The organism is Achromobacter kerstersii, from assembly GCF_902859595.1.
In the GTDB taxonomy this organism is placed as follows: domain Bacteria; phylum Pseudomonadota; class Gammaproteobacteria; order Burkholderiales; family Burkholderiaceae_B; genus Achromobacter; species Achromobacter kerstersii.
The window spans coordinates 112,689-226,667 of the sequence record NZ_CADIJQ010000009.1 but is presented as its reverse complement, the minus strand read 5'-3'; the positions used below and the strand labels follow the sequence as shown (position 1 = coordinate 226,667).

Annotated in this window: 104 protein-coding genes, 1 tRNA gene and 2 pseudogenes (2 of these 107 running past the window's edge); 47 read left to right on the top strand and 60 right to left on the bottom strand. The window is 64.1% G+C overall.

Annotation, left to right across the window (positions count from 1 at the left end):
• Positions 1–673, bottom strand: partial view of a transporter substrate-binding domain-containing protein gene (locus HV765_RS23905; protein ID WP_254600705.1) — the 5' portion only. The gene continues 176 nt to the left of window position 1, outside the view; only the first 673 of its 849 coding nucleotides appear in the window; its start codon is at positions 671–673; its stop codon lies beyond the left edge, outside the window.
• A 197-nt stretch (positions 674–870) separates the two neighbouring features.
• Here HV765_RS23905 and HV765_RS23900 point away from each other — a divergent pair, with 197 nt between their 5' ends.
• The gene (locus HV765_RS23900; RefSeq protein ID WP_175171200.1) at positions 871–1,908 is read left to right on the top strand and encodes an Ldh family oxidoreductase; all 1,038 of its coding nucleotides are present in this window, start codon (positions 871–873) and stop codon (positions 1,906–1,908) included.
• Between the two features lie 97 nt (positions 1,909–2,005).
• Here HV765_RS23900 and HV765_RS23895 read toward each other — a convergent pair whose 3' ends face one another.
• The gene (locus HV765_RS23895) at positions 2,006–2,941 is read right to left on the bottom strand and encodes a dihydrodipicolinate synthase family protein (protein ID WP_175171199.1); all 936 of its coding nucleotides are present in this window, start codon (positions 2,939–2,941) and stop codon (positions 2,006–2,008) included.
• An 85-nt stretch (positions 2,942–3,026) separates the two neighbouring features.
• A complete protein-coding gene (locus HV765_RS23890; RefSeq protein ID WP_054427807.1) occupies positions 3,027–3,812 on the bottom strand; it encodes an SDR family oxidoreductase in 786 nt (261 codons plus the stop codon).
• A 177-nt stretch (positions 3,813–3,989) separates the two neighbouring features.
• On the opposite strand from HV765_RS23890, the gene HV765_RS23885 reads away from it, so the two are divergent.
• The gene (locus HV765_RS23885; RefSeq protein ID WP_175171198.1) at positions 3,990–4,913 is read left to right on the top strand and encodes a LysR substrate-binding domain-containing protein; all 924 of its coding nucleotides are present in this window, start codon (positions 3,990–3,992) and stop codon (positions 4,911–4,913) included.
• On the opposite strand, the gene HV765_RS23880 is transcribed toward HV765_RS23885, so the two are convergent.
• Positions 4,903–6,303 carry an aminotransferase-like domain-containing protein gene (locus HV765_RS23880; protein ID WP_175171197.1) on the bottom strand — a complete coding sequence of 467 codons (1,401 nt, stop codon included), beginning with the start codon at positions 6,301–6,303 and terminating at the stop codon, positions 4,903–4,905. The genes HV765_RS23885 and HV765_RS23880 overlap by 11 nt on opposite strands.
• A gap of 100 nt (positions 6,304–6,403) precedes the next feature.
• Here HV765_RS23880 and HV765_RS31935 point away from each other — a divergent pair.
• Positions 6,404–6,510, top strand: a pseudogene (locus HV765_RS31935) (cytochrome o ubiquinol oxidase subunit III); the annotation flags it as partial.
• Between the two features lie 22 nt (positions 6,511–6,532).
• On the opposite strand, the gene paoC reads toward HV765_RS31935, so the two are convergent.
• Genes paoC through HV765_RS23860 form a run of 4 tightly spaced genes read right to left on the bottom strand, consistent with a single transcriptional unit; the run spans position 6,533 to position 11,375 of the window.
• Positions 6,533–8,743, bottom strand: coding sequence for an aldehyde oxidoreductase molybdenum-binding subunit PaoC (paoC, locus tag HV765_RS23875; protein WP_175171196.1), 2,211 nt, complete (start codon positions 8,741–8,743; stop codon positions 6,533–6,535).
• A 4-nt stretch (positions 8,744–8,747) separates the two neighbouring features.
• Positions 8,748–9,698 carry an FAD binding domain-containing protein gene (locus HV765_RS23870; protein ID WP_054427811.1) on the bottom strand — a complete coding sequence of 317 codons (951 nt, stop codon included), beginning with the start codon at positions 9,696–9,698 and terminating at the stop codon, positions 8,748–8,750.
• On the bottom strand, positions 9,695–10,336 hold the full coding sequence (gene paoA / locus HV765_RS23865) for an aldehyde dehydrogenase iron-sulfur subunit PaoA (RefSeq protein ID WP_175171195.1): 642 nt from the start codon (positions 10,334–10,336) through the stop codon (positions 9,695–9,697). The genes HV765_RS23870 and paoA overlap by 4 nt, the downstream gene beginning before the upstream one ends.
• Before the next feature lie 10 nt (positions 10,337–10,346).
• The gene (locus HV765_RS23860; protein ID WP_175171194.1) at positions 10,347–11,375 is read right to left on the bottom strand and encodes an XdhC family protein; all 1,029 of its coding nucleotides are present in this window, start codon (positions 11,373–11,375) and stop codon (positions 10,347–10,349) included.
• 179 nt (positions 11,376–11,554) lie between these two features.
• Between HV765_RS23860 and HV765_RS23855 the strand changes: the two genes are divergently transcribed.
• The 4 genes from HV765_RS23855 (at position 11,555) to HV765_RS23840 (ending at position 15,656) form a co-directional block, all read left to right on the top strand.
• Positions 11,555–12,220, top strand: a complete 666-nt coding sequence (locus tag HV765_RS23855) for a nucleotidyltransferase family protein (protein WP_254600704.1) — start codon at positions 11,555–11,557, stop codon at positions 12,218–12,220.
• 142 nt (positions 12,221–12,362) lie between these two features.
• On the top strand, positions 12,363–13,319 hold the full coding sequence (locus HV765_RS23850) for a glycosyltransferase family 9 protein (RefSeq protein WP_175171193.1): 957 nt from the start codon (positions 12,363–12,365) through the stop codon (positions 13,317–13,319).
• Entirely contained in the window at positions 13,294–14,430 is a 1,137-nt protein-coding gene (locus HV765_RS23845) for a glycosyltransferase family 4 protein (protein ID WP_175171192.1), read from the top strand. The genes HV765_RS23850 and HV765_RS23845 overlap by 26 nt, the downstream gene beginning before the upstream one ends.
• A gap of 446 nt (positions 14,431–14,876) precedes the next feature.
• A complete protein-coding gene (locus HV765_RS23840; protein WP_175171191.1) occupies positions 14,877–15,656 on the top strand; it encodes a hypothetical protein in 780 nt (259 codons plus the stop codon).
• Between the two features lie 112 nt (positions 15,657–15,768).
• On the opposite strand, the gene HV765_RS23835 is transcribed toward HV765_RS23840, so the two are convergent.
• From HV765_RS23835 to HV765_RS23825, 3 genes are all read right to left on the bottom strand, one after another.
• Positions 15,769–17,250: a metal-dependent hydrolase family protein gene (locus HV765_RS23835; protein WP_254600703.1), complete on the bottom strand. Its 1,482-nt coding sequence runs from the start codon at positions 17,248–17,250 to the stop codon at positions 15,769–15,771.
• A gap of 19 nt (positions 17,251–17,269) precedes the next feature.
• A complete protein-coding gene (locus HV765_RS23830; protein ID WP_175171190.1) occupies positions 17,270–17,548 on the bottom strand; it encodes a hypothetical protein in 279 nt (92 codons plus the stop codon).
• A 95-nt stretch (positions 17,549–17,643) separates the two neighbouring features.
• Positions 17,644–18,105 carry a hypothetical protein gene (locus tag HV765_RS23825; RefSeq protein ID WP_054427818.1) on the bottom strand — a complete coding sequence of 154 codons (462 nt, stop codon included), beginning with the start codon at positions 18,103–18,105 and terminating at the stop codon, positions 17,644–17,646.
• Positions 18,106–18,287: 182 nt separating this feature from the next.
• On the opposite strand from HV765_RS23825, the gene HV765_RS23820 reads away from it, so the two are divergent.
• Both HV765_RS23820 and HV765_RS23815 read left to right on the top strand, forming a co-directional pair.
• Positions 18,288–18,470, top strand: coding sequence for a type II toxin-antitoxin system HicA family toxin (locus HV765_RS23820; RefSeq protein WP_175171189.1), 183 nt, complete (start codon positions 18,288–18,290; stop codon positions 18,468–18,470).
• 23 nt (positions 18,471–18,493) lie between these two features.
• Positions 18,494–18,883, top strand: a complete 390-nt coding sequence (locus HV765_RS23815; protein WP_054427819.1) for a type II toxin-antitoxin system HicB family antitoxin — start codon at positions 18,494–18,496, stop codon at positions 18,881–18,883.
• A 49-nt stretch (positions 18,884–18,932) separates the two neighbouring features.
• Here HV765_RS23815 and HV765_RS23810 read toward each other — a convergent pair whose 3' ends face one another.
• Positions 18,933–19,604 (bottom strand): hypothetical protein, encoded by a 672-nt coding sequence (locus HV765_RS23810; protein WP_175171188.1) that lies wholly within the window; start codon positions 19,602–19,604, stop codon positions 18,933–18,935.
• 2 nt (positions 19,605–19,606) lie between these two features.
• On the bottom strand, positions 19,607–20,638 hold the full coding sequence (locus HV765_RS23805) for a TRAP transporter substrate-binding protein (RefSeq protein ID WP_175171187.1): 1,032 nt from the start codon (positions 20,636–20,638) through the stop codon (positions 19,607–19,609).
• 175 nt (positions 20,639–20,813) lie between these two features.
• Here HV765_RS23805 and HV765_RS23800 point away from each other — a divergent pair, with 175 nt between their 5' ends.
• A complete protein-coding gene (locus tag HV765_RS23800; RefSeq protein ID WP_054427822.1) occupies positions 20,814–21,632 on the top strand; it encodes an IclR family transcriptional regulator in 819 nt (272 codons plus the stop codon).
• A 109-nt stretch (positions 21,633–21,741) separates the two neighbouring features.
• Here the strand turns inward: HV765_RS23800 and HV765_RS23795 are convergent, their stop codons facing one another.
• Complete coding sequence (locus tag HV765_RS23795; protein ID WP_175171186.1) at positions 21,742–22,563, bottom strand: IclR family transcriptional regulator; 822 nt, start codon at positions 22,561–22,563, stop codon at positions 21,742–21,744.
• Between the two features lie 130 nt (positions 22,564–22,693).
• Between HV765_RS23795 and HV765_RS23790 the strand changes: the two genes are divergently transcribed.
• From HV765_RS23790 to HV765_RS23750, 9 genes are all read left to right on the top strand, one after another.
• Positions 22,694–23,701, top strand: coding sequence for a TRAP transporter substrate-binding protein (locus tag HV765_RS23790; protein ID WP_175171185.1), 1,008 nt, complete (start codon positions 22,694–22,696; stop codon positions 23,699–23,701).
• Between the two features lie 19 nt (positions 23,702–23,720).
• Positions 23,721–24,164 (top strand): type II 3-dehydroquinate dehydratase, encoded by a 444-nt coding sequence (locus HV765_RS23785; protein ID WP_054427825.1) that lies wholly within the window; start codon positions 23,721–23,723, stop codon positions 24,162–24,164.
• 49 nt (positions 24,165–24,213) lie between these two features.
• A complete protein-coding gene (locus tag HV765_RS23780) occupies positions 24,214–24,780 on the top strand; it encodes a TRAP transporter small permease (RefSeq protein ID WP_420840149.1) in 567 nt (188 codons plus the stop codon).
• Positions 24,777–26,057 carry a TRAP transporter large permease subunit gene (locus HV765_RS23775; protein ID WP_175171183.1) on the top strand — a complete coding sequence of 427 codons (1,281 nt, stop codon included), beginning with the start codon at positions 24,777–24,779 and terminating at the stop codon, positions 26,055–26,057. Before HV765_RS23780 ends, HV765_RS23775 begins: the two co-directional genes overlap by 4 nt.
• A 195-nt stretch (positions 26,058–26,252) precedes the next feature.
• Positions 26,253–26,954 carry a protocatechuate 3,4-dioxygenase subunit beta gene (gene pcaH / locus HV765_RS23770; protein ID WP_054427828.1) on the top strand — a complete coding sequence of 234 codons (702 nt, stop codon included), beginning with the start codon at positions 26,253–26,255 and terminating at the stop codon, positions 26,952–26,954.
• 3 nt (positions 26,955–26,957) lie between these two features.
• Complete coding sequence (gene pcaG / locus HV765_RS23765) at positions 26,958–27,536, top strand: protocatechuate 3,4-dioxygenase subunit alpha (RefSeq protein ID WP_175171182.1); 579 nt, start codon at positions 26,958–26,960, stop codon at positions 27,534–27,536.
• Positions 27,537–27,885: 349 nt separating this feature from the next.
• Positions 27,886–28,179 carry a type II toxin-antitoxin system RelE/ParE family toxin gene (locus tag HV765_RS23760; RefSeq protein ID WP_175171181.1) on the top strand — a complete coding sequence of 98 codons (294 nt, stop codon included), beginning with the start codon at positions 27,886–27,888 and terminating at the stop codon, positions 28,177–28,179.
• An 85-nt stretch (positions 28,180–28,264) separates the two neighbouring features.
• Positions 28,265–28,609, top strand: coding sequence for an addiction module antidote protein (locus HV765_RS23755; protein WP_175171180.1), 345 nt, complete (start codon positions 28,265–28,267; stop codon positions 28,607–28,609).
• An 80-nt stretch (positions 28,610–28,689) separates the two neighbouring features.
• Entirely contained in the window at positions 28,690–29,124 is a 435-nt protein-coding gene (locus HV765_RS23750) for an SRPBCC family protein (RefSeq protein WP_175171179.1), read from the top strand.
• 53 nt (positions 29,125–29,177) lie between these two features.
• Here the strand turns inward: HV765_RS23750 and HV765_RS23745 are convergent, their stop codons facing one another.
• From HV765_RS23745 to HV765_RS23735, 3 genes are all read right to left on the bottom strand, one after another.
• Positions 29,178–31,658 (bottom strand): TonB-dependent siderophore receptor, encoded by a 2,481-nt coding sequence (locus tag HV765_RS23745; protein WP_175171178.1) that lies wholly within the window; start codon positions 31,656–31,658, stop codon positions 29,178–29,180.
• Positions 31,659–31,776: 118 nt separating this feature from the next.
• Positions 31,777–32,781: a FecR domain-containing protein gene (locus HV765_RS23740; protein ID WP_175171177.1), complete on the bottom strand. Its 1,005-nt coding sequence runs from the start codon at positions 32,779–32,781 to the stop codon at positions 31,777–31,779.
• Positions 32,774–33,265 (bottom strand): sigma-70 family RNA polymerase sigma factor, encoded by a 492-nt coding sequence (locus HV765_RS23735; protein WP_054427835.1) that lies wholly within the window; start codon positions 33,263–33,265, stop codon positions 32,774–32,776. The genes HV765_RS23740 and HV765_RS23735 overlap by 8 nt, the downstream gene beginning before the upstream one ends.
• 100 nt (positions 33,266–33,365) lie before the next feature.
• On the opposite strand from HV765_RS23735, the gene HV765_RS23730 reads away from it, so the two are divergent.
• Entirely contained in the window at positions 33,366–33,557 is a 192-nt protein-coding gene (locus tag HV765_RS23730) for a hypothetical protein (protein WP_175171176.1), read from the top strand.
• Between the two features lie 305 nt (positions 33,558–33,862).
• Here HV765_RS23730 and HV765_RS23725 read toward each other — a convergent pair whose 3' ends face one another.
• The 8 genes from HV765_RS23725 to HV765_RS23690 form a co-directional block, all read right to left on the bottom strand.
• Positions 33,863–34,222: a hypothetical protein gene (locus tag HV765_RS23725; RefSeq protein WP_175171175.1), complete on the bottom strand. Its 360-nt coding sequence runs from the start codon at positions 34,220–34,222 to the stop codon at positions 33,863–33,865.
• A gap of 1,230 nt (positions 34,223–35,452) precedes the next feature.
• Positions 35,453–35,529 (bottom strand) — tRNA-Arg (locus HV765_RS23720).
• Between the two features lie 133 nt (positions 35,530–35,662).
• Positions 35,663–36,247 carry a helix-turn-helix domain-containing protein gene (locus tag HV765_RS23715; RefSeq protein ID WP_054427836.1) on the bottom strand — a complete coding sequence of 195 codons (585 nt, stop codon included), beginning with the start codon at positions 36,245–36,247 and terminating at the stop codon, positions 35,663–35,665.
• Between the two features lie 13 nt (positions 36,248–36,260).
• Positions 36,261–37,553, bottom strand: coding sequence for an NAD(P)/FAD-dependent oxidoreductase (locus HV765_RS23710; protein ID WP_175171174.1), 1,293 nt, complete (start codon positions 37,551–37,553; stop codon positions 36,261–36,263).
• A 16-nt stretch (positions 37,554–37,569) separates the two neighbouring features.
• Positions 37,570–38,259 carry an amino acid ABC transporter permease gene (locus HV765_RS23705; protein WP_175171173.1) on the bottom strand — a complete coding sequence of 230 codons (690 nt, stop codon included), beginning with the start codon at positions 38,257–38,259 and terminating at the stop codon, positions 37,570–37,572.
• 2 nt (positions 38,260–38,261) lie between these two features.
• The gene (locus HV765_RS23700; protein ID WP_054427839.1) at positions 38,262–38,954 is read right to left on the bottom strand and encodes an amino acid ABC transporter permease; all 693 of its coding nucleotides are present in this window, start codon (positions 38,952–38,954) and stop codon (positions 38,262–38,264) included.
• A gap of 46 nt (positions 38,955–39,000) precedes the next feature.
• Entirely contained in the window at positions 39,001–39,792 is a 792-nt protein-coding gene (locus HV765_RS23695) for an ABC transporter substrate-binding protein (protein ID WP_054427840.1), read from the bottom strand.
• Positions 39,793–39,897: 105 nt separating this feature from the next.
• Positions 39,898–40,647 carry an amino acid ABC transporter ATP-binding protein gene (locus HV765_RS23690; protein ID WP_054427841.1) on the bottom strand — a complete coding sequence of 250 codons (750 nt, stop codon included), beginning with the start codon at positions 40,645–40,647 and terminating at the stop codon, positions 39,898–39,900.
• Between the two features lie 163 nt (positions 40,648–40,810).
• Between HV765_RS23690 and amaB the strand changes: the two genes are divergently transcribed.
• The 8 genes from amaB to cynS all read left to right on the top strand — a co-directional run bounded on the left by amaB (position 40,811) and on the right by cynS (position 49,929).
• The gene (gene amaB, locus HV765_RS23685; protein ID WP_175171172.1) at positions 40,811–42,313 is read left to right on the top strand and encodes an L-piperidine-6-carboxylate dehydrogenase; all 1,503 of its coding nucleotides are present in this window, start codon (positions 40,811–40,813) and stop codon (positions 42,311–42,313) included.
• A 266-nt stretch (positions 42,314–42,579) separates the two neighbouring features.
• Positions 42,580–43,872 (top strand): phospholipase A, encoded by a 1,293-nt coding sequence (locus HV765_RS23680; RefSeq protein WP_175171171.1) that lies wholly within the window; start codon positions 42,580–42,582, stop codon positions 43,870–43,872.
• A gap of 576 nt (positions 43,873–44,448) precedes the next feature.
• Positions 44,449–45,585 (top strand): sensor histidine kinase, encoded by a 1,137-nt coding sequence (locus HV765_RS23675; protein WP_175171170.1) that lies wholly within the window; start codon positions 44,449–44,451, stop codon positions 45,583–45,585.
• Positions 45,586–45,699: 114 nt separating this feature from the next.
• Complete coding sequence (locus tag HV765_RS23670) at positions 45,700–46,338, top strand: response regulator (RefSeq protein WP_175171169.1); 639 nt, start codon at positions 45,700–45,702, stop codon at positions 46,336–46,338.
• A 136-nt stretch (positions 46,339–46,474) separates the two neighbouring features.
• The gene (locus tag HV765_RS23665; RefSeq protein WP_175171168.1) at positions 46,475–47,833 is read left to right on the top strand and encodes a CmpA/NrtA family ABC transporter substrate-binding protein; all 1,359 of its coding nucleotides are present in this window, start codon (positions 46,475–46,477) and stop codon (positions 47,831–47,833) included.
• Positions 47,833–48,675 carry a nitrate ABC transporter permease gene (gene ntrB / locus HV765_RS23660; RefSeq protein ID WP_054427847.1) on the top strand — a complete coding sequence of 281 codons (843 nt, stop codon included), beginning with the start codon at positions 47,833–47,835 and terminating at the stop codon, positions 48,673–48,675. Before HV765_RS23665 ends, ntrB begins: the two co-directional genes overlap by 1 nt.
• 4 nt (positions 48,676–48,679) lie before the next feature.
• The gene (locus HV765_RS23655) at positions 48,680–49,474 is read left to right on the top strand and encodes an ABC transporter ATP-binding protein (RefSeq protein ID WP_054427848.1); all 795 of its coding nucleotides are present in this window, start codon (positions 48,680–48,682) and stop codon (positions 49,472–49,474) included.
• Between the two features lie 11 nt (positions 49,475–49,485).
• Entirely contained in the window at positions 49,486–49,929 is a 444-nt protein-coding gene (cynS, locus tag HV765_RS23650) for a cyanase (protein WP_054427874.1), read from the top strand.
• On the opposite strand, the gene pdxK is transcribed toward cynS, so the two are convergent.
• The 15 genes from pdxK to HV765_RS23575 form a co-directional block, all read right to left on the bottom strand.
• On the bottom strand, positions 49,930–50,793 hold the full coding sequence (pdxK, locus tag HV765_RS23645) for a pyridoxine/pyridoxal/pyridoxamine kinase (protein ID WP_175171167.1): 864 nt from the start codon (positions 50,791–50,793) through the stop codon (positions 49,930–49,932).
• Between the two features lie 58 nt (positions 50,794–50,851).
• Complete coding sequence (locus HV765_RS23640; RefSeq protein ID WP_054427850.1) at positions 50,852–51,361, bottom strand: RES family NAD+ phosphorylase; 510 nt, start codon at positions 51,359–51,361, stop codon at positions 50,852–50,854.
• Complete coding sequence (locus HV765_RS23635; protein ID WP_175171166.1) at positions 51,358–51,795, bottom strand: MbcA/ParS/Xre antitoxin family protein; 438 nt, start codon at positions 51,793–51,795, stop codon at positions 51,358–51,360. The genes HV765_RS23640 and HV765_RS23635 overlap by 4 nt, the downstream gene beginning before the upstream one ends.
• Positions 51,796–51,931: 136 nt before the next feature.
• Positions 51,932–53,023 (bottom strand): peptidylprolyl isomerase, encoded by a 1,092-nt coding sequence (locus HV765_RS23630; protein WP_175171165.1) that lies wholly within the window; start codon positions 53,021–53,023, stop codon positions 51,932–51,934.
• An 18-nt stretch (positions 53,024–53,041) separates the two neighbouring features.
• Positions 53,042–53,563 carry a YbjN domain-containing protein gene (locus tag HV765_RS23625; protein ID WP_254600715.1) on the bottom strand — a complete coding sequence of 174 codons (522 nt, stop codon included), beginning with the start codon at positions 53,561–53,563 and terminating at the stop codon, positions 53,042–53,044.
• Between the two features lie 85 nt (positions 53,564–53,648).
• A complete protein-coding gene (locus tag HV765_RS23620; RefSeq protein ID WP_175171164.1) occupies positions 53,649–54,341 on the bottom strand; it encodes a DNA repair protein in 693 nt (230 codons plus the stop codon).
• 4 nt (positions 54,342–54,345) lie between these two features.
• Complete coding sequence (locus HV765_RS23615; protein ID WP_054427854.1) at positions 54,346–56,040, bottom strand: putative porin; 1,695 nt, start codon at positions 56,038–56,040, stop codon at positions 54,346–54,348.
• A gap of 36 nt (positions 56,041–56,076) precedes the next feature.
• Positions 56,077–56,790 (bottom strand): TonB C-terminal domain-containing protein, encoded by a 714-nt coding sequence (locus HV765_RS23610; RefSeq protein WP_054427855.1) that lies wholly within the window; start codon positions 56,788–56,790, stop codon positions 56,077–56,079.
• Between the two features lie 17 nt (positions 56,791–56,807).
• Complete coding sequence (locus HV765_RS23605) at positions 56,808–57,227, bottom strand: ExbD/TolR family protein (protein WP_006222018.1); 420 nt, start codon at positions 57,225–57,227, stop codon at positions 56,808–56,810.
• A gap of 9 nt (positions 57,228–57,236) precedes the next feature.
• Positions 57,237–59,168, bottom strand: a complete 1,932-nt coding sequence (locus tag HV765_RS23600; RefSeq protein ID WP_175171163.1) for a DUF2341 domain-containing protein — start codon at positions 59,166–59,168, stop codon at positions 57,237–57,239.
• A 39-nt stretch (positions 59,169–59,207) separates the two neighbouring features.
• Positions 59,208–60,824: a ShlB/FhaC/HecB family hemolysin secretion/activation protein gene (locus HV765_RS23595; protein ID WP_054427857.1), complete on the bottom strand. Its 1,617-nt coding sequence runs from the start codon at positions 60,822–60,824 to the stop codon at positions 59,208–59,210.
• Positions 60,825–61,222: 398 nt separating this feature from the next.
• Complete coding sequence (locus tag HV765_RS23590) at positions 61,223–74,011, bottom strand: filamentous haemagglutinin family protein (protein WP_175171162.1); 12,789 nt, start codon at positions 74,009–74,011, stop codon at positions 61,223–61,225.
• A gap of 112 nt (positions 74,012–74,123) precedes the next feature.
• Positions 74,124–75,062: a FecR family protein gene (locus HV765_RS23585; RefSeq protein WP_254600700.1), complete on the bottom strand. Its 939-nt coding sequence runs from the start codon at positions 75,060–75,062 to the stop codon at positions 74,124–74,126.
• 8 nt (positions 75,063–75,070) lie between these two features.
• Positions 75,071–75,595 carry an RNA polymerase sigma factor gene (locus tag HV765_RS23580; RefSeq protein ID WP_175171160.1) on the bottom strand — a complete coding sequence of 175 codons (525 nt, stop codon included), beginning with the start codon at positions 75,593–75,595 and terminating at the stop codon, positions 75,071–75,073.
• The gene (locus HV765_RS23575) at positions 75,585–76,265 is read right to left on the bottom strand and encodes an STN domain-containing protein (protein WP_254600699.1); all 681 of its coding nucleotides are present in this window, start codon (positions 76,263–76,265) and stop codon (positions 75,585–75,587) included. The genes HV765_RS23580 and HV765_RS23575 overlap by 11 nt, the downstream gene beginning before the upstream one ends.
• A 228-nt stretch (positions 76,266–76,493) precedes the next feature.
• On the opposite strand from HV765_RS23575, the gene HV765_RS23570 reads away from it, so the two are divergent.
• On the top strand, positions 76,494–76,859 hold the full coding sequence (locus HV765_RS23570) for a hypothetical protein (RefSeq protein WP_175171159.1): 366 nt from the start codon (positions 76,494–76,496) through the stop codon (positions 76,857–76,859).
• Positions 76,860–76,881: 22 nt separating this feature from the next.
• Here HV765_RS23570 and HV765_RS23565 read toward each other — a convergent pair whose 3' ends face one another.
• The 5 genes from HV765_RS23565 to HV765_RS23545 form a co-directional block, all read right to left on the bottom strand.
• The gene (locus HV765_RS23565; RefSeq protein WP_054427862.1) at positions 76,882–77,247 is read right to left on the bottom strand and encodes a cupin domain-containing protein; all 366 of its coding nucleotides are present in this window, start codon (positions 77,245–77,247) and stop codon (positions 76,882–76,884) included.
• Between the two features lie 51 nt (positions 77,248–77,298).
• Positions 77,299–77,853, bottom strand: coding sequence for a helix-turn-helix domain-containing protein (locus tag HV765_RS23560; RefSeq protein WP_054427863.1), 555 nt, complete (start codon positions 77,851–77,853; stop codon positions 77,299–77,301).
• A gap of 157 nt (positions 77,854–78,010) precedes the next feature.
• On the bottom strand, positions 78,011–78,793 hold the full coding sequence (locus HV765_RS23555; protein WP_054427877.1) for an aldolase: 783 nt from the start codon (positions 78,791–78,793) through the stop codon (positions 78,011–78,013).
• Between the two features lie 10 nt (positions 78,794–78,803).
• Positions 78,804–79,445, bottom strand: coding sequence for a glutathione S-transferase family protein (locus HV765_RS23550; protein ID WP_175171158.1), 642 nt, complete (start codon positions 79,443–79,445; stop codon positions 78,804–78,806).
• A 4-nt stretch (positions 79,446–79,449) separates the two neighbouring features.
• Positions 79,450–80,421: a Bug family tripartite tricarboxylate transporter substrate binding protein gene (locus tag HV765_RS23545; protein ID WP_175171157.1), complete on the bottom strand. Its 972-nt coding sequence runs from the start codon at positions 80,419–80,421 to the stop codon at positions 79,450–79,452.
• 457 nt (positions 80,422–80,878) lie between these two features.
• Between HV765_RS23545 and HV765_RS23540 the strand changes: the two genes are divergently transcribed.
• From HV765_RS23540 to HV765_RS23525, 5 genes and pseudogenes are all read left to right on the top strand, one after another.
• On the top strand, positions 80,879–81,055 hold the full coding sequence (locus tag HV765_RS23540; protein WP_175171054.1) for a hypothetical protein: 177 nt from the start codon (positions 80,879–80,881) through the stop codon (positions 81,053–81,055).
• Between the two features lie 378 nt (positions 81,056–81,433).
• Positions 81,434–81,688, top strand: a pseudogene (locus HV765_RS31930) (YSC84-related protein); the annotation flags it as partial.
• Between the two features lie 196 nt (positions 81,689–81,884).
• Positions 81,885–82,439 (top strand): lipid IV(A) palmitoyltransferase PagP, encoded by a 555-nt coding sequence (pagP, locus tag HV765_RS23535; protein WP_254600714.1) that lies wholly within the window; start codon positions 81,885–81,887, stop codon positions 82,437–82,439.
• A 258-nt stretch (positions 82,440–82,697) separates the two neighbouring features.
• The gene (locus tag HV765_RS23530) at positions 82,698–83,732 is read left to right on the top strand and encodes a glycosyltransferase family 2 protein (RefSeq protein ID WP_175171155.1); all 1,035 of its coding nucleotides are present in this window, start codon (positions 82,698–82,700) and stop codon (positions 83,730–83,732) included.
• Entirely contained in the window at positions 83,716–85,161 is a 1,446-nt protein-coding gene (locus HV765_RS23525) for an ArnT family glycosyltransferase (protein WP_175171154.1), read from the top strand. The genes HV765_RS23530 and HV765_RS23525 overlap by 17 nt, the downstream gene beginning before the upstream one ends.
• Here HV765_RS23525 and HV765_RS23520 read toward each other — a convergent pair.
• Positions 85,097–86,359, bottom strand: a complete 1,263-nt coding sequence (locus HV765_RS23520) for an FAD-dependent monooxygenase (RefSeq protein ID WP_254600698.1) — start codon at positions 86,357–86,359, stop codon at positions 85,097–85,099. The two genes, HV765_RS23525 and HV765_RS23520, sit on opposite strands and share 65 nt — an antisense overlap.
• Positions 86,360–86,499: 140 nt before the next feature.
• Between HV765_RS23520 and HV765_RS23515 the strand changes: the two genes are divergently transcribed.
• The 3 genes from HV765_RS23515 to HV765_RS23505 all read left to right on the top strand — a co-directional run bounded on the left by HV765_RS23515 (position 86,500) and on the right by HV765_RS23505 (position 90,039).
• A complete protein-coding gene (locus tag HV765_RS23515) occupies positions 86,500–87,438 on the top strand; it encodes a LysR family transcriptional regulator (protein ID WP_175171153.1) in 939 nt (312 codons plus the stop codon).
• A gap of 283 nt (positions 87,439–87,721) precedes the next feature.
• The gene (locus HV765_RS23510) at positions 87,722–88,633 is read left to right on the top strand and encodes a Bug family tripartite tricarboxylate transporter substrate binding protein (protein ID WP_254600697.1); all 912 of its coding nucleotides are present in this window, start codon (positions 87,722–87,724) and stop codon (positions 88,631–88,633) included.
• Positions 88,630–90,039, top strand: coding sequence for an amidase (locus tag HV765_RS23505; RefSeq protein ID WP_175171152.1), 1,410 nt, complete (start codon positions 88,630–88,632; stop codon positions 90,037–90,039). The genes HV765_RS23510 and HV765_RS23505 overlap by 4 nt, the downstream gene beginning before the upstream one ends.
• A 67-nt stretch (positions 90,040–90,106) precedes the next feature.
• On the opposite strand, the gene HV765_RS23500 is transcribed toward HV765_RS23505, so the two are convergent.
• The gene (locus HV765_RS23500; protein WP_254600696.1) at positions 90,107–90,982 is read right to left on the bottom strand and encodes an alpha/beta fold hydrolase; all 876 of its coding nucleotides are present in this window, start codon (positions 90,980–90,982) and stop codon (positions 90,107–90,109) included.
• Positions 90,983–91,104: 122 nt separating this feature from the next.
• On the opposite strand from HV765_RS23500, the gene HV765_RS23495 reads away from it, so the two are divergent.
• Entirely contained in the window at positions 91,105–91,989 is an 885-nt protein-coding gene (locus tag HV765_RS23495) for a LysR family transcriptional regulator (RefSeq protein WP_175171151.1), read from the top strand.
• Between the two features lie 11 nt (positions 91,990–92,000).
• On the opposite strand, the gene HV765_RS23490 is transcribed toward HV765_RS23495, so the two are convergent.
• The 4 genes from HV765_RS23490 to HV765_RS23475 all read right to left on the bottom strand — a co-directional run bounded on the left by HV765_RS23490 (position 92,001) and on the right by HV765_RS23475 (position 96,939).
• Positions 92,001–93,401, bottom strand: a complete 1,401-nt coding sequence (locus tag HV765_RS23490; protein ID WP_175171150.1) for an MmgE/PrpD family protein — start codon at positions 93,399–93,401, stop codon at positions 92,001–92,003.
• A gap of 12 nt (positions 93,402–93,413) precedes the next feature.
• On the bottom strand, positions 93,414–94,421 hold the full coding sequence (locus HV765_RS23485) for a Bug family tripartite tricarboxylate transporter substrate binding protein (protein ID WP_175171149.1): 1,008 nt from the start codon (positions 94,419–94,421) through the stop codon (positions 93,414–93,416).
• A gap of 170 nt (positions 94,422–94,591) precedes the next feature.
• Complete coding sequence (locus HV765_RS23480; RefSeq protein WP_175171148.1) at positions 94,592–95,926, bottom strand: MmgE/PrpD family protein; 1,335 nt, start codon at positions 95,924–95,926, stop codon at positions 94,592–94,594.
• 149 nt (positions 95,927–96,075) lie between these two features.
• Positions 96,076–96,939, bottom strand: a complete 864-nt coding sequence (locus HV765_RS23475) for a LysR substrate-binding domain-containing protein (RefSeq protein ID WP_175171147.1) — start codon at positions 96,937–96,939, stop codon at positions 96,076–96,078.
• Between the two features lie 169 nt (positions 96,940–97,108).
• On the opposite strand from HV765_RS23475, the gene HV765_RS23470 reads away from it, so the two are divergent.
• From HV765_RS23470 to HV765_RS23440, 7 genes are read left to right on the top strand one after another with little or no spacing between them, the layout of a single operon-like run.
• Entirely contained in the window at positions 97,109–98,080 is a 972-nt protein-coding gene (locus HV765_RS23470) for a tripartite tricarboxylate transporter substrate binding protein (RefSeq protein WP_175171146.1), read from the top strand.
• Positions 98,081–98,093: 13 nt separating this feature from the next.
• Positions 98,094–98,663, top strand: a complete 570-nt coding sequence (locus HV765_RS23465; protein WP_175171145.1) for a carboxymuconolactone decarboxylase family protein — start codon at positions 98,094–98,096, stop codon at positions 98,661–98,663.
• Between the two features lie 33 nt (positions 98,664–98,696).
• Positions 98,697–99,497: an SDR family NAD(P)-dependent oxidoreductase gene (locus HV765_RS23460; protein WP_175171144.1), complete on the top strand. Its 801-nt coding sequence runs from the start codon at positions 98,697–98,699 to the stop codon at positions 99,495–99,497.
• Between the two features lie 51 nt (positions 99,498–99,548).
• The gene (locus HV765_RS23455) at positions 99,549–100,553 is read left to right on the top strand and encodes a Bug family tripartite tricarboxylate transporter substrate binding protein (RefSeq protein WP_175171143.1); all 1,005 of its coding nucleotides are present in this window, start codon (positions 99,549–99,551) and stop codon (positions 100,551–100,553) included.
• Between the two features lie 13 nt (positions 100,554–100,566).
• Complete coding sequence (locus HV765_RS23450; RefSeq protein WP_175171142.1) at positions 100,567–101,376, top strand: amidohydrolase family protein; 810 nt, start codon at positions 100,567–100,569, stop codon at positions 101,374–101,376.
• Between the two features lie 29 nt (positions 101,377–101,405).
• Complete coding sequence (locus HV765_RS23445) at positions 101,406–102,344, top strand: SMP-30/gluconolactonase/LRE family protein (RefSeq protein WP_175171141.1); 939 nt, start codon at positions 101,406–101,408, stop codon at positions 102,342–102,344.
• Between the two features lie 28 nt (positions 102,345–102,372).
• The gene (locus HV765_RS23440) at positions 102,373–103,341 is read left to right on the top strand and encodes a Bug family tripartite tricarboxylate transporter substrate binding protein (RefSeq protein ID WP_175171140.1); all 969 of its coding nucleotides are present in this window, start codon (positions 102,373–102,375) and stop codon (positions 103,339–103,341) included.
• Positions 103,342–103,414: 73 nt separating this feature from the next.
• Here HV765_RS23440 and HV765_RS23435 read toward each other — a convergent pair whose 3' ends face one another.
• The 3 genes from HV765_RS23435 to HV765_RS23425 form a co-directional block, all read right to left on the bottom strand.
• Entirely contained in the window at positions 103,415–104,407 is a 993-nt protein-coding gene (locus HV765_RS23435) for a Bug family tripartite tricarboxylate transporter substrate binding protein (protein ID WP_175171139.1), read from the bottom strand.
• Between the two features lie 103 nt (positions 104,408–104,510).
• Entirely contained in the window at positions 104,511–106,613 is a 2,103-nt protein-coding gene (locus HV765_RS23430; RefSeq protein WP_175171138.1) for an acetate--CoA ligase family protein, read from the bottom strand.
• Positions 106,610–107,416, bottom strand: coding sequence for an enoyl-CoA hydratase/isomerase family protein (locus HV765_RS23425; protein WP_175171137.1), 807 nt, complete (start codon positions 107,414–107,416; stop codon positions 106,610–106,612). The genes HV765_RS23430 and HV765_RS23425 overlap by 4 nt, the downstream gene beginning before the upstream one ends.
• A gap of 126 nt (positions 107,417–107,542) precedes the next feature.
• Here HV765_RS23425 and HV765_RS23420 point away from each other — a divergent pair, with 126 nt between their 5' ends.
• On the top strand, positions 107,543–108,364 hold the full coding sequence (locus tag HV765_RS23420) for an IclR family transcriptional regulator (RefSeq protein ID WP_175171136.1): 822 nt from the start codon (positions 107,543–107,545) through the stop codon (positions 108,362–108,364).
• A 70-nt stretch (positions 108,365–108,434) separates the two neighbouring features.
• Here HV765_RS23420 and HV765_RS23415 read toward each other — a convergent pair whose 3' ends face one another.
• The 5 genes from HV765_RS23415 to HV765_RS23395 form a co-directional block, all read right to left on the bottom strand.
• Positions 108,435–108,941: a CinA family protein gene (locus HV765_RS23415; RefSeq protein WP_175171135.1), complete on the bottom strand. Its 507-nt coding sequence runs from the start codon at positions 108,939–108,941 to the stop codon at positions 108,435–108,437.
• A gap of 68 nt (positions 108,942–109,009) precedes the next feature.
• Positions 109,010–109,843, bottom strand: a complete 834-nt coding sequence (galU, locus tag HV765_RS23410) for a UTP--glucose-1-phosphate uridylyltransferase GalU (protein ID WP_175171134.1) — start codon at positions 109,841–109,843, stop codon at positions 109,010–109,012.
• Positions 109,844–109,962: 119 nt separating this feature from the next.
• Positions 109,963–110,403: a GNAT family N-acetyltransferase gene (locus HV765_RS23405; protein WP_175171133.1), complete on the bottom strand. Its 441-nt coding sequence runs from the start codon at positions 110,401–110,403 to the stop codon at positions 109,963–109,965.
• 42 nt (positions 110,404–110,445) lie between these two features.
• Positions 110,446–111,666 (bottom strand): MFS transporter, encoded by a 1,221-nt coding sequence (locus HV765_RS23400; RefSeq protein WP_175171132.1) that lies wholly within the window; start codon positions 111,664–111,666, stop codon positions 110,446–110,448.
• Complete coding sequence (locus tag HV765_RS23395) at positions 111,663–112,775, bottom strand: alpha/beta hydrolase (RefSeq protein WP_175171131.1); 1,113 nt, start codon at positions 112,773–112,775, stop codon at positions 111,663–111,665. The genes HV765_RS23400 and HV765_RS23395 overlap by 4 nt, the downstream gene beginning before the upstream one ends.
• A gap of 142 nt (positions 112,776–112,917) precedes the next feature.
• Between HV765_RS23395 and HV765_RS23390 the strand changes: the two genes are divergently transcribed.
• Positions 112,918–113,820: a LysR family transcriptional regulator gene (locus tag HV765_RS23390; protein ID WP_175171130.1), complete on the top strand. Its 903-nt coding sequence runs from the start codon at positions 112,918–112,920 to the stop codon at positions 113,818–113,820.
• 24 nt (positions 113,821–113,844) lie between these two features.
• On the opposite strand, the gene HV765_RS23385 is transcribed toward HV765_RS23390, so the two are convergent.
• On the bottom strand, positions 113,845–113,979 hold the 3' portion of the coding sequence (locus HV765_RS23385) for a hypothetical protein (protein WP_175171129.1). It continues 21 nt past the right edge of the window; only the last 135 of its 156 coding nucleotides appear in the window; the start codon falls outside the window, past its right edge; its stop codon occupies positions 113,845–113,847.

Sequence of the window (113,979 nt, the reverse complement as noted above, 5' to 3'; positions counted from 1 at the left end):
GGGTGGCGCCCTTGGTCACGAACGACGGAAACTGTCCGCTGCGTATCAACGCGTCTGCGGTATTGGAGCTGGCCACCAAGCCATCGATCTTCTTTTGATTAAGCGCCAGATAGGTCTCGGCTTCGGAACCATACGTGATGAACTTTCCGCGGGCGTCGTTCCAGGCGTCGAACGACGTACGCAATTGCAGCGCTTGCGTGGTGCCGGTGACGCCGCCGATCGTGCGGCCCTTGAAGTCTTCGTAGCGATTGATCCCCGCGTCCTTGCGCGTCAGCACGACGTTCTGAAGGCTGAGATAAGGCTGCGAGAACGCCACGCTCAATGCACGCTGCGGCGTGATCGAGGTGGACGCAATCAGGACGTCGATGCGGTTCGACACCAGCGCGGGAATGCGCTCGGCCGACGGCGTTTCAATGATCTCGGCCTTGACGCCCAGCGCGCGAGCCATGTCCTTGCAATACGCAACGTCGTAGCCCTCGGGCTCGTTCTTGGGCGTGCGAAAACCGGCGGGCGGAAAGTCGAGCTGCACGCCGCACTTGAGGGTGTTGGCGGCCAGCACCTTTTCAAGCGTGGGGGAGCTTTGCGCGTGGGCGGCCGAAGCCAGGACAACACCCGTCAACACGGCGCAAGGCGCCAACATCGCGGCAGCGCGTGCCAAAAAACGGTAGGTCATATCGATTCCTGTGTAGATCAAACGCGGCGGTTATCCGGGGCTTGGGCATTGCCAGGGGCAATGTGGACCAACCCATCAAATTAAGTCACCATTGTTCTTTGGAATCGGGATTCAAGAATGACAATGTCGTTAACACGCCAGGCCCGCTGACAGCCGTCGCGCGGGTTGGGCCCTGCAACGCCACACTGGGAGGCGCCGTGAACACGGATCACATCCATCTTTCGATAGACCAGATCTACGAACTGTCGTTTGACGTACTGACACACAACGGTTTCTCGGCGGCTCACGCCGCAGCCATCGCAAAGACCATCACTGCCGGGCAGCGTGACGATTGCCAGTCACATGGCTTGTACCGTTTGCTGGTGTGCGTGCGCACGTTGAAAACGGGCTTGGTGGACGCGGCCGCCCTGCCCTTGATTACCCATCCCACTCCCGCCGTCGTACAAGTGGACGCGCAACGCGCGTACTCGCTGCTGGCGTTTCAGGAAGGCCTGCCGCATCTGGTTGAAAAGGCCAAAAGCAATGGCGTGGCCGTGCTGGCGATTAATAACTGCTTTCATTTTTCGGCGTTGTGGCCGGAAGTTGAAGCCATCGCCCAACACGGTCTGGCCGGGCTCGCCATGACGCCCAGCCACAGCTGGGTAGCGCCCGCTGGCGGCACGCGCCCCGTCTTCGGCACCAACCCGTTTGCCTTCGCCTGGCCACGTCCGGGCGGCTACCCCTACGTGTTCGATTTCGCGACCAGCATGGTGGCGCGCGGCGAGATCGAACTGCATCGCCGCAGCGGCCGCGCCATCCCCGAAGGCTGGGCCATCGACCGCGACGGGCGCCCCACCACCGATGCCGCAGCCGGCCTGGACGGCGCGATGCTGACCTTCGGCTCGTACAAGGGGTCTGCGCTGTCGACCATGATCGAACTGCTTGCCGGCCCGCTGATTGGCGACTGGACCAGCCTGCAATCCCAGGCGTTCGACAACGGCGCAGGCGGCACGCCCCTGCATGGCGAACTGGTGATTGCGCTAGACCCGGACATCCTGGGCCGCGGCCAACGGGCCATCAACGCCAGCAGCGCCGAAGCGATGCTGGACGCCATCAGCGGCCAAGGCGCCCGCTTGCCGTCCGAGCGGCGTTTCAAAGCCCGCGCGGTCAGCGAACGGGAAGGCGTCTGGGTCGGCCGCGCGCTTTACGACGATGTGATGGCCCTGAGCACGCCGTCATCCTCTCGCCGTACTTGAAGCCATCACCGCGGGCAACGGCGCATGCCGCACGCGCTGCCCCGGCGCGTCACGCTGGGACAGGCCGTAGATCAGGCTGCGCCGCGCGCCCGCAGCCTTACACCAGGTTCTTCGCGCGCGGATCGTGCTTGCCCAAGCGGGTCAGCAGATGATCCACCTCAGCCTTCGCCGCCGGCGTCAACGCACCGCCCGGACGGCGTTGCGCCGCACTGGACAAGATGCCTCGGCGCATCATCACGTACTTGCGCACAGCCAAGCCCACGCCCGGTTGCTGCTCATAGCGCAACAGCGGCAAGTGCGCGTCGAACAAGTCGTGTGCGGCTTCTGTTTTGCCCTCGCCCACCCATTTGACGAAGTCGCACAGCATGTCGGGGAAGCAATACCCGGTGTTGGCGCCATCTGCGCCGCGCGCCATTTCGTAGTCCAGGAACAGGCCGTTGTTGCCGCACAGGATCGAGATGTGACGCATGGCGCCTTCGGCTTCGAAGCGGCGCAGCGCCGAGATCTTTTCCAGGCCGGGCCAGTCTTCGTGCTTGAGCATCACGCACGAGGCCAAGTCTGTGACGATGCGGCGGATCACCGACGGCGCCATCTGCACCGAGAACGTCAGCGGATAGTCTTGCAGCACGAACGGCACGTCATCGCCAATGGCCTCGACCGCCTGGTGGTAATACGTGACGATCTGGTCATCCGTGCGCAAAGTGTTGGGCGGCGCGATCATCACGCCAGCGGCGCCCCGGTCCATCACTTCACGCGTCAGCGAGCGCATGGACGCAAAGCCCGGCGCCGACACGCCCACCACGATGGGCATGCCGCCGGCCTTGCCGATCACCTGCGAGGCGATGTCCAGCGATTCCTTGAAATCCAGCTTGGGCGCTTCGCCCAATTGGCCCAGCACCGTCAGGCCGGTCGCGCCGCACGCTTGGTAGAAATCCATCATGCGGTCGATGGACGCGTGGTCCACCGCGCCGTCGTCAAAGAACGGCGTGGGCGCAATGGGAAACACGCCCTTGGCGTCAGCAGTCAGTTTCATCTTCAACATCCTTCAATGTCGCTGCCAAGTTCGGCAACGGTTGCGTTCAGATCAATGGCGTTGCAGCAATTGGCCGCAGTGGCGTTCAGATACTGGCGATCAGGCCGCCGTCCACGCGGATCGTCGATCCGGTGATGTAGCTGGCGCGCGTGCTGGCCAGAAACGCCACCGCGTCGCCATATTCCTTGGGGTCGCCATAGCGTCCCACCGGAATCGTGCCGGTGCTTTCGCGGCTGACGTCTTCCACGCTGCGCCCTTCGCGCTTGGCGCGCGCTTCGTCCAGGAACGTGATGCGGGCGGTGGCGATGCGGCCCGGCAGCACGATGTTTGACGTGATGCCGTCCTTGCCGACTTCGCGCGCCAGCGTTTTGGACCAGCCCACCAGCGACATGCGCAGCGCGTTTGAAATACCCAGGTTGGCGATCGGCGCAATCACGCCCGACGACGTGCTGGTGATGATGCGGCCCCACTGCCGTTCACGCATGCCGGGCAGCACGCGGTCAGTCAGTTTGATGACGGACAGCACCATGCCTTCGAAGTGCTCGCGCCACAGATCGGCCGTCTGGCCCGAGGACGGTGTGGGCGGCGGGCCGCCCGTGTTGTTGACCAGAATATCGACCGCGCCCACGTTGGCTTCAATCCACGCGACCTGGCTGTCGATGGCGTCAAGCGCCCGCAGATCCCACTGCAGGGCCACCGCCGTCAGGCCGTCGGCGCGGAGCTTGTCCGCCGTGGCCGTGGCGGCATCGAGGTTCAGGTCGGCCACCACCACCTTGGCGCCCTCCTGCGCCAGCGACGCCGCAATCGCGCTGCCCAGCCCGCCGCCACCGCCCAACACCAGCGCCGTCTTGTTCTTGATACCCAGATCCATCGTTGTCTCCTGAAGTCAGACCTTATTTTCCGTCAGGCGACGGGGCGTGAAAAACGGAAAAACCTCATGCAGATCATTCATTTTATGAATGACCTTTGACCGAAGACGATTGATTCATCTCAATATATTCCAGCGTGCCGCGGTATATTGATGCCCCACCATTCATGTATTTACAGAATGAATCCGCGCCGCCTGACCCCGTCCATGTCGCTGCTGCTGGCCTTTGAGGCCAGCGCGCGCCACCTCAGCTTCACCCGCGCAGCGACCGAGCTCGCGCTGACGCAAAGCGCCGTCAGCCGGCAGGTGCAAGCGCTGGAGGATCTGCTGGAAGTGGCGCTGTTCCGGCGCGAGAAGCGGCGCATTCTGCTGACCGAAGCCGGCATGCGGTATCAGAAGGAACTGGAGGCCGCGCTACAGCGCATTCGCAGCGCGTCGCTGCAAGCGATCTCGCACCGTACCGGCCGCGGCGACATTCATCTGGCCGCGCTGCCCACCTTTACCGCCAAGTGGCTGATGCCCCGACTGAACCGGTTCTACGCGCGCCACCCGGGCATACTCGTCCACCTGCATTCGCGCGTGACGCGGTTCGATCTGGATCTGGCTGGTATTGATGCCGTGATCGCCGTGGGTGACGGCGATTGGCCGGGTCTGACGCCGTATCGCTTGATGGATGAATACGTCATTCCGGTCATCAGCCCGGAGCTGGCGGTCAGCCATCCGACGCGTCAACCGTCGGACCTGGCGCAACACAGCCTGCTGCAAGTGGCCGCCCGCCCGGCAGTGTGGCAGCGCTGGTTTGAAGCGCACAAGCTGCCCGTACGTTCGATGCGCTGGGGCGCGCAGTTTGAGCTGACCACCCATTTGATTCAGGCGGTGGCCTCGGGTATTGGCATCGGCTTGCTGCCGACCTTCCTGGTGGAAGACGAGCTGCGGCAAGGCGTGCTGGCGCCTGCGCTGGATGAGGCATTCAGTACCGGCGCGGGCTACTACTTTTTGGCGCCGCCAGAGAAATTGGCGACCTCTCCCGTTGCCGCATTTCGCGACTGGCTGCTGGAAGAAAGCGGCCAGGCGGGTAACGGTATGGCCTGCGCTACACGATAGGATCACGCTGAAACTCAGGGCGGCGGCGCATCAGTCGCGCCAGCTTTTCCAGCGCATCCGCAAGCGCCTGCCGGTCTTTCACGCCGCCCAGTGAAATACGGATGGCATTCTGCGCCGCGTTCCCCATCACTGCCGTGCCCACCTGAAACGCGTCCGACGACGCCACGCTCAAGCCTTCGTCACGCGCCACGCGCGCCAGATCTGCCGCCATCCACTGCGACGGCAGCGGCTGCCACAGATGAATCCCCACCGGGGCCGAACCAAACGGGCCGGGCAACAGCTTGCGCGCCACGCGCTGGCGCGCCTGCGCTTCGGCCCGCACCCCGTTCAGCACGGTCTGCGCGGTGCCGCTCACGATCCATTGCGTGGTCAGCGCGCCCATTAACGGCGTGGCCATCAGCGCGAAGGAACGCATGGCGGCCATCACGCGCGTGCGGCTGTCTTGATCCGGGCTCAGCACGAAGGCGGTGCGCAGACCCGGCGTCAGGCACTTGGCTAGCGTGGCGATGTGAAACACCGACGCAGGCGCGAGGCTGGCCAAGGGCGGCGGCGCGTCGTCCAGGAACAGCCGATACGGATCGTCTTCAATAATGCGTGCGCCGCAAGCGGATGCCGATCGCACCAGATCACGCCGGCGGCGCGCGCTCATCGTGTGCGTGGTCGGATTCTGCAACGTGGGATTCAGATAGACCAGCCGGCTGCCGCTTTCGCGGCAGGCGCGTTCCAGGCCGGCGGGCGTCATGCCGTCGTCGTCGACCTCGGCGGCCAGCACGTGGCGGCCCAGATGTTGCGCAGCGTTGAGCAGGCCGGGGTACACCAGCGGCTCGGCAATGATGCTGTCGCCGGGTTGGCTCAGCGCCAGGATCAGCGCGGCCAGCGCCGCTTGCGCGCCGGGGCAGACCAGCACCAGTTCGGGGTCAATGGGACCCAACGCCTGCGCCAGCCATTGGGCGCCTGCGGCGCGGCCATCGGGGCCGCCGCCCGCCAGGTGATACGCCATCATCACGTTGACGTCGTGGCGGTCCATCACCTTGGCCAGCCCGCGTTGCACCAGCTCTTGCAAGTCGCATCCCAGCGGCACGGGCGGCATGTTCATGCCCAGGTCGATCAGTTGAGTGGACTGCGCGGCGGGCCGGGCGATGAAGGTGCCCAGCGCGCCGCGCGGGTCCAGCAGCCGGCGCTGCCCGGCTTCGGCATAAGCGCGCGTGACGGTGGTCAGATCCACCCCCAGCCGCTGCGCCAGCCCACGTTGCGGGGGCAGGCGGTCGCCGGGATGGAGTTGGTTTTCAGCGACGGCGCGCTCAATGAAATCTGCAATCTGGCGGTAGCGCGGGCCACCGCCACGGATCAGATGTTGCGGCCAAATTGCATACAAATCTTCGTCTTGCATGTGTTTTAGGTGCGCCGGAATGTCGCAATGTATGGATGATACTGCACCCCTTCTACACCATGGGCGGCGACGCCAACGTGAACGCCTTCTTCGGCGTCATGACGGCATCGTCACGCGCCGCCTGTCCTGCCCCCTATGTTCCGGCACTTCCCGGATCTGGTCTGGATCTGCGTCTTCACCTTTGTCTACCTGCGAGAGTTCGTATGAGCACGGCCACCCATCCTTCCCCTCACGCCCGATCCGTTATCGCCGGCAAGCCTGCAAGCAGCTTGTCCAGCGTAATCGGATAGTCCCGCACGCGTACCCCGGTGGCGTTGTAGACCGCGTTGGCAATCGCCGCACCCACGCCGCAAAGACCCAGTTCGCCCACGCCCTTGGCTTTCATCGGCGACGACGTCGGGTCGGTTTCGTCCAGGAACACCACCTCTTGCGATGGAATGTCGGCATGCACCGGCACTTCGTACCCCGCCAGATCGTGGTTGACGAAGAAGCCCACCCGATGGTCCACGGCCAGTTCCTCCATCAGCGCCGACCCCACGCCCATCGTCATTGCGCCAATCACCTGGCTGCGCGCCGTTTTGGGGTTCAGAATGCGGCCCGATGCGCACACGGCCAGCATGCGGCGGATACGCGTTTCGCCCGTGTCGGCGTCGACCGCCACTTCCACGAAGTGCGCGCCGAACGTGGACTGCTGGAATTTCTTGTCCAGGTCGCCAAACTCCACGCCGCCTTCCACCACCAGCTCGCCGTCGCTAGCCGCTTGCCGCAGCAGCGCCGTCCGGCCGCCGGCCTCGGTCACCGACCCGTCGGCAAACGTCGCGCCTTCCGATTTGAAACCCAGCTTGTCCAGCACCGCCGTGCGCAGCTTTTGGCAAGCCGCGTACACGCCGGCCGTGGCGCTGTTCGCGCCCCACTGCCCGCCCGAACCGGCCGACACCGGGAACGACGAATCCCCCAGCCGCACCACGACTTTCGCCAGCGGCACGCCCAGCATCTCGGCGGCGGTCTGCGCAATGATGGTGTAGCTGCCCGTGCCGATGTCGGTCATGTCGGTTTCAACGATGACCTGGCCCGCGGCATCCAGCCGTACCCGCGCGGCGGAATCCATCACCAGGTTGTTGCGAAATGCCGCCGCTACGCCCATGCCCACCAGCCATCGGCCTTCGCGCCGTGTCCCCGGCTGCGTGTTGCGCGCCGTCCAGCCAAAGCGCTCGGCGCCTGAAAGCAGGCACTCGATCAAGCTGCGTTGAGAGAACGGCCGATCAGGTTTTTCCGGGTCCACCTGCGTGTCGTTGCGGACGCGAAATTCGATGGGGTCCAGCTTCAGGGCCTCGGCCATTTCATCGATGGCGATTTCCAGCGCCATCAAACCCGGGGCCTCCCCCGGCGCACGCATCGCGTTGCCTTCGGGCAAGTCCAGCTCCATCAGATTCAATGCGGTCAGCCGGTTGGCGCCGGCATACAGCAAGCGCGTCTGCTGCACGGCTTCTTCAGGCTTGCCGCCGGGCAAATCGCCCGACCAGCTTTCATGCCCGATGGCGGTGATCTTGCCGTCTGGCGTCGTGCCAATGCGGATGCGTTGAATGGTCGCCGGACGGTGCGTGGTGTTGTTGGCGATCAGCGGGCGTTGCAGCGCCACCTTCACCGCGCGCTTGGCCGCGCGCGCGCCCAGCGCCGCCAGCAAGGCATCCGATCGCACAAACAACTTGCCGCCAAAGCCGCCGCCGATGTAGGGAGAAATCAATCGCACTTTGTCCTTGGAGATTCCCAAGGTCTTGGCGACGTCGCTGCGCCCCCAATCTATCATCTGGTTCGACGTCCACAACGTCAGCGCATCGCCTTGCCACATGGCGGTGGACGCATGCGGTTCCATCATCGCGTGGGTGTGGTCGGGCGTGGTGTAGGTGTGGTCGATCTTCACGGCGGCTTGCGCGAACGCGCCTTCGAAGTCGCCGACGCGATCCGCCTGCGGTGGCTTGCCGGCTTTGTCTGCGGCGTCTTTTTCCGCCGCCAGATCGAATGCCCCCCGCGCACGCTCGTACTGCACGCGAATCAAGCGGCTGGCGGCGCGCGCCTGCTCCAGCGTGTCGGCCACCACCAACGCAATGGCTTGGTGATAGTGTTCAACGTCGGGGCCGCCCAGCAAGGTGGCGGTGTTCATCTTGCCCTTGCCGAGCTTGCCCGCGTTTTGCGCGGTGACCACGGCCAGCACGCCGGGCGCGCGCCGCGCGGCCTCGATGTCCATGCTGCTGATGCGGCCCTTGGCAATGGCGGAACCCAGCACGTAGCCCACGGCGGCGTCAGGCGCCGTGTCGTGGTGTTCATACGCGTAATGCGCCGTGCCGGTCGTTTTCAGCGGGCCGTCAATGCGGTCAACGCCATGGCCCACGATCTTCAATTGATCGATGGGATTTTGGGTAGCGGGAGTATCGAATTTCATCGCGTCAGGCCCTCGCTTGCGCCAGCACTGCACTCAGGGTTCGCGCCGCCAAGGTCAGCTTGAAGGCGTTGTCGTCTGTGGGGCGCGCGTCGGCCAGCAGCCGGTCGGCCACCGCTTTCGCGCCTTGCGGCACGGCGGCATCCGCCGCGTCCATGCGCCACGGCTGCGGCGCAACGCCGCCCATCGCCACGCGCCCGCTGCCGTCCGCCTGCACAATCGCGCCCACCGACACCAGCGCAAACGCAAAAGAGGCGCGGTCGCGCACCTTGCGGTAGACGTGCGTGCCGCCTGCGGGCTTGGGCAAGGTGACGGCCGTGATGAGTTCGCCCGCGTCCAGCGCGGTGTCGATGTGCGGCGTGTTCCCCGGCAAACGGTAGAAGTCTGCAATCGGGATCACACGCGCCGCGCCGTCCGGGCGCACGGTTTCAACCTGGGCATCCAACAGCCGCATGGCCACCGCCATGTCGCTGGGATGCGTGGCGATACAGGCATCGCTTGCGCCAATCACGGCCAGTTGCCGCGTCACGCCGCCAATGGCCGAACAGCCGCTGCCCGGCGCGCGCTTGTTGCACGGCATGTTGGTGTCGTAGAAGTACGGGCAGCGCGTGCGTTGCAGCAAGTTGCCCGCGGTGGTGGCGCGGTTGCGAATCTGCCCGGACGCGCCCGCCAGAATCGCGCGTGACAGCACGGCGTAGTCGCGGCGGATGCGTGTGTCCGCCGCCAGATCCGTATTGCGCACCAGGCTGCCGACGCGCAAACCGCCTTCGGGCGTCTCGGTGATCTGGTCCAGGCCCAGGCCGTTCACGTCAATCAGGTGCGCGGGCGTTTCCACTTCCAGCTTCATCAGGTCCAGCAGGTTGGTGCCGCCCGCGATGAAGCGCGCGCCACGCATCTGCGCCGCGCTGGCCGCAGCTTCGGCGGGCGTGCGGGGGCGCTCATAGGTAAAGGGCTTCATGATTTGCCCCCCGCCACGTCGACGATGGCGTCAACGATGTTTGAATACGCGCCGCAGCGGCAGATGTTGCCGCTCATGCGCTCGCGGATCTCGTCTGCGCTGAGCAGCGGGCGTTCGGTCAGGCTGGCGCTGACGTGGCTGGGCACGCCTTGGGACATTTCGTCCAGCATGCCGACGGCGGAGCATATCTGCCCCGGCGTACAGTAGCCGCATTGGTAGCCGTCGTGCTTCACAAACGCCGCTTGCAAGGGATGCAGCGCGCGGGGTGAGCCCAGGCCTTCGATGGTGGTGATCTCGGCGCCTTCGTGCATCACCGCCAAGGTCAGACAGGAATTGACCCGCCTGCCGTCCAGCATCACCGTACAGGCGCCGCATTGGCCGTGATCACAGCCTTTCTTGGTGCCGGTCAGGTGCAGATGCTCGCGCAAGGCGTCAAGCAGCGTGGTGCGCATGTCCAGCGATAATTCGCGCGCGGTGCCGTTGACGCGCAAGTTCACGGTGGACGACATGGGCAGCGTGCCGGCCTGGGCCGCCTGCTGCGCGTGGGCGATTGATGGCGTGGCCATTGCGGTGGCGGACACGGCGCCTGCCTTCAGCAGATTGCGCCGGGTGATCTTGAGTGCGAGCGAATTTTCCAAGGCAGCCCCTTCATGAATTTGCAAAAGCCAGCAAGCCGCATTCCTGCAACGCTGGCGAGGTGGCAGGCGCGCCATCCAAACTGCGGATCTGCGCCGTTTGCCGGATGCGTTCCGCCGTCAGCTCCGCCAGGATCGACACCGCGATTTCCGGCGGCGTGCGGCTGCCGATGTCCAGGCCCACCGGCCCGTGCAAGCGTTGGACGGTCTCGTCCGAAAAACCAAAATGTTCGACCAGCCGTTTGCGCCGGTGCGCATTGGTGCGCCGGGAACCCAGCGCGCCCACAAAGAATGCGGGCGACGGCAGCGCTTCAAGCAGCGCCATGTCGTCCAGCTTCGGGTCGTGCGCCAGCACGATGATGGCGGTGCGGATGTCGGGCGCCAGGGCGGTGACCGCGTCGTCGGGCATGGCCGTCACCAGCTGAGTACCCGGCACGTTCCACGACGCCGCGTATTCGTCGCGCGGGTCGCAGACGATGACGTCAAACTCCAGCGCCACCGCCATGGGAGCCACATACCGGGCGATATCGCCCGCCCCCACCAACAGCAGGCGCCACTGCGGCCCGTGGAGTGTCGTCAGCGATGCGCCGTCCCAACGAAAGCGGCCGCCCCGCTCCGCATGCGCCAACGTCGCGGCGCCATCTTTCAACGTGACGGTGCGGCTCACGAGTTCGCCGCGGCGCAAGCGCGTATCCAGCTGCTGCAACGCCGCCATGTCAGGGGCCGGCTCAATCAGCAGTTCCAGGATGCCGCCGCAAGGCAGGCCAAAATTCAGCGCCTCGTCGCGCGTGGCGCCATACGTCAACGCGTAAGGATGCGCGGCCCACAACGCGCCGCGCCGCATCTTGTCGATCAGGTCATCTTCAATACAGCCGCCCGAGACAGAGCCGGCGATTCGGCCGTCGTCGCGCACGGCCAGCCAGGAACCCGGCGGGCGTGGCGATGCGCCCCAGGTGGCGGCAACGGTGGCCAGTACAACGCGATGCCCCTGGCGATGCCAATCGCGGATGGCGGACAGCACTTGTAAATCCAGACTCTGCATGACGGCGCCCCCCAGATAGTCGAACGAGTCTAACAACCGGCCCCTTTCGGGAAAAAGGGGCAAAATCTGCATACACCGTTGAAACTGACTCATCAATGCCAGCCTTGCTGGCCCCTTACCCTTAGCCTGTCGCGTCTTATCGGCAAACTGCCATCGGCAAGACGCCATCGGCAAGAATCATGCCCAATCCTCTGACCATTACCGAATCGTCATCAATGCCCGCCACGGCGTGCGTGGGCTTGCTGCTGGCCGCGGGCCATGGCCGGCGCTTTGCCGCGATGGCGCCCGGGCAGGACAAATTACTGGCGCCGCTCACACCACTCAGGCCGGGCTGGTCCGTGGCGCAGGCCGCCACCACCGCGCTTTGCGCCGCCACCGGCCGGACCATCGCCGTGACCCGTGCAGACCAGGCCGCGCTGCGCACCCTGCTGGCATCAGCGGGGTGCGAGGTGCTTGTCGTCGGCCCCGATGCCAACGGCATGGGCGACAGCCTGGCGGCCGCCGCGCGCCACTTGCTGAACACGGCGGCGCCGGGCGAACAAACTTGCCTGATCGCCTTGGCAGACATGCCCTGGTTGCGTCACGACACCTGCCAGCACGTGGCTGCGGCGGCGCTGGAACATGCCATCGTCGTGCCCACGTGGCAAGGCCGGCGGGGCCACCCGGTGGCATTCAGCCGCGCGCTCTGGCCGGAACTCGCCACGCTGTCCGGCGACACGGGCGCGCGATCGCTGTTGGCCCGGCATCCGGTTACGGAACTGGCGGTGGACGACGCCGGCGTGCTGGCCGACGTCGACACGCCGCAGGACTTGCACCCTTCCATCGAAGGCCGGTCCCGGCCCTGACCGGGAAATTGTGTAAATCTATAAAGCGACGGCGCACCCTTCTTCACACTTCTTAAATGGATTGAAGAAGGTTGCCACGCCCCTCCCGATACATTGCCCGCCAGCGGTCGCGTGACCGCAGCGCCATGCACGGGAGGAAGCGGTGTCGGAAGTCGTCGTCTATATCAGAAGCCAGCCGCAGTGGGGCGACCAGATCGTCGCGCTGCCCACGCTGTACCAGCTGAAAACGTGGTGGGCGTCTGAACGAATCCGCGTGGTGGCGCGCGACGACGTGGGCAGCTTTTACCGGGCCGTGCCCTGGGTTGATGAGTTTGTGCGCGTTGCCTCATTCGGCGACACCGTGCGCAGCCTGACGCCGAATACACAGATGTGCGTCAGCCTGCATCACAGCAGCGAACGCGTCGGCATGGCCACCCTGCTGCGGCCGCCGGCCATTCGGCTGGGGTTTCGCAATGCGCGCTTGAGCGACCTGATCTGGACGCACTGCCACCGCAAGACCACTGCCGAATACATCGGCCTGGCCAACCTGCGCCTGCTGGCCACCTACCGGCCCTTTGACGCCGAAGACGCCACGCGGCGCTGTTTTCAAACGCTGGCCGGCCCGCATCTGCGCTCGTCGCCCAGCGCCGACGTCGTCATGATTCCCGGCGGCGGCGCGGGGGCGTTCAAACGCTGGGGGCTGATGAATTACCTGCGGCTGGCTGACCGGCTCACGCCCTTGCTGGGCGCAGACGCCCGCTTCCTGTTCGTGCTGGGGCCGCAAGAAGCCGCCGAACGCGAAGCGCTTGAAGCCATGCGCCGCCCGGACTTCGCCATCGCCTATTGCCGCACCCTTTCCGAACTCAGCGCCATCATGCTGCGCGCACGGCTGGTAGTGGCTAACGATTGCGGGCCTTCGCACATTGCGCAAGGCGCCTGTGTGCCCTACGTGGGCATCTTCAACGAACCCAATCCGGAATGGTTCTGGGACCGGCCCTACTCGGCGGCCGTCGTTCCCCCCCATCCTAAAGACGGCATTGACGCCATCACGCCCGACGACGTGCTGCACGCCTGCCAAAACGTACTGGATCATCATGCGCATTCTTCATACGCTGGCTGAACACAGCCTGGGCGGACTGGAATTTCGAACGCTTGAGCAGGCCAGCTGGCTGCAACGCACAGGCTACGGCGTGGCGATCGCGGCGCCTGCCGCCAGCGCCGTCAACCATGAAGCCCGGCGGCGCAATCTGGACGTGGTGGACATCGACTTCAGCCCCGCCTACGCGCCCGGTACGGTCTTGGCGCTGAGGCGCGCCGTCAAAGCGCTGAACATCAGCGTCATCGACAGCCACAGCCGCGCCGACGGCAAGACCGCGGCGCTATGCCGCGACCTGTGCACGGTCGTGCGGACGCGCCACTTCGCCAAGCCGATGCGCACCTCGCCGCGCCGCAGGCTGGAATGGAAGATCGGCTGTGACCACGTCATCGCGACCAGTCTGACCGGCAGGCACGAGCTGCTGGCAGCGCGGTTCGCGCCAGAAGAACGCATCAGTGTGGTGGGGGAATGGGCCGCGGATGCCTTTTTTCAAACGGGCGGCACACCCGGCCCGCGCGTAAAAGCCCGGCGCGAACTGGGGCTGCCCGCGCACGATGCCGCCTGCGTCATCGCCACGATTGGCATGTTGCGCCCGGACAAACGGCAGGCCGACCTGCTGCGCGTCGTGCAGCGGTTGCGCGCGCAGGGCGTGCCCGCGGTGGCGCTGGTCATCGGCATGCCCACGCCCGCCACCCAGCCCTATGCCTATGAGCTTTACCAATTGGCCGTGGAGCTAGGCATCTCGGAACACACCGTGTTCGCCGGGCACCGGACCGATATCGCCCAGATCATCCACGCCGCCGATGTGGTGCTTGTGCCATCGGCCACTGAAGCCTGGTCGCGTATCGTGCCCGAAGCCTTCGCCTCGGGCCTGCCCGTGGTCGCAAGCAATGTGGGAGGACTGCCCGAGATCATCTCGCCCGGTCAAACCGGGTGGCTGGCCGCGCCTGGCAATGTCCGGGAATTCGCCGACTGCATCATGCAGATCCGCGCACAACCGGCTGACGCGCAAGCCGTGACCGCCCGCGCGCGCGCCTATGCGGAGCAGCACTTTCGGCTGTCAGCCAAAATGATCAGCACCTTGGATGCCTATAAAAAGGCGATGGGCGCGCCGGTCAGCCTCGAATTCCGGTAACCGCGCGAAGGCGGTTGACGCTGGTTTGCCGTGCGCCGATGCATCCCGCACCCTGCGGCAATTCCCATTGGATAAATACGTCTTTTCGCATCAGCACGATTATCTTCGTGCTGGCTGGCGACGCCAAACATATTATTTGCTCCATTATTGTCGGTGACGGCCAAGCCGCAAGCAAAGACGCTATAGACACTACCACTGCATTGTTCAGCATCCGGATTCGCTATCTATACGGAGCGCGCAGTGTAGTGAGGGTTATGCCAAACCCACGCTAGGAAAGGCAAACAAAGAAAACAGAAAGTATCTAACACATTAACTATATTTCGATTTATTCCGCAATAAATAATTTTGCTTATCGAACCAGTCCTATATCCAGGGCCGGTGGTGGCTACTACATTCGGCACTGAACTTTCGCCGGCTTACCGGCGCCCGACTTTATTCCAAACTGAATGCCACTGAACCGCACCCTTAATGGACACGCCGCCCCAGACTTCGAACCGAGTGCGTTGGGCCTCTCTGGCCGCGTCAGCGCTGATTTGCCTGGAGCCCAAGGGGCAACGGGCCATCCTGAACGCCACCCGAGCGCTGGCGAACTCTCCCGAAAGTGCCAGCCTGCCACACGCAGGCGGTATCTCTCGGCGCATCTTGACGGTGTCCCACTTATGGAACGTGCATTATCAATGGGACAAAAATGGAATATTGATCAAGCACCTGGAGCCGTCGCCCCCACTAATCAAACCGCGCCCGCCCATCCCCGTGAATCTGCCCCGCTAACGTCACGCGTAGACGGTGAGCCCGCTTATGTGCTCTTGCATTACGACGAGTATCTGGAACTGCTGCAAGCCAAACTGCCGGGCAACGCCGCAACGGATTCGATTACCGCCCCGTTGATTCGAGCGCCGCTCGCATGGGCGCAAAGTGACTTGCTAACGGCCGCCGCCAAACAGGATGCAAACCTGGCGCATTTGGCCAGTGAAGATGCGCACGTTCCCGATGACGGCACCATCCCACAGGACGTGCTGGAAAAAGTCATCCAGAACCGTTGGCCCTTGCCGCGCGCATGGCGCGAATACTTGAAACTGTCCAAGCAGGAAGTTGCCGCGCGCGCCGATATCTCAGACCGGCGTTACGGCGAACTGGAGGACAGCTTCGTCAGGCTCAGCAAACGGCGCAAGGCCATGATTGCAGACGGCCTGGCGCTGCAAGCGGCGCAATTGCTGGCGGAATAGAACGCGGCAGCGGGCAGCGGGCGGCCCGGCGATCACGGCAGCGGTTGGCCCGGCGATCACTGCAGCGGTTAGCCCGGCGATCACGGCAGCTGGCAGCGCGTAGCCCGGCGTTTTAACCGGACAGCGAGTTCTTGTAGATCTTGCCGTCCTTCATGATCACCCGCAGGTTCTTCTCCGGGTCGCCCAGGAAATCCAGATTGCGGGCCGGGTCGCCGTCGGCCACCAGCAGATCAGCAAACGCGCCGGGAACAATGCGCCCGAGCACATGCGGATAGGGATTGCGCGCGCCAGACAAGCCCAGCAGTTCGCCGTTGGCGCCCGTGGCCTGGGCAAGCGCCGTCAGCGGGTCATAGAAGCGCACCATCTTCGCCAACTGCCTGCCCTGGCTGGGCGTGTTCTTGGCGTTGAACAGAATGTCCGTACCCCATCCCGTCTTGACGCCGTACTTTTGCGCCAAGGCATAGGCGTTGACCGTGCCTTCGGAGACCAAGCGCTGGCTTTCGCGCCGCTCTGCGTCGGGGTAGGTATTGGCGTCTTCGTCCATCAAGAAGGGCTGCAAGCTCCACCACACGCCTTCGTCGCGCATCATCCGCGCGCTGGCCTCGTCCGCCAGCTGGCCGTGCTCGATGCTTTTCACGCCGGCCTTGATGGTGCGCTGGATGCCTCGGGGCGTGTAGACGTGCGCCATCACATAGGTGTTCCAATCTGCCGCCGCATCCACCGCTGCACGCACTTCGACTTCCGAGAACTGCGTGCTGTCCAAGGGGTCGTAAAGCGACGCCACGCCGCCGCCTGCCATGATCTTGACCTGCGACGCGCCCAGCATCAGCTGCTCGCGCACGCGGCGCAGCACCTGGTCCGCGCCATCGGCAATCATCGCCACGCCGCGCTGCTCCACCAGATTGTGCGGCGTGTCGGAGCCGCGCGGCACCTCGCTGCGCAAGCGAAAATCGCCATGCCCGGCCGTCTGCGAAATCATTGCCCCGCTGGGGTAGATGCGCGGGCCGGGCACCATGCCTTCATCAATGGCGCGCTTTAACGCAAACGCCGGCCCGCCCGCATCGCGTATGGAGGTGAAGCCGCGCAGCAGCGTGCGCTCGGCCTCTTGGGCCGCCGCAATATAGAGATACCCAAGGTCGGCCGTCATGGCCGTGGTCTGTGCAATGGCGGCCAGCATCGTGTGCCAATGCACATCGATCAGCCCGGGCATCACCAGCTTGCCTTGGCAATCCATCACCTGCGCGCCTTCCACGGTTTCACCGGCAGCGGGCAATGCAGTGATCACGTTGCCCTGGATCAGCACCTGCACCCCGTCCTGCACCGGCTTGCCTGAGCCGTCGAACAGCCGCAGATTGGTCAGCAGCAGGGGGCGGTCAGACGTGGCGGGACGCCGCACACGTTCGTCTGCCGCACGCAACGACGTAAACGGAATCAGCGTCGCGGCGATGCCGCCCAGAAACAGCCGGCGCGACATGTCGGCCATGACGCGTTGATAAATCAGCGTGCAGGCCACGCTGCCACACTGGCAGACACGATTCCGGCGGGAGAGATAACCCTGCGACGTGTCGCGGCGGGACATTGCGGGCACGCCCATAGCTAACTCCTGATTGCGCTTATTTGGCGAACGCGCGGCGCAGCCGCTCCAATTCAGCGGTGTTCAGCCGTTTGGCTTCTTGCTCCGCATAATTGCGTTCCCCCGCATCATACGAGCCTTCGTAGATGCACCGGCTACGCAGCCATTTGCAGTTGTCGCTGACCACCCGTTCCGAGGCGGCGGCGGAGCTGGAGTTTGACGCGGCACCAGACGCGCCGGGCTTCACCGACGAACAGCCGGCAATCAGCGCAGCGAACAACAGCGCCACCCCGTAGCGGCTTAGCGTTTGAACAGACATTTTCTTTAGGCCTTACATCGCAAAGACACGGTTGTAGCAAGCGGCGCGTCAAATTGGCGTTCAACACGGGGCCTCGCGGCCACCCGAGATTCGGCTTAGTCTTCCTCGGCGCCAGACAGGTCGGTGAAGTCCACCACCTTGCCGTCCTGAATGTTCACCATGATGCCGTAGGGTTCGCAGATGGGAAACACGCCGTCTGCGAAAAGAATCGACCATTCGTCTGCGCTATGAAAAATGACTTCCGGCCCCTCCACGACGGGCACGCCCGCCGGAAGCGCGAAGGATTCGTCCGCACCCAGGGCCTCGGGGTCGGATCGGAAAACGCTTTCCAGATAGGCGTTGGCTTGCGCAATCCAGCCGCCCAGATCCGCCATGATGCGTTCAAACGCCGCCAGGCCGGCTTCATTGTCTTGCGAATCCGCCAGCACCTGCACGGACACATAGACCTTGCCATCGTTGATATCGGAGGCGGTGTCGTAGTTGCCCTGAAGATAGCGCAGGCCGTCTTCGCTGGTATTGAGGGTCAGGGCGGACAAGGGGGAATCGGGGGCGGTCATGGCGTGTCCTTGAAAAAGCGGAGTCAGGGTTCATTGTGCGCGAAGTGCGGGGCAATGGGGATGACAATAAAGGTGCAGGCTGAATGCGCCCTCATGGGATGGCCATGGGAATCCGTCTGAGATATGTCGATGATGGCGGCTAGATCATTGTGTATTATTGTGTAGCCCATAACATTGGGCTGATGAACAGCACCGATATCATCAAACGACTGAAAGCGGATGGCTGGTATCACGTGCACAGCGTCGGATCGCACCACCAGTTCAAGCATCCAACCAAGCGTGGCAAGGTCACCGTGCCCCACCCTCGCCGGGATCTACCCACGCCGACCGCGCACAGCATCCTCAAGCAGGCCGGCTTGCGGTAGGCGCGATCCGCCAGGAGAACCACATGCTTTACCCCATCTACGTCCACAAGGAAAAGGGCAGCGCCTACGGCGCGTCTTTTCCTGACTTCCCAGGTTGCTACGCGGCAGCCGCCACGCTACAACGCCTACCGTCAGCGGCCCAAGAAGCCGTGGAGGCCCATTTCTTCGGTGAAACCGAACCCATTTCGCCGCCCACCGCCCCTGATGTCTGGATGAAGACAAAAGCGTTCAAAGGCGGATTCTGGATGCTGGTCGAGATCGACTTGTCGAAAGTCAATGCCAAGGCAGTTCGGCTCAATATCAGCCTGCCCGAGAATCTGGTGCACAGGATCGATGCCGTGGCGAGAGCCCGGAAACTATCGCGGTCTGCATTTCTTGCGCTGGCGGCGGAACATGAGATGGAAGCGGCGTAGTCCTGCGCAACAAAGGTAGCGGCCCGCGCAACTGACTCGCCCCTGCCCCCTACCCCGCCTCCAACGTATGCGACAAACAATAAACCTCTGACCAGGCCGCCTCGGCGCCGTAGTCGCGCAACTCAGGCGCATTCAGCACATCGCCGTCACACGCCGCCACCGCATTGATTTCGTAGCCGTTGATGATGTAGATCCAGTCGGCCGCTTGATCCTTGCCGCCGCGTATCTGCTGCTCGGTCGTGGCGGCGATGGGTGGGGTTTGTGTCATCAGCAGGTGGGCGCCTGAGATGCCGGGTTGCAGGGACACGGACGCTGCATGCGCCTTCAGATACGCACGCAATTCGTCTTGCGCGCCCGGCTGCGGCGACAGGCGGAGGGTGAGTGCGTAACGGGCCAGGCCGCCGCCAGCGCTTTCCAGCACCCGGCACTGGCTGCGGATCATGTTGCGATGCTGCGGCATCAGGGTCGTGGACCACGGCGTCGGACGATTGAGCCGGTTTAGGTAGGCGGGAGAGCTCAACGTTTCGTAGGCATCCAGCTCGTACAGAACGAAGAACCCTTCCCCTCCCCGCGCGCTCACCCATCGCGACCCCCGCAAGAAGCCCGGCACATTCATCCGCTCAGGAAAGTGTTCATGGGAATGCCAGTCTTCGAACTCAGCGCGCCAAGCGGGCGAAATGTCCCACCACATGGCGATGGCGGCTTCTCCAAGCAGCGCCATGATCAGCGCTTGGCCCGCAGCGTGGAGAGTTCGGTGGCCGTCTGCTGCATGACTTCGGGGCCGATCTCTGCCGCAAACTTATCGACCACGGGCTTCACGGCGTCGCGCAGCTGGGTGACCTGATCCGGGGTCAAGCCATTGACCTGCATCAGCTTCTTCAGGTCGTCGATGGCCACGGCTTCCTTGGCTTGCGAGATCTTGCGTTCCTGCGCCTTGGCTTCCGCGGCCGCATCCAGAATGATCTGGCGCTCAGTTTGTGTCATGCCGTCCCACGTCTTCTTGCTCATCAGAAACGGCATGCCCGTGTAGATATGACGCGTGAGCGACAGGTACTTCTGCACCTCGGCAAACTTGGCAGACTGGATGACGCCCACGGGATTGTCCTGCCCATCAATCGCCTTGGATTCCAGCGCGCCATAGACTTCGCCAAAGGTCATCGGGACAGGATTGGCACCCAAGGTTTTGAACATCTCGATATACACCGGCGCGGCAATCACGCGAATTTTCAGGCCCTGAAAATCCTGCACCGTTGAAATGGGCCGCTTGCTGTTGGTCATGTTGCGAAAGCCCAAGTCCCAGATACCCAGGCCAATCAGACCGTGATCCGCCAACCCGCCCAAAAGGCGCTGGCCGACCGGCCCATCAGACACCGCATAGGCTTCCTGCGCATCGTTGAACAGAAACGGCAGGTCGAACACCATGAAGCGCTTGTCGATGCCGGCCAACAAGCCCGTCGCCATGGACGTGAAATCCAGCGTGCCGCCACGCACCGCCGAAAGGTTCTGCGGGTCTCCGCCCAACACCGCGTTGGCGTAGATCGACACCTTCATCTTGCCGCCGCTTTTCTCGGCAACAAGATCCGCGAATTTCTGCGCGCCCTGGCCTAGCGGATGATCCTGCGCCAGGCTGAAGGCGAACTTCAAGGTGCGCGTCTTGACGTCCTGCGCGGCCGCGGAGGCCATCAGCGCCAGGCTCGCCAACAGGGATGCGGCTGCCATTACGGCAACGCGCGTGGGCGATTGCTTCGTCTTCATCTCCAACCCCTTATTCCATTTGGTGGTGGCAAGTGGTCCGCATCCATCGACAGCCGCAGCAGACCTTATCGTTGAATATTCGGCTGCGAGCATAGGGCATAATTTTGAATGCCGTTCAAAAATTGAGTGAATTCAAAATTTGAATAATCGGCGTGACGATCTTCAGGAGAAGGCGATGAGCGGGGCAATTGAAAAGACGCTGGCGCTACTTGAATACCTGGCGGACCACCCCGACGGCGTGGCGCTTGCCAACATCGCCGACGACTTGAATCAGCTACGCAGCGGATGCCATCGCACGCTGCACGAGTTGATGAAATACGGCTATGTGCGGCAGACGCCCGTGCGCGGCGAATACGCGCTGACCACCAAACTGGCTTCCATGGGCTTGAGCTTTCTAAGCCGCTCGGGCGTGGTCGACATCGCGCAACCCGTCATCGACCGCTTCGCCTTGGCCACCGGTGAACTGGTTCGGCTGGCCATCGTTGACGGCAAGCGGCTGACCTTGGTGGCCAAGGCTCAGGGCGCAAAATCCGGCCTGCTTTACGACCCCGACATGGGCATCGATCTGCGTCTGTCTTGCAGCGCGGCGGGCCATGCCTGGCTGATGACCTTGCCCGAGGACCAAGCCATTGCGTATGTCACCGAACAAGGGCTGGGCAAGCCGCGCGACTTCGGGCCGAATGCGCCGACGTCAATACGTGCGCTGCTGGCCAGCCTGGACGGCCACCGCCGGCGCGGGTACAGCATCCTGCAAGACGTGTATGCCGCCGGCATGAGCGCGATGGCCGCGCCCGTACGCCGCCCTGGCTACGCAAGCACCGGCATCCTGGTGGTGGCCGGGCCATCGCAGCGGTTGACGTTGAAGGCAATGGAGAAGTTTGGGCCCGCCTTGCTGCGCGCAGCAAGCGAGCTTGCGCAAGCGGGGGACGCGTCGCCGTTGCTGCGATCAGCACGCGTGGGAACGTGGGGCAATGGCCCGGCTGACCCCGGCTGACCCCCGCTGACCCCGTCTGACCCCGTCTGACCCCGTCTGACCCCGCCCGACCCCGGCTGACAATGGCGAATGCCGAATGGCGACGCGGGCGGCGCCCCCGCGCCATTACTCACTTAGCCGTCTCGTCCCCGGCATTGCGGCCCTGCATCGGAAAGCGCGTGCGGAACATGGGCGAGGCCAAGCTGGCCAGCGCCAGTTCCTCGGCCGCGGCCAACAAGTCCGGGCCCAGCTCCAGCATGCGCGCTTCGGTCAAACGCATCGCGGGCCCGGCAATACTCAACACGCCGATGGCGTCTTCGCCCTTGCGCTGCACGGGCGCAGCCATGGCGGTCATGCCCGGCGCGAACACTTCATTGATCATTGCGTAGCCGCGCTTGCGGCCAGCGTGCAGGATCTTGGTCAGAGCGGTGATGGTCGTCGGCGCATTGGGGCCATATTCCTCGGGCGTGCCGAAGCCCTGCCGCGAGACCAGATCCAATGCGCGCTCATCAGACATCGTCAGCATCCAGGCGTGCCCGGATGCGCTGCACGACAGCCGCGCGTCCGAGCCCATCTCGGGGTCATAGCGCAGGCCGTGCCGCGCGCCTTGGGCCTTGGCCACCCAGGTCAGCCGTTCGTTGTCGACGATCGCCAGGCGCACGAGTTCGCCTGAGGTTTCCGCCAGACGATCCACCAGCGGCTGCGCGATATCGACGATGCCGGTGGCGGCCAGGTAGCTCAGGCCAATCGACGCCACGCGAGCCGTCAGTGCGTAGTCGCCGTGGTCACGCATCTGCCGCACGTAGCCGCAACGGCACAGGTCGGTCAACAGACGATGCGCGGCGCTTTGCGGAATCTCGAGCTGTTGAGCCAGGGACGCAAGCGGAACACCTTCCGGCCTGGAAGAGAGGTGCTCCATGACGGCGAGGGCGCGTTCGAGGATTCCGGCCATGACATCTCAACAAGTAGTGGGGTGATGGATGATAACCCTAGGTGGAAAACTATTCCACTCGGAATTAAATTCCACTACCGAGTCTTGCAAGACATCGAGAACATTCCAAAAAAACCGGAAGGAGACAACCATGAAGACCAGCATTTTCCGCTTGGCTTTGGTAGGCGCCCTGTGCTCGGCCGCCATGACGGCCACCGCGCAGGACATCCAGGAACGCACGATCCGCTTCGGCCACCTGAACAACACCGACCACCCCGTGAGCGCGGGCGTGCAGAAGTTTGCCGAGCTGGTGTCCGCCAAGAGCGGCGGCAAGATGAAGGTCAAGGAATTCCCGGCGTCGCAGCTGGGCAATGAAATGCAGCAGCAGTCGGGCTTGCAAGGCGGCGTGCAGGAAATGTCGGCGCCCGCATCAACGTCGCTGGCCGGCATCGTCAAGGAATTCGGCTTGATCGACCTGCCCTTCTCGGTCACCGATTTCGGTCAGGCGGACGCGCTGCTGGACGGCCCGCTGGGCAAAGCGCTGATCGCCAAGCTGCCCGAAAAAGGCCTGGTTGCGCTGGGCTTCTGGGACCTGGGCTTTCGCAACGTCACCAACTCCAAGCACCCCATCACCAAGCCGGAAGACCTGGCGGGCTTGAAGATTCGCGTCATTCCCAATCCGGTGTTCCTGGATACGTTCAAGGCGTTCAAGGCCAACCCGGTGCCCATGCCGTTCGCGGAACTGTACGGCGCGCTGGAATCGAAAGCGGTGGACGGCCAGGAGAATCCGTACTCGGTGATCCTGTCGAACAAGTTCTACGAAGTGCAGAAATACGTCAGCGCGACCAACCATGTGTACGCCGCGAACATCGTGCTGGTCAGCAAGAAACTCTGGGACAAGCTCTCGCCCGCCGAGCAGCGCATCATGAACGAAGCCGCGGATGAAGCGCGCGGCTACCAGCGCAAGGTCAGCCGCGACGCCGCGCAGAAGGCGGTGGCCGAATTGCAGGCCAAGGGCATCCAATACAACACGATCGAGCCGGGTGAAAAAGTCCGCATGCAGCAGGTGGTCAAGCCCGTCATCGAACACTTCACGGGCAGCTACGACCCCGCCATCGTCAAGCTCTACAACGACGAACTCGCACGCATCCGCAAGTAAACGCACCGGCGTATCCATCATGAAGATTCTTGTTCTGCACGGCCCGAACCTCAACCTGTTCGGCCGCCGCGAGCCGCACATCTATGGCACCACCACGCTGGCGGAAATCAACCAGCGGCTGGCCGCGCTGGCCGGCGAACTGGGCGTTGAGCTTGCTACGGTGCAATCCAACCACGAAGGCGCGTTGATCGATTTTCTGCACGAGAACATCGACACCGCGCAAGGCGCGCTCGTGAACCCGGCCGGGCTGACTCAGCATGGCGTGCCGCTGCACGACGCCATCAAGGCCATGCCCTTTCCCACGCTGGAAGTGCATATGTCGAACATCGCGGCGCGCGAAGCGTGGCGGGCGCATTCGATCATCTCGCCTGCCGTGCGTGGCACCGTGCAAGGGCTGGGGCCGCACTCCTACCTGACGGCGCTGCGCGGGCTGGTCGATATCGTCCGGGAAGCGCAAGCATGACGCGGCCGCACCTTCATCCGATTCTTCAAGGGGCCGCGCCATGGTCTACATAGACAGATTCATTGGAGGTATCTGCCGCGTGCTGGAACTGGCCATCGCGCTGCTGCTGGCGGCGATGGTAGTGCTGGTGTTCGGCAACGTGGTCGCGCGCTATGGCTTCAATTCGGGCATCACGCTGTCGGAAGAAATCTCGCGCTGGATGTTCATCTGGCTGACCTTCCTGGGCGCCGTCATCGCGCTCAAGGAACGCGGGCATCTGGGCATGGACATGGTGGTGGCCAAGCTGCCCACGGCGGGCAAGAAAATATGCCTGGTCGTGGGGCAGGTCATCATGCTGTACATCGTGGGCCTGATGTTCAAGGGCAGCTGGGAACAGGCCGTGATCAACGCGGATGTCAGCGCGCCGGTCAGCGGCTTGCCGATGGCGATTGTCTACGCGTCAGGCTTGGTGTTCTCGGCCTTGGCCGGGCTGATCATCGCGCTGGACCTCTACCGCGTGCTCGCCGGCAAGCTGCATGAGCAGGACCTGATCATGGTGCAGGAGTCTGAAGAAGCGGTGCAGCTCAAGCAGATTCTTGACGACGCCCAACAAGGCGCGCCGGGGAGAAGCGCATGACCATCGCCGTCTTCATTGGATCGCTGTTGGGGGTGATGGCGCTGGGCGTGCCGATCGCGTTTGCACTGCTGGCAAGCGGCGTGGCGTTGATGTGGCACCTGGACATTTTCGATTCGCAGATCCTGGCGCAGAACGTCATCGGCGGCGCCGACAGTTTTCCGCTGCTGGCCGTGCCGTTCTTCATGCTGGCCGGCGAAATCATGAACGTCGGCGGCTTGTCGCGCCGCATCGTAGACCTGGCGTTGGCGCTGGTGGGCCACGTCAAAGGCGGGCTGGGCTACGTGACCATCATGGCGGGCTGCCTGCTGTCCGCATTGTCTGGTTCCGCCGTGGCGGATGCCGCCGCCCTCACCGCGCTGCTGCTGCCCATGATGGTCGCGGCCGGCCACAAAAAATCGACGGCGGGCGGGCTGATTGCGGCCACCGGCGTGATCGGCCCGGTGATTCCGCCCAGCATCGGTTTGGTTATTTTTGGTGTGGCGGCCAATGTGTCCATCTCGAAGCTGTTCATGGCGGCCATCGTGCCCGGCCTGATGATCGGCGGCGCCTTGTGGCTGACGTGGGCATGGCTTGTCCGCCGCGAAAAAGTCGTGCCGCCGCCGCGCAAATCCGCACAGGACATTGCCATCGCCTTCCGCAAAGCGCTGTGGGCGCTGATGCTGCCGGTCATCATCCTGGTGGGCCTGCGCATGGGCGTGTTCACGCCGACGGAAGCCGCCGTGGTGGCCGCCGCCTACGCCTTGTTCGTGTCTACGGTGGTCTACCGCGAGCTGAAACTCAGTCAGCTGTACGCCGTGTTCGTGTCGGCGGCCAAGACCAGCGCCATCGTCATGTTCCTGATTGCCGCGGCGATGGTCAGCGCATGGCTCATCACCGTAGCCGACCTGCCCGCCAAAGTGGTGGAAATGTTGCAGCCGTTCATGGGCAACAAGATCCTGCTGATGGCCGCCATCATGGTGCTGGTCATGGTCGTGGGCACCGCCATGGACATGACGCCCACCATCCTGATCCTGACGCCCGTGCTGATGCCGCTGGTGCGCGCGGCCGGGATCGACCCGGTGTACTTCGGCGTGCTGTTCATCATCAACAACTCGATCGGCCTGGTCACGCCGCCCGTCGGCACCGTCCTGAACGTGGTGGCGGGCGTGGGGAGGATGAAGATGGACGACGTCACGCGCGGCGTGATCCCGTTCATGGTGGCGGAATTCCTGATCATGTTCCTGATGGTGGCCTTCCCTGCCCTGGTGATCGTTCCCGCCCGCTGGTTCGGCGGCTGACGCCCGGCGCGTTTGCCTATTCGCCTATTCGCCTATCCGCCTACGCCCGTTCGCCCGTTCGCCTGTTCGCCCGCTCGCCCGTTCGCCCGTTCGCCTGTTCGTCCGTTCGCCCGTTCGCCTATTCGACTGTTCGCCTATTTGCGCCGCCAGGGCCAGTGATCTGCCCCGGCGGCACTTCCAAGGAGATTCGCTGCAATGTCTCAACTTGCTCAATACCGGCGCCCGTTCTGGGATACGCAGCCGGGATACCGTTTCGATCCCTATGGTTCCACGCAACTGCGGTCACCCAACGAACCGCTGATCGTCGTGCCGCAAACCTTGTCGGAAATCACCGGCCCGGCGTTCGGCGGCGCGTTCGTCAAACAAGGCGACAACGATCTCACGCGCATCGCCAGCGCAGACGCCATCGGTGAACGCATCATCGTGTCCGGCCGCGTGCTGGACGAGAACGGCCGGCCCGTGCCCGATGCGCTGATCGAAATCTGGCAGGCCAACGCCGCCGGCCGATACCTGCATAAACGCGACCAGCACGACGCGCCGTTGGACCCGAACTTCAGCGGCGAAGGCCGCACCGTCACCGACGCGCAGGGCCGCTATCAGTTCAAGACAATCAAGCCGGGCGCGTATCCCTGGGGCAACCACTACAACGGATGGCGGCCGCAGCACATCCATTTTTCCTTATTCGGCCGCGCCTACGCCACGCGCCTGGTCACGCAGATGTACTTCCCGGGTGACCCGCTGCTGGAGTTTGATCCCATCTTCCAATGCGTCCCGGACGTCAAGGCGCGCAACCGTCTCGTCGCCACGCTCGACTGGGAAACCACCGTGCCCGAATACGCGCTGGGCTATCGCTTCGACATCGTGCTGCGCGGCCGCAACGCCACCCCCATGGAGTAACGCATGCTCTACCCCACCACCTCGCAAACCGTTGGCCCTTATCTGCATATCGGCTTGTCCGGCCTGAACTGTGCGGACCTGTCCGCCGGCCTGCCCGACCAGGGCGCCCCCAAGGTCGTGATTGAAGGCCGCGTCATCGATGGGCAGGGCAACCCGGTACCCGACGGCATGATCGAAATCTGGCAAGCCGATGCCCGGGGCGTGTACCGGCATTCGGATGATCCGGGCTATGCCGGAGCCGATGACGCGCGCTCGGCGTTTACTGGCTTTGGCCGTTTGCCGACGGAAGCCGACGGCTCATTTCGCTTCACCACGATCAAACCCGGTCGCGTGGCTGGCCCGGGTGGCTCGTTGCAAGCGCCGCATTTAGTCGTGTCGTTGTTCATGCGCGGGTTGCTGAAGCATTTGTCGACGCGCATGTATTTTCCGGACGAAGCGCAGGCGAATGAGGAGGACTGGATACTGCAGCAGGTGCCTGCGGCCCGGCGTGCGACGTTGGTGGCGCAGCGGGTGGAGAACGGCGAGCTGCGGTGGGAGGTCGTGCTTCAAGGGAAGGGGGAAACGGTGTTTTTTGATATTTGAGGGTGCGTGTAAGCGGCGTGGCTCGGCGCAGTAGAGCAACTGTGGCGCCGCGACGCTCAAAAAACGAAGCCACCTCTTGGTGGCTTTTTTAAATCCGACCCGCCTACTGCTTAATCGGCATCAACCTACGGCGAGGGATCTATAACGCCGGACTGTATGCGGCCAATGCTTTTTTCAGGTCTGAATGCGGGCGCTTGCCGGTTGATGTCGTAGACCGAGATCCGCGACCGAGAACAGCCAGCGGTACCGTATCCTAAAGGATACTTTTATGTTGACATTCGTATCCTTGCGGCTACAATTATCTTTCCAGTTTTAGAAAGGAGGAAGCCTGCAATGATCGGCAAGAGACATGAAAGAACTAGAGAGCACCAAAGACTATGACGAGTTCGAAGCAGACCTGAAAGATCTGCGGGCTCGCGCGCGAATCCAGGCACGTATTCAGCGGTTGCGACACGGCAACCCGGGTGACCACCGAAACCTAGAAAAAGGGGTCTCGGAATTACGGATTGATGTCGGACAAGGGTACAGGGTGTATTACACACAGCGACGTGACGGAACGCTGATCATCCTCTTAGCGGGGGGCGGCAAGTCCAGTCAACAAGCTGATATTGCTAGAGCCTACAGGCTGGCTTCCAACCTTTAGTTCATTTCTTTAAAGAACGTCAAAGCGTGTTTGCACTTTCAGCAAACACGCTGTCATATCAGCTCCCTCGGATAGGAGCAAACCCATGAAAAAGCTACAGACAAAAAAATACGACATCGCGGAACGGCTTCGTACGGCCGAAGAGATGGCGCTTTATCTGGATGCATGCATCGAAGAGAGTGAAGGTGATGCCGCGTTTATTGCAAAGGCGCTGGGAGACATTGCGCGCGCACAGGGTATGACGAAGATTGCCAGAGAGACAGGAATGTCCCGCGAGAGCCTTTACAAAGCCCTCTCAGGCGACAGATCCCCTGATTTCGCGACCATACTCAAAGTCATGGGAGCCCTTGGCATTGCGCTACACGCAGCAGTCGCCAAACCGGCGAACTCCAACGTGGCTGCGTTTGGCAACATTGCGCTGCCGGCATAACAAATTCCAAGTAGAGATATTGGCGCGGGAAGCAGCATATGATTGCTGCCACATAAATTCCGTCAGGAATCACTCCCTTTATGCATATCGAAGAGCGCATCCACATTGCAGTCCCGGTCATGGTCGTCGATCGCATTTGGAGCGAGGTCGACCGGTGGCACCTATGGGACCCGGACACCAAGCAAGCCCGTCTTAATGGCGCATTCGCCGTGGGAACAAAGGGCCGGATAATTCCCCGCAAGGGCATGGGCGTTCCGATGGTTGTCACAGAGCGCTCCGAGGGCCGTTCGTTCACCGTGGAAGGCTACATCCCTCTGTTCCGCATGCACTTCGAACATACCGTTTCTGCCGTAGATGGCGGCTCGGAAGTCACTCATCGCGTGTGGTTTTCTGGCGCCCTTGCCTTTCTGTTCGGGCCACGCGTTGCTGCGCAGATTCGAGAGGGGCTGCCTCGAACCATGCAGTCGCTCAAAGCCTATGCTGAGCAACGACAAACGGCTCCCCTCACTGCCTGACCCCACCCGCCACACCAAGGGGGTTCCCCTTGGATGCGGCGGGTGACAACAGCTTAGAAGCGGCCGCGCAAGGTCAATGCGGCGCTGCGCGGCGTCCCGTAGAAGTTGCCGTAGTCCAGGTAACCGACCGTGCTGTAGTAGGTCTTGTCGAACAGATTGTTCACGTTGACCTGCGCCGACCAGTTGTCGCTGATCTGGTATTGGGCAAACGCATTCCAGATCGCGTAGCCGGGCTGCGTGAACTTGTAAGGCGTGCTTTGCTTGCTGAGGCTGCCGTCGGCATTACGCAAGTACGCGCTGCCGCTGACATAGGTGGTGCTTTGGATACTGACGCCGCCGCCCACTTTCCAGCGATGCAGTTCGCCCGGCAACTGGTAGGTCGCAAAGATCTTGGCCATGTGCTTGGGCGTCAGGGGCTGATAGCTGCCCCCCGACGCATTGCGGTCGCGATTCTGGTTGTAGTTGTAGCTGGCTGTCAGTTGGACGCCCGGCGCCACTTCCCCGCTCAGTTCCGCGTCAAAGCCCTTGCTGACGATGTTCCCGTTGGGCAGGAAGCAGCAAGTCGCGCCGTTGCCCGCCCTGCTGGACGGATAGGCCGTATCGCGCACGGCGGCATTCTTACGCTCGATCTGATAAATGGCGAACGCGCTATGCAGCTTGCCGCCCAGATGCTCGCCTTTCAGGCCGATCTCGTAGTTGCGGCCGGTTACCGGGTCCAGCGGGTTACCGGGCGCGGGGCCTTGCAGGCTGTTGGCCTGTGATTTGAAGGTTTCGGCCACGCTGGCGTAGGTGGTCCAGGTGTCGTTCAGGTCAACCGTCGCGGCCACATAGGGCGTAAAGACATTGTCGTCCTGGTACTGGGTCACCGACGTTGCCGTGACCTTCCTGGCCGCATTCAAGGTCTGGTTCGTAAAGGTGTAGTCATACCGGCTCAGGCGGCCGCCCACAATCACATGCAGCGGGTCTGCCAGATGCATGTTCAGCGACCCGTACACGCCGGCCTGCCGCGTGTCGGTGGTCTGATTCCACATCGGCGTGAAGTCTGAGCCGCGCGGGTAATCGTAAGGATTGAACTCGAAGATGTCAGGCACCGCCTGGCCGCGGTTGGACGGTTTGGAACCATAAGTGCTGGGCCGGAAACGTTCCCAACTGGCGCCCACCACCACCTGGTGGCGGCGGCCCCACAGGCCAAACGAACCATTGGCGGACAAGTCGATGGACGTGTTCTTGAAGTGCTCGTTCTGGTCGCTGGCGGCGTCGAACAACCCGCTCCCCGTCACGGGATCGATCGCGCCGGAGAAATAGTGATCGAAGCGGTCCTGGTGCGAGTTTTCCTGGTTGATGTCCAGGTTGGCGCTCCAATCGCCTCCAAGCTGCTGCGTCACATGCCCGAAGAGATTGACGATGGTCCGGGTCGCGTGATCGTCGGCGCCGCTCAGGTAGGTATTGCGGGGAAGCTTCAGGTCCTCGCCGGTGGCATATCGCGGCAAACCGTAGCCCTGATAGGACGAATCCCGCTTTTGATAAGACGCCCCGACAAAGGCCGTGGTGGTGCTGGTCAGATCCGCTTCAAGAATGCCGTAGCCCAGCGTGCGGCGGCTGTGCGCCACATCGTAGAAGAAGTTCTTGTCTTCATAGGCCAGCACGCCGCGCCCACGCAACTTGCCGTTTTCCGTCAGCGGGCCACTCACGTCCAGATCCGTACGCTTATAAGCCCAACTGCCTACCTCGGCCTGCGCGATGATCTGCAATTCCGGGGTGGGTTTCTTGCGTACCAGGTTGATCGTGCCGCCCGCTTCGTTGGCGCCGCCAAACAGGCCGTCAGCACCGCGCAGCACTTCGACGTGGTCATAGAACGCCATGTCATCGTCCGCACCGAACGAGCGGTACATCGACGCCCCACCATCCACGCGCATATTGCCGATTGCGAATCCGCGCGACAGGTAGTTGCTGCTGAGCATCGCCCCCTGGAACATCGAGATGCCCGGCGTGGCGCTCATCACGTCGTTCAGGCTGACCAGACGCCGGTCTTCGATCTCTTGCCGGGTGATCACCGATACGCTTTGCGGCACCTCGCGCAGCGCTTGCGCCGTCTTGCCCCCCACCGTGGCCGAACTGGCGGTGAAAGAACCCGTGTTTTCGGTCACGCCCGCGCGGCCCAGCACGGTGACGGGCTCAAGCTGCGTCACGCCGGGCGGCGGCACGCGAACCAGGCGATACCCGTCACGCTCGGGCAGTGCCTCCAGACCCGTGCCGCGCAGCAACGCCACCAGCCCTTCCCTGACGCTCATCACCCCGTCCACGCCCGGACTCTGCAAACCCGACGTGACGGCGGGATCGCTTGCGATCAACACCCCGGCCTGAGCGCCGAAGCTCAACAAGGCGGCATTCAAGCCACCCGCGTCAATGCGATAGGCGCGACGTTGATCGTCGGCTGCCGCCTGCGCCCAAGCAGAAGACGGCAGATGGGGAAGGATTGCGCCAAGCAATACCGACGCAAGAAGGGTGTGGCGGGCGGCTCGGGGAAAGGCCATGACTCAGAGTTCCTAGACGGTGATGGAAAACAGATACGCCGGTGTGTTGGCGCCGTTCTCTATCTCTTTCGCTTGAACGCTGAATTTCCGCCTTTCCTGTAACAACTTCGCCGCGCCATCAGCGGGCGGCGCTCAGGGTCACCCAATACCGCGTGCGGTAATGCACCCGCACGGGCAACACCCGGGGCAGCATCGTCAGGATGCTGTCGGTGTCCGCCAAGGGATACGTGCCCACCACTTCCAGCCGCGCGATGGCGGGATCACAACGCAGCACGCCCGTCCGGTAGCGGGCCAATTGCGCCACGAAGTCGCTCAACGGCATCCGGTCGGCCAACAACATGCCATGCGTCCAGGCGTCCGCGCCCGGCGCCACCGGCAGCACCGGACCGGCGCCCAACGCTTGCAGCGCCGTATGCTGGCCTGCCAGCACCCGTGTCACCCGCCCATCGGCGCGCGCGACGATATCCACCGCCCCTTCGAAAACGGCAATCTCATAGCCCAGGTCATCCCCGTTGTCGCGCACGGAATAGCGCGTACCGACCGGCGTCAGCACGCCGTCGCGCGTCATCACCGACAGCGGGCCCAAGTCGTTGGAACTGGCGCTGGTGATCAAGATTTCACCCGAACGCAGCACCAGGGAGCGAGGCCGCTGGTCCAGCCGCAGGTCCAGCGCGGTGCCCGGCCCCATGACGATGCGCGTGCCGTCATCCAACGTCAGGGTGCGCAGCTCGCCCGTGCCCGTGCGTTGATCCGCCAGCAGGACGGGCCAGCGCTCCCACGGTTCGGCGGCCCATGCCAACCCGGCCACGGCACCGCCCGTCACCATCCACTTGAGCGCGTCGCGGCGCGCGCGGCGCATCGCGGCCCGCTCGATCAATTCGACCGCAACCGCCGGCGTCGCCACGGCACAGCGCGCCGCAAGATCGCCGCGCATGGCGCACATCCGCTGCCAGATGGTTTCATTGTCGGGATGCGCCTGACGCCAGCGCAGACAGGCGGCCACCGTCGCGTCGCTGGGCTCGCCTTGCAGCCGGGCCATCCAGTCGGCCGCCTGCGCCAGGCGCTTGCGATCGACCGGCAGGCCGTCCGGGGCACGCTTGCTCAGCATCGCGGCGTCAGCCATAGATCGCCAGATAGCAATGCTGCAAGGCCTTGGACAAGGCTTTCTGTACGGCGTTGGTGGAAATGCCCAGTTCGCGGGCGATGTCGGGCTGCGACAGGCCTTGCACCTGCGCCAGCATGAACACCCGGTGCACGTGCACCGACAAGCCATCCAACACGGCGCACACCGCCGTCACCGCCTCGACCACCAGCGCCTGCTCTTCCGGCGAAGGGGCCACGTCGACGGGCTGGCGCGCCAGCACCTCGCAATAGGCCGCCTCGACGGCCGCCCGGCGGAAATGGCCGATAGTCAGCGTGCGAGCGATGTTGGTCAGGCAGGCGCGCGGCGCCGCGATGATGGCGCGGATATCGTCACGCAAGACCCGTTCGAAGGTGTCGTGCGCCAAGTCGGCCGCCTGGTCGACGTTACCCGTCTTGCGCCGCAGTAGTGTCACTAGCCAACGGTGATGGACGCGATAAAGGTCCTCGACCGCCTGGCCTTTCATAACATCGGATGAGGAAGACACGGCTGCGCCCGCACCAAAATGGAACAATAACGATTCGCATTATAGACACAGCGCCCAGATGATTTCTGGCATTCGGCCCGTGGCTGAGAAAACCATCTGGGCCATTGAGACGATGCCCGGCATGAAGGGCTGGTTTGACGCCGAAGGCGCCACAGAATCCTTAAGCCTGCCTTCACCTGCGTCTTGGCCCTTTCCCGAGATCCCAGAGCAAGAGGTGCGCGCCCTTCCTCCGGCTCAGTTGAGCGCCCTTCAAGACTTGGTCGACGAGTAAGAAGGATTTGGAGCGTCTCACAAAGAAGGGATTGCTGATGTTTCAACCCGGCGATTATGTTCGAGATCCTAAAGCTACGTATCGGATCGCCCCGCGGCGGTCGTAGACCGAGCCACGTAGGCGCGCAGGCGCGGATAGGCCCAGGGCTCAACCCGTTACCCCTGAAGAAGATCGACGGCTACCAGGTCGCGCCTGGCTCCGGGAGTGGCGCTATAGAACGCGGCTTGGTTGAAGAGGTGCCAGCCAGCGCTGCGAGTCAGCGCTGACCGAAACGGTCCCACCTCCGTTAAGGCGAAACACCGAACCTACTTGGACTGAAAGAAAGCCCGATACCACTTCTGCGTGGTGTAGTCACCCAAGCCGCGTGCGAGGGGGCACATTTCGTCTTCGTCCCAGTCTGGAGCCAGTTGCGTTCCGACCAGCGTCCATGACGTTCGATACGGATTGACGTATATCTGGATTTTCCATTCGGGGGTCTGCGCGCGCTCGGCAGAAGGCTCTTGCTTATGCATCGCCTTTAGCGCTTCAGGCAGGGCATAGCTGCAGATCGGGTTCTTTTCAAGCCCGTACTCGTCAAACACAGGCACGTGAGGAGGTGCCCCGACGGCCGCCATGGAGAACGCTGCACACAGAACAATGATGCTGGTTCGGGCACATTTGCTCATAAGCATCTCCGGCTAGATGTCGCATAAGTCGAGTGAAGGCCGGCTCGGCCGCTCTTCGTTCCAGATCATCTTAGGCCTGCTGGAATCGACATGTCACCCCAACGCGAATGTCTATCCCCAGCCTCTACCTATGCCCCGCGTGCGGGGTATCGGCAGGCGATGCCGCCCTGGAACTGGAATTCCCCGCGTTATTTCATCTTTGCGCGCTCCGCCTTGCAATCGACTTCCAGTACCACTTTTCCAGTGCCTTTTTCTGTCACCTTGGACGCCAAATTCAGGTCTTTGGGGTTACCCCGATCTTTGCAAGTTTCGTATGCATAACCCTCGGCCAAAGCGAGATTTCCCCCAGGATCGGAACCAAATCCGTGCGTCCATCTACCGAACGTATCTTGCCGGGAAACTTGGTAAGTCGTAGCACTTGAAGACGGGACTGCCCCAGGTTGACCCTTCTTTGTCTTGGTGCGCTCCGCGTTGCAATCTAGTTCTACGAACACCTTTCCTGTCGCCTTCTCCGTCACTTTAGCTGCACGGTTCCAAAGCTTGGGATTACCTCGGTCTAAGCAAGCTCGGTGCGCGGCTCCGGCTGCAAGCTCAAGGTCCGTCCCCGGCTGACTCTCCGCAGGGCCTTTCCACACTCCCGCAGGGTCCTGCCAGGTGGCGATGTATTGCGCTGCCACCGGGCCAGTCAACAGCATCCCCACAATGCCCGCACCGCATAGCCATCTCTTCATGACGATCCCCTCGTTCTTTTTGCGAACAAACAGGGTAGTCGCGGAAACGGTTTACGTAACTCCACCAAAAGGGGCAGTCCAACCCCACTAGGCAGCAATTGACGCCGCAAGCCTAGACACCCCGGAAAGACGGGAACCATCAAGCCCGATCACTGCCAACGACCATGTCGCGCATGGTTAGACGTTGGATGCGTGTATTTCCGCTCTTCGGAGACGCGTCCATTCCTCAAAACCGGTTTGACCGATGACGGCGTCAGCGTCCTTTCGAGCAAGCGAAAGAAGGGGCAGGTGGAAGTACTGAAGATCCGGGAATGGTCAACGCGGCTTCGTGTTGTCGTCGCCATGCTGACCCGTCCACAACCCACAAACACTACGATAGGCGGCTGGTGAAACGGGCTACGGCAACTGAGTAAAATTCTAACGCAGGCATTTTTATTCTAATGATTAACCTGCTAGCGAATTCAAAACTCACATAAAGCCTAGTATTTGCTAGATATTCTGGCGCGGCAGGAGGGGCTCGAACCCCCGACCCCGGGCTTAGAAGGCCCGTGCTCTATCCAGCTGAGCTACTGCCGCGCAGTCTTTTGACGACCCGGAACATGTCCGGGCGCCGAATTTTACCTTGTTGCGGAAAAAGGTGGGTGCGGCCTGATCCGGGCGCCTGAAGCGGCCCAGATACCGGCCCAAATACCGGCCCCTGCCGCACGCCCTACTCTTCCTCAATATCGGCGTGCGTCGACACCCACAGCACGATCGCGTCTTGCGAGCTCAGGCTGATGACCCGGTGTCCCATGCGGCTGTCTATATAGAAACTCTCGCCAGCTTTCAAGCGGGCGGGTTCGTAGAATTCCGTGTACAGCTGCACCTCGCCTTCCAGCACGTAGACGAATTCTTCGCCGCCGTGGCGGCTCCAGTCTTGGAATTCGTCGAACGAGCGGGCTTTGACGCGGGTGTGGAACGGCATCATGCGCTTGTGTGACAGCGCGGTGCACAGCAGGCGGTGGTCGTAGTACGGGGTGTCGTATTGGCGGCCTTCGCCTTGGCGGCTGAGGCTGCGGCGGCCGGTGCCCATGTGGGCATCGGACGCGGTGAAGAGTTCGGCCACGTCCAGGTCGAGGCCGGCGGCGATCTTGATCAGGTTGTCATAGGTGGGCGACAGCAGGCTGTTCTCGATTTTGGACAGCGTGGACGCGGCCACGCCGGTGGCCGCCGCCAACTGCTTCAGAGTCCAATCGCGCTCTTGGCGCAGGGCTCGCAGCCGTTGTGCCAATGCGCTCTGTTTGTTGCCTTGCATCCTGTGTACCTTGTCATGCCCGCGATGAGCGCTCCCGCCACCAGTCGCGCGCCTGGTAAGACCAATAAGTCAGTTGAACCGCCGCTGTCCCCAGCCCGCCGCCGTTCCACGCCAGCCCGAACGGTTCGAACAGCTTGTAGCGCTGCGTGTCGCCGCTGATCCCTTCGGCCACGACGCGTCCGCCGATTGAGGTGGTGTTCATGCCGTGCCCGCCAAACGCCGTGCAATACCAGACGTCCGGCGCCAGCCGGCCGATCTGCGGCATCAGGTGCCGGGCGTAGGCCATGCGCCCCGACCATGCGGTCTCGACGCGCAGCCCCTGCAATTGGGGGTAGACGGACAGCAATTCGCGGCGCAGGGACTCGGCCAGATCGGGCGGGTCATCGACACGGGTGGTGATTCTACTGCCCCAGCCGATGCGGCCGCCATCCAGCACGCGATAGTAGTTGCCGGCGCGGCGGTCGTCGCCAATCGCGGCGGTGCTACGGATGGCTTCATGCACGCGGTCGCCCAGCGGTTCGGTCAGCATGATGTAGGTGGCGATCGGCAGCATCGCGCGGCGCAGCGCCGGCACGACGTCGCCCGTGTAGCCGCCGGTAGCCAGCACCACAGTACGCGCGTCGATCTGGCCCTGCGCCGTCTTCAAATGTTTGATGGCGCCTTCCAAGGTGGCGCCGGTGACCGGGGAATCTTCATGGATGCGCACGCCCAGCCGGACACATTCGCGGGCCAGCGCGCGGGCGTAGTTCAGCGGATGAAAGTGAAACGAGCTCGGGTCTTCCACGCCTTGGTGGTAGACGTCGGACACCAGGCGTTCGCGCACCTGGTTGCGCGTCAGAAAGCGCACGTCACGGCCGAAGTCGCGGCGCTGGGCGTCGCACCACTGGTTCAGCGCATCCGTGGCTTCGTAGCGCACCACGCGCAGCCGGCCGTCGACCTTGTGTGCGTCGGCGATGGCGAGCGTGCGGATGTTGTCGCGGATGATCTCCACGCCTTCCATCGACAGCCGGTACAGCTGGCGGTAGTGGTCTTCGTCCACATGCTTTCTGATGGCGTCGGCGCCGGCCGAGAACGCCGGCGAGACCGAGCCGCCGTTGCGGCCCGACGCGCCCCAGGCCACGCGCTGCGCTTCCAGCACGGTGACGTTGCGGCCGCGGCGCGCCAGTTCCAGCGCGGTGGACAAGCCCGCCAGCCCCGCGCCCACCACGCAGACATCGGTGCTGGACACGCCCGCCAACGCCGGATAAGTGGTCTCGGTGTCGGACAGCGTGCGTTTGTAATAGGTGTCGATGTACTCGGAGGCCATGCCGATGCGGTCCGTGTCAGTGCAGGCTTGCGCCCTGCAAGCCGCCCGTCAAGCGCTTTTCCAGCCAGTTGGCCAGGCGCAGCAGCGGGTAGCAGTAGATGAAATAGATGGCGGCGATCATGCCGTAGATGAACAGCGATTTCGCCGGGAAGGTAATGATGAACACCTCGCCCTGGCGCGTCAGTTCGGTAATGCCGACCACCGACAAGATGGCGGTGCTTTTGATCAGCATGACGTAGACGCCGCTCATGGGCTGCACGATCAGGCGCATGGCTTGCGGCAAGACCACCAGACGCAGAATCTGCAAGGGCCGCAGGCCAAGCGTCATGGCCCCTTCGGTCTGGCCGCGCGGCACAGACTGAATGGCGCCCATGACGATTTCGGCCACATAGCACGACGTATAGACGGATAGCGACACAAACGCCGCGGTGCCGGAATCCCAATGCAGCAGTTCGATGCCGGTGCTGGGCAGCACGAAGTAGAAGATGTAGAGCTGCACCAGGAACGGCGTGCCGCGCAGGATGTGGATGTATAGGCCGAGCAGCTGGTGGATGACACGAATGTGATAGCTGCGGATCACGCCAATCACGAAGCCCAGCAACGAGCCCGCGATGATGGCCACGAACGAAATCTTCAGCGTTTCCCAGAAGCCCTTCAGCAGAAAGGGCAGCACGACGCCGGCAGTGGAAAGATAGGAATCCAGCATGTTTACCTCGCGTTCCAGGCCGGGCCGGCCAACCACAGGCTGACGCCTCGTGACAACAACAGCATGCAGCCGTAGATCAGCAGATAGCCGGCGGCAATCGTCAGGAAGCTCTCGCTGGGCACGATGCGGTCGCTGTTCATCTGCACGCCTGCGGCGACCAGCTCAAACACGGTGATCAGCGACAGCAGCGACGTGTCTTTGATGAGAACGGCGGTCTGCCCCAGCAGCGGCGGCAGCGTATTGACGAAGGCTTGCGGCAGCACGACGTAGCGCAACCGCTGTTGATAGTTCATGCCGCAGGCCTTGGCGCCTTCGATCTGGCCGCGCGGCACAGACTCGATGCCCACGCGAATGATCTCGCTCATGTAGGCGGCGTGGTGCAGCGTCATGGCCATGATGCCCAGGATCATTTCGCTCCAGCGCCCGGCGCCCGGAATCAGCATCGGCACCGCGTAATAGACCAGATAGATCTGCACCAGCAAGGGGGTGGAACGAATGAACTGCACGTAGGCCGCCACCGGGCGCCAGATGGCGGGGCGGCGCGACATGTGCAGCAAGGCCAGCGGCACGCCGGCCAACACCGACAGCACCAGGCTTGCGCCCGCCGCGATCAGCGTGTTGGCCAGGCCGGTGGCGAATTGGCCCGTGTACTGGCTGACGATGCGCCAGTTGTAGTAATCGATCAGCCAGTCCATGGGCGCTCAGGTCTCCGTGTGGTGTTGCGTGATCGCAATCGATGGATCAGTGGTCTTTCTTCCAATCCGTGGAGTACCAGTACTTGACCTGCTCGGGCAGCGTGTTGTCGGCGGTCTTCAGCGTCTGCCAGTTGTCCAGCCAGAACTTCAGGCGGAACGCATTGGGGCCGACGGCGAACGCCAGCGGCTCGCGCACCATCACGCCATCCAGCACCCGCAGGTTGCCAAAGTCCACCAGGAACTGGTTCGCGGTGGACATGGACATGATGCCGGCGTCCAGACGGCCGCTGGACAAGGCCTGCCCGACCGGGGCGCTGCCGCCCGAGAACTCTTTCATCGTGGCCTTGGGCAGCATCTTCTTGCCCACTTCGGCATAGGTGCTGGCGCCCAGCACGCCGACATTGACGCCGGCCTTGTCGAGTTCCTCGTACGACTTGTACGGGGAATCCTTGGGCACGACGGCGACGGTTTCGGCATAGAACATCGGCGCCGAGAACAGCACCTGCGCCGCGCGCTGCGGGGTGGGCGTCATGTCGGCAGCCACCATGTCAGCCTTGCCGGACAGCAGCGCCGGCAACAGGCCCTTCCACTCGTAGTCCTGCAAAACGAGCTTCACGCCCAGGTCGTCGGCCATGCGCTTGGCCACTTCCACGGCCAGGCCCGTGCGGTTGCCGGACTTGTCCATGAAGCTCATCAGCGGGCCAGAAGTCTGCACCGCCACCCGCAATTCACCGCGCTTGATGATGTCGCCCAGCTCGTCGGCTTGCGCCGGCTGCGCAACCGTGGCGGCCGCGAATGCGACGCTGGCCACGCCCAGCCATTGTTTGATTTTCAGCATTTCAATATCCCCTAGAGGTGGATGAAGCCTTGTCGTTCCGGGCGAAGCGAATCGTGTTGCCGCAGGGCCGGCAGCGCCCGGATTAGCCGGACCGGCCTGCTTGGACTACAAAATCTTTTCCAGAAAGGCGCGCGTGCGCGCCTCTTTCGGATGACAGAACACCTCGTCGGGCGTGCCGATTTCGACGATGCGGCCGGCGTCCATGAACAGCGCGCGGTCGCCGACGTCGCGGGCGAATCCCATTTCGTGGGTCACCACCGCCATCGTCATGCCATCGCGGGCCAGCTGACGCATCAGCTCCAGAATGCCGCCAACCGTTTCGGGGTCAAGCGCAGAGGTCGCCTCGTCAAACAGCATCAGCTTGGGGTCCATGGCCAGCGCGCGGGCAATCGCCACGCGCTGCTGCTGGCCGCCGGATAACTGGCTGGGATAGCGCTCGCCGTAATCGCCCATGCCCACGCGGCCCAAAAGCTCGCGGGCATAACGTTCGGCATCCGCACGGCTGCGGCCGCGCACCACGCGCTGGGGTAGCGCAACGTTGTCCAGCGCAGTACGGTGTTGGAACAGGTTGAAGTGCTGGAACACCATGCCCACTTCGGTGCGCCAGCGGTTGACGTCGGTGGCGGGGTCAGTGAGCGACACGCCATCCACGCGGATCGTGCCGCTATCGATGCTTTCCAGCCCGTTCAAGGTGCGCAGCAAGGTGCTCTTGCCGGAGCCGGACGGCCCGACAACCACCATCACTTCGCCCCGATTCAGCTGGCAATCGACGGCGTCCAACGCCAGATGCGGCGGCTGGCCGTCGCGTTGGAAGGTCTTGGTGACTGCTTGAACATCAAGTAAAGCGTCTGCCACGTAGGCACCCCATCACGTTGGGCCGGCTCTAAAAAAAAGTTTCGCAATTCACGCCAGAGTTTCGTATAGTAAATTTTTTTCCAGAATCGCCACTTAGGCATAACCCTTAAGCGAAGACATGAGTTTCAAAACATGGGCTTCGCTGGCAATCCAAGGAACCGGCATGGACACCCCCCAAGACATCCTGCGCGCGCTCGGCCTGAACGCCGACGCGCTTACCGGCGGCACGCTGACCGCACGCAGCCCGATCGACGGCGCTGAACTGGCCCAGGTGCACGAACACACGGTGGCGCAGGCCCATTCGGCCATCACCCGCGCCCGTCAGGCAAGCCTGGCTTGGCGCGACGTGCCGGCCCCGCGCCGGGGGGAACTGATCCGCCTGCTGGGCGAAACGCTGCGCGAAAACAAAACCGCGCTGGGCCGTCTCGTCAGCCTGGAAGCCGGCAAGATCGTGGCCGAAGGCGAAGGCGAAGTGCAGGAAATGATCGACATCTGCGACTTCGCCGTCGGCCTGTCGCGCCAGTTGTACGGCCTGACCATCGCGTCTGAACGCCCCGGCCACCGCATGATGGAAACCTGGCATCCGCTGGGCGTGATCGGCATCATCAGCGCCTTCAACTTCCCCGTGGCCGTGTGGTCGTGGAACGCCGCGCTGGCCATCGTCTGCGGCAACGCCGTCGTCTGGAAGCCGTCTGAAAAAACACCGCTGACGGCGCTTGCCTGCCAAGCTCTGTTCGCCCAAGCCGTGCAACGCTTTGGCGACGCGCCCGCCGGCCTGTCCGAAGTGCTGATCGGCGGCCGTGAAGTGGGCGAAGCGCTGGTCGACTCGCACACCGTCGCGCTCGTGTCCGCCACCGGCTCCACCCGCATGGGCCGCCAGGTGGGCCCGCGCGTCGCACAGCGCTTTGGCCGCGTGCTGCTCGAACTGGGCGGCAACAACGCCATCATCGTCGGCCCCACCGCCGACCTGGACATGGCCGCACGCGGCATCGTCTTCGGCGCCATCGGCACGGCCGGCCAGCGCTGCACCACCACGCGCCGCCTGATCGTGCACGAAAGCGTGGCCGACGCCCTGGTCCAACGCCTGCACAAAGCCTACGCCAGCGCCCCCATCGGCAACCCGCTGGACAGCGGCAACCTGGTTGGTCCGCTGATCGACCGCGGCTCGTTCGACGCCATGCAAGAAGCCCTGAAAGCCGCGCGCGAACAAGGCGGCAAAGTCACCGGCGGCGAACGCGTGCTGGCCGATGAATACCCCAACGCCTGGTACGTGCGTCCGGCCATCGCCGAAATGCCCGGCCAGACCGACGTGGTCTGCCACGAAACCTTCGCGCCCATCCTGTACGTGATGCGCTACAAGGAATTCAGCGACGCACTGGCCCTGCAAAACGGCGTGCCGCAAGGCCTGTCGTCAGCCATCTTCACCAACGACCTGCGCGAAGCCGAAACCTTCCTGTCGGCATCCGGTTCGGACTGCGGCATCGCCAACGTCAACATCGGCACATCCGGCGCTGAAATCGGCGGCGCCTTCGGTGGCGAAAAAGAAACCGGCGGCGGCCGCGAATCGGGTTCCGACGCCTGGCGCAACTACATGCGCCGCGCGACCAACACCATCAACTACTCGCGCAACCTGCCCCTGGCGCAAGGCATCAAGTTCGGCGAATAAGCCGAACGAGTAGACGCTTAGCGCTTAAACGCTTACCCGGCGCGCACTCGCCACTTGGGCCGCGCTGCGGCTTCGCCACCAAACACAAGGCCCCGCGCATTGTCATCAATGCGCGGGGCCTTGTCGTATGCCGCGCAAGCAATGCCACGCCGACATCCTGAGTAACACCTGTTTATTACAAGCCCTACATCCGATAAGCCTGCCTTACAAACAGTTGCCGCGCGCGATGCTACATTGCCTCGTCACAAGAACAACACACCGCGCCCATGTCCCTACGCCGTCTTGCACACCCCCACTTCGCCCTGCACACCCTGACCGCCGCCGTCGCCCTCAGCGCCGCCAGCGCCGCCACCGCAGGCGTGTCGTACCGGATGGACCGCCCGTCCGCCGCCCCCGGCGAAACCGTCACCATCGAAGCCGTGTACTTCAACGAAGGCAGCGCGCGCGCCAATTGGGAAGCGCCACCAGAACTGGTGCTGCAATGGCGCAGCCAAGACGGCCAGATCGTGCGCAGCCTGGCCAAGCTGGCCGGCGACCGCGCCAGCTACAGCGTGCCCGTCAACAACTTCGCGCGCATGGCCTGGACCGCCGTCGTCCCCAGCACCGCACGCGGCCTGCAAGCCGTCTCCATCGAAGGCCAGCCCTCGATGATGGCGCTGGACGCCACCGGCCGCGAAAGCGGCACCGTCGCCAGCACGCCCGCCCAAGGCCCCGTCGTTGACGCCCGCAGCGGCCAGCCCGTCCCCGTGGCCGCCGTCACCGCCGTCGGCGCATCGCCCGAAGGCGGCCCCGCCCCCGCCGCCGCCGTCACGCCCACCGTACAACCGCAAACGGCGTTCGATCATTTCCGCAGCTCGATCTCGGAATACAAACCCGTCTACTTCGACATCGGCACGCGCGGCCAAACCACCGCCCGCTTCCAGATCAGCGCCAAGTACCGCCTATTCAGCCCCAGCGGCGACCGCCCGGCAACCTGGGGCGAGAACTTCTACCTGGCCTACACCCAGACCTCGCTGTGGGACTTGCAGGGCGACTCCATGCCCTTCATCGACACCACCTTCAACCCCAGCGCGTTCTGGCTATCGGACAACATCTGGCAGTCGGCCAACCAGAACTGGCGCTTCGGCATGAACACGGGCGTTGAGCACAACTCCAACGGCAAGGACGGCGAAGACTCCCGCTCCGTCAACGACGGCTACATCGAACCGCGCTTCCACTACCGCTTCGACAGCGGCAGCACGCTGACCTTCGCCCCCAAGGTCAAAGCCTACTTCGCCGTGGCCGACGAAAACCGCGACTACGCCGACTACGCCGGCCGCGTCGATTGGCAGTTGCGCTGGGCGCAAGACAACGGCGCCGTGGTGTCCGCGATGTACCGCCAAGGCGACCAGAAGCGCCGCACAACGCAGTTGGACTTCGCCTGGCCCTTGCAGCGCACGTTCTTGAACATGAACGGGTATCTGCATTTGCAGTATTTCAACGGGTACGGCGAGACCTTGTTGGGATACAACCAACGCAACGAATCGCAGTTCCGCGTAGGCCTGTCATTGGTGCCGTAGCACGACGCCGTGCGATGGCGCACGCGCGATCTGCAACGGATCGCGCGTGACGCAAAGCGACGCTTCCCCCATCCCACGAATGCACAAGCCCACATGCCCACCGCCCGCCGCCCGGGCGGCAGGCGACGGGCGGCCCTGCAAGATCTTCCAAGCCAAATACAGCCCCCAGAAGCAGGCCAAGCAATCCGCCCGCCCCCGCTGACGTCCAAATTTCAACCGGCGCAGCCCGGGGTGGCGGCGGGCTGGGGGGCGCGGGGAGTCGATGCGCCCGAGGGAATCTGAAGGCAGCGGCCGTAGGCCGCAACGAAGATGACGACGGGGCAGTCCGGAGCGAAGGCTCCGGACCGCAATCGTTGACCCGCGCCCCCCAGCCCGCCGCCACCCCGGGCGTCCCAAGCAATCCGCCCGACGTATTACCCGCGCGGGGTTTCGCCGTGAACTAAAGCTCTCCAAAACAAGCACGACAACCAACGCCACTTCAAGTAAGGCACATGCCCTTTCAACCACGGCCAACACCCTTCCCGTAAACTTCCCAAAAAACAAAGACCAAGCGCGCCCCGGGGAAAACACGTAATCATGTTCGCCGACTTAAACCATCTCTCCCACCACGCCGCCTGGCGCCGGCAGTTGGAAATGCTTCTGGAGTCCGCCGGCGAAGGCATCTACGGCATCGACCTGCGCGGCCGCTGCATCTTCATCAACGGCGCCGGCGCCACCCTGCTCGGCTACTCCCCCGATGAAGTCGTCGGCCGCAACATGCACTACCTCATCCATCACTCCCACGCCAACCGCGACCTGATGCCCGTCCACGACTGCCGCATCTTCCAAGCCTTCCGCGAAGGCCGTGGCGTGCGCGTTGACGACGAAGTGCTCTGGCGCCGCGACGGCTCCTGCTTCGACGCCCAATACGCCTCCTACCCCATCCGCAACGAACAGGAAGTCGTCGGCGCCGTCGTCACGTTTTCAGACATCACCGACCGCAAACGCATCGAACGCGAACTGCACAGCACCCAAGCCCAGCTTGAACGCCGAGTCGGCGAACGCACCGCCGAACTCACAAGCGCCCACGACTCGCTGCGCCGCCTGTCTTCCCACCTGTCCACCCTGCGCGAAGAAGAACGCGCCCACATCGCCCGCAACATCCATGACGATCTTGGCGCCTCGTTCACCGCCCTGCAGCTGGACCTGAACTGGCTGCGCCGCCAGCTGGGCGCCACGCCCCAACTGCAAACCCACGTCGACCGCATGCTGGACGTCACCCAGACCGCCATGGGCGCCACCCGCCGCATCCTCAGCGACCTGCGCCCCGTCGTCCTGGATCACCTGGGCCTCTGGGCCGCCCTGGAAACCCTGCTGCAAGACCTGCAAACCCGCACCGGCCTGCAATGCCGCTACCTGTGCCCGCCTGACACCGAACGCCGGCGCCTGGACCGCAACGCCGAAATCGCCGTCTACCGCATCGTCCAGGAACTGCTCACCAACGTCCAACGCCACGCCTGCGCCCGCAGCGTCAGCGTCAGCGCCGTGTGGACCGAAGACGGCCTGCTCATCACCGTCGAAGACGACGGCATCGGCATGCAACTGCCCGAAACCCGCCACACCTTCGGCATCCTCGGCATGCGCGAACGCGCTCGCGGCATCGGTGGCGACCTTGCCTTGGACAGCGCCCCCGGCGCCGGCATGCGCGCCCGCCTGCGCCTCAACCCCACCTGAAGTTATCGCCCCGAATTTCCCGCCCTAGATTTCCCGCCCTGAATTTCCCGCCCTAGATTTCCCGCGCTGAACTTCCCGCGCTGACTTCGCGCCCCGATCCCCCAAGATTTCGCCATGGCCCTGAACCTGCTCATCGTTGACGACCACCTCATCATCCGCCGCGGCCTTGCCCGCATCCTGGAAGAAGACCCACGCGTGGCGCTCGTGGACGAAGCCGCCGACGCGCCTTCCGCCTTGCGCGCCCTGCGTCAAACCCACTACGACGCCATCGTGCTGGACGTCGCGCTAGGCGAACGTGACGGCCTGGACGTCCTGAAGACCGTGCGCGCCGACTACCCCGCATTGGGCGTCGTCATGCTGTCCGTCTACCCCGAAACCCAGTTCGCCGTGCGCGCCCTGCGCACCGGCGCGCACGCCTACCTGAACAAAGGCTGCGACCCCGACGAACTGCTGTCCGCGCTTGTCAACGCCGCCGCCGGAAAACTGTACGTCACCCCCGCCGTCGCCGAACTGCTGGCCCACACCGTCCGCCAGGACACCACCCGCCCCCCGCACGAACAACTGTCCAACCGCGAATTCCAGGTCTTGCAGCTGCTGGTCGCCGGCCGATCCGTATCCGCCATCGGCGAACAACTGGCCTTGTCCGTCAACACCATCTCCACCTACCGCAGCCGCATCTTCGAAAAGCTCGGCGTGCGCACGCTGGTGGAACTGGTCGCCTACGCCAACACGCACCAGCTGGGTGCGCTTTAAGCCCACGCGCACCACCCCGGCGCACACCGCGCACCGCGTAGTAGATCCCCTACACGCATATCGTCGAACCCGGGATACCGCCCCCGCGCGGCCGGCCCCATGATGGCTCCAACCCCCTCTAGGCCGGAGCCATCCCATGTCCCTATTCAGCAATCCGTTCGACGCCAACAGCCGTCTTGCCTGCGGCTGCGGCCGCCATGCCTCGCAGGCCGAACACGAACGCGCCGCGCAAGCGGCCACATCATCCGCCACGGACAACGCGGTAGAACAGGCCGTAATGCGCGCCCTGTTCCCGCAAGACGCGCTGCGCCGCCGCTTCCTGCGCGCCGTGGGCAGCAGCACCGCCATGGCCGCCATTGCGTCGATCTTCCCGCTGGCCGCCGCCCGCGAAGCCTTCGCGCAATCCACCGGCCCGCTGGAAAAACAGAAACTCAAAGTCGGCTTCATCCCCATCACCTGCGCCACGCCCATCATCATGGCGCACCCCATGGGCTTCTACGCCAAGCAAGGCCTGGATGTGGAAGTGGTCAAGACCGCCGGCTGGGCGCTGATCCGCGACAAAGCCATGTCCGGCGAATTCGACGCCGCCCACATGCTGTCGCCCATGCCGCTGGCGATCTCGATGGGCGTGGGCGCCAGCCGCGCCGTGCCGTGGACGATGCCCGCCGTGGAAAACATCAACGGCCAGGCCATCACGCTGTCCATGAAGCACAAAGACCGCCGTGACCCCAAGGACTGGAAGGGCTTCAAGTTCGCCGTGCCGTTCGACTACTCCATGCACAACTACCTGTTGCGCTACTACCTGGCCGAGCACGGTCTTGACCCCGACACCGACGTGCAGATCCGTTCCGTGCCGCCCCCGGAAATGGTGGCCAACCTGCGCGCCGACAACATCGACGGCTTCCTGGCGCCTGACCCCGTCAACCAGCGCGCCGTGTACGACGGCGTGGGCTTCATCCACACGCTGTCCAAAGCCATCTGGGACGGCCACCCCTGCTGCGCATTTTCCGCCAGCAAGGAATTCGTCACGACGATGCCCAACACCTACCAGGCGCTGCTGAAGTCCATCATCGAAGCCACCGCCTACGCCCGCGACCCGAAGCACCGCAAGGAAATCGCCACCGCCATCGCCGCGCCCAACTACTTGAACCAGCCCGTCACCGTGGTCGAACAAGTGCTGACCGGCACCTACGCCGACGGCCTGGGCAAAGTGCTGACCGACCCCAACCGCATCGACTTCGATCCCATGCCCTGGCAATCGTTTGCCGTGTGGATACTGACGCAGATGAAACGCTGGGGCCAGATCAAGGGCGACGTCGACTACCAGAAGGTGGCCGCCGACGTCTTCCTGGCGACCGACGCCGTGCGCCTGATGCGCGAAGCCGGCCTGACCCCGCCCGCTGAAACCAACAAGACCTTCAGCATCATGGGCAAACCGTTCGACCCCACCCAGCCTGAAGCCTATCTGGCCGGCTTCAAGATCCGGAGGACCTGATGCGGTCCATGCAATATTGGCGGGCAACGTTCCTGTCCGTCGCGCTGTTCCTCGCGTTTCTGCTGCTCTGGCACGCCGCCACCCGCCCCGACACGGGCGGTGTGGCCGTGGACCCGGCCTATGCGGCACTGGTCGGCAATGCGGCGGCCAGCGGTTCGAAGACGCCCTTCCCCGGCCCCGCCGAGGTGGGCGAGAAACTGTGGCAACACATCAAAGACCCGTTCTACGACCGCGGCCCCAACGACAAAGGCATCGGCGTGCAGCTGGCGTATTCGGTGGCGCGCGTGCTGACGGGCTTTGGCCTGGCGGCACTGGTAGCGATACCGCTGGGCTTTCTGATTGGCATGTCGAAGACCGTCTACCGCGCCTTCGACCCCTTCATCCAGGTGCTCAAACCGATTTCACCGCTGGCGTGGATGCCGCTGGCGCTCTACACCATCAAAGACGCCGACACGTCCGCCATCTTCGTGATCTTCATCTGCTCGCTGTGGCCGATGCTGGTGAACACCGCGTTCGGCGTGGGCGCCGTGCGGCAAGACTGGCTGAACGTAGCGCGCACGCTGGAAGTGTCGCGCCTGCGCACCGCGTTGCAGGTGATTCTGCCTGCCGCCGCGCCCACCATCATGACGGGCATGCGCATTTCGGTGGGCATCGCCTGGCTGGTGATCGTGGCCGCCGAAATGCTCATCGGCGGCACCGGCATCGGCTACTTCGTCTGGAATGAATGGAACAACCTGTCCATCGCCAACATCATCTGCGCGATCTTCTTCATTGGCCTGATCGGCATGCTGCTGGACACCTTGCTGGCGCGCGCGGCGCGGCTGGTCAGCTATCGGGAGTAACGCCATGAGCCATGCATTTCTGCAAGTCCAGGGCCTGGGCAAACGCTACCCGGGCCGCAACGGCCAACCCCAGCCGCCGGTGTTCGAGAACATTGATTTCGACATCGAGCAAGGCCAGTTCGTCTGCGTCATCGGCCATTCGGGTTGCGGCAAGACGACCATCCTGAATGTGCTGGCCGGCATCGACGACACCAGCGAAGGCGTCGTCATCATGGACGGCCGCCAGATCTCTGGCCCGTCGCTGGAGCGCGGCGTTGTGTTCCAGGCGCATGCGCTGTTGCCGTGGCTGACCGCGCTGCAAAACGTGGAATTCGGCGTGCGTTCGCGCTGGCCCGCCTACACCCGCGAACAGGTGCGCGAACACAGCATGCGCTATCTGGACATGGTGGGCCTGGCGCATGCAGCGGCCAAGAAACCCAGCGAGTTGTCGGGCGGCATGAAGCAGCGCGTGGGCATCGCCCGCGCCTTCGCCATCCAGCCCAAGATGCTCTTGCTGGACGAACCCTTTGGCGCGCTGGACGCGCTGACGCGCGGCACCATTCAGGATGAGCTGCGCAGCATCGTTCAGCAAACCCGCCAGACCGTATTCATGATCACGCACGACGTGGACGAAGCCATTCTGCTGTCGGACCGCATCCTTCTCATGAGCGCGGGCCCCTACGCCCGCATTGCCGAGTCCGTCAGCGTGGACCTGCCGCGCGACCGGACGCGCGCCAGCCTGCACCACGAACCCCGCTACTACGAAATCCGCAACCATCTCGTCGACTTCCTGGTCGACAAGGCATCCCACAAGGAGTGAATCCCATCATGATGTCCCGCGCTGAAGTCACCGAACTGATCGTTACCCGCAAGCTGGAAAAGAAGCTCAGCTGGTCCGCCATTGCCGAGGCCGTGGGCCAGAGCAAGGAATGGACCACCGCCGCATTGCTGGGCCAGATGACCCTTACCGAGGAACAGGCGCTGGCCGCCGCCCGCGTGCTGGACCTGCCCGCCGACGCCGTGGTGCAGCTGCAAGTGGTGCCTTACAAGGGCTCGCTGCCCACCTCGGTGCCGACCGACCCGCTCATCTACCGCTTCTACGAACTGATCAACGTCTACGGCACCACCTTCAAGGCGCTGATCAATGAAGAATTTGGCGACGGCATCATGAGCGCCATCGACTTCAAGATGGACCTGTCGCGCGAAGCCGACCCCAAGGGCGACCGCGTGCAGATCGTGATGAGCGGCAAGTTCCTGCCGTACAAGACGTACTGATCAGTCGTCCACCGCCAGCTCTTCCCACGCCAGCTCGCGCGTGCGGACAAGCGTGGCGGTGACCAAGGCCGCGGCCTCGCGCACGGCTTCGGGCAAGTCCTGCCCGGTCAGCAGCTTGGCCGTGACGCTGGCCATGAACACGTCGCCGGTGCCATGCACCGACGGCGGAATGGCGATCTCGGGGTGCGTGACCACGCTGACGTTGTCGCGCGTCACCACCGCCAGCTGCAAAGTGCCCGGCGCCGCCGCCATCGGCGCGGCGCTGGTCACGACAATCCATTGCGGCCCCAGCGCGATGAGTTCGCGGGCGGCCACCACCACCTCTTCCATCGTCGACAAGGCGCGGCCTGCCAGCAGCTCAAGTTCGAAATGGTTCGGCGTCATGCCATCGGCCAAGGGCACCAGCAGGCTGCGGTACTGCGCGACCAGCCCCTCGTTCACGTACAGGCCATCGTTGCGGTCGCCCATGACGGGATCAATGTGCACGCGCACGTCCGGCCGCGCCGCACGCAAGGCCGGCAGCCATTGCGCCAGCAAGTCCGCCTGCCCCGGCTGGCCCAGATAGCCGCAGACGACCGCGCGCGCCACCTTGGTGACGCCACGCTCGTCCAGGCCCTTCAACAAGCCTTCGAACCAGTCCAGCGGCACCGCGCCGCCATGCAGCGTGGGATAGTGCGGCGTGTTGCTCAAGAGCACCGTCGGCACGGCAATGGCCCGCAGGCCGGCGCGGCGAAATACCGGCATGGCGGCGTTGTTGCCAACATAGCCATAGACGACTTGGGACTGGATGGAAACGATGTCCACCTGCGCGGTGTAGGCGGGCAACGCTGCGCCCGTCTCGGGGGCAGCGGAGATTGCGGTCATACGTCGGGCTCCTGACAGGAACGAAAGGCACGCCGGCCCACGCCGGCTGTGCCACATTCTAGTCCTGCCCGCCCCCGGCATCCGCCGCGGCCAGCCAGGCGGCGTCTTCCCGCACCGCGCGGGCGATGCCCGCCAGGTGTGGCGCATAGGGATACGCCACTGACGACACGATCTGGCATTGCGACAACTGGGGATGCGCCGCGTTCAGCAAATACTGCACGCCCCCCGCCGCCGATGGCACGCGCAGCAGCAGCGACTCGCCGCTGGCCAACCACGCGTTGCCCAGCGCGCGGGTGGCGGGCAGATCCGTTTGCCAATGCACGGGCAGATCGGCCTCGCTGACGACATCGCTGACGGCCCCGCCGGGCGCCTTCACTTCCAGCAGGAAGTAGTGGCGCGGCAAGGCGCGCGGATGCGCGACTTCGGACAACGCCAGCCGGGCGAACACGGCGGCGGCGGGATTCGCATCCAGCACCACCACCGGCGCGCCGGCACTGTGCCAGCGGCCCGCTGGCCGCGCCCGAGGCTGCAAGTCCTGGCTATTGCTTAAGCGCCAGAGCGCAATCATGGGCCGTTTCCTTCATCAATATCGACCAGCCATTCTTCAATGACCGCGGCGTAGCGCCCGTGTTGGCACAGCAGCAACGGCACCCGGCCATGCAGCCGCCGCTTCGGCGTGCATAGCCAGCGCCGCGCCTCATCGCGGCCGCCGAAGATAAGCTCCGCCAGCCACGCCACGCGAATCGCCCGATACAGCACGCGCAGGTCGGCCAAGTCCAGGCCGAGCGCGCGCGCCGGGTCTCGCCCGCGACGGGATGCGGGCTGCGGCAACGCGAATGGCGACGGCAGGGGTGTAGACCTCGCCAGGGGCATCGACGACGCCCCCGCCACGGCCATCGATGACGCCCCCGGCAACGACATCGGCATCAAGGGAAACCAGCGCGCAAGTTCGTCGGGAAACGTCAGCCGTAGCGCCTGCAACAGCGCCGCCGCGTCTTGCATGCTGGCTGGCGGCTGGGCGCTGCCCAGCGCTTGCGTCAGGCGCTGGTCAAGCGCGTGGGTGATCGCGCTTGCCGCGTCATGCAGGCCACCATGAAGCCCATCATCACGCCCGTCTTGCCCCCCATCCTGAAACCCATCACGGGGCGCGTGCGACGGACGGGGCGTTGGTCTGACCGGCCGCGCTTTGTTCAAACGCGGCATTGAGGGCTGCGCCATCGATGCTGACGGTTCCGGCATTCAGCAGTCCCTCCATATAGGCCCGCGCGGCCAGTTCCTGACGTTGATTACGCAGCGCAACGCGCAGCTCGTCCTTCACCTGCTCAAACGGCGTCACGCTGGCCGGCTGCGACGCCGTCAGCTTCAGGATGTGAAACCCCGCCGCCGACTGCACCGGGGCCGACACCTCGCCCGCCTTCATCTGCGCCACCACCGGCCGCATCTCGGGCGTCAGCTGCGCCAAGGGCACGTAGCCAATGTCGCCGCCTTGCGCCCGCGTGGTCTCGTCGCGCGATTGGCTTTGGGCCAACGCCGCGAAATCGGCCTTCGGCGCCTGCGCGCGTTTGGCCAGGTCTTGCGCCTGCTTGCGCGCCGCCGCCACCGCGTCTGCATCGCTTAACGCCGCGGGCAAAAAGATCTGGCTGACGCGGTACTGCGCCGGCACCGTCAGCTGCGGCTTGGCGCGCTCGTAGGCGGCTTGCAGATCGGCGTCCGACGGATAGGCGTCGGGTGCGCGGCTGACGGAATCCAGATAGCTCTGCACCACGATGCGCTCTTGCGCCGCTTGCACGGCGCGCTTGATCTCGGGCTTGTCCTGCCAGCCCTGCGCACGCGCCTGCTCGATCAGCGCACGCTCGGCCAGACGCGCGCGCAGCCACTGCTCCAGACCCGCCCGGTTGTCCTGCAATTGCTGGCGCGCCTGCGGCGGCATGGTCTGCAACTGGCGCAGTAGTTCGTCGCGTTCGACGCGAACCGCGCCCAAGGTGGCGATGGGTGGCGTTTGAGGCGCGGGCGCGGCGGCGGACGACGCGACCGATGGGGCGGCGGAGGCGACGGCTTTGGCCGGAGCCGAAGCCAGCGTCGGGGCTGGGCCAGAATTTTTGGCCGGGGTCGCCTCGCTGCTTTGCGCATCGTTGCCGCGCATCAACGCCACCGCGCCCGCCAGCACGGCAATCAACAACACGGCCGCCGTCAGGCGCAGGCGGTTCGAGGAAGTCAGGGTCTTGGTCATGAAGAGTGCCTCAAGGCATCAATGCGCGGTAGCGGCTTCGGTCTCGGCGTTGGCCTCAAGCGCGGGCGCGGCTTCGGTCTCGGCGTTAGCATCAGGCGCAGGCGCGGCCTCGCCATCCTGCCCCGTTGCATTCGCGCGCAGGAACAGCAGAAACTCTTGCAGCAAGCGGTCCCAGAGTTCCGTCGTTGCGCGCAAGTACGATTCCGACACGCCGCCCGCCACAATCACGTCCAGCTCCAGCACCAAAAACACGCCTTGCACCGACAGGCGGGCAAAGCGCTTTTCCACGTTCCAGCGCTCGGCAAGCCCCGGCGGCACGTCGCCTTGCACGCGCAGCGCGCAGCTCAGCGTGTAGTCCAGATAGTGGCCGTCGTGCTGGGAGGGGTTACCCATGCGGGCAGCAAAGCCCACGCCTTGGCTGGCGCTCAGCAACTGCACCGAGCCGTTCTGTTCGGACAGCGTCACGCGGTAGCCCACCGATTGCAGCAGCGCTTGCAGGCGCTCGGCGTTCACGTCAAGAATCAGGCCGGCCTCGGCCATGGCAACGTCAGCCGTTGCCACTTCGGTCGTTTCAATTTCAGTCATTTCAAATTTCCTGGATACGCAAAAATTAATCTGGAACAGACTACGGGTTGGACGTTGCAGCCGCTTGACTGCGCGGCGCTTGCGCGTCGTACAGCTTGTCGCCATAGGCTTGCGCCTGTTCCTCGAACTGCACGCGCGCCTTGCCGGCAAACGGTTGCTTCAGCGCCAGGATGTCGCCCGTGCTGATGCGTTCATAGGCGTTAAGAATTTCCTTGCCGGCCACGTACATCTCGCGGTTCTTCGCCACGCATACCTTGACCTCTTCATCGCGCTGGGCGAGCGTGCGCGCCAACGCCACGCGCTCGGTTTCCTTTGCGCGCGACAGCGTCAGCAACTCGTCATACGCGCCCTTGAACTTGCCCAGCTGCGCATGGCTGGCTGCGGCTTGCGCCTGGACGCTTTCCAGCATGGCCTCTTGCTGGCCGGCCAGCTTTTCGGCTTGCCCACGGCTCTTGGCCAACTGCGCACGCAGCGACTCCAGCTCTTTCTGCGCGGCGTCGCGTTGCGTTTCCGCGGCCGTCTTGGCCGCGTTGATCTGCGCCTGCTCGCTTTGCAATTGCTGCAGCTGCTGCGTGGTGCTGCGCAGTTGCGCGCGCAGGCGCTCTTCCATGCTTTCAGCCTGCGCGGCGCTCCCTATGCTCAAGCCCGCCGCGCACAAGGCCACGGCGGCGGCCAGGCGCCGGCCGCGCCCGGACGAATGGCGGGATGCATCCCCTACGATGTGCATGTTCATGGCCTTAGAACCTGGCGTTGATTTCAAACTGCATCGTGTCGATGGCCAAGGGCGCACCATAGATCTCCTTGGTGCTCATCCAGCGGAACACGCCGTACACGTTCTTCTCGAACGCGTAGCCCGCGCCGATGTAGTAGCCGCGCGCATTCGTGCCGCCCTGGTGGAACGACGAATCGTTGAACGCATCGGGCAGCGCGTCCGGCTGGATGTACTTGTAGCCAACAAAGGCCAGCCAATCGCCCTTTTCCTTCAGGTCGTACGAACGGCCCAGCGTGGCTTGCAGCATCCAGGCGTTGGGGCCGCTTTCGATGTCGCCGTTATCGCCGAAGTTATTGACGATGTAGCCTTGCGAGCGGCTCGCCATCTTGCTCTTGCTGTAAGCCAGGTTGCGGATGTAGTTACCGTTCAGGCGCAGGCCCAGGCCGTCAAACACGCGCGTGTCCCAACGCAGGTTCAAGTCCAGCAAGTCGAACTTGGACGCCAGGCCCACGTATTGCGGCTGCGGCGTGTCGGCCGGGTTGAGCGGGTTGGGCGCGATGTTGCGCAACAGGAACAGCGTGTTGCCCTTCTGCATGAAGGCGGGGCGCGACCAATCGGTATCGCAGCTTTCATCCCCCGCCCACGGCGAACACGCGCTGGATCGCTTGCCCGCGATGTTGTCGAAGTGGTAGTAGGCCAGCGCGCCGCGCAGGCTGTTCTGGTTGTTGATCTTCCAGTCGGCGCCCACTTGCCCGCCCAGCAGCCACTTGTTCTCGGTGGCGCCTTCGCTCATCGACGACGAGTTCCAGCCGTTGTTCGCGTACTCCGTCGCAAACGCGCCCAGCGTGCCGAACAGCGTCACGTCGCGGCCTTGCAGCGGCTGCTTGAAAATCGCGGCGATGCCGTCAAAGTTCAGGTCGTTGGAGAACAGCGTGTCGGTGGATTCGAAGGGGTTGGCGATGCGCCCGCCCGTCACCGTGGCCCACTTGGCCGGGCGATAGGTCAGGTAAGCCTGATCCAGCCAGATGTCTTTCTTGCCCATGCCGCCGCCCAGCGTCTGGGACGTGGAGACCGGGCTGTCGTCGCTGCCGGTCGCCAGCCGGATGCCGGCCGTCCAGTCGTCGGAAATCTCGGCGCGCACGCCCAGGCGGGCGCGAATGCGCAGCTGATTGCGGCGGTCTTCGCGCGTGTTCAGCATGGGCGGATAGCCGCCGTTGGTGTTGGGGTTGACGTCGTACGGGCCATTGGCGTTCAGCTTGGCGAAGTCCGTGATTTCGTTGCTGTTGCCGCCGTTATAGAAACGCGATTCGTCGCGCACGCGCACGTCGCCTTCCACCGTGATGCGCGACACCCAATCGGGGAACGTGTTGGGCTGCGCCCAGTTCTCTTCCTTGGCCTGCACCATGACTTCGGCCTTGACCTCGTCACGGATCTGATCGCGCACGGTCTGCGGAATGTAGGGCACGCGCACATCGCCCGCTTGCGCGACGGCCGCGCCGCGATCTGGCGTGGCCTGGCGCGCCGTCTTGGCTTCAGCTTCGGCCTGCGCGACCAGCGCGTCGGCTTGTTCGGGCTTGAGCACGCCTTGCTGCACCAGCAGGCGGATCAGGTTGATGGTGGCGTTCTCGGACGGCGCGGGCGCGGAATGCGCCGGCAGCGCGGCGGCGCCTGCGGCGGCCAGCGCCAGCGATGCCGCCAGCCGGTTCAGTTGGAACTTCATGCTTAGGTCACTCCAGGATCGGTTCTATTCAGGACATCAAGAGGGGCGGCGGCCGGTGAGCGAGGCGCGGATCGGCATGTTGGCCGAGGCCGGCGGGCGTTCATCCAGGCCTGGCACGGCGCGCAACGCCGCGACCACGCGGGCGTCGACATCGGCGTCACCACTGCCCCGGGTCAGTTCCACGCGCGTGATCTGGCCGGACGCCGTGAGCCAGATGTTGGCTTGCAGGCGGAAGGTCAGATTGCGGGTGCGTTCGTCTTCGCGCAGGATCTTTTGCAGCGCGTAGGCTAGGTACTGGCTGTAGGTAGCGTTGCCTGCCCGGCCGCCGCCCCCGCCCGACATGCCCTTGCCCTGCCCCGCGCCGATGTTGAACGCGTCGCTGCCGGCTTGCGCGTCGCCATCGATCTGCATGGGGTTGGCCAGGTCATCGGCGGGGCGCGGCGGCGCTTCGTCCTGCGGTTTGGGCGGTTCGGGCGTAGGCGTCGGCTCGGGCTCGGGCGTGGCCACCGGTTCTTCCTTGGGCGGCTCGGGCTCCGGCGGCTTCTCGGGTTCGGGCGGCGGCGGCGGGGGCGGCGGCAGCGGGATGATGGCCGTGACCTTGGGCGCATCGCGCCGGACACCGGACATATCGTTGGCCCAGCGCCAAAGCGCGTAGGCCGCCACGATCGCCGCCACCGCCACGGCCGCCAGCTTCAGCCAGCGGCGCGCCGGATGCGGAACGCGCGAGGAATCGGATGCGTGTTGCGGCATGACGTTGGTCCCGGCCCCTATTGCGGCTTGCCGGTAACGAGACCGACCTGCGCAAGTTCCAGACGGCGCAACAGGTCCAGCACTTCCACGACCTTCTGGTATTGCACGGCGGCGTCGCCGCGCACAATGACCGGGAAGTCAGGGTTCAGCGCTTTCTCCGTGCGCAGCCGGTCTTCGAGCTCGGGCAAGGTGACCGGGTAGGCGTCCAGGAACACCTGGCCGGCATCGTTGACGGAAATCGCCTTGGTCTTCGGCTGCGACAAGGCCATGGTGGAACTGGCCTTGGGCAGGTTGACCTTGATGCCGGCGATTTGCGCGGTGGCGGTCAGAATGAACATGACCAGCACCACCATCAGCACGTCGACCAGCGGCGTGATGTTGATACCGTCGACGGGTGCGTCGTCATCATCGTCCTGGGAGGCGGATACGGAAGCCATGGTTGCTCCTTACGCTTCGGCGGCTGCGGGTTGGACGTCGCGGCCCACCTCGCGCGCGGCGGGGCGGCCCGCGGCCGGCGCACGCGTGGCGGGGTGATGGGCAGCTTCCTGCGCTTGCGACTCGCCGTGTACTTCGGCCAGACGCGTGACGAACTCGTCGACGAACACGCGCATGTCGGCGCTGACTTCCTTGTTGCGCGACACCAGGCGGTTGTAGCCAAACAGCGCCGGGATGGCCACGAAGAGACCCATCGCGGTGGCCAGCAAGGCCGCGGCCATGCCGGGTGCGATAGCGTTGATGTTCACGTCGCCCGCCATGGCCGTACCCAGAAACACCACCATGATGCCCAGCACCGTGCCCAGCAGGCCGATGTACGGGCCGCCGGCAATGGCGTTGGACAGCGAGCCAAGCTTGGCGCCCAGCACCTGGTTTTCCTTGGTGCGCACGGCGTCCATCGATGCGCGGATGGCTTCGATGGTGGCTGCCGAGATCGACGTGGTGTCTGCACCTTGCGCACGGCGCGTGCGGATTTCATTGATGGCCACGCGGTACAGGCGCCACAGGGACGCGTGTTCCAGGCGCGTGGCCAGGCCCTTGTCATCGGCCAGCAATTCCAGGCGCTGGCCCACCGTGGCGAACGACTCGCGGAAGGCGTCATTGGCGCGCGCCAGACGCGCCACGTGGCGGCTCTTCTTGATCATGATGATCCAGGACTGCACCATCATCAGCACCAGCACGCCGATGATGATCCACGCGTCCACCGGCACAGCCTTGAGCAGAAAGCCCAGGCCGCCAAAACCGAAGCCCGACTGTTCTTCGTCGGCCCCATACGCCACCAGACGCGACTCTGCGCCTTGCGACGTGGCGTCGGCGTAGATCAGCGCGGCGGGGCGCGCCACCTTCGACAAACGCACTTCATCGATGGCGCCCACAAACGGCGCGTACACCGGACGCGGCGCGGGTGCGGCTTCAGCGGGAACCGTGCCGTCAGCAGCAGGCGTGGCCGCGGCCGGGGCGACAGGTACAACCGGCATCGGCACATCGCCACCCAACGCGGCGGTGGTCGCCAGCGGCGGCAGGCTCGCGGCCAGCGACGCGGTGGCGCGGCCGTTCACATACAGATGGACCTGGCTGCCATCGGCCGTCACGGCCAGATGCTGCCAGGCGGCGGGGGTCAGCGGCTGGCCGGGCTGGCTGCGCTGGCCGTTCACTTCCACAAAAGGCACGCCCTGGTTGAGTCCGATCAGCAAGGCGTTACCGGCGTCGCGGCGGGCATAGACGAGCTGTTCGCCGGCCGGTTGGTCAGCGCGCACCCAGGCGCTGAACGTGAACGCGCCCGCGGCGGGAATGGCCAGCGAGGGGCTGGCGGGCAACATCAAGGGGGCTGCGCCCGTGAACTGCGCGGCGCGTCCAATCACGCCATCAACGGCAGCTCCCGTGGGCGTCTGGCCGTGGTTGCTGTAGGCCGTGGTGTCGCGCGGCGGCGCACCGGCCGCGCCATCAAAGTGATAGACCAGCGTGTAGTTGGGGTCAAACGTCAGTTGGCCATTGGCGGACGCCGGCGCCTTCTGGTTGCCGTAGTACATCCAGATGTCCTGGCGCTGGCCGTCGGCCACCTCCGGCACGTCCACCCACACCAGCGCCATGCCCAGCAAGGGGTCGAACGATTCCAGCTGGTGGTTCAGCACGGTCTGGTCGTCTGCCGCCACGAAGCGGATGTCGGCGCCCTTCTCATGGATGCCATCGAACGTGAAGTTGCCGGTATGCAGGCGAACCAGCAGCGGCGTGCGGCCGGCGGCGCCGCCCAGCGGCATGCCTTGCGCGGTGCTGTCGACGGTGATCTGTTTGCGGTACTGCCAGTCTGGCTGCCACCAGGCGTGGGCGGCGGACGGCAATACGCCGGCCAGCACGGTCAGTAGGAGCATCAATAGGCGTTGCATGGATAAGACTCCGGGGGTGAATGAGGAAACGGCGCGCGCTCAGAAGCTGGCGCGAACGCTGAAGTTCAGGCGGGGATCATGTTTGCGGGTGTTGGGGCCGTCTTTCAGCGGATAGCCCCAGTCCAACGAGCCGGACAGCCAATCCAGCACCTGCATGCGGGTGCCCAGGCCAACGCTGGCCAGCGAGTAGCTGGAATCCTGTTCGGGCAAGGGGTCGCGCAGGCGCAGGGTGGCGGCGTCGGCAAAGGCGTAGAAGCGCCACTCGTTGACGTTCGCGCCCAGCCAGCGCGCAAGCGACGGCGTGCGCCATTCGACCGAGCCCAACACACCGTCGTCGCCCGTGCGTTCGGCCGCCAGGTAACCGCGCACGCTGGTCGCGCCGCCGGCTGAGAATTGCTCGTTGGACACCAGCGCGCCAGACGCCAGCTGGAACGCACCGCGCAGGCCCAGCTGCCAGTCGCCAAACAGGTTTTGCGTATGCGTGCCGTCGCCACGCAGCAAGGCGAAGCTGGGGCTGGCTTGATAGCGCTTGTCGTCGAATTCCTTCCAGTCGCTGCCCTGGTTGAAGAACGAACCGCTGGCGCCCACGATGGACAGGCCCACACTGCTTTGCGACGACTCGGAATAGCGGTAGCCGTTGTACGCGAGCGTGAACGGCAGGTACTTGATGGGAATCTGGTCTTCGTTGGCGCCAAAGCGGGTGGACTCGTCGAACTTCTTGTAGTCCAGGCCAACAGACAACGAGTTGCTCCAGTCGCCCTGCGGGTCCATCGTGTAGATGGCCGACAGCCCGAACGAATAGCCCTTGCCCAGCACGTTGGTGCCGCCGATGGTGGCCACGTTGCTGTCGCTCTTGTAGCCCGAGAATTGCAGGCCCCAGCGCGGCGCAAGCGGCATCGAGTACGAACCCGACCAGACCTTGGCGTTGTCGGTTTCCTGGGGCGCGGTGAAGAACGTCAGGCTGACGGAATGCCCCAGCTGCCACAGGTTGTCGTAGCCCAGCGACGCGGTGCTGCGCAAACGCGTGGTGTCGGCGCTGTAGTCGTTGTTCAGGCCCACGCTGGCGTGCCAGGGGCTTTTGTCTTCGACCTTCAGGTCCACGTCCATCGTGCCGGGCATGCGCCCTTCCTTCACCACCGGCACCACCTGGCGGCTGGCGCCCTTGTTCAGGTTGGTCAGCTCGGCTTGCGCGCGGTTGAAGTTGGGCACTTCGCCTTCCTTCAAGGCGGGCACTTCGTCGCGAATCGTCAGCGGCGAATAGTGCTGCGCGCCCACCACCCGCACGCGGCCGACCTTGGTCTCGGAGACTTGCAGGAACACGATGCCATCGGCCACCTGCTGCTCGGGCAGGTCCACATACACCGACTGAAAGCCGCGTTCCTGATAGATCGTCTGCAAGGCTTCGCGCGCCGATTCAATATCGGCCAGCGTGCGGTCAGGGCCCAGGTAGGGGTAGACGGCGCGCTCGATGTCGCGCGCCTCAAGCACGGTGTTGCCCCGCACGATGTACTCGTTGATGTTGACCAAACGTGCGGCGGCCTCGCCTGGCGCGCCCTGCGCCCCGGCTGCGTTGATCGCCAGGGCCAGAACAAGCGCTTGCGGCGCGCGGCGCAATATGGCGCGCAAGGCGCTGCCCCTACTGTCGAAATCATGCATAGCGATGCACTCAGTTCCTTGTGTGAAAACCGGTCAAATACCGGCTGCTACCGTGCAGCGCTTCGCGACAATCCCGTTACGGTTTTCGCCCGCAACCCTGCGTCTACAGCTTCTGCTTGTTACTAGACGTACTGGCACGCCCAAGACCACGCGTTGTAAGAAAAACTTCATGAAAAAAATCACGGCGGGAGTTCAAGGGGGCTGTCATGGCGTGGATGTCGGCTGGGATGTCGGCTGGGATTCTGGCCGCGCAAGATGACGGCGCTAGCGCTTCGTTGCGCAAATTTCCCGGCACGAATTTCTTGCCGAAAAAAAGGCGGCCAGTGATCACTGGCCGCCTCATGACAAGGGGATGACGGCCAGCAACGCGTTGGCCGCCCCTGGCATCGCCTGCCCCGTCACATCGTCAGCTTGCGCCGCTCCTCCGCGCTCAAGGCCCCGGTTTCGCTGGCGTCCAACGCCCCCGCGCCCAGCACCTGTACGGCGCTGGCGGCGTCGTACTTCGGCGCGGCGGATGCCGATCCGCCCGACGGCGTGGTGGTGATTGCACCCGCCACCGGCTCGTCGCCATACCCCAGGATCTGCACATTGATCACCGACGGCTGGTTCTGGCGCGCTTCGTTCTGCGCACGCTGCGCGGAATCCTGCGCGGCGTTCACGGCGGACGTGGCGGCGGCACTGGCGGACGACAACGCGCCGGTGTTGACGGACGCCGTCACCGGCACGCCCACGCTGTCGCCTTGCGCCTGGATGTTGGCGGCGTTCACCACCTGCAAGGCCGCGATGTTCACGTTGCCCGACACGCGGATACCGGCTTCCCCCGCGTCAATCGTGCCAAGCGGCGCGTACAGGTCCACGTCGCCGGCCGGCACTTCCGGCAGCGGCGCCAGCGTGGCGATGCCCGCGCCGGTGCTGGGCGCGTTGGGCGACAAGGTCACGTTGCCGACGTCGTCGTAGACACGCTTGGGCGGCGTGTACAACACCGTCGTCTTCGACCCCCGGCCCGCGTTGATATCGCCTTGGGCCGACCATGCGGTGATGCCGCCGCCAAAGGTCGTCATGACCCGGCTTTGGCCCAGCAGGATGCTGCCCTGCGCATACAGCTGGATGTTGCCCTCGCCCTGCGTGATGATGCCGGCGGTGGCGGGCGGCGCCACGCCTTCCACGCCAAACACCTGCTGCCCGCCCGGCGTCATCAGTTGGATGTCGCCGCCGAAAGTGCTGCGAATTCCGGCCGCGCCATACAGCGTCAGATCACCTTGATAGGCGCCCGGCGTGGTCTCGGGGAACAGCGCGGCAATGGCCTGGCGGCCGCGCAAATAGCTGCCGTTGCGCGGGTTGGCCTTGTCGTTGTATTCACGGCCACCGGCACGCAGCTCGGCAAAGTAAACCTGCCGCGCGAAGATGCGTTGCTGCTCGGCGGGCAGCGCCGCGAAATAGGCGCGCGCGTCGTCCGTGTTGCCGGCAAAACCGTAGCGCTGCGTCAGCCACAGCAGCAGTTCCGCTTCGTAGGTCTTGAACGCCAGGCCCTGGTCCACCAGCGGGCGGCTGGGGTCCGCCGCCATGGCCGGGTCCAGATAGCGCGCGATGAAGCCCGCGTAGTCCGGCCCCTTGGCGCCCACGCCCGCTTGCACGGCGATGGCCGCGCCCGGGCGGCGGTCACCCGGCAATACCGCGCCCAGGCTGGTGATGGACGCGCGGTCCGCCATCAGCACATGACGGCCGGCAGACACTTCCAGCACGCCCGGCCCCGCCACCTGGAACGAGCTGTACAGGATGTCGCGGCCCGCCGACACGCGCGACACATCCAACGCGTCGCGGTGCAGGAACAGGTTACCGGTGGACGTCGCCGACGCGCCGCTTGCGCCAAAGAACAGGCCGTTGGTGGATGGCACGTCGGTCGACACGCCCGGCGCGGTGCCAGATGCCACGATGTCGCGACCCGCCATCATCCACACCGGCCCCGACGCTTCGTACCACGTCTGACCCACATTCGGCCCCTGCACAATCGCCAGCGCTTCGCCCGTGCGCAGCCCCACGATGTCGCCATCGCGGGCATAGAAGCGCGTGACGGTATTGGAACCCGCCGTGCTGGCCGTCAACGCATCGAAATAGAACAGGGGGAAGTGGGTGTCACGGCTGCCCGCGATGCCGTTCTCGCCCAGGTTGCCCAAGACGACATTCGAATTGGCCTCCGACGCGTAGCCCGAGAAGGCCGGCCGGAGCACACTGGCCACGCTGGCCGGGTCGGCGCCCGAGCGGTTAATGGCGTAACCGCCCGCGTAGATGGAATTGCCCGCCAGCATTTCCAGCTGGCCGCGCGTGCCGGGCGCCAAGGTCAGCGAGTACGGCAGGCCCGAATCTTCGTTGTTCAGATAGGCCGCCGACAACCCCGCATAGATGCTGCCGTCAAACGCCGTGGCGCGCAGGATGGACGGGTACAGATAGCGCCCGTCCGACGGCGACGTGTTGCGCCCTGTGCGCACCGCCAGGCCTTGCGCGCTATTCGACGTCTGGCGGCTGGGCGTGAGGTTGCCGCCCGCGCTCGACAGTTCGATGGCCGTGTTCTCCGTCCACATCGAGAACCAGCTGTAGCCGCCGCCATCGCGCAAGGTGCCGTCCGTCATGCGGTACGGGGTGCTGTTCGGCAAGGCGACACGGCCGGGGTCGCTCGCGCCGCCCACCACCAGATCGCCACGCGTATCCAGACGCATGACCGAGTCGCCAGGGATCAGCACCAGCCCGCCCGTGGCGCTGGCCAGCGTGGACACATAGGGGTCGTAGCCGCGGCTGTCTTTGGCGTCTTGCTGGTTGGCTTCGTTGCCGTACCGCAAGTCCAGGCCGCCCACCGCGCCGCCGGACAACTGCGCATGGCCGCGCAAGTTGATCAGCGCGCCTTGCAGATCCAGCGCGGGTTCGCCGTAATACGGCGTGGGGCCCGAGGTGGACGACACCACCCCGCGCGCGCTCTGCGTGGGGTTCAAGCCGCCGCCCACACGGATGTCGATGTCGCCGCCACCCGTGAGCGTCATGCCGCCGTCTGCCGCCACGCGGCCGGTGCTGCCCACGGCCACGATCAGGCCCTGGCTGCGCGGGTTGCTGATGGAGCCGCGCGATTCGATGTTGCCCGCATCGCCATCCACACGCACGCTGACGTTACCGCCGCCCAGCGCGCCAAAGCCCGTGAAGCCGACCAGCAGCGGCGTGTTGTCCTTGAATGCGGACGGTGCGCGGGTATAGCTGCCGAAGTTGATCCACCATGCGGTCGGCGTGTCGCCGCCGTTGGCGCTGCCGGTTCCTTGGCGCCACAGCCAGTTGCCGATGCCGACGCTGGGATCGATCACGCGCGCATCGTAGGGGCCGCCCGTGGACTTGCCCCACACGTCGCCGCGCAAGGCGCCACCCGTGTACAGGCTAAGGTTGCCGCCCGCTTCCGGATACCACGCCTGATAGCCGGCGCCCGCCGTCACAAAGGGCTCGTACGTGGTCGAATGATCGTCGCCCAGCACGGTGGCTTCATAGCGGCCGCGCGGCAACTGGTAAGCCGGCGCCACGTTGGCCGATTGCGTACCCGCCGTGTAAACGCCATAGGCCGACATCAGGCTGATATCGCCGCCCGCCGCTAGGTTCAGGTCGCCCGTGCCGGTGCGCAAGACGCTGAAGTTCTGCGTGTGCGCGGTGACCGTGGTCGACGATTTGTTCTCGTAGCACTGGTCGGCGGATAGCTCGCAGTTTTTGAGATCTTCGTCCGCCACGGGCGAGCCTGCGGGATGCCCGAACCAGTTATCCGGCCCCCACGCGATGGCGGGTGGCGGCACGCATAGGCCTTCAATCACGTCACACAGCCACAGCAGGTCCTCCGGCACGGGTGAGTACGGGTCAAAGCCCGACAGCTCCGCCTCGGGTGCCCAGACCAGACGCGCGCCTTGTATCAGGCTGGCGTTGTAGTGCGTGTCGGCCAGCGTGAGCTTGCCGGCGTTCGGGCCGGGCAGCACACGCAACGGATCGGCGGCGTCCAAGTCCGCGCCCGCCACCAGTTGCACCGACCACGACTGGCTGCCTGCCGGCAGCATCTGCGCCACCGCCCAGTTGCGCCGCTGATCCGCCGCCGTGCCGGGGCGCAGCTCCACATAGTCCACGCCGTCGGGAAACACCAGCTTCGTTTGCGACGGAATGAAGGCGCCCTGCTTGAGCGTGATGCTGCCGGCCATCAGCAGCACATTCGGCTCATAGCCTTGCGTGGTGTGCAAATTGGGCAAGGCCACGTTCGCCGGCCACGTGAACGCCTGCATGGCGGTGCCTGCCGTCAGCACGGTGCCTGCGCCCAAACGCGTGCCAACGGGCAAGTCCACCGCTTGCTTGAGGATGCTGCCCGCCGCGTACAGCAACTGCCCCGAAGCGTCGCGCACATCGCCCGACAACACCGTGCCTGCGGCGATCGACAGCGCTTGATTCAGCGCGGCTTCGACCGGCAGGCGTGTGCCGGCGGCCAGCGTCGTCGCCTGCAACGGCAAGGCGTAGTTCAGGGTTTTACCGCCCGGGAATTCCGTGCCATCCGCCAGTACGACGCCGCCGCGCGGCAACACCACGTCGCCGCCAAAGGCTTGCGCACCCGGCGTCAGAATCCAGCCATGCTCATCATCGGGTGTGGCCTGCGGCGGCGCGAAGCCGTCGTTGATGCTGCCATACACATCCAGGTTGCCCTTGGCGCGCAGCGTCAGCGCACCCGCTTCGCCCGAACCATAGGCGGACGTCATCGCCGAACGCGGGTTCAGGCTGGCGTAGCGATAGCGCGACAAATCCAGGTCGCCTTGCACGACCAGATCACCGTCGCTGGTCTTGCTGACAATCTCCACGCCCGGACGCAGATGGAACACATCGCGGTAGGTGGCGTTGTTCAGACCGGCCAGCTTGCCGTTCAGCAGATTGCCGTTGGCCAGCGCATTGCCGATGAACGTTGCGCTGTCGCCATGCAGGGTGTCCAGGTAGGCCTGATCAATGATCTGATAGCTGCGGCCATTCGCACGATCCGCCGCGTCGCCGGGGCGGGCATCGTCATAGCGCTGCGTGGCGACCACCGAGATGGACTTGGCGCCGTCGATGGTGACGGGGCCGCGCGCTTCGATGGCGATATCGCCGTAAGTCGCAGCCGCGCCGCCGTTGATACCCGCGTTGCCGGCCGCATCAATACGCGGCGCCAGCAAGTCCAGCGTGCCGCGCGATGCGCCGTCGTGCTGGCCCGCGCCCGTGCCGGGCGTGGCGGACGTGCCATGGCGCAAGTCGATGCGCGCGCCGCTGGCCAAGGTCAACACGCCGCGGCCGGCGTTCAATTCCACCACCGCCCGGTTGGGCGCGTCGATGATCTTGCCGTAGCTGTCCACGCGCAGCACGGTGCCGTGCGCATCCAGCACCGCGTTCGAGGCCAAGGTCAGCCCATCCCGCGCAGCCATGCGGATGCGGCCCACGCGTTCTCCGCTGGCGTCAACCAGGCCGGCCACCGTCAGGCTTCCGCTGTCGATCGACAGGTTGATGTCGTTGGCGCGCAGCGTATTGCCCACCGTCAGGCTGCCTTGCTTGAACTGGAAGCTGCGCGCGCCGGTGACACCACCGTCATTCAAGCGCTGGTTCAAGGCGTCGAAATCGGTGCTGAGCGAACCCGCCGCCCCCAGATGCTGCGCGCGGATATCGATGCTGCCCGCGCGGTACGGCACGGCGGTGCCGCCCGCATCGTAGTACCCCGAGCTTGCGCCCAGAATGCGGCCTTGCAGGTCCACCACCCCGGCTGACGCCGCGAGCGCGTCGGCCCGCTGGCTGCCCGCGTTGTTCTGCTGCGCCGACACATCGATCAACGCCCCGCCTTCCTGCCGGATGCTGCCCTGGCTGCTTTCCAGGATGACGTCACCGCCCCAGCTGTAGCGCATCACATCGTTGAACGCGATGGCGCGCCCGGACAGGTCAATCTGCGATGCGCCCGTCAGCGTGACGCCATCGCGCCCTTGCACCGTCAGCTTGCCGCTGGGCAGCACGATCCGGCCGTCGATCTGCACATTCGCGCCAGACAGACTGATCTCGCCCCCCAAGTCCTGCACCGCCGCCGCTTGCCCGCCCGGCATCGCCGCCAGACGCACATCGCCGCCCGCGGTGAGCCGGTTGACGGAGCTCGCCCCGCCGGTCAGCAGCGGCGTATTCAGATTCAAGTTGCCGCCGCTATAGGCGTAGCGTCCCGTCGTGCTGTCGAACGCGCCTTGCGATACGTAGACCGACAGGCTGCCGCGATGGTTGGCCGTGATGCGGTCGCTGGCGTTCAAGTTGACGTTGGCAAAGCCCAACGCCAAGCGCGCGTTGTCATCCTGGCCATCCGGCTGGGCGCCTTGCGCGTAGCCGAATTCGATGCGTTCGGCGTCGAGTCGCAGCGTGCCTTTACCCGTGCCGGCGCCGCCCGCCACCACTGCGCCGGGCGCTTGTGTGGCGCCGTTCCAGATCAGGTTTTGCGTGCGGATGCTGGCCTCGTCGCCCGCGTCGCCATAGCCATAGATGGCGGGCGTGCCAAGCGCCAGCGTGGCCAGGCTGTATTTGCCGGTGACAGGGTCGCGCGTGTCCAGCGCCACGGTGCCGTAGAAGTTCATGGCTTCGCGCGCGGTCAGCGTCAGGACTTCCAGCGCGGGCGCACCCGTGCTGGTGTCGCCACGCAGCAGACGGCCCAGGATGTCCTGGTTCAGCGTCAGCCCGCTGGGCAAGATGCCGCGCGCCGCCGCGTCCGCCAGCGCCTCGGCCGTACCGGCGTTCACTGCGCCCACGGCCAACGCCAGGTTGCGGGTGCCGTAGCGCACCTGCTCGCCCAGATCAAACGTGCCGTTGGTGGCGGCGGCGATGGTGCCTTCGGAATACAGACGCGTCACGCCGTCGCAAGCCGACGCCGCGCAGGTGCCGACGCGGATGGCGCCCGAGGCCAGCGCGTCGGGCGCCAGCACGTCCAGACGGCCATTCGATACCGCCAGCAAACTGGCCTTGCCGGGCTGGAAGGCGTAGCCGCTGGACGAATCCACCGACGGCGCACCCCGGCCCAGCGTTGAAATGCCCGCGCCCGCCTCAAGTTCGATCGTGCGCGACGAGATCAGCACTTCCGGCCCCGTCAGTTGCGCACCGGCCCGCAGCACGACGTTGTTGGCGGACGCCTGGAAGGTGTAGAAACGCCCGCCCTGCCCGTACTGCACCATCGGCAACGCGCCGATGATCAGCCGGCTGGCGCCCAGCGCGGTCAGCGCATCGGCTTGCACCGACGTGCCATCGAACCCCGCCGTGGGCGACTGCCCCGCCGCCAGAATTTCTACCGTTGTGCTTCCGCCATTCAGCGCCACCGCACCACCAAAACCACCCTGCGCCGCCTTGAAGTTCGCCAAGCCTTCGAAGCTCAGCGCCTGCCCGTCGGCGGACCCGGGGTGGATCGCCAGCCGCAAGGTACGCGCATCGGCGGGCAGCATGGCGCGCGGCACGCCACGCGTCACCGCGTCCGCCGCCACAAAGCTGGCGTAGCTCATCTCGTTGTATTGCGACAGCGTGCGCAGCACCTTCGCCGGGGTCAGGATGACCGCGCTGGCCAGCGGGTTCGCCACGTTGGTGCCTGCCGTCGACAAGGTGCCGCTGGCCGCCCACGACTGGTTGCGCATCTGCATCGGCGCCACCGCCGCGCCTGCCGACGCACCACCGTTGATTTCGACGCGGAACGCGCCGGGCAGCAGGGCATAGGTAGACGGCATCAGCGTGTAGGTGCCGGCCGGCAAGCCAGGCACGCCTGCACCCAGCGTAATCTGCTGGCCCACGCCCGGTGTGGAGGCACCGGCCTCGCCACCCGACGGCGCTACGGGGGCTTGCGCGCCCGGCACAATCGCGTAGACCGGGTTGCTGGCCAGCCCCGGCAAGGTGAACCCGCCATTGGGATTCATGCGGACCAGCGGCGCATAGCGCGCATCGGTTGAACCCCCACGGCCCGACACAAAGCCCGCGCCCGTCAGTTCACCGCCGCCCGACAGGTCGATCACCGAGCCCGGCATCGCGTCCACGTCGCGGAAGCCCAAGGTAATACCGGTGCGCAGGTTCGCCTGCCCATCCACGCCGATTGCGCCGCCCACGCCCACCAAGGACACGTCCGCACCCTTGAACTTGTACGACACGCCATCGGTCGTGCCGCCGTATGGCATGAGCAGGCCCGCGCCGCTGACGGACATGACGCTGCCCGGCAACAAGGTCAGACGTTGCGTGCCCATCAGTTCGCCCAGATCGCCCAGCGTGATGGCGCCCAACGGCGCACGCAGCACACCGCCCTGCTCCACCGTGGAGGCCGCCAGACGCAAGGTGCCAAACGCCGAATAGGGCGTTGCGGGCAAGGCGTCCGTCGTACCTTCGTGGCGGCCGATCCGCAAGCTGCGGTCCGGGTCAAAGCCCTGCGTGCCGTCCGGCTTGCGCGTGTAGCCCGCCAGCACTTCGGCTTCGGCGCCCGTGGCGGGATAGATCTGCGCGGCGATCAGGTCCAGATCGCCCCGGGTCCACAGACGCGAGCGCGGCTCGTTGTCGTTGTTCGCCAGAAAGCGCAGGTCGCCCGCGCTGTCCAGCGTCACCCGGTCAAAGCCGCTGCGTGCAATCGCCAACGCGCCGCCCACGCCGCGGTTGATCGAGCCCTGCGTGCCGAAGGACAAGCTGTTGCCCACATCCAGCAGGCGGCCGGCGCGCACGGTGAACGTGCCCTCGCCCACGTCCGGCGCGTCGGCGAACAACACGCGCGGGCGCAACACGCCCGTGGTGGCCGCGTACTTGCCCAAGCCGGACAAGCGCACATACGACGACGCCAGTTCGACGCGTGTCTGGGCATCGGCCTCGGGCGCCAGTGAGAATGCGCCGGCGTACAGACGCAGGCTTTGCGGCGTTGCAACGCGGACGTCGCCATCGAAAGACATCAGGCCGTTGGACAACAGCCCCAGATGATCAAAGCCGCCGCCGGCCAGCAGACGCGCCGAGTCCAACCGGGTTTGGCCGTAGCGCAGGCCATCGTCCGCCTCGCCCGGTTTCAGGTCCACGTTCAGACCCGCGTTCAGACCCTTGCTGCCGCCGCCTGCCGCCAGCACCAATTCGCGCGGCACCTGCACATCCATGCCTGCGGCGCCCTCCCCCGCGACGCGGTAGAGCGGCGTTTCCAGCGCAATGTCCAAGGTGCCACCCGACGCGTTCGCCCCACCCGCCCGCGCAATGAACGTGCCGTCCAGATGCAGGCCGTTGTACGAGCTAAGCGAAATCCGGCCGCCATCGCGATTCAGTTGCACCGGCCCCACGCCGTTAACATCCACCAGCGCACTGGCGCCCGATGCATCCAGCACCGCACCCGGCCGGACAATCACATACGCATCGGCCGACGTTGCGGTTGCGCGGTCGTGATCGATCTCGCCGCCGATCACGATGACGCCGCCCGCATCCGCCACGCCATAGCGGCGGCCCTGCGCGTCGACGCCCGTTTCCGCACGGCCGGCGACATTCAGCACGGCGTTTTCGCCAATCCAGATTGACCGGTTGTGCACCTCGCCGGCGGCCGTGTCGAATGACTCGGCCACATCCAGCGTGCCGGTGCGCAGTTGGCGGATATCGATCTTGCCGCCCGCCGCCGTCAACGCGCCGGATACGGTGATCTGCCCCGCGCCCAGCAACTGAATGGTCTGGCCCGGGTCCACGTTTACCTGCGCGCCCCGGCCGATGGTCAATTCGGCGTCGGTGTCAGCGCCCGCCGGCGCCAGCGTGCGTCCGCTTTGCAGCAGCAGGCTTGCGCCGCGCCGCCGCGTGGCCGTGCCTGCCACGATGTCGTGCTGATACAGCGGCGGCAACCAGGTGTCCAGCACCGCCGACGGATCAGAGCCCGTGGGCAAGCCCGCCGCGCCCGACACCAGGCGCGAGACCGGCATCAAGACGTCGACGCGAGCATCCTCAGCCACCGTCAGGCCCTTGCGTCCGGTCACCTCGTAGCGCGCATAGCCCTGCTGGAAGAACGGGGCGGCAAGCGTCAGCAACTCTGCGTCAGCGGCGGCGGGTTGTGCGCCGGACTCAACGCCGGGTTGGGTGCCGGATTCAACGCCGGATTCAACGCCGGGTTGGGCGCCGCGTTGTGCGCCGGATTGGGCATCCGTTTTTTCACCAAGGTTGCCAACCACAGCCACCTTGCCCGCCACCACCGTCAACGTTCCCCCGCCTTCCACGCCGTAACCGCGCAGTTCGGCGCCCAGGGTCACCACGCCGCCCGAGCCGTCATTCCCGGCTACCGCATCAATCGTGGTGTTGCCGCCCTTGCCGCCCGTCACCTTGTTCATCTTGCCCAGCACCGCGCCCGAGCTGACGTCAATCACGCTACCGGCGTCCAGCTGGATGTCTCCGCTGCTGCGCACCGAGACCGAACCGCCGTTCAAGTACGGCATGCCGGCGGTCTGCTCGGGCGACATCGCCAGGTTCGTCCACATGCCCCGGGTGTCCAGACGGCTGCGGCTGCTCAACGTCACGTTCGGCTGTTCTGCCACGCCCGAAAAAGTGTCCACTGCCCCAGTCGCCGAGAACTGATTCAGCACATTGCCCAGACGGATGCTGCCCGCGCGCGCGGTCAGCGTGGCGTCCACCGACACCTGGTTCGCGAACAAGGTGATGTCGCCCGACGGCCCCACCGTCAGGTCCGACTTCACCGTAATGTCCTGCGCCGCAATCTTGATGGCGCCCAGCTTCGCGCGATTCAGCTGCGCCGTGTCCAGATGCAGGATGCCCGTGCGGTCCTCGGGCAAAGCCGCGTCCAGCTCCAGCCCGGCCGCAATGGCGGCCACCTGATCAGACAGCTGAACGTGCTGGATCGTCGCCTCCGACATGCCCAACGCGTATTGCAACGCCCCCGTGCTCTTGACGTAGTACGGCGTGTACGTGCCGGCAATCAGTTGCGCGCCGCGCGCCGCCGCGCGTTGTGATTGCTGATAGCCGTCCAGCCCGGCCTGCGCGGCGGCGGTCTGGCGCTCGCCCTGATAGGTCTCGCCCACCAGCTCGCCTTCCAGCACGGCGCTCTTCGTGCCGATGACCAGCCGGCCCGCATCGCGGCCCACCGTGTAGCCGGTCTCGAAGCGTTCCTTCGGCGCAATCAGCGGGTTGTAGAAATAGTGCGTCTGGCCCCAGCGCTCGTGCGTGGCCTCGTAGCCCTTGTACAAGCCCGTATACGCCAGGTCACCCGGCGCGCTCGACACCTCGTACAGCCGGCCATCCACCGCCCGCAACCACGTCTGCTGGATCTTGCCGTCCTGCACATCCAGCGTGCCGCCCGACACGTTGATCTGCGACCCCGCGCGCGTCACGACGTCGCCGCCGGTGAATTCAACGTTGCCGCCCTGCGCCATCCATTCGTTGACGGCATGGCCCTGTGTGCCCAGATACCCGCTTACTTCCAGCAGGCCGCCGGCCGTGTACCAGCGGTCGGTGGCGTAGCCGTTGGTGCCGGCCGGCACCAGGACGAGGTCGCGCGCATCCACCCAGATGTCGTTGCTGTTCAGCTTGCCGCTGTCGCGGTTGATCGGCGCATCGCGCTGCTCATTGCCCTGCACGTTGATCTTGACGCTGTTGTTTTCCATCGCCACGGGCACGCCCACGGCGCCGGCCACGTCCAGGATGGAGCCCTCGCGCACCAGGCTGCGCTTGGCGGCTTGCACGGCGATCTGGCCGCCCGTGGCCAGCGTGATGGAACCGGATGCGAAGTCCACCGTGCCAGCGCTTGAGATTTCCACGCGCGACAGTTCGCGGCGGTCGGCGCCCGCCGCCACAATCGGGGAATTGGCAGCGGTCGTGGCCGCAGGCGCGCGCAAGCCGTCGCGCTGGCTGTCCAGCGCCAGTGCGCCGCTGCGGTCCAACAGAATGGCCGTGGTGCCGCCTTCGGCCAAAGTGATCTTGCCGCCGTCGCCCAAGGCGTTCAGGTGCACCGTGCCGCGCGTGTCGACAGACGTGCTGGACAGCACCACGCCGCCTTGCACGACATCGCCGCCCGTCAGCGTTACGTCGCCCATTGCGGCCTGCATCAAACCCGTGTTCACCACGCGGCCAGGCGTGCCGCCGGGGGTGACTTCGTTGCCCTTGGTCGTGGACGCAAGATTGCCCGACGTGCCTTGGCCGCGCTTGATCACAAAGCTGTCACCCGCGGCCATCAGCGTCTGGCCGGACGGGGTGTTGATGGCGCCCGCGTTCGCGGCTTCCTTGCCCAGCAGCAGCACATACCCGCCGCCCGCGGTCGACGAGGCCGGGGCCGCCGTCTGGATCAACGCGCCCGCTTGCACATCGATGTTGCCACGCGCATCCAGGAAGGTGGGCTGCGTGCCGTTGTCGGCGTACAGGCCCTTCTCGCGAAACTGCGCGTCGGTAATCGTGGCGGCTGCGGCCACCAGGTTGCGCGCGTTCACCTGGCTGGTGCCGGTGAAGATCACGCCGTTCTGGTTCACCACCATCACGGTGCCATCAGCCTTGATCGCGCCCTGAATCTGGCTCGGCTTGGCCGCCGCGCCCACCACCCGGTTCAGCACCGCATCGTCAGTGCCCTGCTTGAATTGCAGCGTCGTGTTGCGGCCGACGTTGAAGGTGTCCCAGTTCAGAATCGCGCGCGACTGCGTCTGTTCAATGGTGACGATCTGGCGTCCGTTTTCCACGCTGGGGGTCGCGGCCTTCGCGCCTTCCCATTGGGCCAGCTCGCCCTTGGCCACCGACAAGCCGCCTTCGACAAGACCATCGGGGGCGTCGCCGCCATTGTTGGCGGCGGCGGCAGCACGTGCCGCCGCCTGCGCCGCCTGCTGCGCCGCGACGGCCGCCGCCGTGCGGTTCAGGTTGTCTAGCGAGCGCTGCAATTGCTGACGCGACTGCGCCTGCTGGCGTGCGCTGTTGCCAATGCCGGCCAGGCTGCCATCAGGCATGCGGCCCGTGCGCTGCGCGGTGGATTGCACCGCATTCTTGTCGGAGAACCAGCCCGGGCTGAAGGCGCGCTGCTGCGCCTGCGCGGCCCCGCTTGCGCTGCCCGCAATCAGCAGCGCCGTCACAGCCTGGGATAGCGGCGTCGGACGCCAGTTCGGGCGCGCCCGCGCCGGTGCGGTCCCCGTGTTTCGCTTGCTGCCCATTCCCGACATCCGTGCCTGCATGATCGCCATCCCTTGTTCCAATCGCGCGTGTTCGTCACCTAGAACAAGACAGACGGATGGAAAAATGCCGACCGGCACCCTGTCACAAATAATTCATCAAGGGGCCGTCTTTGTGGCGCGCTTATGACAGCAACACGACGCCTGCGGGCAGATGTGTCACACGCGCGCCATACGCGTCGCGGATCAAGCGTTCGGCGTCGGCCACCTGCGCCAGCGAAAAACGCGCCTGCACCAGACGCTTGCCCAGCTGCTCGTTCATCAGCACCAAACGCCCGCGCCGATAGCGGTTCAGCTCGTCCACCACTTGCGCCAAGGGCTGCTGGTTGAACACCAGCCAGCCTTGCCGCCACGCGGTCACGACATCGGGGTCCACCTGCACCGGCGGCATCACCCGCGCATCGTCGTAGCGCAGTTCGCGGTTGGCCACGACATCGAACACGCCCTGCGCATGCACCAGCCGCAACGCGCCCGACAGGCAGCACAGCCGCGCCTCGCCATCGATGTAGCGCAAGTTGAAGGTCGCGTCGCGCGCGGTGATGCGGCCCTTGCCGGCCACCACCACGGCGGGCGTGGAGCCGCTGCGGATTTCCGCTTCGCCATCAGCCAGCTCAATGACCGCGCCATGCGCATCGCTGCCCACATTGATGCGCGTCAGCGTGTTCATGTCCACGTCCAGCGCATTGCCCAGCGACACGCGCCGCTGTTCGCCCGCGGCCGTGCGATAGTCCGCGCCCAAGGTGTCCACGCCGGGCCACAGGCCCAAGGGCGGCTTGAATGCCAGATAGGTAGCTGATGCCGCCAGCGCGCCCCCCAGAAAGGCGCGCCGGCCCGTCACGACAGGTTTGCGCTTGCGCTCCGCCACCACGTTTTGAATCGCCGGCCCCACGTTTTGCCACAGCTGCTTCTGCTCGGCAAAGGCGGCCTGATGCCGGGCATCCGCGCCCAGCCAACTGCGAAACGCTTGCGCATCGTCCTCAGTGGCGCGGCCCGACGTCAACGCCAGCAGCCACGCCCGCGCCTCGCGCGACGCCGCGTCTTCGTGCTTGTTTCTTCCGGGCATGCTCATCGTCAACGCCATGGTTCTTCGTCCTGGTGCAACTCCCGCGCGCAATGTTCCAGCGCACGCTTGAGTTCTTTGGAGACGATGCGTTCCGACACGCCATAGCGGCGCGCAATCTCCGCGTGCGGCAAGTCGTGCACCCGCGCGGCCAACACCATCTGCTGCGTGCGTTCGGGCAATTTGCGCAGCGCGCGCCCGAAGGCGTCGATCTGATTGCGGCCCTGCGCAATACGCGCGGGGTCCGCGGCCTCGTCCGTGAGGTGGATCAGTTCACTGATCTCTACCCCCGTCAGCAAACGGGAATCCCGCCGCCGCTGGTCTTCCGCGATGTTCAACGCCACCCGGAAAAGATAGGCCGCGGGCTGTTGAATCGACGCGCTGGCGGGCAGATCATTGACCTTCAAGAACGCCTCCTGCATCGCATCGTGCGCCAGGTCTTCCGACCCTAGCCTGCGCTTGAGCTGATTACGAAAATCGTTGTAGCGCTCAAGAAACAAGGAACGCAACGACGTGTCGGCCGGCTTATCCCGCATGGACGGCTCCCGGCATATCGGCGCATTCCGCCGCACTGCGCGGCGTCAACAACACCGTCAACGGTTGCGGCAAGGTGGCAGGCAACGGGCCGATCACCACGCCGCGCAAGGCCGCTTCCAGCCGGTCATCCAGGCCAGCCTGTCCGGTAGAGGCCACCCAGCCCACGCGTGTCACGCGCCATGCCTTGTCAAACCACAGCTGCACCAGCGCACGATAATTGCCCGGCTGCGTGGCCGCCGCGGCGCACAGGGCGCGCTTCAATGCGCCCTGCACGACGGCGGCGTAAGGCGTATCGCGCAGGCGCTTGCCCGACCGCGCGGTGGCCGCGGCCGACTCATCTGGTTTCGCCACCAGCGTGAACGAGCGCTCGCTGGCGTAACGGATGGCCAAGGGCGAATCGGCCAGCAGCTTGCGCAGGGCGTCGCCCGGCGTATAGCGGCCGACAACTGCCGGGGCCTGCCGGCCCGCTGTCAAGGTGCTGTCGACCAGCACGGTCAGGCCGCTGGCCAGACTGTATTCGACCAGCGCCTGCGCCAACGGCTGCGCCGCAATCGCGAACTCAATGGGCTTGGCAGGCGGCGCTGCCCCGCTTGAGGGCGCCAGCCCCAGCAGGCCCAAGGCCAGACAAGCGCGCAGCGCCACGCCACGCCCCTTGAAGGCGCCGCTCATGAACGTGACCGCAAGGGGGAAGTGCCTGACATGGCCGCCACACAGGACGCCTGGGCGCCCGCCCTAACAAAAGCCGCCATGCTAGAGGCGCTGAATGACGCATTCGTGACACGACGCGCCCCCCGCACGCGCCGCCGCCACGCAACGGTCACCTGCGCGCCCGTGGCCGTCCCTATACTTTGCGGATTGCACCGGCTGCAACAGGCCGGGTTTGTTCAAGGAGCGCGCATGCGCACAGTGTTACGGGTGATTGGCTTTGTTGTGTTGGCGCTGGCCGGGCCGCCGTCGTTCGCGGCCGACACGCAACCCGCCGCCGCAGCCGCCGCATCCGGCGCACGTGGTGCCCCCGCGCCCGCCGCAGCAGGCGGCGCCTGCATCGAGACCGAGGTCAACGGCTATCGCGCACTGTCCTATGACTGTCTGAACCAGAAGATGGCGCCTGCTGCGCCGGTGAGGCCCGCTCCGAGTTTGGAGTCTGAAGCCGTCACGCAACGCCCGCCCAATCAGATGGGCCTGCCCACGCCGGCCACCATTGGCAACCGCATGGGCAATACATTCGGCACGTCGGCGTATCCGCAACGGCCACAGCCATAACGGGCATGCGCGTGGATGGGCGTCAGGCCAGGCGCGTGATGAAGTAGATCTTCTTCACGAATTGGTCCACTTCCCAGCGGCCCGTGTAGCCCTCGGGCATGACGAAGGCCTCGCCCACGGTCAGTTCATGCACGGTGCCGTCCGGGTCGACCAGCCGGGCCGAACCTTCGATGATGGTGCCAAATTCGATGTAGCCGGTGGTGTTTGCCTGGAAGACGCCCGCCGTGCTTTCCCACACGCCGGCTTCCGCCTTGCCCGCATTGCCTTCAAAGGCCGTCACCGTCAGAAAAGCAGCGTCGCCCGAAATCGGGCGGCGGGGCTTGCCCGGCACCGGGTTCATCAGCGGGCCGGTATCGATGCGGACCAGCCGCGATTGATCATGTTTCATGAGATCCCTGTGTGTCGTTATCGGTTTATGCGTTGCCGGCGTCCCGGCGAATCAATGCGCCGCCACCACCAGCACCTCGGCCAGGGCGCGGCTGACAGTGCGCATGCGATGCGGCAGTTCGGAATCGAAGTAGACGGAATCGCCCGTGTCCAGGCGGAACTGGCGTTCGCCCACTTGCACTTCTATCGACCCTTTGATCACCAGCAGGAACTCTTCGCCCGGATGCGGAAACACCGCGGCGGCGTCTGGAAAGTCGCGCGGCGGATGCACCACAAAGGGTTCCATCGCCTTGACCTTGCGGCGTCCGGCCAGCGATTCGTACCGGTATTCCGCGCCCAGCCCGCCCCGTTGCAGGGCTTCTCGGTCAGCCACGCGCACCACGCTGACCACTTCGTCTTGCGCGGCGTCGTCCGCCCCCACCAGTTGCGACACGCCCACGCCATAGGCTTCTGCCAGCCGCAGCACGGTGGAGATCGACGGCTCGCTCAAGCCCCGCTCAAGTTTGGAGAGGTAGCTTTTGGTCAGGCCCGTACGTTGCGCCAGCTGTTCCAAAGACAGGGATTGCTGGCGGCGCAGGGTGCGAAGGCGGTGCGGCAGGTCGATCATTGGGGCAAGGGTCGAAAAGACGACCGGTAAGCATGCCCGAAACCGGCCCGGCCGTCGAGCGGGCAGCATCTTCCTGCCCCGCTGCGCTCCGCTCGCCTCTGCCTGCCGCCCCCGCCACAAAACGCCCGCAGACGCCAGCAGACGCCAGCTGCCCCGGTTACGCCAATACGTCCGGATGCGCCCGCAGCGCCCGACGCGCGTAGTACGAAAACCCCACCTGCGAGCGCTTGGGCGTCAGAATCCAGTCGTGCGCCTCGCGGCCCAGCGCCGGCGGAATCGGCTGAATCTTGCCCGCCGACATCGCCAACAGTTGCATGCGCGCCGCACGTTCGAATTGCAGCGCCAGCACGCAGGCCTCTTCCACCGAGCCGGCCGCAATCAGCATGCCGTGGTGCGACAACAAGATGGCGCGCTTGCTGCCCAGCGCCGCCGAGATGATCTCGCCTTCTTCGTTCCCCACCGGCACGCCCGGCCAGTCCTTCAAGAAGGCCACGTCGTCATACAGCGTGCAATTATCCATGTGCGAGACTTCAAGCGGCACCTCCAGCATCGACAGCGACGCCACATGCAGCGGGTGCGTGTGAATGATGCAGTTCACGTCCGGACGCGCGCGGTAAATCCACGAATGAAAACGGTTGGCCGGGTTGGGCATGCCCCCGCCTTCCTGCACACGCAGGTCTTCGTCCACCACCAGCAGATTGCTGGCCGTGATCTCGTCAAAACCCAGCCCCAGCCGCTGCGTGTAGTAGCGGCCCGGCTCCGTCGTGCGCGCGGTGATCTGCCCGGCCAGACCAGAGTCGTGACCGCCATCGAACAAGATCCGGCACGTCAGCGCCAGGCGCTCGCGCAGGCTCCATTGCGGCGTCTCGAACTGACGCTGCATTTCGGCTTGCGCCCGCGCGATCAGCTCGTCTTTTCCCAGGTGCATCGTATCGTTCATCATGTCTCCGTCAGGCCGTTTCCATCAACGGCGTAAATCCCGGCAAGGCGCGCATGCGCGCCAGCCAGGCAGTGATATTCGCGAAGGCGGACAGGTCGTAACCGCCCTCCGCCGCCATGCTGGTGTAGGGGTACAAGGCCACGTCAGCAATCGTCGGCGCCCTGCCCACCAAATAATGGCGGCCCGCCAGATGCGCATCCATCCACGCCGCGGCCTTCATCCCAATCGCACGCCACGCCACCATCGCCGGATCGTCCACGCGCGCCGTCTGGCGCAAATGAATCAACAAGCGCGGCTGCGCAAACGCGTGCATGTGCTGCGTCTGCTCGAAGCTCAGCCAACTGCACACCTGCGCGCGCGCCAGACGATCACCAGGCAGCCATGGCGTGCCTTCGGCCAGATACCAAAGAATCGCTTGCGACTCGGCCAGCCACTCGCCTTCCGGCGTCAACAACGCCGGCACCTGACGCCAAGGATTGATCCGCGCAAACGCGTCGGTCTCCAGATCGCCCTTCACAATATCAAAGGTGCGCCGCGTCAACGGCAGGCCCATCAGCCCGCAGGCGAGCCTGATTTTCCACGCATTGCCCGACCGCAACGTGTCGGCCAATTCCAGCGGCTTGCCCGCCAGCGGATGAGAAGTCAGTGCCATCGCTTCAGTCCATCTTGATGTTGGCGCGCTTCACGATCTCGGCCCACTTGGTTTTTTCGCCCGAGATGAAGCGCTGATATTCGTCGGGCGAACCCGTGTAAAGCTGCGTGCCTTGCGCAGCCAGGCGTTCCTTCAGGTCAGGCGACGCCAACGTCTTCTGCAACGCCGCATTCAACGCGGCCACCACCTCGGGCGGCGTGCCTGCCGGCGCAAAGAATGCGTTCCACGAACTGATCTGCAACCCGGCATCGCCCACTTCGGGGCTGGCCGGCACCGCCGGCGCGGACGGCAAACGCTTGTCGGCCGCCACGGCCAACGCGCGCAGCTTGCCAGACGCCACGTGCGGCATGATGACGGGACTGGCGTCCATCACCACATCCACCTGCTCACCAATCGCGGCGTTAACCGCTTCGCTGCCGCTCTTGAACGGCACATGCACAATGTCCAGCCCGGCTGTCAGCTTCAGCAGCTCCAGCCCCAGATGCGGCGAACTGGCGTTGCCCGCTGACCCGAAGTTGAGCTTGGCCGGATTCTTCTTGGCATACGCCACGAACTCAGTGAACGACGCCGCCGGCAGCCCGGCCCGCACGGCCAGCAAGTACGGCGACCCCGACACCATGCCCACCGGCGCAAACTTGTCCGCGTCATAGCTCAGCTTGCTGTAGATCAGCGGGTTCACAACCTGCGTGCCCACGGTGCCCATGAAGATCGTGTAGCCATCCGGCGCAGCCGTCGCCGCCACCTGCGCGGCAATTACGCCGCCCGCCCCGGGCCGGTTTTCAATTACGACGCCCTGCCCCAGCACATCGCCCATGCCCTTGCCCACCTGACGCGCCACGATATCCGTGATCCCGCCAGCGCCAAATGGCACAACCAAACGGATAGTCCGCTCAGGGTAAGCCGCGTGCGCGCTGCCTGCGAACCCCACTATTCCCGCCGTCAACGCCAGCGCAGCTACCTTGCCAAAAACCGTCATGCCATTCCCCTTGATTGCGCCGTGTCGGCTCTAATGACACAAAGTGTCCTATAGGGGATTGAGTTTCCGCAAGGAGAATGTGATTGGGGGAATCCCTGAGGGGTGCCGGTGGGGCGATGAGATGCCGGCGCGGAGTTTCCTTGTCGTTGTTTGTCTTTTAAGGCGACGAGGGAGAGACATCCCTTGCCTTATGTATGGGTTTTTTAGACATTAATGAACGAACAAAACCATACAACCAGAACAATTCAACAACTTGTATGGATCTTGACGGTAAAATGTGGCTTCCTATGGGGAGCACGGCGCTCACGCTCCCCAATCCCCCCGCTCTCAGCGTTGCCATTTTTTTTAAGCAGCTACGAGGTGACCGTCTGGGAAAGCGCCTTCGGGATCTGTCTATGGCACCTGCTCATAGCGCTCACCGCGCTGAGTTTGTCGTTGCCTGGCCCACGAGTCGAAATTGAAGCTGCTGAGGCAGCGTGTTGAGGAAATGATGAATTTTTGGGTCCCTGTAATCTTCGGTACGTTCAAGGTCCTCGTGTTGGGCACCGGCATGTTTCTCGCCATCAAGTCGCATTACGACGGAGAAAAAAAGGAAAAGAAGGAGAAGGAAAAGGAGATGAACGCACCGCAGTAGAGGCGTCGTAGATAGAGGCTTCGTAGATAGAGGCTTCGTAGATAGAAGCTTCGTTGCTATCGATGCGGTGGCCGGCGTTCTGCTCAGTGCGGGCGTCACGGGAGTCGCGCTGTGGATCAATAGCCGCCATTCGTGGACGACGTCTTCCAACCCGGGGGGTCGAGGTAGTTGAACGTGCTGGCTGTCTTGGCCGACGCCTGTTTTCCCAGCGGGTAAATGCGCAAGTCGGTTGCCAACCGATCCGACCGGTGCTTCAGGGCATTTTGCTTTTGGTGGCTTTCTCTTTGTGTGCGATGTTTAAAAACGTTAGGAATCGGTTGCTCGTATTCCCTGGTATCACGACTGTCTTGATCGCCGCTATTCTAAAGCTGCTGTTGTGGGCTCTACCGCACCGCGTCCGGCTTGATCGGCATTCATGCGGGCGCGCAGTCGAAGGCCATGGTTCTGCTGTTCATCACGGATGACGCCTCGAATAACTTGCGCAACAGCAATGGCTGGACCGTCGGCGCCGACGCCACCGTAGCTCTAGTCAATATCGGCGCAGACGAACCATCGATACCAATACGGCGAACCCGCCGATCGTTGGGTTCGTGATGAACAAATAGCGGCCTGATGCCCGGCGTGTCGCGCTAAGGGTACCAATATCTCGAATTACGAGCCCTGACTGCGTCGGTGTGATCTAAACCGCCGCAGAGTCAGTTCAAGGTGTGTCCAATACGCGGCATTTTTTTCCGGTCGTAATGGGAACGTCGATATGACAGGGAAAATAAGGACAGTTCCATTACCGTATTGGACCCGTCATTTCTCCTCGACGGCCGCAATAACCGCAATAACCGCAAGACTCCGGGTAGCGATACTGTTTGTACTGCTCTCTGTTTCCGCCGCCCCCGCACAGTCTTGCGACAGCATGCCCAACTGGGCGCGGTCCGCCTGCAACCGGCTTGACCAGATCTGGACCGAGGGCGGTAACGATCTCTACATAAGCGGATATACGTGGCACAACCGCGCCACGTACAGCAAAGAACAAATCAACGGCTTTAACGAATTGGCCTGGGGCGGCGGATACGGCCGCAGCATCTACGATGAAGACGGTGATTGGCAGGGCCTTTACGCCATGGCCTTTCTGGACTCACACAGCAAGGTCCAACCCGCCGCGGGCTACGGCTTCCTGAAGATCGGCCAGGTCAGCGAGAACTTCCGACTGGGTGCGGGCTATACGGTGTTCCTGACCGCGCGCCAAGACATCATGGGTTATGTGCCTTTCCCCGGCATCCTGCCACTGGTCAGCGCGAGCTACAGGGGCGCTATGCTCTATGCCACCTACATCCCAGGTTCAAGCGGCACGGGTAACGTCCTTTTCATATTCGGCCGCTGGCGCTTCTGAGGCCTCGGCCCCGCGCCCCGGAACGCCGGGCAGTGCGCATACACGACCGAGCGTCGCAACGACGTTGTCACCTCGCAGATTTTGTCCAATGCCGATGGCGAATCCGGCTCTGTTCGCTTTGCTGCTCGTTTTCACGGGTACCCCTTTCCAGTAAGCAGGAGGTACTTTGCAAAGAGAGATAAATGAATTTCAAGGGTTGACGGTTTTCGTGCGGTTCTATCCGAATTGGCAGACTTCGATAGCGAGTGGTGTCAAACGATGATCACGTTACCTCCAAGTCCAGCGGGCGCCGACGCAAGCGCGGAATGCCAGAGCAGTATCTCGGTCATCATCCCGTTCTTCAATGAGCTGGACGTCTTGCCCATCTGTCATTCCAAGCTGAAAGAAATACTAGGAAAGCTGGCCCTGCCGTACGAACTCGTGTACGTGGATGACGGAAGCACAGACGAAAGCGTCTTGTACCTGGCTGCGTTGATTCAGAAAGAGCCCGGAGTCCGCGTAGTGTGTTTAAGCAGAAACTTCGGCAAAGAGGCGGCGATGAGCGCCGGCCTTGCCTATGCGCGGGGCGAGGCGATGATCCTGCTGGATGCCGATTTGCAAGATCCTCCGGAACTCATCCCGGAGATGGTCAAGGCATGGCTGGAGGGATTCGATGTCGTTTCGATGCGAAGACGAAAACGCGAGGGCGAAGGGTTTGCCAAGCGATTGTCCGCCTACGCGTTCTATCGAGTCCTGAGCCGTTTGAGCCGCTCTCGAATTCCCGCAGACACTGGCGATTTCAGACTGATGAGTCGTCGAACCGTGGCGGCTCTGCTCCAAATGCCAGAGCGGTGCCGGTATATGAAAGGTCTCTATTCGTGGATCGGGTTCCCGACCAAAGTGATCGATTATGACCGAGCCCCCAGAGTCGCGGGCAAGACAAAATGGAAGTACCTGGCCTTGTTCGGTCTCGCCCTTGAGGGCATTACCTCCTTTTCAACCGCGCCGTTGAGATGGGCAACCGCCATCGGCGCGGTCGTTGCATTGGCAGGTGGCAGTTTCGGCCTCTGGATAATTTTCAAGACTATTGTGTTCGGCCATGATGTGCCGGGCTACCCGTCCCTGACGGCCATGATCACCCTTCTAAGCGGCATTCAACTTTTGACAATCGGTCTATTGGGCGAATACGTAGGCAAGGGGTACATGGAGACGAAGCAGCGTCCCATCTTTGTCGTGCGAGATGTTCTTGAGGCCGCCATCGAAATGGCGCCACACCAAGCCGGAATGCGAGCAAGAAATGCAGTTGACGGCTAAACGCTTTTTTTGGATGCTGGCGGGCGTCGTCATTGCGCGTCTACTTTCAATGGCTCTGATGCCACTGATTGATAATTCAGAACCACGATACGCCGAGATTGCCAGATTCATGGTCGAGTCTGGAGACTGGATAACTCCTTGGTACGAACCTGGCGTTCCGTTCTGGGGAAAACCACCTCTATCGTTCTGGGCCCAGGCGCTGGGGATACTTACCCTGGGAAACTCTGAATTCGCCGTTCGATTCCCCTCATTCCTTGCGATGGCGGCGCTTGCGGCCTTGCTCTATCGTGGGACAGCTATCCTGGCTGAGCGAGAGACGGCACGATGGGCGACCCTCACACTTGCGACCATGTTCCTGCCGCTGACCGCAGCCGGCGCGGTGCTGACGGATGCGTTCTTTGCGCTGGGGGTCGCCTATGCAGTGTTGGCGTTCCTTGTTGCGCGGGAATCGCCTACACCGTTTTGGCGCTATGGCCTCTTTGTGGGCTTGGCGATTGGTGTGCTGTCCAAAGGACCATTGGCCATCGTCCTCGTCGGGATAGTGGTCGTGCCATGGCTTGCCATATACCGGGAGCGCATAGTGCATCTGACCCATCTGCCTTGGGTCAAAGGCACGTTGGTATTCCTGGCGCTGACCGTTCCCTGGTACATCTGCGCAGAGATAAAGACCCCAGGATTTCTCCGGTACTTTTTAATCGGCGAGCACTTTCTGCGATTCGTGGACGCAGGCTGGCAAGGCGATCTGTACGGTACGGCGCACCGCAGGCCTTTAGGCAGTATTTGGGGCGACTGGCTGCTTGCATCGTTTCCGTGGGGATGCGGCGGTATCCTGTTTGCCATTTGGGTAGGTACGCGATCCTCTCGCAGGGCAAAGGCAGTCGAGATCAGCAGGTCGCCTGTCGCCGGATACCTGGCCCTGTGGGCCCTTGCCGCGCCGGTCTTCTTCTCATTTTCCGGAAATATACTTTGGACGTATGTGTTGCCAAGCTTGCCTGGTTTCGCAGTGCTTTTCGCGATTCACGCCAAAGCGTTTTTCGCTGCCTGCGACTCAACACGCTTAGGCAGAGTGTTGATCGTCACAGGTGCGCTGGCGCCAATCGCGGCCATTAGTCTTGGGCTGATTTCGTTCGCCGTCCCGACTAAATTCAAGACCGAGAAGCAGTTGGTTGCAGCGGCCCGGTCTCAGATGAGCGAAGGACAACAGCTGTATTTTTTGGATAACCTGCCTTACTCCGCGCGCTTCTATTCGGAAGGTCGGGCAAAGCTGATTGCTATCGGGGACCTGGAAGGGCTCGACTTTGCACAGGGAAAAATCGCTTTTATAGCCATTCCCCCGGATGAAGAGCCTTCAATTCAAGCAAGTGTCAGAGCGCGGTTGGCGCCGATCTATAAAAGTCGTCGCTATACGCTGTACAGGTTGAATGGCTAGCGCGTCGCCGCAGACGAGCTACGGCCGCGATCTGCGGCATTGGCAGGCCCTGTCCCCACCCGGCGGCCAAGACCTGCACGTCACGCAAAGGATCGGACGCCTTGGCCCGCTCGTTGCGCAGGCGGCAGGTTTCAGGATCGGTGGCGAATAACCCGCGAGCGAAGCCCCGACCTTGCTCCGCCAGCTTTGCCGTTTTGGGGCTGCGGATCTTCGTGAACGCCCGAAAGGCCTCATCCAGGCTGCCGCTTGCGCCATCCAGGCACCGGACCAAATGCCACGCATCCTCCAACGCCTGGCAGGCCCCTTGCCCCGACGTCGGCAACGGCGCGTGTGCGGCATCCCCCACCAGCAGTACATTTGCCCGACTCCACGTATGCAGCGGCTCCAGGTCATGCACCGCAATCAGCCGGATGGCATCTGCGGGCGTCGCACGGATAATACGCGCGACCGGTTCGGGCCATCCCGCGAACAGATCTTCGACCTCCCTGCGTATATCTGCAGCCGGTATGGCATCAGATAGGGGCCGAGCCTGGGCTGCAGCCCAGTACACCAGTTGGGGTCGAACCGCGACGCAACCAAAGCGCTCGCCTGCCCCCCAGAAATCCTGAATCGAAATATCGTCCACCAGCGCATGCTGCCCCTGCGCTACGCCAATCCAGTTCACGAAGCCCTGATAGACAGGGGTGTTGTCACCTGCGACAAACTTGCGCGCCACGGAATCCATGCGGCCGTCGGCGCCAATGAGCAGATCCGGGCGGATGCTCGCACCGTTCTCGAAATGGGCCACAGCCCTGCCATTGGCATCCAGCTCAATACCCACCGCCCGGTGCCCGAACGCCACGGGTATCCTGGCCCGGACGACATGATCTAGTAACACCTCCTGCAAGTGCCGGCGTAGCACCGTGTAGGTCGGGTATCCCATCGTCCGGTCCAGCAAGGCGATATCGAGGCCTCCCAGTGCATTGCCCACCGCATCCTGGCGGTGCATGGCCAGCGGCCGACCGCCAATGGCGTCGATGTCTTGCAACAGCCCCAGTTGATCCAGCACAAAGCTGGCATTGGGCCAGAGCGTCACGCCGGCCCCCATGGTTGCCGGCTCCGCTCGGCGCTCATAGACCCGAGGGTTGTAACCCTGCTTGCGCAACGCCAATGCCACGCTCAGGCCCGCGATGCCGCCGCCAAGTATTCCAATTTCCACGCTGAATCTCTCCTGTCCATACGGTGCTCGATGCGGGACTCACCGCCCTCGCATCGAACAAAATGGCATCTTAGATTTCGCCACAGCAGAGAACTAGCATGCAAAAATGGGACGCTTTCGTACCTCAGTCGGGATAATTAATGCGCGATGCGCTTGATCTGAATGCCGTCCGCGTCTACACAGCCGTTGTTGACGAGCAGAGCTTTGCTGGCGCATCGCGTCTTTTGGCTATTCCCTCATCCAACGTCAGCCGCCACGTTGCCGCACTGGAACGCAAACTCGGGACACGCTTGCTGGAACGAAGCACCCGTCATCTGCGTATGACGGAAGCCGGTCGACTGCTCTATGAACGCGCCAAGCCCTTGCTCGACACTCTGCTCTCCACGCAGGAAGAGCTGGGTGCGGTACAGCGCGAACTGCGTGGTCCTCTGAAAATGTGCATGCCCGGCGAAGCGCCAAGGCTGCTGGCTCCCATCCTCGCCGAATTCTGTAGCCTCCATCCAGGCATCGAGCTGGAATGCGATACCCGGATGACCGGACTGGAAGTGCTTCGAGAGGACGTGGACCTATCCATCGTCTTCCACCGGGGCCATCAGGAGGACAGTGCCTTCATCACCCGCGAACTCGCCACACTGCCCAGCATCGTGGTTGCGGCCCCCTCCTTGCTGGCCAGGACCGGCACGCCACGCCACGTTCGCGAGCTGAAGTCTCTGCCCTGTATCACTACCCTCAGTGCGCTGAAGGGCCAGCCCTGGCAGTTTCAGGACGCCGCAGGCGAAATCGTCAAGGTGCCGGTACGCAGCCGCTACCGCGTCAACAGCGGCGAGTTGGCCGTGGCAGGCGCACGCCAAGGCATCGGCTTCGCGATTGTGGCGGCCTACCCCTGCCAGGAAGACCTTGCTACGGGCCGATTGCAGGAGGTACCACTGGACCTGTGTCCCGCCCCCCTGCAGTTGCTGGGGGCATACAGCCATCGCCATTCCGTGACTGCGCGGGTTCGGGCGCTGCTGGAATTGATTCAGATACGGTTGGCTGGATTGGCGGGCCCTCCTTCAAGTTGCGCCTTGCTTCCCGTTTAGGACCAATTCCAGCCCAGATGAAGAGGCCAGCAATGCGGTGTTTCTGCCTAAAGGTCCACGCAGACAGCGTTGGCCGGAACGGCGGCACGACTGGCGAAACGAATAACAGTGAGTCTGAAATCGTATTGGAATCCCGATTTTGTCGATCCTAGAATCCGAGGGTGCGGCCCTTCAGCCCACCCTGCAAAACTAGGAGACAGAATTGGATCACCGACGACAAGGGGCGCTTCCCGGCGCCAGATGGCTGACTTGCATAGTGGCATCCATGGTATCGATGTGCGCCATGACTCAACATGCCTTTGCTTCGGATTTCCCTGACAAGCCGATCCGATGGATTGTTCCATGGGGTCCGGGCAGCACAACAGACACGTTGGCCCGGCTCGTTTCCGGCGAGCTGTCAAAGATCCTTAAGGTGCCGGTGGTTGTGGAAAACAAGGCAGGCGCGGACGGCAACATCGGCGCGGCTTACGTGGCGTCTTCGCGCCCAGACGGCTATGTACTGATGCTAGGCACGACCAGCACCAATGCCGTCAATGTGGTCATGCAGCAAAACCTCTCGTATGACCCCCAGAAGGACTTCCGTGCGGTTGCCAAGCTAGCCTCGATTCCAAACCTGTTGGTGGTGGGCAATGACATTCCAGCCCGTAACGTGACTGAGCTGATCGCGCTGGCGAAGCAAAAGCCCTACACGTTCGCCTCGACCGGCGCAGGCGGAACCGTGCATCTCTCCGGAGAATTGTTCAAGAAGATGGCGCACGTGGATATGCTGCACGTCCCGTACAAAGGGGGGACGACGCTTTTGCCCGATCTGATCACGGGCCGCGTCGAGATGATGTTCTGCAATGTTCCGCTCTGCATCAGTCAGATCAAAGCGGGAAAGCTAAAGGCGCTGGGCGTGACGTCGGCGGTACGAAGTCCGGCGTTCCCAGATGTCCCGACCATCGCCGAACAAGGTATTCCCGGGTTTGATGTGGTTGGCTGGTATGGCGTTTTTGTCCCGGCGGGTGTGCCCGACGCGGTGGTGAACAAGCTGAACGCCGCATTCAATCAAGCATTGCAGGCGCCTGATGTCGCCGCGGCCTTGAACGACTTGGGAGCGAACGTGAACCTCGTCACGCCGCAAGCCATGGACGCCTTCACGGCCGAAGAACGCAGGCGCTGGACCAAACTGATCGATGAGATGGGCCTGCGATGACTCACGATTTGAACAGCACCCGCGCGCGTTCGTCACGCGCATCCGATCCGTGCTTCTGGTCCGCGACTCAGATGCATGCTGCGTTCCGCGCGAAGCGCTTTTCCCCTGCGGAAGCCGTCGATGCCTGCGCCGGGCAGATCGACCAACTAGAGGGCACGCTTGCGGCGTTTCTAGCAGTTGATCTCGACCATGCCAGAGATGCCGCAGCGCTGATCGACGTGTCTGCGGAGCCGGCCAAGAACCTGGCCGGCATACCCTACTCCCTCAAAGACAATATTGATGTCAAGAATTGGCGAACAACCTGCCATTCGAGTGCCCGGCGGGATGTCGTCGCAGACAAAGACAGTGACGTTGCCTCGGCCCTGCGTGACGCTGCGGCGATTCTGATCGGCAAGAACAGCTTGCATGAACTGGCCACTGGCGGACCTTCACTGGACCTGCCTTGGCCGCCCGCGCGCAACCCATGGGACTCGGCCAGGCACCCGGGCGGTTCTTCCAGCGGGTCAGCCGTGGCGGTGGCGGCTGGCATGGCTTACTTTGCACTGGGCACAGATACCGGAGGCTCCGTGCGCCACCCGGCCAGTGCATGCGGCATCTACGGCTTCAAGCCCACCTTCGAAGCAATCTCTACCACCGGCGTGGTTCCGCTCTCAGGAAGTTGCGACCACGTGGGCGTGCTCTGCCGATCCGCGCACGATCTTCCGTTGACCATGGGCGCGATCGCGGCACGATCAGCCGACCGGCAGGCCTATCAGGCGCTTGCGCTGACCACACCGAAGGCATCATTGCGCGGAGCGGTCGTCGGCGTCATCGATTCGTTTTCTTCAGGGATAGATGCGCATCCGGAAATGACAAAGGCGCTGAACGCGATGATTGCCAGCCTGCACAAGGCGGGCGCCATCATCAAACGCGTTGATGCGCCGCCCCTTGCCCGGTTTATTGCGTGCTCTAGGTCCGTGGTTTACACCGAGGCGTACGCCTACCATGGCGAAGCAATCGATGCGCACCCGACTGCGTACGGTCAGCGAACCTTGGATCGAATCGGGAAAGGCCGCTTGGTGACAGTTCGGGAATACGTGTTGGCGAAGGATGAACAGCGGCTGCTCACCCAGCAGCTGGATACGGCGCTTAGAGACGTTGATGTGTGTCTATCGCTATCGAGCTTCGTTTTCCCGTGTCCTATCGATGACCAGGCCCTCATTCGGGACACTTACGATCTCCAGGCCAGGGTTCCTTTCAGCCTGACGGGATTGCCGGCAGCAAGCGTGCCCGTCGGGCTGTCCGCGCAGGGCCTTCCCGTGGGCCTGCAATTCGGCGCCGCAGCCGGCCGTGACATCAGTCTTGTGTCGTTCCTTCAAGCGCTTGAAGAAGCGGGCTTGTGTGGATATACGCCGCCGCCTGCCTAGGCGCCATGCAACGCTTGGATGTCACTCGCGCCTGGCCCGTCCCGATGGGCAGGCCAGGCGCGGCACGTCACCGCGAGCGATGCTTGCTCAGGTAATCCAGCACGGCGGCAACCACCGCCTCCGGCTGTTCTGGCAGCAGCGCGTGCGCGGCATTGGGAATGGTGACGTTGGTCACCCGTTCGCCCAGCCGATCGCTCAATACCCGCGCGAAACGTTGCGGCGCGATCACGTCGTATTGCGCCTGCAAGTTCAGGATGGGGGCAACACCGCCCGCAAAGAAATCGTCCACGGGCGTACGCTTTTGCGCGAGCGTCTGCATGGTCAATAACCGCGTGTTCCATCCGGTCAGCCATACGCTGGCGTCATTGCCCGGCGCAAAAAATACTTCTTGCAGGCTTCTGAGACGCACGTCCGTGGGAAGCGACGTGTCTCCGCAACGTTCAATCACCGCCCGTGTTTCATGGCTGATCGGCAGTCCCTCAAAGCCCTCGGGCACCTTGCCTGCGGAACCTGCCAACAACAGCAGCGCACGCACCAGGTCCGGGCGGTCAGAGGCCAGCGTTCTGGCGATCCAATTCCCATGCGCGTGGCCCAGGATAAATGCCGGACCGGCATGCTGGCTTTCCACGACCGCAGCGATGTCCTCCGCCCAATCGTGCAAGGTCTTGTCTTCCAGCGGACCCACACTGCGGCCATTTCCGCGAGGCTCGGGACGCAGCACCCGATATCCCGAAGCGGCCAATGGCGTTGATATGTCTTCCATATCTATCGCGCCACGGCCAAGCGACGGGAGCAGGACAAGCAAGTCCCCCTGCCCCTGCGCGTACACCTCCAGACACACGCCATTTTCACGCTCGACAAAGAATGAGCTTGTTGCGCAGGCGTCAGATTTATCTGCTTTCGTTTCTCGTTCCATGCGAGACTGTTGAACAACCGATTCCATTCGCTCTCCTGTTTGCATCTACGGTTTCCACTTCGAAAGTGAGCCCAAGCTCAGCACTCTAGGCGTTTGCCAAGCATCCATCCAATATGGAATTCGGCTAACAGTTATCGGAACACTGACTAATGGACATTCGCCAGCTTCGTTACTTCGTTACCGTCGCAGAAGAACTGAATTTCAGCCGTGCGGCGACGAAGCTGCACATGTCGCAACCCCCGTTGTCTCAGCAGATCAAAGCGCTGGAAGAAGAGATGGGGGTGATGCTCTTTCTGCGCACGCGGCGCGAAGTGAAATTGACGGATGCAGGAAAGGTCTTCCTGCGCGAAAGCCGATCCGTGCTTGCGCATCTGCAAGCCGCGGTCGACACCACGCTGAAAACGGCCAAAGGCGACATCGGTGAACTGCGGCTGGGCATGGCGACATCGGCCGTGTTTCACGTGATGCCAAAGATACTGGAGCGGCTACAGGCCCAGTTTCCGCAGGTGAATGTGGCGGTCACCGATATGGGGTCCAGAGACCAGATTCGGGCGGTGCTTCAGGACAAGATCGATATCGGCATCATTCACGAACAGCCCCACATTGAAGAGCTGGCTGCGCTGCCGATATTCACCGAGCCGTTCAGCCTGGCCATTCCTTCCAGCCACGCCTTCGCCACCCGCGCGGACATACCCTTGGGTGAAATGCGCGATCAGGCATTCGTGGCGTTTTCGCGCGAGTATGCACCCGCGCTCTTTGACAGCTTTATCGCGGCGTGCGCCGAGGCGGGCTTCAGCCCCAAGATCGCGCACACGGCGCGGCACGCGCTGACGATTTTCCAAATGGTCAGCCTGGGGCTGGGCATTGCGTTCGTGCCCAGCTCATTCGCGCAAAGCGCCGTCCCGGGCGTGGTCTACCGCAAGCTTGACCAGGTGCAGCAACGCGTCCGCATCTGCGCCATCTGGAACCCCAAGAACCCCTCGGATGTTGTCGCCAACGTGGTCCGAGGCATTCTTGAGCCCCCTATCGCCTGAGCGCGCCGCCGCTACGCAATTTGGCGAACCGGCCGCGCCGGTTCCGCCACGTCGTGGATCGTGGCGTTGGCTAGCAGCTCGCGGATGGGCGTTTCGCCCAGCGAGTTGAACGATCCGCGCAATCTCGCCGCATCGTTCGCGCCCAACAATGGCGTCAGAAGGGTATGGGCCTTGGCCTGTATCGCCTCGCCACGCGACGCGTTGGCCGCAGACCCGGACGGATTCAACACCGCGTGGCGCTTCCATTCGCCATCCGGGCGCTGCACCTCGACCCAGCCGCAAAAGTTGCGCGGGTAAAGCGCGTCCAGGTCCTTGTCGTGGACCAGCTCCAGTTGCCCGGCAAGCGTGACGACATCCTCCGACTGCATCCTGCCCGCTTCGAACTGTTCGGGCAGCACTGCACCGTCCAGCAGCGCCACCGCCACGCTGTATCGGCCGCTCATCTGCGCATTCAGCGCACTGCCCGGCAGATAGTCGTAACCGCACTGCACCCGAACCACCTCGGGCATGCCCACGCGCACGCGGCCGCCCGGCCTCCAGTGGGGCCGCAGTGCGATCGCAGCGTCCACATGTGCATGCACGCTGCCGCAGCACGCATAAGGTTTGAAGTTGGTCTCTGGAGCGTGCCAATGCACGCCCAGGCGATCGGTCAGCGCCGATTCATCCGGATCTTCTGAAAATGCGCGCAGCCATCCTCCATCTTCCGCCTCGAACAGCTGGGTGGGGCCGCTCAAGCCCAGGCTCGCCAGTTCCGCCGCCATCACGCCGGCATGCGCCGCGCGCCCCGGGTGAAAGCGTTTGGAAGACGCGCCGTCTGCCGTAAAGGCAAACAGCCCGCCCGACTGCGTCCCAGCCAAGCCCAAGGCCCAACTGGTGCGCTCCGCGTCCAGCCCCAGCATCACGGACGCTGCCGCCGCTGCGCCCAAAGGACCGCACACGGCGGTCAGGTGCCAACCGTGCAGCCGCGCCAACGCGGGCTTAAGCGCCAGCGAACTTCGGATGATGATCTCGTAACCCGCTGCCAGTGCGGTCTCGACGCGTTCGGGCGTGGCGTCCAGGCTTTCAGCCAGCGCAAACACCGTGGGCACCACCACCGCACCCAGATGCACCTTGGCGTTGTGGAAGTCATCCAACTCGAACGCATGGGCGGCCGCGCCGTTCACCATGGCGGCGTCCGACGCGCGCAAGCGTCCCGTGGACTCCCCCCAAATTCGCGACGGCCCCTGCAAGCTGGAGCCGGGCGCCAACGCCCATGACCGGATGGCCTGCGTCCACGGCTGCGCGCCGCCTACCATTGCGCACGCGAACGTATCTAGAGCCAGCAAACGCAAGGCACGGCGCACGTCCTCTGGCACGTCATCGCGCCGCAAACCGGAAATCCACTGCGCAAGCGCCTTCGTGGTTGTCGTCATCACGGCTTCTCCTTAAAACGCCACGCGAATATTTGCGTCCGCGACAATGCCTTTGACCTTCTCGATGTCTTTGCGGATCACGTCTGCGAAGGCGGCCGGCGTCGACGGCACAGTGACAAACGACAATTCCTGGAATCGTGCTTGCAAGGCGGTATTGGTTTTCACGGCCTCGACTTCCTGCGCCAGCCGCTGCACGACCGGCTCGGGCATGCCAGCCGGCCCCCACACGCCGTACCACGACAACAGTTCGAAGCCGGGCAGACCGCTTTCCGCAACGGTGGGCACATCCGGCATTTGCGGTAGACGCTCTGCGCTGGTCACCGCCAGCGGCCGTAGCTTGCCGGATTTGACGTGGGGATAGACGCCGGGCATGGGCGACACAGCGGCGGACACGTGGCCGCCCATCACGTCCGTCAGCTGCGGCGCGGCGCCCTTGTACGAGATGATGTCCATGTCCAGCTTCAGCCCGTGCTTGATGAGCTCTTCGGCCAGATGGCCCGACGTGCCGTAGCCAGACGTCGCCCAGGTGTATTTGTTCTTCCCGCCTTTAACCAGCGACGAGAATTCGCGCAAGTCCTTGGCGGGTATGCCGGGATGCGTCACCACCAGCAAGGGCACGTACCCGACCTGCGAGATGGCGGTGAAATCCTTCTCGGCGTCATAGGTGGCGCGGCCCATCACCAAGGGCATTTCCACTTGGCTCGACGCGTTGAACAGCAAGGTGTAGCCATCGGGCGCAGAGCGCGCGACGTATTCAGAGCCGATCAGTCCCGACGCGCCTGCGCGGTTCTCGACGATGATGTTCTGGCCCAGCCTGGCCTGCAATTGTTCGGCCACCAGGCGCGCCATTGTATCGATTGATCCGCCGGGGGTGTACGGCACCACCAGCGTGATCGCCTTCTGCTTCGGATACGCCGTATCGGCCCATGCTGTAGCGGGAAGCGCAGCCGCGCCAGATGCGATCAGTGCGGCTAACGGCAGGCTTGCGCGCAGGAACGCGCGTCGTTGATTGGACTTCATGTTGTCTCCAGCCAGGGATGTCGAGTTCATCCGCAGCGCACGCCGCGCTTTCAGGGTTGCGCGTGCCGGCTGCGAATGGCGCGGACGTTCTGTCGCGTCCGTGCAAGCACTCTATCTTTGCGGCTTCAAGACGGTCCAATATCGATTTCGACCAACAGTTATATGTCTGACTACGCCATGTTGCGCAGGTCGGCGCGCTGATCGATACGCCAAAGCTCCGCCAGCTTTTCCTTTGCCGCCGCAGCACCCAGGCATGGGGTGGCAAGCTCGATGAACTTTGACTCAAGCTCAGCATCGCTCAACGGATCTTCCGGATCGCCCTTGCGGTTTGCCTGGAAGTGCGTGCGCCGTTCTCCGGATGTGAATGCAATGTCGATCCGAGCGGACCGGTTCGCCGGGAATGCGGCGTCGATATCGGGGTCCGCATGCACATCGATACGGTCGATCAGCGCGCCGAGCACGGGGTCGTGGACACGTTCATCGTCATAGGCGTTCAAGCGGACGCTGCCGTGAAGCAAGGCATGCGCCACTACGTAGCGCAGGCTGAAGCGGGCTTCGTTGGAGCTTGCCGGCTTGCCATAGCAGGCGATGTCCAACGCGGGACGATAGGTGTAGACATGGATTCGGCTGGCGTCCCCGAGCTTGAAGCCCGCCCCCTCGCGCAGCGCAAGCGCGGCATCGATGGCCGCGAAGGTATGGCCGCAACCCACATGATTCTTGAACGTCAGCCGGGTAATGTGAAAGTCCTTGCCCAAGGTGTCGCCCACGCCATCCCACGTGGGGCCATCGCTCATGGCTTGCCCCAGCCCCCCTTTTCCGTCCAGCATGTCCCAAGCCCCCGTCAGCCCGCGCCGCGCCGCCTTCGCGGCCAGCACCCCGGCTTCGGCCGCCCGCGCGGCATGCAGCGGTTTGGACATGGAGTCGCTGCGAAAGGCTTGCTGCAAGCCGGCCGCAAAGGTGGCGGCGGTGCCCAGGGCATGCGCGAATTGCGCCGGGTTCAGGCCATAGGCGGAACCCGCCGCAGCCGCCGCGCCGAACGTGCCCACCGTGCCGGTGCTATGCCAGTACTGATAGTGCGCGCGGCCCAGCACCACGCCGATGCGGGTAGACACTTCGTAGCCCGTCACGATGGCCTTCAACAGCCGCGCCCCGCTCAAGCCTTGTTCCTGGCAGGCGGCAAGCGCCGCGGCGATGGTTGCGGCCCCCGGGTGGTACATGGCGTCGCGATAGCTGTCGTCCAGTTCGGCGGCATGCGCGGCCGCCCCATTGATCAGCGCCGCCGAGCGCGCCGTCGCCTGCCCCCCCGCCACCAGATCGGCCGCGTCGCAGGCGGGTTCGTCCAGCACCAACGAACGCAGTATTGCCACGGCGGGGTCAGACGCGCCGGGATAGGCCGCAGCATACCAATCGACAAGCGCGCGCTTGGCGTGCCGGCTGACCTCTGCGGACAGGGGTTCTTGTTGGATCTTGTCGGCAAAGGCGCTCAACACTTCGATGGCAGGCATGCGGCAGCTTCCACGTGACGTTCGGTTTTCTCTGAGGCATCTGGCTGGATAGCCAGGCCCTGCCGAGTCTAGGGTCGCCCACTGGGCCGCCGCAACGCGGCAATTCCACTTGATGGAATTGAGCGCGAGCCACGCGCAAGGCCCAGGCGCTAGTGTTCGCCGCCCAACAGGCTCAACACATGAGGCAAGAGCGGCAAGGTATTGGCGGGGTTCCATACTGCCGAGTACTCCGCTTCGACCACCAGGCCATCGATGTCCTTGAACACCACGCCCGGCACACCCGCGCGGGCGAATGACCGCGGCACGAGCGACACGCCGCGCCCCATGGCAACCAAGCTCACCACCGATACGAGGTGTTTGGCGTAATGCATGATCCTGGGGCTGAACCCGGCCTCCATGCAGGCGGCGATTGTCAGGTCATGAAAGCTTGGCCCGCTGTGCCGGGGAATGGCGACGAAGGCATCTTCAGCCAACTCTTCCAGCTTGACGCGCCGGCGTCGCGCCAACCGGTGCCCTTCGTCCAGCGCAATCACCAGCCCGACGCGGCCCACGGGTATCGACTTCATGTCGCCCACGCCCTGGGAAACCTGCGCAAAGCCGATGTCGATGCGGTCCTGCTCCAGCGCCTGTAGCTGCTCTGACGACCCCATTTCTTCCCAAACGCTTTCCAGGCCGGGCAGATCGCGTTCCAAGCCCAGCACCACTTCCCGGATATCCATGAACAGCACGGCCGCCACAAAGCCGATGCGCAAGCGCCCCGCATCGCCACGCTCGGCGCGCTGCACCGTGCGGATCGAGAGCTCGGTCTGCGCCAACAATCTGCGGGCTTCCTGCACCAGCGCCGTGCCGGCCACCGTCAGTTTGACGCTTCGTTTGTTGCGGTCAAAAAGGGTGACGCCCAGCCGTTCTTCCAACTGCTGGATGGCCTTGGTCAACGGCGGCTGGGAAATGAAAAAACGCGCGGCGGCCCGCCCGTAGTGAAGCTCTTCAGCAAGCGCAAGAAACATGCGCATCGACTTCAAATCCATGGAGCGGGACGTCAGAAAGGGGAAAGCGTGAATGGGACCGCCAAATTCAGTAATTCCGAATAAGAATTACTGACATCCGAAAAACATATTGGACGGCTATTACACAGAATAAGCAGAATCGCTCCATAGAACAATATTCATATCGGAGACTTTCATGCGCAGCCCCTACTTTCGATGGTTTGCCGCAGTTGGCGCTTGCGTGCTGGCCGCGGCCAGCGGGGTGGCGCAAGCCGATTACCCCGAACGCCCCATCCGCCTGATCGTGACGTTCGTCCCGGGCGGCGGCGCCGACTTGCTGGCGCGATATCTGGGCCAGGCCCTGACGGCGGAATTGAAGCAGACCGTCGTCGTGGAAAACCGGCCGGGTGCGGGCGGCATGATCGGCGTCGAGACCGGCCGCAACGCGCCCGCAGACGGCTACACGCTGACGCTGATTTCCTCCAGCTACACGGTCAACCCCAGCCTTTATCGGATGTCGTTCGACCCGGTTGCGGACATCACGCCCATCGTGCAGGTGTCGCGCGGCCCCTTGTTGGTGGTGGCCAGCCCCGGCTTCGCCCCCAATACCGTGCCCGAACTGATCGACTACGCCAAGAAGCATCCCGGCGCCATCAACTACGCGTCTTCGGGCCAGGGCAGCGTCATTCATCTGGCCAATGAAATGTTCAACCGCAAGGCGGGCGTCGAGATGACGCACATCCCCTACAAGGGCGGCGGCAACGCACAGAATGATCTGATGGCCGGCCAGGTCCAACTCTATTTCGCGGCCACCGCCAGCGCCCTGCCGCACGTAGCGTCCGGCAAGATGAAGGCGCTGGCCGTCACCACCGCAACGCGCATTGCCGCATTACCCAATGTGCCGACCATTGCCGAATCGGGTCTGCCTGGCTACGACGCCACGCTCTGGTACGGCTTGATCGGCCCCAAGAACCTGCCCGCCCCCATCGTTGAAAAACTCAACGCCGCCGTCAATCGCGCATTGCTGACCCCGGAAGCCCGGGAAAAGCTGTTGGCCGATGGCGCCGAACCGGCCGGCGGCACGCCCGCCGAATTCACCACCGCGATCCGCAACGAGATTTCCCAATGGGGCAAGGTGGTTCAGGACCTGGGCATCAAGCCCGAATAATTCAGGAGCAAGCATGGCACGCGTCAGCCCCCCGCAGGTTCAGGACATGTCCGCCGAACAAAAGCGTATTTACGACCTCATCGCCTCCGGCCCGCGCGGCCGCGTACGCGGCCCGCTGGCGGTATGGCTGCACCGGCCATCCATGGCCGAACCCGCGCAGGCGCTGGGCCAGTTCTGCCGCTACGACAGTTCGCTCTCCCCCCGCCTGTCCGAATTCGGAATTCTCGTGCTCGCGCGCTGGTGGGGGTCGGAATTCGAATGGTGGGCGCATAAGGCCATTGCGCTCAAGGCGGGCGTGTCCGAAGCGGTGATCGACGCGTTGCGCGATGGCAAGCCCATCCCGTTTGGGCAAGCCGATGAAGCCTTGATCCACGAGTTCCTGACGCAGCTGCACGAGACACGCCGCGTGTCTGACGACGTCTACGCACGCGCTGAAGCCATGTTTGGCCAGCACGGCGTCATCGATCTGGTGGCGCTGGCCGGTTACTACACCCTGATTTCAATGACGCTGAATGTCTTTCAGATCGACCCGCCCGAGGGCGAGCCGCACGAGCTGAAAGCCGCCGACAGCGTCACCCCTTAACACTGCATGTCATCAACAGATAGAGCGAAGATCATGAGCAAGAGGCTGGAAGGAAAAGTTGCGATCGTCACGGGCGCGGGTTGCGTCGGCCCGGGTTGGGGAAATGGACGCGCCGTCGCGGTGCGTTTCGCGCAGGAAGGCGCCAAGGTTTTCGCGGTGGACAAAAACGCGGACGCCATGGCTGAAACGCTGCTGCGAGCCCAGGACGCGGGCGGAGACATCACCGCCTGGACGGGTGACGCGACGGTCAGCGCCGACGTCCAGGCCATGGTGCAGGCTTGCGTCGAACGCTATGGCCGCGTCGACATCCTGGTCAACAACGTCGGGGGTTCCCGCCGCGGCGGGCCGGTGGACCTGTCCGAAGCGGACTGGGACGCGCAGATGGCCTTCAATCTGAAGAGCGTGTTCCTGGCCTGCAAACACGTCATCCCCGTCATGCAACGCCATGGTGGCGGCGCCATCGTGAACACCGCGTCCACCTCCGGCATACGCTGGACTGGCGCGGCGCAGGTCGGCTACGCCTCGGCCAAGGCCGGCATCATCCAGCTGTCGCGCGTCGTCGCCGTGGAATACGCCAAGCACAACATCCGCGTGAATACGGTGGTGCCGGGGCAGATGCACACCCCCATGGTCGAAGCGCGGCTGGCCGGACAGCGCGCAGGCGGCAACGTGGATGCCCTGCTGGCCGAACGTCAGGCCCGCATTCCCCTGGGCTTCATGGGAGACGGCACAGACACCGCGAATGCCGCGTTGTTCCTGGCCTCCGACGAAGCCCGGTTCGTGACCGGCACCGAGATCATCGTCGACGGCGGCATGAGCGTGCGCTGCGACTGACATCGCCCCTTGAAAAGAGAGAGGCGCACCAAGCGCCTCCCAGGAGACATCATGAATGATTCAACGCGGTTCTTTTCGTCCCAGCGCAGGCGCATCTTGCACACGCTGGCCGGTGCAGCGCTGTTGGCATGTGGCAGCGCTCCGGCGCTGGCGGGCGCCTATCCCGACAAGCCGATCCGGCTGATCGTCGCGTTCTCGCCGGGCGGGCCGACGGACGTGCTGGCGCGGCTCGTCGCCAAGCGCCTGGGCGATGGACTGGGCCAGCAGGTCGTGGTCGAGAACAAGCCCGGCGCGGGCGGCAACATCGCCGCCGAAATGGTCGCCAACGCGCCCGCCGATGGCTACACGTTGCTCTACAACAGTTCGTCCATTGCGATATCGCCGGCATTGTTCGCCAACGACAAGCTCGACCCGGGGAAGATCTTCACCCCCGTCGCGTCCGTAGCGAACGTACCCTTGGTGCTGATCGTGAACCCCGAAGTCTCCGCCAACACGGCTGTTGAATTCGTCAAGCTGCTCAAGGAAAAGCCCGGCAAGCTGAACATGGGTTCGTCCGGCAACGGCACCATTGATCATCTGACCAGCATTCTTTTCGCCCGCCAGACCGCAACCGACTTCGCGCACGTGCCCTACAAAGGCAATGCCGCGGCGCTTCCCGACCTGCTATCGGGCCGCATTGAATTCATGATGTCCGGCAGCCTGAATGCGTTTCTGCCGTATGTGAAGGAAGGCAAGTTGAAAGCGCTGGCCGTCACGACGGCAAAGCGCGTGTCGGTACTGCCAGAGGTTCCCACCCTGGCCGAGACCGTCGCCCCCGGTTTCGATTCCGGCACCTGGCAAGGCATTGTTGGCCCAGCCGGCATGCCCGCCGATGTGACCGCCCGCCTGAACCAGGCCGTCAACGACGCCATCAAAGACCCCACCCTCAAGGCCAGCCTGGACGCGCAGGGCGCCGAAGCCACGCCCGGCACGCCCGCCCAGTATGGCGACTTGATCAAGTCGGAATACCGGCGCTGGAGCGCCATCATCAAAGAAACCGGCGCCACCTCAAACTGAATCGAGCCCCCCCATGCCCCTAGCCCGTGAACGCTGGGATTGCCATACGCACATCTTTGGCCCCTGGAACGAATACCCGCTTGCCGAGCGCCCCACCTATGTTCCCGACGAAGCCCCCTTCCGGGCACTGGAAGCCTTGCATGCCGAATGCGGCATCACGCGCGGCGTCATCGTCCAGGCCACGCCTTATGGCGATGACCACCGCGCGTTGCTGGCGGCGCTGTCCGCCAGCCAAGGCGCGTATCGCGGCATTGCCGTCATCACGGAGAACACGCCCGAGGAAAGCCTGGCCCACATGCACCAGCACGGTGTGCGTGGCATACGCCTGGGGATGATGAAGCACCTGGCCGGCAAGCCGGATGTCTCGCGTATGGGCGAGCTGCTGGCGCGCATCAAGCCTTATGGCTGGCACGCGTTGGTGCATGCGGAGCTGGACGATGTGCTTGCCACCGTGCCCGCCCTGCTTCGGTATGACGTACCGCTCATCATCGACCACATGGCCCGCGCGCCCGTCGCACGCCCGCAGGAATGGCAGCCTCTGCTGGAACTGCTGCATCACCCCAGCCTCTGGATCAAGGTTTCGGGGGCTGACCGAGTGACGGATGGCGCGAACGGTTTCCAGGCCGCGCTGCCGCTGATGTCGGCGCTGATCCAGGGCGCGCCCACCCGGGCCATCTGGGGCAGTGATTGGCCGCACGTCAACATCCGCTACCCCCAGCCGCGCTTGCCCGACCTGCTTGCCCTGCTGCGGCGCGCCTGCGGTGAAGACCCGGCCGCGCTGGATGCCGTGCTGAACGGCAACCCCCGCCGGCTCTACGGCTAAGTCCATCCATCCCTTCTTGTGGAGGCCCTATGTGGGAACCCTCTCAGCGCTACCCCGACCCCGCCATTCGAACGCTGGCGCCCCAATTTGAGAAATACCATCTGCTGTCCGCCGCCGTGGAACGCTTGGCAACGGGCTGCCGCTGGGCCGAAGGCCCCGTATGGTTTGGAGATGGCCGCTACCTGCTGTGGAGCGATGTGCCCAACGACCGCATCCTGCGCTGGGACGAGATCAGCAATTCGGTCCACGCCTACCGCGCGCCATCCAACCATGCCAACGGCAACACGCGCGACCGCCAAGGCCGGTTGATCACCTGCGAACACCGCACCCGCCGCGTGACCCGCACCGAGCACGATGGACGCATCACCGTGCTGGCCGACAGCCACGCGGGCCGGCCGCTCAATTCACCGAACGATGTCGTGGTCAAGTCGGATGGCTCCATCTGGTTCACCGACCCGCCCTTCGGCATCGTCGGCCACTATCAAGGCGAACCTGCCCGCCAGGAACTGCCCGCAAACATCTACCGGATCGACGGTGCGTCGGGAGATCTCACCGTTGTCGCCGAAGGGGTGAACGGTCCTAATGGGCTGGCGTTCTCGCCCGATGAAAAGCTGCTGTATGTCATCGAATCGCGCGCGCGCCCGCGCAACATCCTGGTGTTTCAGGTTCAGGACGACGGCGTCACGCTGTCGCGGCCGGATGTGCTGTTGAACGCCGGTTCCGGAACGCCCGACGGCTTTCGCGTCGATGTCGACGGCAACCTTTGGTGCGGCTGGGGAATGGGCACCGAAGAACTCGACGGCGTGCGCATCTTTTCGCCCGACGGCGAAGCCATCGGACATATCGCCCTGCCCGAACGCTGCGCAAACCTGTGCTTTGGCGGCACGCACCGCAATCGCCTGTTCATGGCGTCATGCACATCCATTTACTCGCTATACGTCAACACCCAAGGAGCGCCCGGCGGTTGAATCGCCGGCTGCCAGGAGACCTCACACCATGAAAAATAGAATCCTCAGCACCTTTCTGGGCGGCGCGTTGGCGGCCGCATTCGCATTTGCCAGCGTCAGCATCGCCGCGCAGCCGACGCGCCTGGTCGTCGCCTTTCCGCCGGGCGGTCCCGCCGATTCCTTGGCGCGCATTCTGGCCAAGGAGCTGGAAACCGAGCTCAAGACGACCGTCATCGTTGAAAACAAGCCGGGCGCCAACGGCGCCATCGCCGCCAACTATGTGATGCGCAGCCCCGCAGACGGCAGCGTGCTGTTTCTGAGTTCGGCGGGCGCCATCGCGATCAACCCGTCTCTGTATCCCAGCCTGTCTTACAAGCCAACCGAAGACTTCACGCCGATTGCGCTGGTGGTGCATACGCCCGAAGTGCTGGTGGTGTCTCCCAAGAACCCGATCAAGACCGCGTCGGACTACGTCGCCGCAGCAGCCAAGCGTAGTGAACCCGCTACCCTGGCCTCGTCGGGCGTGGGCAGCATGCCGCACATGACCATCGAGCTGTTCAAGAACCAGACGAAGGTCGACTTCCTGCATGTGGCCTACAAGGGCGCCGCACCGGCCATCGCCGACACCATCGGCGGTCACGTCGAGGCATTTTTTGGGGATGTGTCGGGCTTGATGCCGTTCATCAATGACGGACAGCTCGTGGCGCTGGGCGTCGCGGCGCCGGCACGCTTGAAGTCCTTGCCCAACGTGCCCACGCTGGCAGAGCAAGGCATTCCGAACGTGGAAGCCAACAACTGGTACGGCGTGTTCGCGCCCAAGGGCACGTCGGCCGAAGTCGTGACCAAGCTGAACGAAGCCGTACGCAACAGCCTGAAGGCCAACGCGCTGATCGCCAATCTGGCCAGCCTGGGTGTGGAACCCAGCCCCTCGTCACCCGAAGCATTCCGCGATCTGGTGCAAAAAGACACCGCCAAATGGGCGGCGGTCATCAAGGCGGGCAACGTCAAAGCCGAATAAGGCCATCCCGCAAGCCCACATGCCGCGCGCCCCAATCGGGGCGCGCGTTGCATTCCAGCTGTACCGCCGGCGTTCAAGGGTTGTCGGTGATTCCCGCGTCCTTGATGATCTTGGTCCAGCGGCTCTCTTCCTGCTTCACGTATTCGCCCAACGCGGCAGGCGTCCCCACGCTGGCGACCAGGCCTTCCAGTTCCAGCGCCGCCTGGAAGTCGGGCTTGCCCGACACCTTTTTGATGGCCGCGTTCAACTGATCAATGACGGCAGTGGGCGTGCCTCGTGGGACAAACACGCCATACCAGCTGTCCACGAAGTATCCCGGCTCACCCGATTCGGCCACGGTGGGCACGCCCGGATACGACGGCGAACGGTCCTTCGTGGTGACGGCCAACGCGCGCAGCTGGCCGTTCTTTATTTGTCCGCTGACGCTGGCTGACGTCGAGAAAATCATGTCGATCTGCCCACCCATAAGGTCGTTGATCCCCGGGCCCGCGCCCTTGTAAGGCACATGCAGAATATCCACCTTGCCCAGGCTCTTGAACAGCTCGCCCGCCAGGTGCGCCGACGTGCCATTCCCGTACGAGCCAAAGGTCAGTTTCCCCGGGTTGGCGCGCGCATAGTTCAGGATTTCCTGAACGCTTTTGAACTTGGACTTCGGCGACACAACCAGCACATTGGGGGACTTCCCGATCAGCGCCACGGGCGCGAACGCCTCGTCGGTATCGTAGGGCAGCTTCTTGTGAATGGCCGGGTTCACCGCGTGAGCAAAGGTCGACATCAACAAGGTGTAGCCATCCGGCGGACTCTTGGCCACGTTCTCGGTGCCTATGATGGTGCTTCCGCCGGGGCGGTTCTCCACCACCACCGATTGGCCCAACTCATCCGAGAGCCCTTTGGCTAACTGACGCGCAACGATGTCAGTGCCGCCACCGGGCGTGAAGGGCACCACGATGCGCAACGGGCGCTCTGGAAAGGCGGCCCATGCCTGCGGCGCCGCAAGCGTACCCATCATCACCAAAGCAGCGCCCAGCGCCTTGACGCGTCGCGTCGCGATCTGGCTAGTTTTCATGCGTTGTCTCCTGATATTTCTTGCGCCTGTCTGATTGCGGCGCATGAGAAAAGTGTAGGAGCGGCAACCCTGCTTGCCACCCCATCAATTCCACCTGATGGAACTAGTTCGACGCCTCTTGCAAGATGGCGATGCCGTCGGCCGCGCATACCCCTTGGCCCAACGGTTTGACGAACAGCGGGTTGATCTCGGCTTCGAGCAATTGGCCTTGCAATGCGCCGGCCATGCGCGAGAAGGCCAGCACGGCCTCGATCAGGGCCGGCACGTCGGCGCGTTCCCGCCCCCGGTATCCATCAAGCAACGGCCACGTCTTCAGTCGCCGCAGGGCGGCCTCGACTTCATCGGCCGTCAGCGCCGCGCCATCCTCCGGCAGCAGCAACAGCGTCGTATCCCGGATCAGTTCGGCCACCACTCCGCCCATGCCCAGCAAAATGGCGGTACCCAAGGAGTCCTGGTGCAAGCCCACAATCACCTCGGCCGCGCCAGAAACCATTTCCTGAACCAGGTACGCCTCGGGTTCACGCCCGGTATGGCGCTGCACGTCCGCCGCCATTTGCCGCAACCGCTGCGCCATGTCTTGCGGCGTGACGTTGACCGCAACCCCGCCCACCTCGCTCTTGTGCGTAATCTCGCGGGACAAGAGCTTCAACACCACGCGTGGCCCCAGTTGCCGGGCGGCCTCAACCGCTTCGGCTTCCGAGCGCACCGTAATCTCTCTGACGCCAGGCACGCCAAAGCGGGAGAACAAGGCCTTGGCCTGCGCTTCATCCAGTGAACCCGTTTCCTCGCAAACCACCGGGGTCAACGTCACCGTGCGCGGACGATCTGCAACATGCGCGCCGCGTGCTTGCACCCGCCACATGGCCGACAAGGCGGCGCTAACGCTCTCCGGCGCATGGAATGCCGGAATGCCGTAGCGGCTGAGAACCTCCGCCGCCTCCGGCGCATGCGGGCTGATATAGGCCAACAAGGGCTTGCAGCTCAGCGCCAGCGAATCCCGCAGCGCACCGGCCATCAGTTCAGGCTGCGCCACCGCCGACGAACCGACAATCACGACCAGAGCGTCATAGTCGTCGCTTTCCAGCACGATACGGATGGCGCTGCGCAGCAGATCCGGCTGCAACCCCGCCAGCGTCACATCAATGGGGTTGCGGTCCAGCGCCGCGTGATCACCGGTCTGCAAGGCGCGCAACGCGGCGCCCGTGTGTGCGTCCGGCGCGGGCAGCGTGAAGCCGGCCACGCCCAGGCAATCCGCCACCAGCGTGCCGGCGCCGCCCGTTGACGTCAGAATCGCTACCCGCCGGCCGCCCAGTTTGCGTTCATTGGCCAGCGCGGCCGGAATATCCAGCAGATCCGAGAACGTTTGCGCACGAATGATGCCCACCTCTTCGAACAGGGCGTCATACATGCCGTCAGCGCCCGCCAAGGCCCCGGTGTGCGAGGCCGCCGCTTGCGCTCCGGATTCCGAGCGCCCGATCTTGAAAGCAACAATCGGCTTGCCGGCGCGGGCCGCCTTGCGAGCAGCCGCCATAAAAGTTTTGGGGTTGCGGATACTTTCCACGTACAGCGCGATCACGCGGGTGGCCGGGTCGTCCGCCAGCGCATCAACAAAGTCGGCCAGGTCCAGGTCGACCTCGTTGCTCGTCGAGATCAGCTTGGAAAATCCAATGCCCCGCGCCGCTGCGCGCGACAACAGCGCGCCCAGGATGCCGCCGCTTTGCGACACCAGGCCAATGGCGCCGCTATGCAGCTTGTCCACCTCCAGCGCGCCGCTGGCAGACAGGATGATGCGGTCGGTCAGATTGACCAGCCCGATTGTGTTCGGCCCAAGAATACGCATGCTGCCCGCCGCTTCGCGCAACTCGCGCTGACGGCGCGCGCCGTCCTCGCCCGTTTCCGAGTAGCCGCTGGCCAACACAATTGCGGCCCCCGTGCCGATGGCGGCAAGATCGCGGATGGCTTGTTGAGTACGTTCGGCGCCCAGCAGCACGATCGCCACGTCCGGCGCCTCCGGCAAGGACCGCACGTCGGGATAGCAACGCAGGCCATCAATCTCGGAAGCCTTGGGGTTGATGGGATAGATACGGCCCTGAAACCCGTGCTTACGCAGATAGCCCACCGGCCGCCCGGACGTCTTGGCCGGGTCCGCCGACGCGCCGACGACGGCCACGCTTTGGGGTTGCAGCAGTCTGGACAAGCCGCTCATTTTGCGTCTCCCTTGGCCGCGGCCATCTTGGCCAGGAACGCCGTCACTGACTCGCGGTGCTCCGTGCTGGTGTAGCAAATGCCCTGCGCCTGGCTGCCCATGGCAAAGATCTGGTCTGCGGTCAGCTCGGAACTCTGATCAAGGATCGATTTGCTGAGCGCAAGCGCCGTGGCCGACCCTTGCGCCAATTCCGCCGCCCACGCCTGCGCCGCCTTCAGTTCGTCGCCAGCCGGCGCCAGGCGGTCGGCGATGCCCAGCGTAAACGCTTCGTCTGCCGCGACCTTGCGGCCGGAATAAATCAGATCCTTGGCGCGCGCCAGCCCCACTCGGCGCGGCAAGAAGTACATGCCGCCTCCGTCCGGAATCAGACCGCGAGCGATGTAGCTCCAGGTGAACGACGCGCTTTCAGACGCAACGATGAAGTCGCAGCTTAGTGCGGTGTCTGCCCCCAGCCCCGCCGCCGCGCCATTCACGGCCGCGATTGTCGGCTTGGGCATGCGAAACAGCAGGCTGACCGCATGGTGCACCCGCTGCTGGCGCGACCAGCCGTTGAAAGCCACCTCGCCTGCCGGCGCATCCATGCGGCGCTGCATGCCAGAGATGTCGCCGCCCGCGCAGAACCCTTTTCCTGCGCCCGTCAGCACCAGCGCCTTGACGGCGCGATCCTGAGCAACGGACTCCAGCGCATGGATCAGCTCGGCGCGCATCGGGTCGCTGATTGCGTTGCGCTTCTCCGGCCGGTTCAACGTCAGCGTCGCCACGCCACGATCCGATTGAAGTTTGATGAATTCGTAGTCCGCCATCTCTAAGCTCCGTGATATCGAAAGGCCAGCGGTTCCTGTTGCAGGACTTTTCTTAGCTAGCTCTGATGACACAGTAGGCGGTACAGTCGCTGAAAACACTTCCCTATTTCCACAGAATGGAATTGCATGGCTGCTTCCGCCAAGCCCGAACCCGCCGCTGAAACCCGTCACCGTTTCGATGGCGTCAGCCAGAACCGATCCCTGGAACGCGGCCTGGAAATACTGCGCGCGTTTCGCCCCGGCACCGATTTGCTGGGCAATGGCGAACTCGCGGAGCGCACCGGGCTGTCGGCGGCAACCGTCAGCCGGCTGACGCAAACCCTGGTGACCAGCGGCTTTCTGGAACACGACCGGGCCGCACGCGCCTACCGGCTTGCCGTGCCAGTACTAAGCCTGGGGCACGCCATGCGCGCCGCCTCGCCGGTCTTGAAAGCGGCCACCCCGCTGATGCAGGAGCTTTCCACCAAGCTCAAGGTCAACGTCGGCTTGGCCGCGCCAGATCGCGCCGAAATGATTTACCTGGAATCCATCCGGTACAACCGTAAGCCCGCGTTACGCACCATCGTGGGCGGCCAGCGCGTGCCCATCGAACTGACATCGCTGGGACGCGCCTATCTGGCCACATTGGACGCGGCCGTTCGCGACACGCTGATACGCAGCATCAAGCGCGGCTACCGCAGCGCAACCTGGAAGCCGGTCGGCGCCGACATCGACGCCGCGATCACGCAAGTCCATGCCGATGACTACTGCGTCGCGTCCTGGCAACCCGGCGTGGTTGCGATGTCAACGCCCCTGATATTGCCGGGCGGCCGGACGCTGGCGCTGAATTTGAGTCTGACGACCGATGAGCCCTGCGCGCCGGTGGCGCAACGGTATGTTGGAGACCTGTTGGCGCTGAAGGATCGTATTGCCCATCAGCTGGCGCTTTCTGATCGAGGCGCTTTGTGATCGTGAGCGGTCGTCACGCCCATCACGTTGTTCGCCAGTCCATAGCCGGATTCCTGAAGCACTGAACGCCCTATCCGCGATGCGCTGACTCGTGCTCCAGGAAATGCTCCATGATCCCCAGCAATGCGAACTCCGCGCTCGCCTCGCGTATTCCGTTGCGATCCCCTGAGAACTGTCGAGTTGCGGTGTACACCATGGGACTGGCATCCGCCCGGCCTCGCTTGAACACCCAGGCGTAGCACTGCGTACCGCTGGGGATTCGGTCATCAACCGCGTCGGTGACGCCGGTGTTAGCCACTGCCACGTTGGCGTGGCTCTTGCGCGCCGCACCCAGCGCCATGTCCAGGGCCACGGCCTCGCTCGTCAGGTTATGGGAGGACAGCGTCGATTGCGGCACACCCAGGCAACGGCGCTTGGCCTCAACGGAATAGACGACAAACGCGCAATCCAACAGCTGGCCGGCTCCGGGAACATCCGCTAACTTTGCCGCGATCAGCCCCGCCGTGCACGACTCCGCTGTGACCAACGTGAGCTTGTTTTCCAGCATAAATCTGGCGACTCGTTCAATGGCGTTCATTGGCGTGCTCCCGAGGGTTGCAACGCTTGCAGCAAGGCGTGTACCCAAGACGCTTGACGATCTTGAAGTCACGCCAATCCGTGATATTTCCTGCCGATTTCCATGGTGGCTTGGTAAAAGCCTTCTTTGCTGCCGCAGTCGTAGCGCGTGCCGTCGTACTCGTAGCCGAATACCGGTCGCGCTGCCATCAGGCTGGCGATGGCGTCAGTCAACTGAATCTCGCCGCCCACACCAGGCGGGGTGTTATGCAATGCCTGGAAAATGGACGGGTCCAACACATAGCGCCCTACCACCGCCATATCAGACGGGGCGTCGGCCGGATCAGGCTTTTCCACGATGCCGGACAGCCGCAAAACGTGCGCGGCCGCCTTCTGGCCTGACACGATGCCGTACTGCCGCGTGGCCGCCGCGGGCACGCGCTGGATCGCCAACACACTGCCCTGGAACTCTTTCGCCACCTTCATCATTTCGCCAATGACGGGGGAGTCCGCATCGATTAGGTCATCGGCCAGCAACACCACAAACGGTTCGTCGCCCACGATCGATTCGGCGCACAGCACGGCATGCCCCAGGCCCAACGCGGCCGGCTGTCGCGTGTACACGCATTTGACGTGGTCCGGGATTACGCTGCGCACGCTATCCAGCAACGCCACCTTGTTCTTCGACTCCAACTCCAATTCCAATTCGGGAACCCGATCGAAGTGGTCTTCGATCGCCCGCTTATTCCGGCCGGTCACGAAGACCAGTTCCGTAATCCCCGCCGCCACCGCCTCTTCGACCGCGTACTGAATCAGGGGCTTGTCGACGACGGGTAGCATTTCTTTGGGCATGGCTTTCGTGGCTGGCAGAAACCGCGTGCCCAGCCCGGCCACCGGGAATACCGCTTTGCGTATGGGAAACATAAATGCCTCTGTCTCGTGATCCGTCGCCCCTTGAACGATGGGGCGCACTGGCGGTTAGCAAATTACGTGCCCAACAGACGGAACCCCAGAAGTCAGTCGCCGCCGACAACGTCGCAACGTTATGTTGATCGAAGCTTCACAAACACAAGCTCGGGATCGTTGTCATCCAGATTTTCAATCCGGCCGCTTTCGATATAACCCAGGCGCCCGAGCAATTGGCGCATCGCGATGTTCGACGTATTGGTTGATGTGAACAATTTTCCTTGGCATTGCGATTCCAGCGTCCGCATGATGGCAGTCGCTACCCCGCGGCGCCGTGCAGAAGCCTTTACGACGATCAGCGGGATGAAATCGTGCTCGAAAAAAGATTGGTTCAGTACGCCGTAACCAATCACCGCCGACGCATCCGCCGGCTCTACGGCGGCCCAGCATTGGCCAGCGGCCACCGCCTTGGTGATAAACATTCTTCTGCCCCGTTCCTGCTTGGCAACCGGGTCCAGCTCAATGATCGAATCGATGTCTTCACGAGAGGCGGGTCGGACGTTCGTTGGGGAAAGCATGGTCGCGATCTATCAGGAGGGAAGAACGGTGAGTCTATCCCGTTACTTCATGAGCACCGTGGCCGCCTGGGCCCGCGCAGCCCGAAGGGTCAAACCGGCGCCGATCACCAGCACCGCTGCACTCGCGATGAAGGTGCTTTGATAGCCGTTCGCATCGAACAGTATCCCGCCCAGGGTTGAGCCCAGCGCAATGGAAAACTGAATCACCGCCACCATCAGGCCGCCGCCGGCCTCGGCGTCGTGGGGTAGCGCGTGCGCGACCCAGCTCCACCAGCCCACGGGTGCAGCGGTCGCCATCAGCCCCCACAGGCCCAGCAGAACGGCCACGGGCGCGACCCAGCCGCCAAGCGGAATCAGCGCCACGGCAATCACCGACATGAGGATCGGAATGATGCTCAGCGGACCATACAAACTTCGCTTGAGAATCGAGCCGATCACCGCCGTGCCGATGAAGCCCGCAACACCGATCACCAGCAGCAGGAGCGATAGCGTGGAGACGCTGACGTGTGTCACCGTTTCGAGGAAGGGGCGCAGATAGGTGAACAGCGTGAATTGGCCCATGAAGAAGGCGCCGCACGCCGCCATGCCGTAGGCCACATTGCGGCGCTTGAGCACGTTGAACACGTTGCCGGACCCCGCTGCGCGCGCCCCGGTCTTCATGGCGGGCAGCGCGATCCATTGCCAGGCGAAGGCGATCAGCGCCAAGGGGACCAAGGCGAAAAACGCGCCTCGCCATCCGATGATCGAACCCACGTAGCTTCCCAATGGAGCGGCAATGACCGTCGCCAAGGCATTGCCGCCGTTGAAGATCGCCAGGGCTTTCGGCACTTGACTGGGGGGCACCAGGCGCATCGCCATGGCGGCCGACATGGACCAGAAGCCGCCGATCACCACGCCAAGGAGCGCGCGGCCGGCCATGTAGGTCAGGGTGTTCGGGGCGAACGCGACGGTGGCGCCGGAGACGCCCATCAGAACGGTCAGCGCCAGCAGCAGCGTCTTGCGATCCATCGTGCCGGCCAACGCGGAAATCGACAGGCTGGTCAACACCGCGAAGGCGCCCGAGATGGCGATGCCCTGCCCGACCCTGCCTTCGGTAATCTGCAGATCCGTGGCAATCGGAGACAGCAGGCTGACGGGCATGAACTCAGAGGCCACCAGCGCGAAAACGCACAGCGACATCGCGAAGACGCCGCTCCAGCAGGCGGGCCGGTCTTCCGATACGCGTTGCGCCCCCGCCGGGGCGTCAGCGAGGTGGGTGGTCATGCCGAAGCCAGGTGCTGCTTGAAGAATGCCGTCAGCTTGCCGAATGGAATTACGTCCGTGCGATCGTACAAATCGGTGTGGTTGGCGCCCGGGATGATCATGAGTTCCTTCGGCTGCGCCGCGGCCGCATAGGCGGTTTCGCTGAAGTAGCGCGAGTGGGCTTTTTCGCCATGGATGAACAGGACCGGACGCGGGGAAATTTCCGAGATGTAGGTCAGGATCGGCATGTTCATGAACGACAACGGCGTGGTGATCGTCCAAGCGTTGCCCGAATTGACCGCACGCGGATGCCGCCCGCGCGGCGTCATGTAGTAGTCGTGATAGTCCACCAGGAACTGCGCGTCGCCTCCCTTGAGTTCGTTGTAGGGCGCTTGGTAGGCGGGCGCGCCTTTTTCTGCGTCCGCCCAACGTTGCTGGCTCAGCGCCTCCAGTGTTTGCGTGCGCTGTTCGCGTGTGACGCGATCGTCATAGCCCTTGGACATGACGCGCGTCATGTCGTACATGGTGCTGGCGACGACGGCCTTCACGCGCTTGTCCACGGCGGCGGCGTTCAGAGCCATGCCGCCCCACCCGCAAATGCCAATCACGCCTATCCTTTCGCGGTCAACAACGGGTTGCAGGCCAAGGCAATCCACAGCGGCGCTCACGTCTTCGGTATTGATGTCCGGCGAGGCGACATTACGGGGTTCACCGCCGCTCTCACCGGTGTAAGACGGATCGAAGGCCAGCGTGACAAAGCCCTGCTCGGCCATGGTTTGCGCGTAGAGCCCCGAAGACTGTTCCTTCACCGCACCGAACGGGCCGCAGACGACGATAGCGGCCTGCTTGCCGCGGACGTTCCGGGGTTGGTACAGGTCGCCCACCAGCGTGACGCCGTAGCGGTTCTTGAAGGTGACCTTCTTGTGCTCCACCTTGTCGCTCTTGGCGAAGGTCTTGTCCCATGTGTCGCCGGGCGTTACCCGCGGCTGGGCGGCGGCCGGTCCCGCAGCAATGGCCGCCACGCTCAGGGCCGCGATGCCGGTGCCGGTCATCTTCAGGATGTCGCGGCGACTCACGTCCTTGCCGTCTTGCACCGCAGTTGCAGCGCGCGCTTCGTTTCTCTTGGCCATGGTGTTTCTCCTTGAATGCTGGGACGAGTGCGTCCATCGGTATGACGCAAATTTTCCCGCGCAGGGCACACCATGACTAGCTAATGAATGCTTAAAGGGCTTATAAGTTCCACTAATGAAAAGTCCGTGGGAAACTGACAGCATGGTCCGGCGAAATCTGAACGATCTCCTCTCATTTGTCACCGTGGCGCGGGAAGGCAGCTTCACGCGCGCAGCCGCGCTGCTGGGCGTCACGCAATCAGCGCTGAGCCAGGCAATCAGCGGCTTGGAGGCCAGGCTGGACATCCGCCTGCTGACGCGCACCACGCGCAGTGTGTCGCTGACCGCTGCCGGGGAACGGCTGTTGCAGGCCATCGGGCATCGCTTTGACGAAATCGAAGCAGAGCTGGATGAGCTCTCGGAACTTCGCGACAAGCCGGCCGGCACGGTACGCATCACCTGCGGCGACCATGTGCTCAAGACCACGCTGTTGCCGAAGGTTTCGCCGCTGCTGCACAAGTACCCGGACGTCAACGTTGAATTCGACGTCAATTACGGCTTCAGGGACATCGTGGCGGATAGATTCGACGCGGGGGTGCGCTTGGGAGACACCATCGACAAGGACATGATCGCGATGCCGATCGGCCCCAAATTGCGGATGGCCGCCGTCGCTGCGCCGGCCTATTTCGCCAAGCATGCGAAGCCGAAGAAACCGGAAGACCTGACGACGCACAGCTGCATCAACATGCGCTTTCCCACGCATGGCGGTCTTTACGTTTGGGAGTTCGCGCGCAAGGCGAAGCAGTTGAACGTGCGCGTTGAAGGACAAGTCACGCTCAACAGTACGCCGCACATCGTTCAGGCAGCGCTGGCGGGCCTGGGCATTGCCTATCTGCCCGAAGAAGAGTTCGCGCCCCACATCGAGAAGGGCCGCCTCATCCGGGTGCTGGAGGAATGGTGCCCCGCCTTTGACGGTTACTACCTCTATTACCCGAGCCGGCGGCAGCCGTCTCCTGCGTTTTCATTGGTGCTGGACGCGCTGCGTATGCCCCCGCAAGGAATCTGATGACGCAGGCTGACACCCGGTATCTCAGCGCGCCCCTTTATGGTCTTTTTGCCCCACATTCTTGTGGCGCCCCACCACCTCGGCCATTTCGGCCTTGCGTTGTTGCTGCGACGCTTCCTCCTTCGGATCGGAGGGCGTCTTTCTCTGTTTGTTCTGCGG

Bases quoted from the DNA above. Each gene is read 5' to 3' on its own strand.
- HV765_RS23545 (WP_175171157.1), bottom strand. From the start codon at position 80,421: ATGACGGTTTTTGGCAAGGTAGCTGCGCTGGCGTTGACGGCGGGAATA.
- HV765_RS23605 (WP_006222018.1), bottom strand. From the start codon at position 57,227: ATGGCTTCCGTATCCGCCTCCCAGGACGATGATGACGACGCACCCGTC.
- HV765_RS23525 (WP_175171154.1), top strand. From the start codon at position 83,716: ATGCAGTTGACGGCTAAACGCTTTTTTTGGATGCTGGCGGGCGTCGTC.
- HV765_RS23565 (WP_054427862.1), bottom strand. From the start codon at position 77,247: ATGAAACATGATCAATCGCGGCTGGTCCGCATCGATACCGGCCCGCTG.
- HV765_RS23705 (WP_175171173.1), bottom strand. From the start codon at position 38,259: ATGCTGGATTCCTATCTTTCCACTGCCGGCGTCGTGCTGCCCTTTCTG.
- HV765_RS23500 (WP_254600696.1), bottom strand. From the start codon at position 90,982: ATGGAATCGGTTGTTCAACAGTCTCGCATGGAACGAGAAACGAAAGCA.
- HV765_RS23860 (WP_175171194.1), bottom strand. From the start codon at position 11,375: ATGCAGAGTCTGGATTTACAAGTGCTGTCCGCCATCCGCGATTGGCAT.
- HV765_RS23630 (WP_175171165.1), bottom strand. From the start codon at position 53,023: ATGACCAAGACCCTGACTTCCTCGAACCGCCTGCGCCTGACGGCGGCC.
- HV765_RS23800 (WP_054427822.1), top strand. From the start codon at position 20,814: ATGAGCGGGGCAATTGAAAAGACGCTGGCGCTACTTGAATACCTGGCG.
- HV765_RS23885 (WP_175171198.1), top strand. From the start codon at position 3,990: ATGAATCCGCGCCGCCTGACCCCGTCCATGTCGCTGCTGCTGGCCTTT.
- HV765_RS23870 (WP_054427811.1), bottom strand. From the start codon at position 9,698: ATGAAGCCCTTTACCTATGAGCGCCCCCGCACGCCCGCCGAAGCTGCG.
- pcaG (WP_175171182.1), top strand. From the start codon at position 26,958: ATGCTCTACCCCACCACCTCGCAAACCGTTGGCCCTTATCTGCATATC.
- HV765_RS23760 (WP_175171181.1), top strand. From the start codon at position 27,886: ATGAAAGAACTAGAGAGCACCAAAGACTATGACGAGTTCGAAGCAGAC.
- HV765_RS23550 (WP_175171158.1), bottom strand. From the start codon at position 79,445: ATGGCACTGACTTCTCATCCGCTGGCGGGCAAGCCGCTGGAATTGGCC.
- HV765_RS23840 (WP_175171191.1), top strand. From the start codon at position 14,877: ATGCCACTGAACCGCACCCTTAATGGACACGCCGCCCCAGACTTCGAA.
- HV765_RS23570 (WP_175171159.1), top strand. From the start codon at position 76,494: ATGCGCACAGTGTTACGGGTGATTGGCTTTGTTGTGTTGGCGCTGGCC.
- HV765_RS23655 (WP_054427848.1), top strand. From the start codon at position 48,680: ATGAGCCATGCATTTCTGCAAGTCCAGGGCCTGGGCAAACGCTACCCG.
- HV765_RS23470 (WP_175171146.1), top strand. From the start codon at position 97,109: ATGCGCAGCCCCTACTTTCGATGGTTTGCCGCAGTTGGCGCTTGCGTG.
- HV765_RS23810 (WP_175171188.1), bottom strand. From the start codon at position 19,604: ATGGCGCTGCTTGGAGAAGCCGCCATCGCCATGTGGTGGGACATTTCG.
- HV765_RS23710 (WP_175171174.1), bottom strand. From the start codon at position 37,553: ATGGCCTCCGAGTACATCGACACCTATTACAAACGCACGCTGTCCGAC.
- HV765_RS23465 (WP_175171145.1), top strand. From the start codon at position 98,094: ATGGCACGCGTCAGCCCCCCGCAGGTTCAGGACATGTCCGCCGAACAA.
- HV765_RS23610 (WP_054427855.1), bottom strand. From the start codon at position 56,790: ATGCCGCAACACGCATCCGATTCCTCGCGCGTTCCGCATCCGGCGCGC.
- HV765_RS23715 (WP_054427836.1), bottom strand. From the start codon at position 36,247: ATGCAAGGCAACAAACAGAGCGCATTGGCACAACGGCTGCGAGCCCTG.
- HV765_RS23745 (WP_175171178.1), bottom strand. From the start codon at position 31,658: ATGGCCTTTCCCCGAGCCGCCCGCCACACCCTTCTTGCGTCGGTATTG.
- paoC (WP_175171196.1), bottom strand. From the start codon at position 8,743: ATGAAATTCGATACTCCCGCTACCCAAAATCCCATCGATCAATTGAAG.
- HV765_RS23510 (WP_254600697.1), top strand. From the start codon at position 87,722: ATGACTCAACATGCCTTTGCTTCGGATTTCCCTGACAAGCCGATCCGA.
- HV765_RS23675 (WP_175171170.1), top strand. From the start codon at position 44,449: ATGTTCGCCGACTTAAACCATCTCTCCCACCACGCCGCCTGGCGCCGG.
- HV765_RS23460 (WP_175171144.1), top strand. From the start codon at position 98,697: ATGAGCAAGAGGCTGGAAGGAAAAGTTGCGATCGTCACGGGCGCGGGT.
- HV765_RS23805 (WP_175171187.1), bottom strand. From the start codon at position 20,638: ATGAAGACGAAGCAATCGCCCACGCGCGTTGCCGTAATGGCAGCCGCA.
- HV765_RS23485 (WP_175171149.1), bottom strand. From the start codon at position 94,421: ATGAAGTCCAATCAACGACGCGCGTTCCTGCGCGCAAGCCTGCCGTTA.
- HV765_RS23830 (WP_175171190.1), bottom strand. From the start codon at position 17,548: ATGTCTGTTCAAACGCTAAGCCGCTACGGGGTGGCGCTGTTGTTCGCT.
- HV765_RS23495 (WP_175171151.1), top strand. From the start codon at position 91,105: ATGGACATTCGCCAGCTTCGTTACTTCGTTACCGTCGCAGAAGAACTG.
- HV765_RS23530 (WP_175171155.1), top strand. From the start codon at position 82,698: ATGATCACGTTACCTCCAAGTCCAGCGGGCGCCGACGCAAGCGCGGAA.
- HV765_RS23505 (WP_175171152.1), top strand. From the start codon at position 88,630: ATGACTCACGATTTGAACAGCACCCGCGCGCGTTCGTCACGCGCATCC.
- HV765_RS23755 (WP_175171180.1), top strand. From the start codon at position 28,265: ATGAAAAAGCTACAGACAAAAAAATACGACATCGCGGAACGGCTTCGT.
- HV765_RS23475 (WP_175171147.1), bottom strand. From the start codon at position 96,939: ATGCGCATGTTTCTTGCGCTTGCTGAAGAGCTTCACTACGGGCGGGCC.
- HV765_RS23430 (WP_175171138.1), bottom strand. From the start codon at position 106,613: ATGAGCGGCTTGTCCAGACTGCTGCAACCCCAAAGCGTGGCCGTCGTC.
- HV765_RS23725 (WP_175171175.1), bottom strand. From the start codon at position 34,222: ATGAGCAAATGTGCCCGAACCAGCATCATTGTTCTGTGTGCAGCGTTC.
- HV765_RS23480 (WP_175171148.1), bottom strand. From the start codon at position 95,926: ATGCCTGCCATCGAAGTGTTGAGCGCCTTTGCCGACAAGATCCAACAA.
- HV765_RS23880 (WP_175171197.1), bottom strand. From the start codon at position 6,303: ATGCAAGACGAAGATTTGTATGCAATTTGGCCGCAACATCTGATCCGT.
- HV765_RS23425 (WP_175171137.1), bottom strand. From the start codon at position 107,416: ATGGCGGACTACGAATTCATCAAACTTCAATCGGATCGTGGCGTGGCG.
- HV765_RS23700 (WP_054427839.1), bottom strand. From the start codon at position 38,954: ATGGACTGGCTGATCGATTACTACAACTGGCGCATCGTCAGCCAGTAC.
- HV765_RS23855 (WP_254600704.1), top strand. From the start codon at position 11,555: ATGCCCAATCCTCTGACCATTACCGAATCGTCATCAATGCCCGCCACG.
- HV765_RS23625 (WP_254600715.1), bottom strand. From the start codon at position 53,563: ATGGCCGAGGCCGGCCTGATTCTTGACGTGAACGCCGAGCGCCTGCAA.
- HV765_RS23820 (WP_175171189.1), top strand. From the start codon at position 18,288: ATGAACAGCACCGATATCATCAAACGACTGAAAGCGGATGGCTGGTAT.
- HV765_RS23515 (WP_175171153.1), top strand. From the start codon at position 86,500: ATGCGCGATGCGCTTGATCTGAATGCCGTCCGCGTCTACACAGCCGTT.
- HV765_RS23395 (WP_175171131.1), bottom strand. From the start codon at position 112,775: ATGGCCAAGAGAAACGAAGCGCGCGCTGCAACTGCGGTGCAAGACGGC.
- HV765_RS23455 (WP_175171143.1), top strand. From the start codon at position 99,549: ATGAATGATTCAACGCGGTTCTTTTCGTCCCAGCGCAGGCGCATCTTG.
- HV765_RS23735 (WP_054427835.1), bottom strand. From the start codon at position 33,265: ATGAAAGGCCAGGCGGTCGAGGACCTTTATCGCGTCCATCACCGTTGG.
- HV765_RS23825 (WP_054427818.1), bottom strand. From the start codon at position 18,105: ATGACCGCCCCCGATTCCCCCTTGTCCGCCCTGACCCTCAATACCAGC.
- HV765_RS23400 (WP_175171132.1), bottom strand. From the start codon at position 111,666: ATGACCACCCACCTCGCTGACGCCCCGGCGGGGGCGCAACGCGTATCG.
- HV765_RS23815 (WP_054427819.1), top strand. From the start codon at position 18,494: ATGCTTTACCCCATCTACGTCCACAAGGAAAAGGGCAGCGCCTACGGC.
- HV765_RS23415 (WP_175171135.1), bottom strand. From the start codon at position 108,941: ATGAACGCCATTGAACGAGTCGCCAGATTTATGCTGGAAAACAAGCTC.
- HV765_RS23665 (WP_175171168.1), top strand. From the start codon at position 46,475: ATGTCCCTATTCAGCAATCCGTTCGACGCCAACAGCCGTCTTGCCTGC.
- HV765_RS23740 (WP_175171177.1), bottom strand. From the start codon at position 32,781: ATGGCTGACGCCGCGATGCTGAGCAAGCGTGCCCCGGACGGCCTGCCG.
- HV765_RS23450 (WP_175171142.1), top strand. From the start codon at position 100,567: ATGCCCCTAGCCCGTGAACGCTGGGATTGCCATACGCACATCTTTGGC.
- HV765_RS23435 (WP_175171139.1), bottom strand. From the start codon at position 104,407: ATGAAAACTAGCCAGATCGCGACGCGACGCGTCAAGGCGCTGGGCGCT.
- HV765_RS23490 (WP_175171150.1), bottom strand. From the start codon at position 93,401: ATGACGACAACCACGAAGGCGCTTGCGCAGTGGATTTCCGGTTTGCGG.
- HV765_RS23595 (WP_054427857.1), bottom strand. From the start codon at position 60,824: ATGCATGATTTCGACAGTAGGGGCAGCGCCTTGCGCGCCATATTGCGC.
- HV765_RS23795 (WP_175171186.1), bottom strand. From the start codon at position 22,563: ATGGCCGGAATCCTCGAACGCGCCCTCGCCGTCATGGAGCACCTCTCT.
- pcaH (WP_054427828.1), top strand. From the start codon at position 26,253: ATGTCTCAACTTGCTCAATACCGGCGCCCGTTCTGGGATACGCAGCCG.
- pdxK (WP_175171167.1), bottom strand. From the start codon at position 50,793: ATGACCGCAATCTCCGCTGCCCCCGAGACGGGCGCAGCGTTGCCCGCC.
- HV765_RS23680 (WP_175171171.1), top strand. From the start codon at position 42,580: ATGTCCCTACGCCGTCTTGCACACCCCCACTTCGCCCTGCACACCCTG.
- HV765_RS23575 (WP_254600699.1), bottom strand. From the start codon at position 76,265: ATGAGCGGCGCCTTCAAGGGGCGTGGCGTGGCGCTGCGCGCTTGTCTG.
- HV765_RS23390 (WP_175171130.1), top strand. From the start codon at position 112,918: ATGGTCCGGCGAAATCTGAACGATCTCCTCTCATTTGTCACCGTGGCG.
- HV765_RS23890 (WP_054427807.1), bottom strand. From the start codon at position 3,812: ATGGATCTGGGTATCAAGAACAAGACGGCGCTGGTGTTGGGCGGTGGC.
- HV765_RS23560 (WP_054427863.1), bottom strand. From the start codon at position 77,853: ATGATCGACCTGCCGCACCGCCTTCGCACCCTGCGCCGCCAGCAATCC.
- HV765_RS23785 (WP_054427825.1), top strand. From the start codon at position 23,721: ATGAAGATTCTTGTTCTGCACGGCCCGAACCTCAACCTGTTCGGCCGC.
- HV765_RS23405 (WP_175171133.1), bottom strand. From the start codon at position 110,403: ATGCTTTCCCCAACGAACGTCCGACCCGCCTCTCGTGAAGACATCGAT.
- HV765_RS23635 (WP_175171166.1), bottom strand. From the start codon at position 51,795: ATGCAAGACGCGGCGGCGCTGTTGCAGGCGCTACGGCTGACGTTTCCC.
- HV765_RS23585 (WP_254600700.1), bottom strand. From the start codon at position 75,062: ATGCCCGGAAGAAACAAGCACGAAGACGCGGCGTCGCGCGAGGCGCGG.
- HV765_RS23420 (WP_175171136.1), top strand. From the start codon at position 107,543: ATGGCTGCTTCCGCCAAGCCCGAACCCGCCGCTGAAACCCGTCACCGT.
- amaB (WP_175171172.1), top strand. From the start codon at position 40,811: ATGGACACCCCCCAAGACATCCTGCGCGCGCTCGGCCTGAACGCCGAC.
- HV765_RS23615 (WP_054427854.1), bottom strand. From the start codon at position 56,040: ATGAAGTTCCAACTGAACCGGCTGGCGGCATCGCTGGCGCTGGCCGCC.
- HV765_RS23790 (WP_175171185.1), top strand. From the start codon at position 22,694: ATGAAGACCAGCATTTTCCGCTTGGCTTTGGTAGGCGCCCTGTGCTCG.
- HV765_RS23555 (WP_054427877.1), bottom strand. From the start codon at position 78,793: ATGAACGATACGATGCACCTGGGAAAAGACGAGCTGATCGCGCGGGCG.
- HV765_RS23845 (WP_175171192.1), top strand. From the start codon at position 13,294: ATGCGCATTCTTCATACGCTGGCTGAACACAGCCTGGGCGGACTGGAA.
- HV765_RS23695 (WP_054427840.1), bottom strand. From the start codon at position 39,792: ATGCTGAAAATCAAACAATGGCTGGGCGTGGCCAGCGTCGCATTCGCG.
- cynS (WP_054427874.1), top strand. From the start codon at position 49,486: ATGTCCCGCGCTGAAGTCACCGAACTGATCGTTACCCGCAAGCTGGAA.
- HV765_RS23590 (WP_175171162.1), bottom strand. From the start codon at position 74,011: ATGGCGATCATGCAGGCACGGATGTCGGGAATGGGCAGCAAGCGAAAC.
- HV765_RS23750 (WP_175171179.1), top strand. From the start codon at position 28,690: ATGCATATCGAAGAGCGCATCCACATTGCAGTCCCGGTCATGGTCGTC.
- ntrB (WP_054427847.1), top strand. From the start codon at position 47,833: ATGCGGTCCATGCAATATTGGCGGGCAACGTTCCTGTCCGTCGCGCTG.
- HV765_RS23440 (WP_175171140.1), top strand. From the start codon at position 102,373: ATGAAAAATAGAATCCTCAGCACCTTTCTGGGCGGCGCGTTGGCGGCC.
- HV765_RS23895 (WP_175171199.1), bottom strand. From the start codon at position 2,941: ATGAAACTGACTGCTGACGCCAAGGGCGTGTTTCCCATTGCGCCCACG.
- HV765_RS23445 (WP_175171141.1), top strand. From the start codon at position 101,406: ATGTGGGAACCCTCTCAGCGCTACCCCGACCCCGCCATTCGAACGCTG.
- galU (WP_175171134.1), bottom strand. From the start codon at position 109,843: ATGTTTCCCATACGCAAAGCGGTATTCCCGGTGGCCGGGCTGGGCACG.
- HV765_RS23620 (WP_175171164.1), bottom strand. From the start codon at position 54,341: ATGAACATGCACATCGTAGGGGATGCATCCCGCCATTCGTCCGGGCGC.
- HV765_RS23580 (WP_175171160.1), bottom strand. From the start codon at position 75,595: ATGCGGGATAAGCCGGCCGACACGTCGTTGCGTTCCTTGTTTCTTGAG.
- HV765_RS23640 (WP_054427850.1), bottom strand. From the start codon at position 51,361: ATGATTGCGCTCTGGCGCTTAAGCAATAGCCAGGACTTGCAGCCTCGG.
- HV765_RS23775 (WP_175171183.1), top strand. From the start codon at position 24,777: ATGACCATCGCCGTCTTCATTGGATCGCTGTTGGGGGTGATGGCGCTG.
- HV765_RS23600 (WP_175171163.1), bottom strand. From the start codon at position 59,168: ATGCAACGCCTATTGATGCTCCTACTGACCGTGCTGGCCGGCGTATTG.
- HV765_RS23835 (WP_254600703.1), bottom strand. From the start codon at position 17,250: ATGGGCGTGCCCGCAATGTCCCGCCGCGACACGTCGCAGGGTTATCTC.
- HV765_RS23670 (WP_175171169.1), top strand. From the start codon at position 45,700: ATGGCCCTGAACCTGCTCATCGTTGACGACCACCTCATCATCCGCCGC.